98 protein-coding genes, 1 tRNA gene and 2 pseudogenes (1 of these 101 running past the window's edge) are annotated in these 115,343 nt (G+C 70.3%); 63 read left to right on the top strand and 38 right to left on the bottom strand.

Features of this window, described 5'->3' with window-relative positions; all coding sequences use genetic code 11:
* Positions 1-676: the 5' portion of a serine/threonine protein kinase gene (locus ABT137_RS32200; protein WP_351714632.1), read on the bottom strand. Its footprint begins 227 nt before the window's first position; 676 of the gene's 903 nt are visible here — the first part of the coding sequence; its start codon is at positions 674-676; its stop codon lies beyond the left edge, outside the window.
* Positions 677-1,011: 335 nt separating this feature from the next.
* Here ABT137_RS32200 and ABT137_RS32195 point away from each other — a divergent pair, with 335 nt between their 5' ends.
* From ABT137_RS32195 to ABT137_RS32180, 4 genes are read left to right on the top strand one after another with little or no spacing between them, the layout of a single operon-like run.
* Positions 1,012-2,286, top strand: coding sequence for a PD-(D/E)XK nuclease family protein (locus tag ABT137_RS32195; protein ID WP_351714631.1), 1,275 nt, complete (start codon positions 1,012-1,014; stop codon positions 2,284-2,286).
* Positions 2,283-3,428: a pPIWI_RE_Y domain-containing protein gene (locus ABT137_RS32190; protein ID WP_351714630.1), complete on the top strand. Its 1,146-nt coding sequence runs from the start codon at positions 2,283-2,285 to the stop codon at positions 3,426-3,428. Before ABT137_RS32195 ends, ABT137_RS32190 begins: the two co-directional genes overlap by 4 nt.
* Positions 3,421-6,936, top strand: coding sequence for a pPIWI_RE_Z domain-containing protein (locus ABT137_RS32185; RefSeq protein ID WP_351714629.1), 3,516 nt, complete (start codon positions 3,421-3,423; stop codon positions 6,934-6,936). The genes ABT137_RS32190 and ABT137_RS32185 overlap by 8 nt, the downstream gene beginning before the upstream one ends.
* A 32-nt stretch (positions 6,937-6,968) precedes the next feature.
* Positions 6,969-9,740: a pPIWI_RE module domain-containing protein gene (locus ABT137_RS32180; RefSeq protein ID WP_351714628.1), complete on the top strand. Its 2,772-nt coding sequence runs from the start codon at positions 6,969-6,971 to the stop codon at positions 9,738-9,740.
* Positions 9,741-10,179: 439 nt separating this feature from the next.
* On the opposite strand, the gene ABT137_RS32175 is transcribed toward ABT137_RS32180, so the two are convergent.
* A tRNA-Arg gene (locus tag ABT137_RS32175) sits at positions 10,180-10,251 on the bottom strand.
* Between the two features lie 60 nt (positions 10,252-10,311).
* Here ABT137_RS32175 and ABT137_RS32170 point away from each other — a divergent pair.
* From ABT137_RS32170 to ABT137_RS32045, 26 genes are all read left to right on the top strand, one after another.
* Positions 10,312-10,869 carry a response regulator gene (locus ABT137_RS32170; RefSeq protein WP_502984606.1) on the top strand — a complete coding sequence of 186 codons (558 nt, stop codon included), beginning with the start codon at positions 10,312-10,314 and terminating at the stop codon, positions 10,867-10,869.
* An 82-nt stretch (positions 10,870-10,951) separates the two neighbouring features.
* Complete coding sequence (nrtL, locus tag ABT137_RS32165) at positions 10,952-11,929, top strand: ArgS-related anticodon-binding protein NrtL (RefSeq protein WP_351714626.1); 978 nt, start codon at positions 10,952-10,954, stop codon at positions 11,927-11,929.
* Positions 11,930-11,945: 16 nt separating this feature from the next.
* Positions 11,946-13,337, top strand: a complete 1,392-nt coding sequence (gene lysA, locus ABT137_RS32160) for a diaminopimelate decarboxylase (RefSeq protein ID WP_351714625.1) — start codon at positions 11,946-11,948, stop codon at positions 13,335-13,337.
* Between the two features lie 157 nt (positions 13,338-13,494).
* Positions 13,495-14,787: a homoserine dehydrogenase gene (locus ABT137_RS32155; protein ID WP_351714624.1), complete on the top strand. Its 1,293-nt coding sequence runs from the start codon at positions 13,495-13,497 to the stop codon at positions 14,785-14,787.
* 6 nt (positions 14,788-14,793) lie between these two features.
* Entirely contained in the window at positions 14,794-15,852 is a 1,059-nt protein-coding gene (gene thrC, locus ABT137_RS32150) for a threonine synthase (protein ID WP_351714623.1), read from the top strand.
* A 331-nt stretch (positions 15,853-16,183) separates the two neighbouring features.
* A complete protein-coding gene (thrB, locus tag ABT137_RS32145; protein WP_351714622.1) occupies positions 16,184-17,113 on the top strand; it encodes a homoserine kinase in 930 nt (309 codons plus the stop codon).
* A 407-nt stretch (positions 17,114-17,520) separates the two neighbouring features.
* A complete protein-coding gene (gene rho, locus ABT137_RS32140; RefSeq protein ID WP_351714621.1) occupies positions 17,521-19,569 on the top strand; it encodes a transcription termination factor Rho in 2,049 nt (682 codons plus the stop codon).
* 129 nt (positions 19,570-19,698) lie between these two features.
* Complete coding sequence (locus ABT137_RS32135; protein WP_351714620.1) at positions 19,699-21,549, top strand: trypsin-like serine protease; 1,851 nt, start codon at positions 19,699-19,701, stop codon at positions 21,547-21,549.
* Between the two features lie 229 nt (positions 21,550-21,778).
* The gene (locus ABT137_RS32130) at positions 21,779-22,894 is read left to right on the top strand and encodes an LCP family protein (protein ID WP_351714619.1); all 1,116 of its coding nucleotides are present in this window, start codon (positions 21,779-21,781) and stop codon (positions 22,892-22,894) included.
* 305 nt (positions 22,895-23,199) lie between these two features.
* Positions 23,200-23,424, top strand: coding sequence for a 50S ribosomal protein L31 (gene rpmE, locus ABT137_RS32125; RefSeq protein WP_030049623.1), 225 nt, complete (start codon positions 23,200-23,202; stop codon positions 23,422-23,424).
* A 113-nt stretch (positions 23,425-23,537) separates the two neighbouring features.
* Complete coding sequence (prfA, locus tag ABT137_RS32120; RefSeq protein WP_351714618.1) at positions 23,538-24,614, top strand: peptide chain release factor 1; 1,077 nt, start codon at positions 23,538-23,540, stop codon at positions 24,612-24,614.
* 39 nt (positions 24,615-24,653) lie between these two features.
* A complete protein-coding gene (gene prmC, locus ABT137_RS32115; protein WP_351714617.1) occupies positions 24,654-25,499 on the top strand; it encodes a peptide chain release factor N(5)-glutamine methyltransferase in 846 nt (281 codons plus the stop codon).
* 52 nt (positions 25,500-25,551) lie between these two features.
* The gene (locus ABT137_RS32110) at positions 25,552-26,199 is read left to right on the top strand and encodes an L-threonylcarbamoyladenylate synthase (protein ID WP_189268510.1); all 648 of its coding nucleotides are present in this window, start codon (positions 25,552-25,554) and stop codon (positions 26,197-26,199) included.
* Positions 26,196-26,879, top strand: coding sequence for an arsenate reductase/protein-tyrosine-phosphatase family protein (locus tag ABT137_RS32105; protein WP_351714616.1), 684 nt, complete (start codon positions 26,196-26,198; stop codon positions 26,877-26,879). Before ABT137_RS32110 ends, ABT137_RS32105 begins: the two co-directional genes overlap by 4 nt.
* A 242-nt stretch (positions 26,880-27,121) precedes the next feature.
* Complete coding sequence (gene glyA / locus ABT137_RS32100) at positions 27,122-28,366, top strand: serine hydroxymethyltransferase (protein WP_351714615.1); 1,245 nt, start codon at positions 27,122-27,124, stop codon at positions 28,364-28,366.
* 150 nt (positions 28,367-28,516) lie between these two features.
* Positions 28,517-29,938 (top strand): MraY family glycosyltransferase, encoded by a 1,422-nt coding sequence (locus tag ABT137_RS32095; RefSeq protein WP_351714614.1) that lies wholly within the window; start codon positions 28,517-28,519, stop codon positions 29,936-29,938.
* Positions 29,939-30,240: 302 nt separating this feature from the next.
* Complete coding sequence (locus ABT137_RS32090; protein WP_351714613.1) at positions 30,241-30,672, top strand: Cg1360 family ATP-synthase-associated protein; 432 nt, start codon at positions 30,241-30,243, stop codon at positions 30,670-30,672.
* A 210-nt stretch (positions 30,673-30,882) separates the two neighbouring features.
* Positions 30,883-31,719 (top strand): F0F1 ATP synthase subunit A, encoded by an 837-nt coding sequence (gene atpB / locus ABT137_RS32085; RefSeq protein WP_351714612.1) that lies wholly within the window; start codon positions 30,883-30,885, stop codon positions 31,717-31,719.
* A gap of 73 nt (positions 31,720-31,792) precedes the next feature.
* Positions 31,793-32,041 carry an ATP synthase subunit C-like protein gene (locus ABT137_RS32080; RefSeq protein ID WP_123974115.1) on the top strand — a complete coding sequence of 83 codons (249 nt, stop codon included), beginning with the start codon at positions 31,793-31,795 and terminating at the stop codon, positions 32,039-32,041.
* Positions 32,042-32,078: 37 nt separating this feature from the next.
* Positions 32,079-32,624 carry a F0F1 ATP synthase subunit B gene (locus ABT137_RS32075; protein WP_351714611.1) on the top strand — a complete coding sequence of 182 codons (546 nt, stop codon included), beginning with the start codon at positions 32,079-32,081 and terminating at the stop codon, positions 32,622-32,624.
* Complete coding sequence (locus ABT137_RS32070) at positions 32,621-33,442, top strand: F0F1 ATP synthase subunit delta (RefSeq protein ID WP_351714610.1); 822 nt, start codon at positions 32,621-32,623, stop codon at positions 33,440-33,442. Before ABT137_RS32075 ends, ABT137_RS32070 begins: the two co-directional genes overlap by 4 nt.
* A 134-nt stretch (positions 33,443-33,576) precedes the next feature.
* The gene (gene atpA / locus ABT137_RS32065) at positions 33,577-35,166 is read left to right on the top strand and encodes a F0F1 ATP synthase subunit alpha (RefSeq protein ID WP_351714609.1); all 1,590 of its coding nucleotides are present in this window, start codon (positions 33,577-33,579) and stop codon (positions 35,164-35,166) included.
* A gap of 21 nt (positions 35,167-35,187) precedes the next feature.
* A complete protein-coding gene (locus ABT137_RS32060; protein ID WP_351714608.1) occupies positions 35,188-36,108 on the top strand; it encodes a F0F1 ATP synthase subunit gamma in 921 nt (306 codons plus the stop codon).
* Positions 36,108-37,544, top strand: a complete 1,437-nt coding sequence (gene atpD / locus ABT137_RS32055; protein WP_350777745.1) for a F0F1 ATP synthase subunit beta — start codon at positions 36,108-36,110, stop codon at positions 37,542-37,544. The genes ABT137_RS32060 and atpD overlap by 1 nt, the downstream gene beginning before the upstream one ends.
* Before the next feature lie 134 nt (positions 37,545-37,678).
* Positions 37,679-38,053 carry a F0F1 ATP synthase subunit epsilon gene (locus ABT137_RS32050; protein WP_181805896.1) on the top strand — a complete coding sequence of 125 codons (375 nt, stop codon included), beginning with the start codon at positions 37,679-37,681 and terminating at the stop codon, positions 38,051-38,053.
* A 130-nt stretch (positions 38,054-38,183) separates the two neighbouring features.
* Positions 38,184-38,630: a DUF2550 domain-containing protein gene (locus ABT137_RS32045; protein WP_351714607.1), complete on the top strand. Its 447-nt coding sequence runs from the start codon at positions 38,184-38,186 to the stop codon at positions 38,628-38,630.
* A 62-nt stretch (positions 38,631-38,692) separates the two neighbouring features.
* Here the strand turns inward: ABT137_RS32045 and ABT137_RS32040 are convergent, their stop codons facing one another.
* A complete protein-coding gene (locus ABT137_RS32040) occupies positions 38,693-40,516 on the bottom strand; it encodes a glycosyl hydrolase family 18 protein (protein WP_351714606.1) in 1,824 nt (607 codons plus the stop codon).
* Positions 40,517-40,640: 124 nt separating this feature from the next.
* Positions 40,641-41,084 (bottom strand): annotated as a pseudogene (locus tag ABT137_RS32035) (LuxR C-terminal-related transcriptional regulator); the annotation flags it as partial.
* A 214-nt stretch (positions 41,085-41,298) separates the two neighbouring features.
* Here ABT137_RS32035 and ABT137_RS32030 point away from each other — a divergent pair.
* Both ABT137_RS32030 and ABT137_RS32025 read left to right on the top strand, forming a co-directional pair.
* Positions 41,299-41,592: a type II toxin-antitoxin system Phd/YefM family antitoxin gene (locus tag ABT137_RS32030; RefSeq protein ID WP_351714605.1), complete on the top strand. Its 294-nt coding sequence runs from the start codon at positions 41,299-41,301 to the stop codon at positions 41,590-41,592.
* On the top strand, positions 41,589-41,858 hold the full coding sequence (locus tag ABT137_RS32025; protein WP_351714604.1) for a type II toxin-antitoxin system RelE family toxin: 270 nt from the start codon (positions 41,589-41,591) through the stop codon (positions 41,856-41,858). The genes ABT137_RS32030 and ABT137_RS32025 overlap by 4 nt, the downstream gene beginning before the upstream one ends.
* A gap of 7 nt (positions 41,859-41,865) precedes the next feature.
* On the opposite strand, the gene ABT137_RS32020 is transcribed toward ABT137_RS32025, so the two are convergent.
* The gene (locus tag ABT137_RS32020) at positions 41,866-42,438 is read right to left on the bottom strand and encodes a cob(I)yrinic acid a,c-diamide adenosyltransferase (RefSeq protein ID WP_351714603.1); all 573 of its coding nucleotides are present in this window, start codon (positions 42,436-42,438) and stop codon (positions 41,866-41,868) included.
* Between the two features lie 209 nt (positions 42,439-42,647).
* Between ABT137_RS32020 and ABT137_RS32015 the strand changes: the two genes are divergently transcribed.
* From ABT137_RS32015 to ABT137_RS32005, 3 genes are all read left to right on the top strand, one after another.
* On the top strand, positions 42,648-43,496 hold the full coding sequence (locus ABT137_RS32015) for a 3-hydroxyacyl-CoA dehydrogenase family protein (RefSeq protein ID WP_351714602.1): 849 nt from the start codon (positions 42,648-42,650) through the stop codon (positions 43,494-43,496).
* A gap of 185 nt (positions 43,497-43,681) precedes the next feature.
* On the top strand, positions 43,682-44,005 hold the full coding sequence (locus tag ABT137_RS32010; protein ID WP_030672301.1) for an STAS domain-containing protein: 324 nt from the start codon (positions 43,682-43,684) through the stop codon (positions 44,003-44,005).
* Between the two features lie 377 nt (positions 44,006-44,382).
* Positions 44,383-46,917, top strand: coding sequence for an ATP-binding protein (locus tag ABT137_RS32005; RefSeq protein WP_351714601.1), 2,535 nt, complete (start codon positions 44,383-44,385; stop codon positions 46,915-46,917).
* Positions 46,918-47,387: 470 nt separating this feature from the next.
* On the opposite strand, the gene nucS is transcribed toward ABT137_RS32005, so the two are convergent.
* Positions 47,388-48,059: an endonuclease NucS gene (gene nucS / locus ABT137_RS32000; protein WP_351714600.1), complete on the bottom strand. Its 672-nt coding sequence runs from the start codon at positions 48,057-48,059 to the stop codon at positions 47,388-47,390.
* A 144-nt stretch (positions 48,060-48,203) separates the two neighbouring features.
* Positions 48,204-49,826 (bottom strand): recombinase family protein, encoded by a 1,623-nt coding sequence (locus ABT137_RS31995; protein ID WP_351714599.1) that lies wholly within the window; start codon positions 49,824-49,826, stop codon positions 48,204-48,206.
* 320 nt (positions 49,827-50,146) lie between these two features.
* Between ABT137_RS31995 and ABT137_RS31990 the strand changes: the two genes are divergently transcribed.
* The gene (locus ABT137_RS31990) at positions 50,147-50,539 is read left to right on the top strand and encodes an SCO5389 family protein (RefSeq protein ID WP_093499046.1); all 393 of its coding nucleotides are present in this window, start codon (positions 50,147-50,149) and stop codon (positions 50,537-50,539) included.
* Between the two features lie 103 nt (positions 50,540-50,642).
* Here ABT137_RS31990 and ABT137_RS31985 read toward each other — a convergent pair whose 3' ends face one another.
* Positions 50,643-51,671: an LLM class flavin-dependent oxidoreductase gene (locus tag ABT137_RS31985; RefSeq protein WP_351714598.1), complete on the bottom strand. Its 1,029-nt coding sequence runs from the start codon at positions 51,669-51,671 to the stop codon at positions 50,643-50,645.
* A 223-nt stretch (positions 51,672-51,894) separates the two neighbouring features.
* On the opposite strand from ABT137_RS31985, the gene ABT137_RS31980 reads away from it, so the two are divergent.
* Positions 51,895-52,236: an Rv1322 family protein gene (locus ABT137_RS31980; RefSeq protein ID WP_351714597.1), complete on the top strand. Its 342-nt coding sequence runs from the start codon at positions 51,895-51,897 to the stop codon at positions 52,234-52,236.
* A gap of 24 nt (positions 52,237-52,260) precedes the next feature.
* Here ABT137_RS31980 and ABT137_RS31975 read toward each other — a convergent pair whose 3' ends face one another.
* The 7 genes from ABT137_RS31975 to mce form a co-directional block, all read right to left on the bottom strand.
* Positions 52,261-53,145 (bottom strand): ABC transporter permease, encoded by an 885-nt coding sequence (locus ABT137_RS31975; RefSeq protein WP_351714596.1) that lies wholly within the window; start codon positions 53,143-53,145, stop codon positions 52,261-52,263.
* Positions 53,142-54,401 carry an ABC transporter ATP-binding protein gene (locus ABT137_RS31970; protein WP_351714595.1) on the bottom strand — a complete coding sequence of 420 codons (1,260 nt, stop codon included), beginning with the start codon at positions 54,399-54,401 and terminating at the stop codon, positions 53,142-53,144. The genes ABT137_RS31975 and ABT137_RS31970 overlap by 4 nt, the downstream gene beginning before the upstream one ends.
* Positions 54,402-54,546: 145 nt before the next feature.
* On the bottom strand, positions 54,547-55,323 hold the full coding sequence (locus tag ABT137_RS31965; RefSeq protein WP_351714594.1) for an ABC transporter permease: 777 nt from the start codon (positions 55,321-55,323) through the stop codon (positions 54,547-54,549).
* A 1-nt stretch (position 55,324) separates the two neighbouring features.
* A complete protein-coding gene (locus tag ABT137_RS31960) occupies positions 55,325-56,281 on the bottom strand; it encodes an ATP-binding cassette domain-containing protein (protein ID WP_351714593.1) in 957 nt (318 codons plus the stop codon).
* A 135-nt stretch (positions 56,282-56,416) separates the two neighbouring features.
* Positions 56,417-57,352: a coiled-coil domain-containing protein gene (locus ABT137_RS31955; protein ID WP_351714591.1), complete on the bottom strand. Its 936-nt coding sequence runs from the start codon at positions 57,350-57,352 to the stop codon at positions 56,417-56,419.
* Between the two features lie 195 nt (positions 57,353-57,547).
* Positions 57,548-61,396, bottom strand: coding sequence for a polarized growth protein Scy (scy, locus tag ABT137_RS31950; RefSeq protein WP_351714589.1), 3,849 nt, complete (start codon positions 61,394-61,396; stop codon positions 57,548-57,550).
* A gap of 222 nt (positions 61,397-61,618) precedes the next feature.
* Entirely contained in the window at positions 61,619-62,059 is a 441-nt protein-coding gene (gene mce, locus ABT137_RS31945) for a methylmalonyl-CoA epimerase (RefSeq protein WP_351714588.1), read from the bottom strand.
* Positions 62,060-62,208: 149 nt separating this feature from the next.
* Here mce and ABT137_RS31940 point away from each other — a divergent pair, with 149 nt between their 5' ends.
* The 3 genes from ABT137_RS31940 to ABT137_RS31930 all read left to right on the top strand — a co-directional run bounded on the left by ABT137_RS31940 (position 62,209) and on the right by ABT137_RS31930 (position 65,890).
* Positions 62,209-63,414: an acetyl-CoA C-acetyltransferase gene (locus ABT137_RS31940; RefSeq protein WP_351714587.1), complete on the top strand. Its 1,206-nt coding sequence runs from the start codon at positions 62,209-62,211 to the stop codon at positions 63,412-63,414.
* Between the two features lie 58 nt (positions 63,415-63,472).
* Entirely contained in the window at positions 63,473-64,429 is a 957-nt protein-coding gene (gene meaB, locus ABT137_RS31935) for a methylmalonyl Co-A mutase-associated GTPase MeaB (protein WP_351714586.1), read from the top strand.
* A 225-nt stretch (positions 64,430-64,654) separates the two neighbouring features.
* A complete protein-coding gene (locus ABT137_RS31930; protein ID WP_351714585.1) occupies positions 64,655-65,890 on the top strand; it encodes an MFS transporter in 1,236 nt (411 codons plus the stop codon).
* Between the two features lie 100 nt (positions 65,891-65,990).
* Here the strand turns inward: ABT137_RS31930 and ABT137_RS31925 are convergent, their stop codons facing one another.
* From ABT137_RS31925 to ABT137_RS31905, 5 genes are all read right to left on the bottom strand, one after another.
* Positions 65,991-66,467, bottom strand: a complete 477-nt coding sequence (locus ABT137_RS31925) for a MarR family winged helix-turn-helix transcriptional regulator (RefSeq protein ID WP_089098733.1) — start codon at positions 66,465-66,467, stop codon at positions 65,991-65,993.
* 92 nt (positions 66,468-66,559) lie between these two features.
* Positions 66,560-67,315 (bottom strand): AIM24 family protein, encoded by a 756-nt coding sequence (locus ABT137_RS31920; protein WP_502984604.1) that lies wholly within the window; start codon positions 67,313-67,315, stop codon positions 66,560-66,562.
* A gap of 38 nt (positions 67,316-67,353) precedes the next feature.
* On the bottom strand, positions 67,354-68,004 hold the full coding sequence (locus tag ABT137_RS31915) for an AIM24 family protein (protein ID WP_351494366.1): 651 nt from the start codon (positions 68,002-68,004) through the stop codon (positions 67,354-67,356).
* 1 nt (position 68,005) lies between these two features.
* Positions 68,006-68,638 carry an AIM24 family protein gene (locus ABT137_RS31910; RefSeq protein WP_351714670.1) on the bottom strand — a complete coding sequence of 211 codons (633 nt, stop codon included), beginning with the start codon at positions 68,636-68,638 and terminating at the stop codon, positions 68,006-68,008.
* Positions 68,639-68,729: 91 nt separating this feature from the next.
* Positions 68,730-69,044 (bottom strand): DUF6191 domain-containing protein, encoded by a 315-nt coding sequence (locus tag ABT137_RS31905; protein WP_351714583.1) that lies wholly within the window; start codon positions 69,042-69,044, stop codon positions 68,730-68,732.
* A 133-nt stretch (positions 69,045-69,177) separates the two neighbouring features.
* Here ABT137_RS31905 and ABT137_RS31900 point away from each other — a divergent pair, with 133 nt between their 5' ends.
* From ABT137_RS31900 to ABT137_RS31880, 5 genes are all read left to right on the top strand, one after another.
* Positions 69,178-69,522 (top strand): DUF3817 domain-containing protein, encoded by a 345-nt coding sequence (locus ABT137_RS31900; protein WP_351714582.1) that lies wholly within the window; start codon positions 69,178-69,180, stop codon positions 69,520-69,522.
* Positions 69,519-69,812, top strand: coding sequence for an MTH1187 family thiamine-binding protein (locus ABT137_RS31895; protein WP_351714581.1), 294 nt, complete (start codon positions 69,519-69,521; stop codon positions 69,810-69,812). The genes ABT137_RS31900 and ABT137_RS31895 overlap by 4 nt, the downstream gene beginning before the upstream one ends.
* A gap of 157 nt (positions 69,813-69,969) precedes the next feature.
* A complete protein-coding gene (locus ABT137_RS31890; protein ID WP_351714580.1) occupies positions 69,970-70,713 on the top strand; it encodes a hypothetical protein in 744 nt (247 codons plus the stop codon).
* Positions 70,710-71,390, top strand: a complete 681-nt coding sequence (locus tag ABT137_RS31885; protein WP_351714579.1) for a DUF4166 domain-containing protein — start codon at positions 70,710-70,712, stop codon at positions 71,388-71,390. The genes ABT137_RS31890 and ABT137_RS31885 overlap by 4 nt, the downstream gene beginning before the upstream one ends.
* Positions 71,387-72,037 carry a TetR/AcrR family transcriptional regulator gene (locus tag ABT137_RS31880; RefSeq protein ID WP_351714578.1) on the top strand — a complete coding sequence of 217 codons (651 nt, stop codon included), beginning with the start codon at positions 71,387-71,389 and terminating at the stop codon, positions 72,035-72,037. The genes ABT137_RS31885 and ABT137_RS31880 overlap by 4 nt, the downstream gene beginning before the upstream one ends.
* Before the next feature lie 38 nt (positions 72,038-72,075).
* Here ABT137_RS31880 and ABT137_RS31875 read toward each other — a convergent pair whose 3' ends face one another.
* Positions 72,076-73,065 (bottom strand): ArsR/SmtB family transcription factor, encoded by a 990-nt coding sequence (locus ABT137_RS31875; protein WP_351714577.1) that lies wholly within the window; start codon positions 73,063-73,065, stop codon positions 72,076-72,078.
* Between the two features lie 80 nt (positions 73,066-73,145).
* Here ABT137_RS31875 and ABT137_RS31870 point away from each other — a divergent pair, with 80 nt between their 5' ends.
* The 4 genes from ABT137_RS31870 to icmA all read left to right on the top strand — a co-directional run bounded on the left by ABT137_RS31870 (position 73,146) and on the right by icmA (position 77,216).
* Positions 73,146-74,348: an MFS transporter gene (locus tag ABT137_RS31870; protein WP_351714576.1), complete on the top strand. Its 1,203-nt coding sequence runs from the start codon at positions 73,146-73,148 to the stop codon at positions 74,346-74,348.
* A 155-nt stretch (positions 74,349-74,503) separates the two neighbouring features.
* Positions 74,504-75,013, top strand: a complete 510-nt coding sequence (locus tag ABT137_RS31865; protein WP_351714575.1) for a MarR family winged helix-turn-helix transcriptional regulator — start codon at positions 74,504-74,506, stop codon at positions 75,011-75,013.
* A gap of 66 nt (positions 75,014-75,079) precedes the next feature.
* Positions 75,080-75,424 carry a DUF3817 domain-containing protein gene (locus ABT137_RS31860; protein WP_093499022.1) on the top strand — a complete coding sequence of 115 codons (345 nt, stop codon included), beginning with the start codon at positions 75,080-75,082 and terminating at the stop codon, positions 75,422-75,424.
* Between the two features lie 91 nt (positions 75,425-75,515).
* Entirely contained in the window at positions 75,516-77,216 is a 1,701-nt protein-coding gene (gene icmA, locus ABT137_RS31855) for a coenzyme B12-dependent isobutyryl-CoA mutase large subunit (protein ID WP_351714574.1), read from the top strand.
* Positions 77,217-77,257: 41 nt separating this feature from the next.
* On the opposite strand, the gene ABT137_RS31850 is transcribed toward icmA, so the two are convergent.
* The gene (locus tag ABT137_RS31850; protein ID WP_351714573.1) at positions 77,258-77,896 is read right to left on the bottom strand and encodes a TetR/AcrR family transcriptional regulator; all 639 of its coding nucleotides are present in this window, start codon (positions 77,894-77,896) and stop codon (positions 77,258-77,260) included.
* A gap of 232 nt (positions 77,897-78,128) precedes the next feature.
* Here ABT137_RS31850 and ABT137_RS31845 point away from each other — a divergent pair, with 232 nt between their 5' ends.
* The 6 genes from ABT137_RS31845 to ABT137_RS31820 all read left to right on the top strand — a co-directional run bounded on the left by ABT137_RS31845 (position 78,129) and on the right by ABT137_RS31820 (position 87,411).
* Positions 78,129-79,103 carry a tetratricopeptide repeat protein gene (locus tag ABT137_RS31845; RefSeq protein WP_351714572.1) on the top strand — a complete coding sequence of 325 codons (975 nt, stop codon included), beginning with the start codon at positions 78,129-78,131 and terminating at the stop codon, positions 79,101-79,103.
* A gap of 644 nt (positions 79,104-79,747) precedes the next feature.
* Complete coding sequence (locus ABT137_RS31840) at positions 79,748-80,392, top strand: DUF6230 family protein (protein ID WP_351714571.1); 645 nt, start codon at positions 79,748-79,750, stop codon at positions 80,390-80,392.
* Positions 80,393-80,534: 142 nt separating this feature from the next.
* Entirely contained in the window at positions 80,535-81,122 is a 588-nt protein-coding gene (locus ABT137_RS31835) for a DUF6114 domain-containing protein (RefSeq protein WP_351714570.1), read from the top strand.
* Positions 81,112-82,455, top strand: coding sequence for a hypothetical protein (locus ABT137_RS31830; RefSeq protein WP_351714569.1), 1,344 nt, complete (start codon positions 81,112-81,114; stop codon positions 82,453-82,455). The genes ABT137_RS31835 and ABT137_RS31830 overlap by 11 nt, the downstream gene beginning before the upstream one ends.
* 294 nt (positions 82,456-82,749) lie before the next feature.
* Entirely contained in the window at positions 82,750-86,931 is a 4,182-nt protein-coding gene (locus tag ABT137_RS31825) for a Hint domain-containing protein (protein WP_351714568.1), read from the top strand.
* Between the two features lie 15 nt (positions 86,932-86,946).
* Complete coding sequence (locus tag ABT137_RS31820) at positions 86,947-87,411, top strand: hypothetical protein (RefSeq protein ID WP_351714567.1); 465 nt, start codon at positions 86,947-86,949, stop codon at positions 87,409-87,411.
* A 109-nt stretch (positions 87,412-87,520) separates the two neighbouring features.
* Here the strand turns inward: ABT137_RS31820 and pyk are convergent, their stop codons facing one another.
* From pyk to pta, 3 genes are all read right to left on the bottom strand, one after another.
* Positions 87,521-88,948, bottom strand: a complete 1,428-nt coding sequence (gene pyk / locus ABT137_RS31815; protein ID WP_351714566.1) for a pyruvate kinase — start codon at positions 88,946-88,948, stop codon at positions 87,521-87,523.
* Between the two features lie 74 nt (positions 88,949-89,022).
* A complete protein-coding gene (locus ABT137_RS31810) occupies positions 89,023-90,258 on the bottom strand; it encodes an acetate kinase (protein ID WP_351714565.1) in 1,236 nt (411 codons plus the stop codon).
* Positions 90,255-92,381 (bottom strand): phosphate acetyltransferase, encoded by a 2,127-nt coding sequence (pta, locus tag ABT137_RS31805; protein WP_351714564.1) that lies wholly within the window; start codon positions 92,379-92,381, stop codon positions 90,255-90,257. Before pta ends, ABT137_RS31810 begins: the two co-directional genes overlap by 4 nt.
* Before the next feature lie 199 nt (positions 92,382-92,580).
* Here pta and ABT137_RS31800 point away from each other — a divergent pair, with 199 nt between their 5' ends.
* On the top strand, positions 92,581-93,606 hold the full coding sequence (locus ABT137_RS31800; protein ID WP_351714563.1) for an ATP-dependent 6-phosphofructokinase: 1,026 nt from the start codon (positions 92,581-92,583) through the stop codon (positions 93,604-93,606).
* Between the two features lie 89 nt (positions 93,607-93,695).
* Here ABT137_RS31800 and ABT137_RS31795 read toward each other — a convergent pair whose 3' ends face one another.
* The 4 genes from ABT137_RS31795 to ABT137_RS31780 form a co-directional block, all read right to left on the bottom strand.
* Entirely contained in the window at positions 93,696-94,409 is a 714-nt protein-coding gene (locus ABT137_RS31795) for an XRE family transcriptional regulator (protein WP_351714562.1), read from the bottom strand.
* Between the two features lie 100 nt (positions 94,410-94,509).
* Complete coding sequence (locus tag ABT137_RS31790; RefSeq protein ID WP_351714561.1) at positions 94,510-95,340, bottom strand: carbohydrate ABC transporter permease; 831 nt, start codon at positions 95,338-95,340, stop codon at positions 94,510-94,512.
* 8 nt (positions 95,341-95,348) lie between these two features.
* The gene (locus ABT137_RS31785; RefSeq protein WP_351714560.1) at positions 95,349-96,209 is read right to left on the bottom strand and encodes a carbohydrate ABC transporter permease; all 861 of its coding nucleotides are present in this window, start codon (positions 96,207-96,209) and stop codon (positions 95,349-95,351) included.
* Positions 96,206-97,573 carry an extracellular solute-binding protein gene (locus ABT137_RS31780; RefSeq protein ID WP_351714559.1) on the bottom strand — a complete coding sequence of 456 codons (1,368 nt, stop codon included), beginning with the start codon at positions 97,571-97,573 and terminating at the stop codon, positions 96,206-96,208. The genes ABT137_RS31785 and ABT137_RS31780 overlap by 4 nt, the downstream gene beginning before the upstream one ends.
* 148 nt (positions 97,574-97,721) lie before the next feature.
* Between ABT137_RS31780 and ABT137_RS31775 the strand changes: the two genes are divergently transcribed.
* On the top strand, positions 97,722-98,174 hold the full coding sequence (locus ABT137_RS31775; RefSeq protein ID WP_351714558.1) for a PPOX class F420-dependent oxidoreductase: 453 nt from the start codon (positions 97,722-97,724) through the stop codon (positions 98,172-98,174).
* Positions 98,175-98,468: 294 nt separating this feature from the next.
* Here ABT137_RS31775 and ABT137_RS31770 read toward each other — a convergent pair whose 3' ends face one another.
* The 4 genes and pseudogenes from ABT137_RS31770 to ABT137_RS31755 form a co-directional block, all read right to left on the bottom strand.
* Positions 98,469-100,394, bottom strand: a complete 1,926-nt coding sequence (locus tag ABT137_RS31770) for an ATP-binding protein (protein ID WP_351714669.1) — start codon at positions 100,392-100,394, stop codon at positions 98,469-98,471.
* Between the two features lie 178 nt (positions 100,395-100,572).
* Positions 100,573-101,430, bottom strand: a pseudogene (locus ABT137_RS31765) (5'-methylthioadenosine/S-adenosylhomocysteine nucleosidase); the annotation flags it as partial.
* A 56-nt stretch (positions 101,431-101,486) separates the two neighbouring features.
* A complete protein-coding gene (locus ABT137_RS31760) occupies positions 101,487-101,936 on the bottom strand; it encodes a DNA-binding protein (RefSeq protein ID WP_351714557.1) in 450 nt (149 codons plus the stop codon).
* On the bottom strand, positions 101,930-102,172 hold the full coding sequence (locus ABT137_RS31755; protein ID WP_351714556.1) for a hypothetical protein: 243 nt from the start codon (positions 102,170-102,172) through the stop codon (positions 101,930-101,932). The genes ABT137_RS31760 and ABT137_RS31755 overlap by 7 nt, the downstream gene beginning before the upstream one ends.
* Before the next feature lie 113 nt (positions 102,173-102,285).
* On the opposite strand from ABT137_RS31755, the gene ABT137_RS31750 reads away from it, so the two are divergent.
* Positions 102,286-102,846 (top strand): hypothetical protein, encoded by a 561-nt coding sequence (locus ABT137_RS31750; RefSeq protein WP_351714555.1) that lies wholly within the window; start codon positions 102,286-102,288, stop codon positions 102,844-102,846.
* Between the two features lie 347 nt (positions 102,847-103,193).
* Here ABT137_RS31750 and ABT137_RS31745 read toward each other — a convergent pair whose 3' ends face one another.
* Positions 103,194-103,874: a response regulator gene (locus ABT137_RS31745; RefSeq protein ID WP_351714554.1), complete on the bottom strand. Its 681-nt coding sequence runs from the start codon at positions 103,872-103,874 to the stop codon at positions 103,194-103,196.
* Positions 103,871-105,496 carry a sensor histidine kinase gene (locus ABT137_RS31740; RefSeq protein WP_351714553.1) on the bottom strand — a complete coding sequence of 542 codons (1,626 nt, stop codon included), beginning with the start codon at positions 105,494-105,496 and terminating at the stop codon, positions 103,871-103,873. Before ABT137_RS31740 ends, ABT137_RS31745 begins: the two co-directional genes overlap by 4 nt.
* A 151-nt stretch (positions 105,497-105,647) precedes the next feature.
* On the opposite strand from ABT137_RS31740, the gene ABT137_RS31735 reads away from it, so the two are divergent.
* The 5 genes from ABT137_RS31735 (at position 105,648) to ABT137_RS31715 (ending at position 111,357) form a co-directional block, all read left to right on the top strand.
* Positions 105,648-107,030 (top strand): cation:dicarboxylate symporter family transporter, encoded by a 1,383-nt coding sequence (locus ABT137_RS31735; RefSeq protein ID WP_351714552.1) that lies wholly within the window; start codon positions 105,648-105,650, stop codon positions 107,028-107,030.
* Between the two features lie 331 nt (positions 107,031-107,361).
* Positions 107,362-108,135, top strand: a complete 774-nt coding sequence (locus tag ABT137_RS31730; RefSeq protein ID WP_351714551.1) for a DUF2127 domain-containing protein — start codon at positions 107,362-107,364, stop codon at positions 108,133-108,135.
* 29 nt (positions 108,136-108,164) lie between these two features.
* The gene (locus ABT137_RS31725) at positions 108,165-108,593 is read left to right on the top strand and encodes a MerR family transcriptional regulator (RefSeq protein WP_351714550.1); all 429 of its coding nucleotides are present in this window, start codon (positions 108,165-108,167) and stop codon (positions 108,591-108,593) included.
* Between the two features lie 14 nt (positions 108,594-108,607).
* Positions 108,608-108,937, top strand: coding sequence for a thioredoxin family protein (locus tag ABT137_RS31720; protein ID WP_351714668.1), 330 nt, complete (start codon positions 108,608-108,610; stop codon positions 108,935-108,937).
* A 149-nt stretch (positions 108,938-109,086) separates the two neighbouring features.
* A complete protein-coding gene (locus ABT137_RS31715; protein WP_351714549.1) occupies positions 109,087-111,357 on the top strand; it encodes a HelD family protein in 2,271 nt (756 codons plus the stop codon).
* Here the strand turns inward: ABT137_RS31715 and glgB are convergent.
* The 3 genes from glgB to ABT137_RS31700 all read right to left on the bottom strand — a co-directional run.
* On the bottom strand, positions 111,332-113,512 hold the full coding sequence (glgB, locus tag ABT137_RS31710; RefSeq protein ID WP_351714548.1) for a 1,4-alpha-glucan branching enzyme: 2,181 nt from the start codon (positions 113,510-113,512) through the stop codon (positions 111,332-111,334). The genes ABT137_RS31715 and glgB overlap by 26 nt on opposite strands.
* Before the next feature lie 18 nt (positions 113,513-113,530).
* Positions 113,531-114,910, bottom strand: coding sequence for a maltokinase N-terminal cap-like domain-containing protein (locus tag ABT137_RS31705; protein ID WP_351714547.1), 1,380 nt, complete (start codon positions 114,908-114,910; stop codon positions 113,531-113,533).
* Between the two features lie 109 nt (positions 114,911-115,019).
* On the bottom strand, positions 115,020-115,343 hold a 324-nt coding region (locus tag ABT137_RS31700), incomplete at its 5' end, for an alpha-glucosidase C-terminal domain-containing protein (RefSeq protein ID WP_351714546.1).

Raw genomic sequence — 115,343 nt, 5'->3', positions numbered from 1 at the left:
GTTCCGCCCGCTCCTCCAGTCCGCCGTAGGGGAGCCGCATGACGGTCATCTCCAACAGGATGCAGCCGAGCCCGAAGATGTCCGCCCGCCGCGTCAGCCCCGAGGGGCACGCGTCGGACTGCTCGGGGGAGGCCCAGCCGCGCGTGCCGCGCTCGAAAAGTGTCTCCTCGCCCGCCGCGATCGCGAGGCCCATGTCGATGAGCCGGAGACGGCCGTCCGGTTGCACGATGACGTTCTCGGGTTTGAGGTCGCAGTGCACCAGATTCCGGTCGTGCACTTCCCGCAGAATTTCGCACAGTTGGCCGATGACGGACGCGACTACCTCAGGATGCCTGACGGGTCGGGCCGCCAACAGCACGTCCTGCAATTGGAGTCCTTCAACGAATTCCATGACCAGGCATCGGCGCCCTCGGTGCGTCCCGGTGGCGATGATTTCTGGAATCGCCTGAATTCCCGTCAGCATCATCATGCGGGAGCCCTCTTCGAGGAGGTGGTTTCCGGCCGAGTAGAAAACGCTCTCGGGGCCGAGGTCCCGGGCCTTCTGGAGCTTCAGCGCCACTCTCTCCCCGCTCCTGCGGTCACGGCTGAGGAAGAGGTCGCCTTGGCCACCGTCACCGACCTTGTCCAGCACTTCGTAGCGCTTCTCCACATTGCCGATCTCCTCGATCTCCCGCATGGCCACCCTTCTTTTCTTTCGTCCGTACAGAAATGGAGCAGAAAATGTCACAGCCGTGGCTGCCCCCCGACGGGGTGACACGTACCTCCGAAGTCATCACGGTATCCGCCGGCATGTTCAAAGGAGGCGCATTCCGGTGCCCTGCCGCTGACGCTCTCAAGACCCGCGGCTACCACACTGCCGACCCCGTACCGCGCCGCCGCGAGCGGTTGGAGAACTTCACTCTCGGCCCCTTCATGGCCGCCTGCGACGCCCGCTTCCGGCCCCCCGGGGGCCTGCCCCGGACGCGTACCGCGCCCTTGCATGACGGCCTGAGGACATGGTCGGACCATGGTGTGAAGGCGTACGAGGCGGCCTTCCCCGCCGACCCGGAACGCCCCCTGAACGAGGTTCCCGAGCCGTGGACGTACCGCTACCGGCCGTCCGGCCCCGACTCGCGGAACGCCCAGGAGTACCGCTTCACCGTGTGGGGCCGCTGCCTGGCCTCCGCCGACGGTGCCTACCGTGAACTCCGTCTGCCCGTGCACCGCCTGAACCGGGAGCTGCCGCCCGACGGGTTCGTCGCCGCCGTCGCCCTGGTGCTGGCCGAGGGCACCCCCGGGCCGCAGTCGGAGCATGTACGGATCGTGGAGTTTGCGCTGTTCGACGGCCGTACCCGGGAGCTTTTCGCCGGCAGTCGGGAGCAGGCGCTCGCCCGGTACCGCGAGCACGGCCCCGACGCCCTGGCCGGCGTACTGGACGGACGGGAATACCGCCCTGGCTCCGCGTGCGGCGGATGTCCCTACCTGTCGGTCTGCCCGGCGCTGCGCGCGGCGCCCGGACTGCTGGGCATCGAGTCGCCGAACCGGCCCCGACGTACCTGGTCGGTGACCAACGGGCGCAACTACCGGGCCTGCCCGGCCCGCGACCACATGCGTCGGCTGCACCTGCCCACGGCGGACTCCGTCGAGCGCGAGGTGACGGCCGAGCGCGGTCGGGCGCTGCACGCCTACCTCGCCGACCGGCATGGCCACGGATCGCCTCGACCGTGCACGGTCGAGGTTCCCGAGGAGTGGGTGCCGGACGGATTCGACCTGCCCGACCGCGAACGCACCCTCGGCGCAATCCTGTTGCGGCGGCACGCCGCGGTCTGCCCGCTGCGGTGCGTCGGGGACGGGACGGACGTGCGGACCGAACCCAGGGTGGTGCGGCACGACACCGTCGCCGACGTGGTGGTGATCGCCGCACCCGATCTGCTCTACCGGGACGCCGGCTCATGGGTGTGGCGCGAGACCAAGACCTCCGCCACCGATCGGCGGTCCAACCGTCCCCTGCTGGAGCTCTACCCTCAACTGGCCCTGGCGGTCGTGCTGATCGGCCGCGGTGACCTGGGCGGCGCTCCGTCCCGTGCCCGGGTCGAGCTTGAGGTGCTCCGCCCCGGCGGTGCCGACCTGGAGATCATCGACCCCTTCGCCTCCGCCAACCGGACCGAGGCTGAGGGAGTCCTGCGGACGATGGTGGCCGACTGGCACGGGGACGACCGCTACACGGCGGTGCCCGGACGCTCCTGCCAGCGGTGCGAAGTGGCCCGCTGGTGCTCGGTGTCGGCCGCCACCGAGGCCACGGCATGAGGGCGGGGGCGGCCCGCCGGGCCGACCGGCCGGACACCGGGGAGGAATCTGAGGGCGCGGGCAGCGAACTCTTCCGCGAGCTTGCCCGCATGGTGGCTGCCCTCGCCGAGGTTCAGGGCCTGCGCTCGTTCGCCCTGCCCTATCCCGGCCTCGCCCAGCATGCGCTGGACCGCACGGTGATGCACTGCCTCGACGTCGGGGAGACACCGCCGAGGAGCCTTCCGGAGCTGTGGGAGTGGTGCCGGACCAAGCCGGCGGGCGATCCGCTCTTCGCGGTTCCCGCCTCCCTGGTCACCCCGGGCGCGACGCTGGTACACCCGGTCGGCCGGATGCCGACGCGGTCGTGCCTCGAAGTCGCCTCGCACGGGCCGGACGGGGGCGTGGCGGCGCATGCTCGCGCGCTTCTGGGCGACCTGGAAGCGCGGTGCGGAACGGGCGAGCGCTACCGGCAGTGCCGGAACTTCCTGGCCCGCCACCCGGTGGTCCACCGGCAGGACCGCTTCAAGCCCGGCTGGAGCAAGGCCGTCTGGAGCCGCGTCAAGAACCTCTACGGGCCGCTGCCCGAATCCCTGCTTGTCGACGGCGACTTCCTGCGCTGTCCCTCGTGCGGGCTCCCCGCGCTGCCCAGGGACCGGGCCGTACCCGTACCCGTGTCGTCCGCCACCGACACGGACATCTGGTGCGAGGGGGAGGAATGCCCGCGCGACGACCCTCCGGAACTGATCCGCGAGCCGGACCAGACGTGGATCCTGCGGCGTTCACTGCGGACGTTCCTCGCGCTGCCGCACCGGGCCGAAGAGGCCGCCCTGGACGCGCTGAATCGCGCCGGGATGGACCATGAGCCCCTGTCGGGGCCGCTGTCCGCCTACCGGTTGAGGGACTCCGGTCCCGGAATCGTCGACATCCACGTGTACGACCGACTGCAGCCGGCCCTCCTCGCCGCACATCTCACCGACAGCGCGCCCCTCGCGGACCGCACCCTCGTCGTGATCCCGGACGCCCTCGCCGGACGGGACGGCTACCGGGGGGCCTTCACCGACGCCCTTCCCGCGCTTCTGCGGGACCGGCTGGTGCTCACCACACCCGTGGACCTCGTGCCCGACCTGGGTCGGGCTCGGAGAGAGGAGAAGAACGATGCGTAGCATCACCCCGCCGCTGACCGACGTACTCCGCGCCCTCCAAGTGTTCCTTGGGCCGGCCGTCCGCAAGCCCGCCCTGGAAGACCTCTGCCAGGTGGAACTCGGCCTGTACCTCCAGCAGAAGCTGATGCCGGGCAGCCCCGCGGGCAGTGCCTGGGTACTCTTCAGCGGATACGGGTTCGCCGAGGCGCACGGAGCGCAGTTGCCGCCGGACACCGCGCGGACGCTGCGTGTCGCCCGGTACTCGCTGTGGACCCTGCGCAGGGGCCGTACCTGGCGCGAGGCGCTGGAGACCTACCAGCTGTTCGAGCCCAGAGTGCGCGGCTACGACGTACCGGACACCGAGTCGCCCTCCACCCGCCGCGAACTCTCCGTCGCCGGAGACCGCTTCCCCGTCTACGAGCAACTGCTGCGTGCCGCACCGCCGCTGGCGGGCAAACGCATGCCGGTCGCGGGCCAGGGCCCACACGCCTTCCCCGTCAGCCGCACCCTGGCCGTCGTCGACCTGCCGTCCGTCCCCCACACCCCCCTCGTAGCCCACGACATGGACCTGGAACCGGCTGGCGCCGGAGAGCCCCTGGTCTTCACCAGGAAGAGCCTGGAGCGCACCGCGGCGGAGATGGACGCCACGCACGCCCGTGTCGGCGAGGGAAGGCCGCCGCGCTGGCTGAAGCGGCTGCGGGACTTTGACCTGTCCACCAAGGAGAACGGCACATTCCACAAAGCCGGCAAGGACGAGGACTTCACGTTCACGGTCGACGGGATCCAGCACCTGCTCGGCATCGTTGGCGCGGGCAAGAGCACGCTGCGCGACATCATCGCCGTCCATCTCGCCAAGCTCGGCAGGCGCACCACCATCGTGGTCACCGACGTCGCGGAGGTGCTGAAGCTCGTCCGGCTCTACGGTCTCTACACCGACGGCGCCGCCGCACCCGTGCTCGGGTCCTCCGGCCGGGAGCGGCACGCCCAGCGGCTGCACCGTCGGCTGGCGGGCCGGGGCGAGCACCGTCTGCTCGCCCACGACGACCCTGCCTTCGCCTACCTCGGGACCTCCTGCGTGCTCAACGTCAGACGGCAGGGCGCCACTTCGTCCACCGAGCCGCTCGCCTTCGGTGAGGCACCCTGCTCCCGGCTCCGGCCACCGTCGGACCCCAGGCGCGACAAAGGTGGCGGCTGGGCCTCCGAATGGCAGAAGAACGCGACGAGTTGCCCGTACTGGTCCGTCTGCCCCCGGCACCACGGAGCCCGCACCTTGGTCGGCGCCCTGATCTGGGTGGCCACGCCGGCCGGACTGATCGACGCCGAGCCGCCCAGCCCCCAGAACGGCGAGCGCATCCGCTACCTCGAACTCGCCTGCCGCCGCAGCGACCTCGTCATCATCGACGAGGCCGACCGTGTGCAGATGCAGCTCGACCAGACCTTCGCACCCGCCGTCGTCCTCGCCAGCGACGAGGACAAGGGGCTCATCGACCAACTGAGCCGACACAAGATCCGGGAGCTCGCGGCCAGCGGGCGCACCCAGCTCTCCGAACGGGACGTGGAGACCTTCGCCGCCGCCCTCAACACCGCCGGATCGGCCACCGACCGGCTGTACGCGATGCTCGTCGCCAGGTACGACCTGCGCAGGTGGGTGCGGACGGGCTACTTCAGCGCTTGGACGCTGCAGCTCGGACTGCTCGACGAACGCTACGAACTCCCCGACGACAGCGGGCCGGAACACCGGAACCAGGTCCCCAGACAGGCTCTCGGCAAGCTTCTCGACGCCTTTCGCGACAACCCCTTCGGCGACCGCCGCCGCAGGACGGAGGAGGACTTCAGCGAGCTGACCGCCCTCCTCAACGAACTGCTCCACACCGGCAACCCGGAGAACACCCGGCGCCACCTGGCCGAGGTCATGGACGAGGTCTTCCACATCGACCCGCGGTACATGGCCGCCCGGCAGCAGAAGTACAAGGAGAAGTACGACGAGTGGCAGCGCGAGGAGGAGGAACGGCAGAAGGGGCGAGGCCGCCGCCGGAAGCCCAAGCCACCGCCCCAGACCCCCGAGCAGTGGCACCAGGAGCTCGCCGAACGCTTCGAGTTCACGCTGCTGCTCAGCGCCCTGGAGCCCCGGCTCGCCATGATCAACGCCATGTGGCCCCGCGTCGAGGCCGCCCTCAGCCTGGGCTACAACACGATGTACCGTCGGCCGCTCGACTACGGCCCGATGGTGCCCGAGGCCCCGATGGGCAACGTACTCGGCTTCCAGTTCCGGGTCCCGGGCGAGGACAAGGGAGGAGTGCGCAGCGGCGAGCTGACCTTCTTCCGCTGCAGCGGCGTCGGACGTGAGCTGCTGCGTGCCATGCCTCACCTGGCCTCCGTCGACGGCAGGCCCGGCGCCCATCTGCTGCTCATGTCCGGCAGCAGCTGGGCGGGCGCGTCCAGCCGCTACCACGTCTGCGTCCCGGTCGGTGTGATCATCGAGCCGCCGGCCGAGGTGACCGAACGCATCGCGAACGAGAGCCTGATGCGCTTCGAGTTCATCGACGACGGTGACGAGAAGCTGCGCCTCTCCGGAACGCACCCGGACGACCGCCCCGAGAAGCTGCGCCGCATCGCCACCCACCTCGGCGCGGCGGGGGAGTACGACGCCCCCGAAGGAGGTCCGCTGGAGCGCGAGTTGCTCTCCCTTCGTCCAGGCAAGCGCGACCAGATCCTCCTGCTGGTGGGCAGCTATGCCGAGGCTCGCATCGTGGCCGATACCCTGCACAACCTCAACTCCCGCTGGCACGACAGCGTGCTGTGCCTGGTCTCAGACGACGAGGAGATCGCCCTGGAGGACGAGGCGCCGTCCGCCTACCGCGCCCGGTCACTGCGCCGGGGCGACGTCGAGCACCTGAAGGACCTCGACGCGAACATCCTCGTGGCGCCCCTGCTGGCCGTGGAGCGGGGCCACAACATCCTCAACGACGACGACGAGGCGGCCATCGGCACGGTCTACTTCCTGGCCCGGCCCAATCCGCACCCCGAGGACCTGTCCCTGGCCGTCCACGCCGTCAACGACTGGATCGTCCGCGCCGTCACCGGCGGTGACTTCGACACCTGGGTACAGGGACAGGCCACCGTCGAGGAAGGTGCCGACGAGGTCCGCCGCCTCGCTCGTTCGCGCTGGTACAAGGTGCTCGCCCGCTCGATGGCTTGGAGCCACCTCGGCGAAGAGACGCGGGAGCAGGTCACTTGGGACATGTTGGTCCTGATGTGGCAGGTGATCGGGCGGCTGGTGCGCGGCGGCGTACCGGCCAGGGTGGTCTTCGTCGACGCCGCCTTCGCCCCGAACCGCGGGGCCGTACCACCGCAGGCCGACACCCCCAAGTCCAGCCTGCTGCACAGCGTCCTCGACGTGCTGGACCCGTACTTCGAGGGCGACACGAAGAGCGCGGAGGAGCAGTTCATCGCCCATGCCCTGTACGAACCTCTCCGGCGCATGCTCACCCGTCTGCTCGCCCCTGCTCCCGACCCGGCCCATCCGTAAGCGCCGAACTCCAGCTTCCAGGAGGCAATTTCGTGTATCACACCATTCGCAACGCGGCCTACGAACCCGACCCGATCCATGGACCATGGCGGGAGGAGATGAGTGTGTTGCGGCTCGGCGAGGAGTTGCACACCGAGCTCACCAGGATGCACGCCGAGGCCGACCAGGGCTCCGCCCGCCCCGATCGGCTCCCCGTACGCAGGCTCAACTCGCTGCTCCAGGCGATGGCCCCCGGCGTCATCGCGACCGGCCGCAATGCCGGAACGGACTGTCGCCTGCCGTGGCTCTACGCACGGGAAGCCGTCCCGCCGGAGGTGCTGGCCCCGGTGATCGGCACCTGGGCGGCGGGCATGTACCGGGAGGAGGACGACACCGAGGGCGCCGATCTGGAGGAGAGGCTCCGCTCCGACGACCCGGCCGAGGCCGTCCAACTGCCACATTGGGAGACCGAATCGGTCGACCTCACCGAGTCCGTGACCTCGGCGGGCGGAACAGCCGAACCCACCGCACGGCTCTACGGCCTGCTGCCCGAGTGGGCCGCCTTCCGGCTGGCCGCGCGGACGTTCCGCACCGGGGGCACCACACTCCACTTTCGCGTCGAGAGCTCGGGCAACGGCGCGCGACTCGTCTCCTGGCCGCCACAGCGGTACGAGCGCCGCGGGCAGACCTGGTACTACTCGGCCTGCCTCAACATCACCGTCCACACCGTGCCGTTCGCCCCACGGTTCCGCGTCCATGTGTCCGCCCAGGTCCGCCGGTGGGCCACCCAGCTGGACGTGCGCCCCCACCAGCTCGGCGGCACGACCGTTCTGCTCGACGCTCCCCTGCCATGGCCGGGAGGGCCGGACCGGGGCCACCGGTTGATGGTGAACACCCTCGGCTACGACCGGCGGCTGAAGGAACTGGCCTGGCGCCACCACAGCCCCGCACCGCTCTTGCCTGAGCTGGACATCGTACGCAACTACCCGCAGCCCGAGGCGCTCTTCTCCCATCCGGAACGCTGGATCAACGGGTCCGGGGACGTGGCCGCCGGCATTGTCTACCACCCGTCGATCGGCCCGCATGAGGTTGGACCGGGGCTGATGGCACGGGAGCGGGCGGATCTGGACGCCTGGGTCGAGGAGGGGCTGCGCCCCATGCTGACCCGGGTCCCCGACCTCACACGGGTTACCCGGAGCAACACCCCCTCATTGCTGCCTCGTTCGGGAGCCGGACATGGTCCGGGCGTCCGGGACACGCAGCTGTCCCTGCAGCGGCGGGCGGCGTTGGCACGCGCACTCAACGGCCGTCCCCTGGAGATCGACGTCTTCTGGCAGTCCCCGGAAACCCGTGCCGCCCTGCTCGCGGAACTGCCGAAGCTCATCGGCTTCCCTCCCGGGGAGAGCGTGGGGTCGGCCGACGACGACACCTGGCGGTGGCGGGGCGAGGGGATCGAGATCCGCGTACGAGCCTGGCCCGCGGGGCCCCTGGCTGACGCCCTGCCGGTCTCCCGGGAGCGCAGGCGCTCCAGGGCCGTCCGGCTGGCCGAAGCCGTCGAAGGGCGCTGCCGGCTTGTGGCGGACCGCGTGGTTCCGCGACCCGACGCGGCCGGAGTTGTGATCACGGAGATCGCCAGCAAGGAGCGCTTCGCCGCCGTCCCCGACTCCGACCCCAAGCATGCGCTGCGCATCGCCTGGGCGCGGCAGGGCCGGCTGAGCCAGTTCGTCAACCTGCCCGACGACACCGACAGTGGCCTGGAGCACCGGGCCAAGTGGACCTGGCTGGACGCCTTTCGGCAGCTCGGCGCGATCAGTCCGCCCGCCCATCGAGTGGGGGCCGGAGTTCCCGGCGAGCTCCAGTACGTGGCGCTCTGGCTCGTACGCCACACCAGGAAGGGGCCCACGCGGCGCCCCGTCCATCGGCTTGTCGCGGTGCGGGTCCGCCCCGGGGACGAAGGACCGGGCGCCATCGAGGGGTGGGACGCCGAGCGCGCCGAATGGGTGCCGTACGCGAAGCTGTTGCTGCTGCTCTCTCAGGCAGTGGAACCAGTGGCGGAGACGGGGAAGGAGACTGATACGGGTGGCCCTGGCGACGGCGTGACCGCCAGGGGAGGGCTCCGGCCCGGTGCCCGCCCGGGTGTGGAGCAGCACAGGCAGCGGGAGGCCGAGCGGCAGATCCGCGCGCTGCTCTTCCAGCTCCGCGGTCGCCCGACCCTCGTGCTGGCGGACGCAGGCAATCTGCGCCAGTGCTGGCCTCGCCTGCGCAACGGCGAGCTGGACCGCGACATGCTCGGCTTCGGCACCGAACCAGCCCAGCGCCACACGCTCTACGGTGACGACCTGCGGGTGGTGCTCGTACGGGACGCCAACGCGCGGGAGGAAGTGGCGGAGTGGTACGCCCACGACGCCAAGGGCAGCGTCGGCTTCGCCGAGGGCGTGTGGGGGACGGCGGAGACGGAGAGCCGTGTCTTCGCGAGTACGGCCTCGAAGCCGCACACAGTGGCGAAACTACCGAAGGGCCTCATGAAGCTGGCGCCCACGGCACAGAGCCGGACAGCACCCGGGAAGACTGCCTGGAACCCCGGGCAGCTGGAGATCACCGTGCTCGGCTGCCTGTCGGAGAAGGCGCTGGCGGACTCGGGGCGTGAAGGGGACCTGCCTGACCGGCCGGCGGAGTGGGCGACGCTCACGCACCAGCTGCGCTACCAAGACGACTACCCGCCGCTCGCCCGGCCCCTCCCGCTGCACTTGGCGCGCCTCGCCGGCGAGTACGTGCTTCCGGTGGCCGGAACGAAGGAGGAGGGGAGCATGTCATCCGCTCCATGAGCGAGGCGCCGCCTGCATGGGGCGTCCCAACGATCGACGCTGATAGGAATCATTGTTCCCTCGTGTGAGTCAGACATGGGGGCATACCGCTGTCGGGCGGGCGCGAACGGCTTCGCGAGACTGTGCCGAATCTGGTCCGGGAAAGTGCAACGGCCTGTTGCTCCGTGTCCCTTCTGGCTGTCCCGCTTGGTAAACATGCAGGTCAAAGCACTCTTTTGAGGGGGCGGATCCACCTTGCGGCTTTCTGGCCCACGTATGTCCCACAGAAATCGATTTCGCGGGATCGGACGATTCGGATTTCGTCCGACCGGTCATGGAAAACCCCTGATCAGGGCTATGCGGGAGCCGAGTGGTAATGGCCAGGTTGGCCGTTGCTGTTTTGGCATGCACAAAAAAGACCCTGACCGACGTTTCCGCTGGTCAGGGTCTTAATCCGGAGTGCCCCCGGCAGGATTCGAACCTGCGCACACGGCTCCGGAGGCCGTTGCTCTATCCCCTGAGCTACGGGGGCGTCTGGCGTTGAGCTGTTGCTCGCGGCGACGGGTAGAACACTACCAGCTCGGTCGGGGTGATCAGGAACGGGTTTCGCTGGGGTGCTCGCCCGCACGGGGTGGAAGTCGGGAAAACGCGGACGCGGTGGCCGGTCCGGACCTACTCTCGAGTTGTGCCAGGGGCGTCGGGCCGGGTGCTTGTTGTGGACGACAACAAGGTCATCCGGCAGCTGATCAGGGTCAATCTCGAACTGGAGGGTATCGAGGTCGTGACCGCGGCCGACGGTGCCGAGTGTCTGGATGTCGTTCATCGGGTGCGTCCCGACGTGATCACTCTGGACGTCGTGATGCCTCGGCTCGACGGGCTGCGGACCGCCGCTCAGCTGCGTGCCGATCCCCGGACTCGCGATCTTCCGCTCGCCATCGTCAGTGCCTGTACGCAGTACGAGGTCGAGACCGGGCTAGGCGTCGGCGTCGACGCGTTTCTCGCCAAGCCCTTCGAACCCGCCGAACTCGTCCAGTTGGTGCGGGAGTTGATCGAGCGGCGGCGAGGCGGGAGCGAGGGGGAGGACGGGGGCGTGGGCGAGGAGGTCCAGTTCTCGGGGGAGCGGGCCGGGGGCAACCCCGCCTATCCGTGACCCCTGCACGCGGCGTCCACATACCGGAACGCTGTCCAAACCTGCTCGCATACCCACCCCCTTCCTCCCCTACGCTTGTCCCGTGACCCCCGTCGAGCTCTCTCGCACCGTGCTGCGCGCGGTGCGCCGTGCCGTGGACGCGGGGGAGCTCAGTGTGACCGTGCCGGAGCGGGTCGTGGTGACGCCGCCCGGGCCCGGTGGATGCGGGGACTACGCCACCAACGTCGCGCTGCAGCTTGCCGGGCCCGCCGGGCAGCCGCCGGCGCGGGTCGCCGAGATCCTGGTGCCGCTGCTCGCGGAGTGCGCCGGCGTCGAGGACGTCGTCGTCACCGGGCCCGGGTTCCTCAACATCTCCCTCAGCACCTCCTCGTCCCCGACCGCCACGCTGGTCGGGGAGATCCGCAGCCTCGGGGCCGCCTACGGCCACGGCGACGCCCTCGCCGGGCAGGTCGTCGCGTTGCGGGTGCCGTACGACGTGCGGGCCGAGGTCGTCGCCGACGCGGTCGTACGGATCGTCGCGACCCAGGGCGGGCGCGGTGAGGTCGAGCACGGGGAGCCCGTCAGTCTCCGGCCCGTTCCGGCGCCCGAGGACCCCGCGCCGCTCGGGCCCGACGCCGCCCAGTGGGCCCTGCTGCATCCGGCCGCCCACGACCGGCCCCGGATCACCGCCGATCATCTGGTGCAGCGGGAGAGCAACCCGCTGTTCCGGGTCCGGTACGCGCACGCCCGGGTGCGGGCCGTCGGGCGGGGAGCGGGGCGGCTCGGGATCGGTGCCGTGCCCGGCGACGTTCCCGACGCCCCGGGCGGTCTCGTCACCGCCCTCGCCGACTACCCCCGCATCCTCACCGGCGCGGCCACCCACCGCGCCCCCGACCGGCTCGCCCGGCACCTCGTCACCGTCGCCGATGCCGCGCTGCCGTACCTGCCGACCGTGCTGCCCCGTGGCGACGAGAAACCCTCGGCCGCCCACCGTGCCCGGCTCGCCCTCGCCGAAGCCGCCGGGACGGTGCTGGCCGGCGGCCTGTCCCTGCTCGGCATCGACGCACCCGATCACCTCTGAGAGAGCCCAAAGAGCAATGAGCCGTTCCGCGCACCCCGCCGGGCCCCGGCACGCCGATGTCCTGCCCGAGGGGCACTACGCCGCCCCGCCCACCGATCTCAACGCCCTCGACTCCAAGGTGTGGTCCCAGACCGTCACCCGGAACGCCGACGGCGTCGTCACCGTCGGCGGTGCCGACGTGAAGACCCTCGCCGAGGAGTTCGGCACCCCCGCCTACGTCCTCGACGAGGACGACTTCCGGGCCCGGGCCCGTGCCTGGCGCACCGCGTTCGGACCGGACGCCGACGTGTTCTACGCCGGGAAGGCGTTCCTGTCGCGGGCCGTCGTGCGCTGGCTGCACGAGGAGGGGCTCAACCTGGACGTGTGCTCCGGCGGGGAACTGGCCACCGCCCTCTCCGCCGGCATGCCCGCCGACCGCATCGCCTTCCACGGCAACAACAAGTCCGCGGCGGAGATCCGGCGGGCGGTCGAGGCCGGTGTCGGGCGGATCGTCCTTGACTCCTTCCAGGAGATCGTGCGGGTCGCCCACATCGCGCAGGAGCTCGGCACCCGGCAGCGCGTGCAGATCCGTATCACCGTGGGTGTCGAGGCGCACACCCACGAGTTCATCGCCACCGCCCACGAGGACCAGAAGTTCGGGATCCCGCTGGCCGGCGGGCAGGCCGCGGAGGCCGTGCGGCGGGCGCTGCAGCTCGACGGGCTCGAGCTCATCGGGATCCACTCGCACATCGGGTCGCAGATCTTCGACATGTCGGGGTTCGAGGTCGCCGCGCACCGGGTCGTGGGGCTGCTCAAGGACATCCGGGACGAGCACGGGGTCGAGCTGCCCGAGATCGACCTGGGCGGCGGGCTCGGGATCGCGTACACGAGCGACGACGACCCGCGCGAGCCGCACGAGATCGCCAAGGCGCTCACCGAGATCGTGACGAGGGAGTGCGAGGCCGCCAGGCTGCGGACGCCCCGGATCTCCGTGGAGCCGGGGCGGGCCATCGTCGGGCCCACCGCCTTCACGCTCTACGAGGTCGGCACCATCAAGCCGCTCGACAACCTCCGCACCTACGTCTCCGTCGACGGCGGCATGTCCGACAACATCCGGACCGCGCTCTACGACGCCGAGTACAGCGTCGCCCTGGTGTCCCGGACCAGCGACGCCGAGCCGATGCTCGCCCGCGTCGTCGGCAAGCACTGCGAGAGCGGGGACATCGTGGTGAAGGACGCGTTCCTGCCGGGCGACCTGGCACCCGGTGACCTCATCGCCGTACCGGCCACCGGCGCCTACTGCCGTTCCATGGCCAGCAACTACAACCACGTGCTCCGGCCGCCCGTCGTCGCGGTGCGGGACGGTGCGGCCCGGGTGATCGTCCGGCGGGAGACGGAGGAGGACCTGCTCCGGCTCGACGTCGGATGACAGGCGGAGACACAGGCGGATGACGCAGGCGGAAGATCTCCTGTCTGCCATCCCCGCACAATGAAATAGATGTCTCACGATCCGGACGAAGGGTAGAAACTCCCGTCCGGTGAGTGAGACTGGTCCAACCGTAGACGGTATGAGGAAACGAGGTCGGATGATGCGTACGCGTCCGCTGAAGGTGGCGCTGCTGGGCTGTGGGGTCGTCGGCTCAGAGGTGGCACGCATCATGACGACGCACGCCGACGACCTCGCCCAGCGGATCGGCGCCCCGGTCGAGCTGGCCGGTGTGGCCGTACGACGGCCCTCCAGGGTCCGTGAGGGCATCGACCCGGACCTGGTCACCACCGACGCCACCGCGCTCGTCAAACGCGGCGACATCGACGTCGTGGTGGAGGTCATCGGCGGGATCGAACCCGCCCGCACCCTCATCACCACCGCCTTCGAGCACGGCGCGTCGGTCGTGTCGGCCAACAAGGCGCTGCTCGCCCAGGACGGCGCCGCCCTGCACGCGGTCGCCGAGCAGCACGGCAAGGACCTCTACTACGAGGCCGCCGTCGCCGGCGCCATCCCGCTGATCCGGCCGCTGCGCGAGTCCCTGGCCGGTGACAAGGTCAACCGGGTGCTCGGCATCGTCAACGGCACCACCAACTTCATCCTCGACAAGATGGACTCCACCGGGGCGGGCTACCAGGAGGCCCTCGACGAGGCCACCGCGCTGGGCTACGCGGAGGCCGACCCGACCGCCGACGTCGAGGGCTTCGACGCGGCCGCCAAGGCCGCCATCCTCGCCGGCATCGCCTTCCACTCCCGGGTGCGGCTCGACGACGTCTACCGCGAGGGCATGACCGAGGTCACCGCCGCCGACTTCGCCTCCGCCAAGAACATGGGCTGCACCATCAAGCTGCTCGCCATCTGCGAGCGAGCCGAGGACGGCGGCTCGGTGACGGCCCGCGTGCACCCCGCCATGATTCCGCTGACCCACCCGCTCGCCTCCGTGCGCGGCGCGTACAACGCCGTCTTCGTGGAGTCGGACGCGAGCGGGCAGCTGATGTTCTACGGTCCCGGCGCCGGCGGCGCCCCGACCGCCTCCGCGGTCCTCGGCGACCTCGTCGCCGTCTGCCGCAATCGGCTCAGCGGGGCAACGGGGCCCGGCGAGTCGGCGTACGCCGGTCTGACCGTGTCGCCCATGGGTGATGTCGTCACGCGCTACCACATCAGCCTCGACGTCGCCGACAAACCGGGTGTTCTCGCCCAGGTCGCCACCGTCTTCGCCGAGCACGGGGTTTCCATCGATACGGTTCGGCAGACCGGAAAGGACGGCGAGGCCTCCCTCGTCGTCGTCACCCACCGGGCCTCCGACGCCTCCCTCTCCGGGACCGTCGAGGCGCTGCGCAAGCTCGACACCGTGCGGGGTGTCGCCAGCATCATGCGGGTTGAAGGAGAGTAACCAGCAATGACCCACCAGTGGCGCGGAATCATCGAGGAGTACCGGGACCGGCTGCCCGTCTCCGACACCACGCCGGTCGTGACGCTCCGCGAGGGCGGCACGCCCCTCGTGCCCGCGCAGGTGCTCTCCGAGCGCACGGGCTGCGAGGTCCACCTGAAGGTGGAGGGCGCGAACCCGACCGGGTCCTTCAAGGACCGCGGCATGACCATGGCCATCAGCAAGGCCAAGGAGGCGGGCGCGCAGGCTGTGATCTGCGCCTCCACCGGGAACACCTCCGCCTCCGCCGCCGCGTACGCCGTGCGCGCGGGCATGGTCTCCGCCGTGCTCGTCCCGCAGGGCAAGATCGCGCTCGGCAAGATGGGCCAGGCCCTCGTGCACGGCGCGAAGATCCTCCAGGTCGACGGCAACTTCGACGACTGCCTCACCCTCGCCCGCAAGCTGAGCGAGAACTACCCGGTGGCGCTGGTCAATTCGGTCAACCCGGTGCGCATCGAGGGCCAGAAGACGGCCTCCTTCGAGATCGTGGACATGCTCGGCGACGCGCCCGACATCCACGTCCTGCCGGTGGGCAACGCGGGCAACATCACCGCGTACTGGAAGGGGTACAAGGAGTACGCCGCCGACGGCATCTCCACCGGGACGCCCCGGATGTGGGGTTTCCAGGCCTCCGGCAGCGCCCCGATCGTGCGCGGCGAGATCGTCAAGGACCCCTCGACGATCGCCACCGCGATCCGCATCGGCAACCCCGCCTCCTGGCAGTTCGCGCTCGCGGCCCGGGACGAGTCCGGCGGCTTCATCGACGAGGTGACGGACCGTGAGATCCTGCGCGCCTACCGGCTGTTGGCCGCGCAGGAGGGTGTCTTCGTGGAGCCCGCCTCCGCCGCGTCCGTGGCCGGTCTGCTGAAGGCCGCCGAGCAGGGCAAGGTCGACCCCGGCCAGCGCATCGTCTGCACGGTCACCGGCAACGGCCTGAAGGACCCCGACTGGGCCGTCGCCGGCGCTCCGCAGCCGGTCACCGTGCCGGTCGACGCGGCCGCCGCGGCCGAGCGGCTCGGGCTCGCCTAGAGCACGGCCTCAAGGGGTACTCGAGAGGCATTCGAGCAACCCCGGCCGGGCAACCGGCCGACCTGGCCGGGCGACCGGCCGACACTCTGCGGCGTCTTCGACAGGGAACTCCCTACGGAGGGGGCACGGGGGGCTTACGACACGCATCGTGCGCCTCCTGTGCGCCCTATGTCGCCACAGAACCTTCCTTCGATAGGCTGTACCGAACCCGCCCGCTGCATATGCCTCCGCATATGGCGCGGTGCCGCGCCGTCTCCACGGCCCGAGGGTCCCCCACGTACCTATCGAATGTCATTCGACCATCACGCAGCTCAAGGAGAGTCATCGAGCGATGGCCGGTCCAGCGTTCCGCGCCGCCGCCGTCCGGGTGCGCACCCCTGCCACCAGCGCCAACCTCGGTCCGGGCTTCGACGCCCTGGGCCTCGCGCTGGGGCTCTACGACGACGTCGTCGTCCGGGTGGCCGACTCCGGGCTGCACATCGACATCGCGGGGGAGGGCAGCGAGACGCTGCCGCGTGACGAGAGCCACCTCCTCGTACGCTCCCTGCGCACCGCCTTCGACCTGCTGGGCGGACAGCCCCGCGGCCTGGAGATCGTGTGCGCGAACCGCATCCCGCACGGCCGCGGCCTCGGCTCCTCCTCCGCCGCCATCTGCGCCGGCATCGTCGCCGCGCGTGCCGTGACCATAGGCGGCGAGGCCCGGCTCGACGACGCCGCCCTGCTGGAGCTCGCGACCGAGATCGAGGGCCACCCCGACAACGTCGCGGCCTGCCTGCTCGGCGGCTTCACGCTCTCCTGGATGGAGTCCGGCGCCGCCCGGGCGATCAGGATGGAGCCCAACGATTCCATCGTTCCGGTGGTTTTCGTGCCCGGGAAACCGGTCCTGACGGAGACCGCGCGCGGACTGCTCCCGCGCACCGTGCCGCACGTCGACGCCGCCACCAACGCGGGCCGCGCGGCCCTGCTCGTCGAGGCCCTCACCCGGCGCCCCGAGCTGCTGCTGCCCGCCACCGAGGACCGTCTGCACCAGGAGTACCGCGCCCCCGCGATGCCGGAGAGCGCGGCACTGGTGGAGCGGCTGCGCGCCGACGGCATCCCGGCCGTGATCTCCGGCGCCGGACCCACCGTGATGGCGCTCGCCGACGCCGGCAGCGCCGAGAAGGTGCAGGCCCTGGCCGGTAGGGACTGGGCCGCCAACCGGCTCGACCTGGACCTTCAGGGAGCGAGCGTGCTGCCGCTCGCGCCCTCCAGTGACATGTGACGCGCACGATTGCCGGATTTGGAGAGGGGGAATGTTTGTTGGATCCGGTAGTGTTAACCTCAAGTCTGCACCCGACCCCACCATGGCGAGGTGCTTCGTGTCCCCGTCCGGGACAGACATTCTTCCGGGAGTCTCCCAAGCCATTCAGCGTTCTGTATGACGTACCTGGGCAGTACGCCGTACCCGGGCACTGAGAGGGCCGCTGGGCACGCTCCGGAACAGGTGCTACCACGCCACGTGACACCGGGTGCCACGGCTCGTCGGAAGCGCCGTCACCAGATATCTCTTCCGCCGCATTGGCGGACCACCGCCCCGGCACGGTCCACACAAGCAAGGACCGAAAGCCGGACAGCACAACCGGTCGCCGAGCCAGACAGGCCGACGTCCGCTCCAGGGAAGGACCCTTCGTGAGCGACACCACCGATCTGATGGGCGCACGTGTCGAGGAGACCGCTGCCGCGCCCGCCACGGACGCCTCCGCGCCTGCCTCCGGTGCCGGCTCCCGGCGGCGCCGCGGTACCGGCCTCGAGGGCATGGTGCTGGCCGAGCTTCAGCAGGTCGCATCCGGCCTCGGCATCAGGGGCACCGCGCGGATGCGCAAGAGCCAGCTGATCGAGGTCATCAAGGAGGCGCAGGCCGGTGGGGGAGCCCCCGCCAAGGCCGAGGCCGCCACCGAGACCAAGCCGAAGCGCCGGGCCACCTCCAAGGCCCGCACGGGTGACGAGGCCGCCGAGAAGAAGGCGGAGCAGGCCGCCGAGGCCCCCGCCGAGAAGGCCGTGGCCCAGCAGCAGATCGAGATCCCCGGCCAGCCGGCCGGCCGCGCGGGCGAGGCCGAGCGCGACGGGGACGACGCCCCGGCCGAGCGCCGCCGGCGCCGGGCCACCGCCGAGGCCGGCAGCCCCACCGCCACCGGCGCCGAGACCGTCGCCGCCGAGGCGCGGACGGAGCCGAAGGCCGAGACGCCCGCGCAGCAGCAGGGCGAGGCCAGGGCCGACGCCGGTGACGACGGCCGCGGCCGTCGCGACCGCCGTGAGCGCGGCCGTGACCGCGACCGCCGCAACAAGGGCGACGAGCAGCAGGGCGGCGGCCAGGGCGGCCGTCAGGACCGCCAGGACCGCCAGCAGGACCGGCAGGACCGTCAGCAGCAGCAGCAGCCGCAGCAGCAGGGCGGCGGCCGTCAGGACCGCAACGCCGGCCCGCAGGACGACGACGAGTTCGGCGACGGCCGCCGTGGCCGCCGCGGTCGCTACCGGGACCGCCGGGGCCGTCGTGGCCGCGACGAGATCGGCGGCGCCGAGCCGCAACTGGCCGACGACGACGTCCTGATCCCCGTCGCGGGCATCCTGGACATCCTCGACAACTACGCGTTCATCCGGACCTCCGGCTACCTGCCGGGCCCGAACGACGTGTACGTCTCCCTCGCCCAGGTCCGCAAGAACGGCCTGCGCAAGGGTGACCACGTCACCGGCGCGGTACGGCAGCCCAAGGACGGCGAGCGCCGCGAGAAGTTCAACGCGCTGGTCCGCCTCGACTCCGTCAACGGCATGGCGCCCGAACACGGCCGCGGCCGCCCGGAGTTCAACAAGCTGACCCCGCTCTACCCGCAGGACCGGCTCCGCCTGGAGACCGACCCGGGCGTGCTGACCACCCGCATCATCGACCTCGTGTCGCCGATCGGTAAGGGCCAGCGCGGTCTGATCGTGGCCCCGCCGAAGACCGGCAAGACCATGATCATGCAGGCGATCGCCAACGCGATCACGCACAACAACCCCGAGTGCCACCTGATGGTCGTCCTCGTCGACGAGCGTCCGGAAGAGGTCACCGACATGCAGCGGTCGGTGAAGGGCGAGGTCATCTCCTCGACCTTCGACCGTCCGGCCGAGGACCACACCACGGTCGCCGAGCTCGCCATCGAGCGTGCCAAGCGTCTGGTGGAGCTGGGCCACGACGTGGTCGTGCTGCTCGACTCGATCACGCGTCTGGGCCGTGCGTACAACCTGGCCGCGCCGGCCTCCGGCCGCATCCTGTCCGGTGGTGTCGACTCGACCGCCCTGTACCCGCCGAAGCGCTTCTTCGGTGCGGCCCGCAACATCGAGGACGGCGGCTCGCTGACCATCCTCGCCACCGCCCTGGTGGACACCGGGTCCCGCATGGACGAGGTGATCTTCGAGGAGTTCAAGGGCACGGGTAACGCCGAGCTGAAGCTCGACCGGAAGCTCGCGGACAAGAGGATCTTCCCGGCGGTGGACGTGGACGCGTCCGGCACCCGTAAGGAAGAGATCCTGCTCGCCCCCGACGAGCTCGCCATCGTCTGGAAGCTGCGCCGGGTGCTGCACGCCCTCGACCAGCAGCAGGCGGTCGAGCTGCTGCTCGACAAGATGAAGCAGACGAAGTCGAACGCCGAGTTCCTGATGCAGATCCAGAAGACGACGCCGACGCCCGGTAACGGCGACTGACAGCTGTCGTAAGCGGAAGCCGTCCCCCCACCAGGGGGGACGGCTTCTGGCGTTTTTCCGGCCGGTGTACGATCGCGCCTTCGGTCAGTTGACCGAATCACGAACTCCTGATCCCGAGGGGGGACTTAGGTGGGTACACCCACGTCCGGGAGCGGTCGTCACAGACGCCGGATACGTTTCGCTCTGCCCGTCGCCGCGGCCGGTGTCGCCGCCGCCGTCGCGGCCGCGCTGATCGCGACCTCCGCCAACGCGGCCACCCAGCCGACGCCCACGGCCAAGCCGTCCGTCAGCACACCGTCGCAGGCCGTTCTGAACAAGCGGATCGCCCGTGCGATCACCGCCGACAGCGGGACGACGACCACGAACAAGTCGACCGCCACCGCGAGCGGTTCGGCCGTCTCGCCGAAGATCATCGGTGGCGGTACGACCACCATCTCCTCGGCGCCGTGGATGGCCCAGCTCTGGTACTACGACGACAAGGGCACCACCAGCACCAGCGACGACGAGGGCTTCTTCTGCGGCGGCTCGGTCATCTCGCCCACGAAGATCCTCACCGCCGCGCACTGCGTCAAGGGCTTCAAGTGGAGCACCACCGACTCCGCGGTCGTCACCGGCACCGCCTCGCTGCCCACCACCAACACCGACGGCACCGCCAACCTGCACGGCGGCACCGCCACCGCCGTACTGCGGCAGTGGAACAACCCGTCGTACAGCGTGTCGACCGACGGCGCCCCCAACAACGACATCGCGGTGCTCACCCTGGCGGCCCCCGTCAAGGCGACCCCGATCCGCATGACGACGAACACCGACACCGCGTCGTACACGGGCACGGCCGCCAAGACCGCCAAGGTCTACGGCTGGGGCCGGACCAGCTCCACCACGCAGGACATCTCCGAGACGCTGAAGACGGCCACGCTGCCGATCAACACGGACGCCACCTGCACCGCCGCCTACGGCAGCACCGACTTCGTCAAGGGCCACATGGTCTGCGCGGGCGCGCCGGCCACCGGCAGTGACACCGGCACGACGACCACCTGCAACGGCGACTCCGGTGGCCCGCTGGTCGTCGGCGGCCGCATCGTCGGTGTCGTCTCCTGGGGTGTCGAGGACTGTGTCGCCAAGGGTGCCTACCCCGTCTTCACGAAGGTCAGCACCTACGTCGGTGCCGCCTACGCGCAGATCGCCGACACCAACCTGAGCCTGTTCAACAACCTCAACGACGGCAGGGCCGACCTGTTCGCCCGTAAGTCGTCGACCCACGTCGGCTACGAGCTGGACTCGAAGGGCACCTCGCTCGCCTCCCGTGCCTCCTGGGGCGACTGGAGCGGCGTCAACGTCATCCTGCAGGCCGACCTCGACCGGGACGGCTTCCAGGATCTCGTCTACCGGGTGGCCTCCAGCGGCGACGTCTACTGGGACCACTTCGTGCTGAACAGCGCCCAGACCAGCGGCTCCTGGGCCACGAAGAAGATCTTCTCCGGCTGGAAGACCCGCAAGGCCGTCGTGATCCCCGGTGACCTCACCGGCGACTACCTGCCCGACGTGCTCTCCGAGGACTCCGGCGGCGTGCTGTGGCTGTACCCCGGCAAGGGCAACGGCACCTTCGCCGCCCGCGTCAAGATCGGCGGCGGCTGGAGCCAGTACAACCAGCTGCGCGGCGTCGGCGACTTCAACGGCGACGGCAAGGCCGACCTGCTGGCCCGCAAGAGCAGCGGCGGCGACCTGTACCTGTACAAGGGCACCGGCAAGTCCGGCACCGGCCTCTTCTCGGCCCGGGTGAAGGTCCGCTCCGGCTGGACCGGCTTCAACACCCTCGCCGCGGTCGGCGACCTGACCGGCGACGGCAAGGCCGACTTCCTGGCCCGGACGACCGGCGGCACGCTGTACCTGTACCCGGGTACCGGCAAGGCGACCAGTGAGATCTTCGGCACAAGGAAGTCGCTCGGTACCGGTTTCCAGCAGTACGACATCTTCGGCTGACATGGCTGGTGAGCGGGGGTTCGCCCCACTTGCCCGGTGACTTCCGATCACTCAGTGTGCCCATCGCTCCACGCGGTGGGCACACTGCGTTGTGCAACCCTTTCCCGAGTTTCGCTGTCTGACCAGGCGGAGCGACGATGGTCCGGATACGTGCCGATGATCCTGGTACGCCGGGCCTGACCCTGAAAGCAGGGGATAACCGAGCAGTCGTACGAGAACAGAGGAGCCCATGTCCGCCGAGAGCACGCCCGGTCCGGGCATACCCGGGCCCGATACGAAGGCCACGAGCCACCGCAGGCCCCGAAGGGCGGGCCGCAGGGCACTGCTCGTCACGGCCTGGACGGCGGCCGGCATCCTCGTCCTCGGCGGCGCCGGCGTCGGCTACCTGTACTTCAAGCTCAACGGCAACCTCAAGACCGTCGACATCAACCAGATGCTCGGCACCGACCGGCCCGCCAAGGTCGACAACGGCTCCGAGAACATCCTGGTCCTCGGCTCGGACACGCGTTCCGGCGCCAACAAGGAGCTCGGCGGCGGCGCGGACGACGGCAGCGCCCGCTCCGACACGGCGATGATCATCCACGTCTACAAGGGCCACAAGAAGGCCGCGGTCGTCTCCGTCCCCCGGGACACCCTGATCGACCGCCCCTCCTGCACCGATGCGCGGGGCACCACCCACTCCGCCGAGACCGGCGTGATGTTCAACTCCGCGTACTCCACGGGCGGCGCGGCCTGTGCGGTCAAGACCGTCGAGTCGATCACCGGCATCCGGATGGACCACTACCTGGAGGTCGACTTCTCCGGGTTCCAGAAGCTCATCGACGAGCTCGGCGGCGTCAAGGTCACCACGACGAAGGCCATCGACGACCGGGAGAGCCACCTCGACCTCAAGGCCGGCACCCACACGCTCAACGGCAAGCAGGCCCTCGGCCTCGTCCGCACCCGGCACGGCGTCGGCGACGGCTCCGACCTGGGCCGCATCCAGCTCCAGCAGGCGTTCATCAAGGCCCTCGTCAACCAGGTCAAGCAGGTGGGCGTCTTCACCAGCCCCAAGAAGCTGTATGACCTGGCCGACACCGCGACGAAGACGATCACCACCGACTCCGACATCGGCTCGGTGAACTCCCTGATCGACTTCGCGAACGGCCTGAAGTCCATCGACTCCAAGAACATGCACATGGTCACCATGCCGGTGGAGTACGACCCGGCGAACCCGAACCGGGTGATCGTGGCCGAGGCGAAGGCCAAGCTGGTCTGGAAGGCCCTGAAGAACGACCGGCCGATCCCGGCGTCCGCGACGAAGGGGACGGCGACGGGGCAGGCCAAGGGGGTCGTGACGTCGTAGTCCGGGTGCGGGTGATCCGTGGTTGGCCGCGCAGTTCCCCGCGCCCCCAAGAAGGTGGGTCCACTGACCCGCCCCGAAAGGGGCGCGGGGAACTGCGCGACAAGCCGCGACGGACCCGCAGGCGCACACGACGAATCCGTCCCCACCCCCGTAGGCGCACCCTCCCGCCCTCCCCGGAATAAAGATCAAAGCCCCCCGGTTTTGGGAGATACGGCCAGCCCTGGCAGACTGGTACGTCGGCCCCGGTTCACGCCCCGCAAGCCCGCGGCGGCGACCCGGTGCCCTCCCGAAATCTAGGAGACACCTTGAAGCGCGAGATCCACCCCGAGTACGTCGAGACGCAGGTCAGCTGCACCTGTGGCGCGTCGTTCACCACCCGTAGCACGATCACCAGCGGCACCATCCGTGCCGAGGTCTGCTCCGAGTGCCACCCGTTCTACACGGGCAAGCAGAAGATCCTCGACACCGGTGGCCGTGTGGCCCGCTTCGAGGCCCGCTTCGGCAAGGCTGCCGCCGGCTCCAAGAAGTAGCGAGCCCCATTTCGCCGGTCCACGGCCACGCCCCTGCGAGGGCGTGCCCGGGACCGGCGTTTTTGGTCGCCCGCCTTCCCCTCCCCACGCCGTAGCAGTATCAGGAGCCAAAAATGTTCGAGGCCGTCGAGGAACTCGTCGTCGAGCACGCAGACCTGGAGAAGAAGCTCGCCGACCCGTCGGTCCACGCCGACCAGGCCAACGCGCGCAAGCTGAACAAGCGCTACGCCGAGCTCACCCCGATCGTCGCCACGTTCCGCTCCTGGAAGCAGACCGGCGACGACATCGAGACCGCGCGTGAACTGGCCGCCGACGACCCCGATTTCGCCGCCGAGGTCAAGGAACTGGACAAGCAGCGCGACGAGCTCACCGAGAAGCTGCGCCTGCTGCTCGTCCCCCGGGACCCGTCCGACGACAAGGACGTCATCCTGGAGATCAAGGCCGGCGCCGGCGGCGACGAGTCCGCCCTCTTCGCCGGCGACCTGCTGCGCATGTACCTGCGGTACGCCGAGCGCGTCGGCTGGAAGACCGAGGTCATCGACTCCACCGAGTCCGAACTGGGCGGCTACAAGGACGTCCAGGTCGCCGTGAAGACCAAGGGCGGCAACGGCGCGACCGAACCCGGGCAGGGCGTCTGGGCGCGGCTCAAGTACGAGGGCGGTGTGCACCGCGTGCAGCGCGTGCCGGCCACCGAGTCGCAGGGCCGGATCCACACGTCCGCCGCCGGTGTGCTGGTCACGCCGGAGGCGGAGGAGGTCGACGTCGAGATCAACCCGAACGACCTCCGGATCGACGTCTACCGGTCCTCCGGGCCCGGCGGACAGTCCGTCAACACCACCGACTCCGCCGTGCGCATCACGCACATCCCCACCGGAGTCGTCGCCTCCTGCCAGAACGAGAAGAGCCAGCTGCAGAACAAGGAGCAGGCCTTGCGTATCCTGCGCTCCAGGCTGCTCGCCGCGGCGCAGGAGGAGGCGGAGAAGGAGGCCGCCGACGCCCGCCGCAGCCAGGTCCGCACCGTCGACCGCTCCGAGAAGATCCGCACGTACAACTTCCCGGAGAATCGCCTCTCGGACCACCGCGTGGGCTTCAAGGCGTACAACCTGGACCAGGTCCTGGACGGCGACCTCGACGCGGTGATCCAGGCCTGCGTCGACGCGGACTCGGCCGCCAAGCTCGCGGCCGCGTAAGGCCGTACGCACGTACGAGTTACGACACGGAGGACCAGCGTGAACCTGCTGCTCGCGGAGGTGGCCCAGGCCACCCAGCGGCTGGCCGACGCAGGCGTGCCCTCGCCGCGCAACGACGCGGAGGAGCTCGCCGCGTTCGTGCACGGCGTGAAGCGGGGCGCGCTGCACTCCGTCAAGGACTCCGACTTCGACGCCCGCTACTGGGAGGTCATCGGCCGCCGGGAGCAGCGCGAGCCGCTCCAGCACATCACCGGGCGGGCGTATTTCCGGTACCTCGAACTCCAGGTGGGTCCCGGCGTGTTCGTGCCGCGCCCCGAGACCGAGTCCGTCGTCGGCTGGGCCATAGACGCCGTGCGCGCCATGGACGTGGTCGAGCCCCGCATCGTCGACCTGTGCACCGGTTCCGGCGCCATCGCGCTCGCCCTCGCCCAGGAGGTGCCGCGCTCGCGCGTGCACGCCGTGGAGCTGTCCGAGGAGGCGCTCCAGTGGACCCGCAAGAACATGGCGGGCTCCAGGGTCGACCTGCGCCAGGGCGACGCCCTGGACGCCTTCCACGACCTCGACGGCCATGTCGACCTGGTGATCTCCAACCCGCCGTACATCCCGCTCACCGAGTGGGAGTACGTCGCCCCCGAGGCCCGTGACTACGACCCGGAGCTGGCCCTGTTCTCCGGCGAGGACGGCCTGGACCTGATCCGGGGCATCGAACGCACCGCGCACCGGCTGCTGCGCCCGGGCGGTGTCGTCGTCATCGAGCACGCCGACACCCAGGGCGGCCAGGTGCCGTGGATCTTCACCGAGGAGCGGGGCTGGGCCGACGCGGCCGACCACCCGGACCTCAACAAGCGCCCCCGCTTCGCGACCGCCCGCAAGGCGCTGCCGTGAGCACCCCGCAGACTCCCTTCACGAAGTACTTGTACGAGGAGGCCCGCTAGACATGGCACGGCGATACGACACCAACGACGCGACCGACCGCGTGACGGGTCTGCGCGAGGCCGCGTCCGCCGTCCGCCGGGGCGAGCTGGTGGTGCTGCCGACGGACACGGTGTACGGCATCGGCGCCGACGCGTTCACCTCGGAGGCGGTCGCCGACCTCCTCGACGCCAAGGGCCGGGGCCGCAACATGCCCACCCCCGTGCTGATCGGGTCCCCGAACACGCTCCACGGTCTCGTCACCGACTTCTCCGAGCTGGCCTGGGAGCTGGTCGACGCGTTCTGGCCGGGCGCCCTCACCCTGGTCGCCAGGCACCAGCCGTCCCTCCAGTGGGACCTGGGGGACACCAGGGGCACGGTGGCCGTCCGGATGCCCCTGCACCCGGTCGCCATCGAGCTGCTCACCGAGGTCGGCCCGATGGCCGTCTCCTCCGCCAACCTCACCGGCCACCCGTCCCCGGAGACCTGTGACGCCGCGCAGGAGATGCTCGGCGACTCCGTCTCCGTGTACCTCGACGGCGGCCCGACCCCCGGCAACGTCCCCTCGTCGATCGTCGACGTCACCCGCGAAGTTCCGTTGCTGCTGCGCGCGGGCGCGATCTCGGCGGAGGAGCTGCGGAAGGTCGTACCCGACCTTGAGGTGGCGAATTGACAGCCCCTGACGCGGGGCGTGGCATAGGCAACGGGGAAAGCGCGGCGGAGATCACGACGACGTTCGTGGGGCTGCCGCGCGACAGCTTCCGCATCCTCCACGTCAGCACCGGCAACGTGTGCCGCTCGCCGATCACCGAGCGGCTGACCCGCCATCTCGTGACGGACCGGCTCGGCGTCTTCCTCGGCGGCGGGCTGGTCGTGGAGAGCGCGGGTACCTGGGGCCATGAGGGCGCGCCCATGGAAGCCAACGCGGAGGCCGTCCTCGCGGACTTCGGCGCGGACGCCTCCGGTTTCGTGGGCCGCGAACTGCTCGACGAGCACGTGATCCGGGCCGACCTGGTCCTGACCGCCACCCGTGACCACCGCGCCCAGGTCATCTCCATGGGCCACTCGGCGGGCCTGCGCACCTTCACGCTGAAGGAGTTCACCCGGCTGGTCCGCGCGATAGACCCGGCGACGCTGCCGCCGACGTCGGAGGGCGTGGTCGTACGAGCCCGTGCGCTGGTGCGGGCGGCCGCGGCCCTCCGCGGCTGGCTCCTGGCGCCGACGGCCGAGGCGGACGAGGTCTACGACCCCTACGGCGCCCCGCTGCCGTTCTTCCAGTCCATCGGCGACGAGATACACGAGGCGCTGGACCCGGTGGTCACGGCGCTGACCGGGGTGCCGGCGCGGATGTAGCCCGCGTTTCTCACATCGGCACCCGGCGCTGCAGGCCGATGGCGGATGCCCGGGGCGAAGCGCCCCGTAAGGGGCGCGGGGAACTGCGCGAGCACCCCCCACGCACCCGCAGTCGCGCGACCGGCCGCAAGCACCCCTCCGGCAGCGAGACGGCCCGCCACGGCCGTACGTACAAACCGCGCGTCCGCCCCATACCGGGCCTACATTGGACATACGTCACCGTCGACCGCCCGGAGCCCGTCATGTCGGTCACCCCTGCCCTCGTCGAGGGCGATCTGCTGTTGCGGCAGGACCCGGAGCTGGCCGAGATCCTGCTGGGGGAGCTGGCGCGGCAGTCGACGTCGTTGCAGCTGATCGCCGCCGAGAACTTCACCTCGCCGGCCGTGCTGGCCGCGCTGGGGTCGCCGCTCGCCAACAAGTACGCCGAGGGGTATCCGGGCACCCGCTACCACGGCGGCTGCGAGATCGTGGACGTGGCCGAGCGGCTCGCCGTCGACCGGGCCAAGGCGCTGTTCGGCGCCGCGCACGCCAACGTGCAGTCCCACTCGGGGTCGTCCGCGGTGCTGGCCGCGTATGCCGCCCTGCTGCGCCCCGGCGACACCGTGCTGGCTCTCGGGCTGCCCTACGGCGGTCATCTCACGCACGGCTCGCCGGCCAACTTCTCCGGCCGCTGGTTCGACTTCGTCGGGTACGGGGTGGACGCCGAGAGCGGGCTCATCGACTACGACCAGGTGCGGGCGCTGGCCCGCAGCCATCGGCCCAAGGCGATCGTGTGCGGGTCCATCGCCTACCCCCGGCACATCGACTACGCCTTCTTCCGCGAGGTCGCCGACGAGGTGGGCGCGTATCTGATCGCCGACGCCGCCCATCCCATCGGGCTCGTCGCCGGGGGAGCGGCACCCAACCCGGTGCCGTACGCCGACGTCGTGTGCGCGACCACGCACAAGGTGCTGCGCGGGCCGCGCGGCGGGATGCTGCTGTGCGGTGCGCCGGAGCTGGCCGAGCGCCTCGACCGGGCCGTGTTCCCGTTCACGCAGGGCGGCGCGCAGATGAACGCCATCGCCGCGAAGGCGGTCGCGTTCGGGGAGGCGGCAACACCGGCGTTCACCGTGTACGCCCATCAGGTGGTCGCCAACGCGAGGGTTCTCGCGGCCGGGCTGGCGCAGGCGGGGCTGGGCGTCACCACCGGGGGCACGGACACGCACCTGATCACCGTCGACACCGCGCCGCTCGGCGTCGAGGGGAAGACCGCCCGGGGGCGGCTCGCGGCCGCCGGGATCGTGCTGGACTGCTGCGCCCTGCCGCACGGCGACGCGCGGGGGCTGCGGCTGGGCACCGCCGCCGTCACCACGCAGGGCATGGGGGAGGCGGAGATGCCCCGGATCGCGGCGTTGCTGGCGGGCGTGGTGACCGGTGTCACGGACGTGGGGAGGGCGCGTGACGAGGTGCGCGAGCTCACCGGTAGATTTCCGCCGTATCCCGGGTGAGACGGGGGTAGGCGCAGCGTCGTACAACCGTCGTACGCCCGGCTCACAGCCTTGCGTGCAACCATCGTCGCTACCCGGAAGTCCCCATACATATGCGTCCCTCGCTAGGGTGTGGGGCTGTGATGGCCAGCGAGACATGTGGGGAAGCCTGTGCGTGAATACCTGCTGACGCTCTGCATCACGGCCGCGGTGACGTACCTGCTGACAGGGCCGGTACGGAAGTTCGCGATCGTGGCGGGGGCCATGCCGGAGATCCGGGCACGTGACGTGCACCGGGAGCCCACTCCGCGGCTCGGCGGGATCGCGATGTTCTTCGGCCTGTGCGCGGGGCTGCTGGTCGCCGACCACATGTCCAACCTCAACGAGGTCTTCGCGAAGTCGAACGAGCCGCGGGCGCTGCTCTCCGGCGCTGCCCTGATCTGGCTGATCGGTGTGCTCGACGACAAGTTCGAGATCGACGCGCTGATCAAGCTGGGCGGTCAGATGATCGCCGCGGGCGTCATGGTCATGCAGGGTCTGACGATCCTGTGGCTGCCCATCCCGGGCGTCGGCACGGTGGCGCTGACCCCGTGGCAGGGCACCCTGCTGACGGTGGCGCTGGTGGTCATCACGATCAACGCGGTGAACTTCGTCGACGGCCTGGACGGCCTGGCCTCCGGCATGGTGTGCATCGCCGCCGCGGCGTTCTTCATGTACGCCTACCGGATCTGGTACTCGTACGGCATCGAGGCCGCCGCCCCGGCCACCCTGTTCTCGGCGATCCTGATGGGCATGTGCCTGGGCTTCCTGCCGCACAACATGCACCCGGCGCGGATCTTCATGGGTGACTCCGGGTCGATGCTGATCGGCCTGGTGCTGGCCGCCGGCGCGATCTCGGTCACGGGCCAGGTCGACCCGGACGTGATGAACCTGTTCGCCGGGTCCGAGCGCAACACCGTCCACCAGATGGTGCCGGTCTACATCCCGCTGCTGCTGCCGCTGACCATCATCGCGGTGCCGGCCGCCGACCTGGTGCTGGCGATCGTGCGGCGCACCTGGCGCGGCCAGTCGCCGTTCGCGGCGGACCGGGGGCACCTGCACCACCGGCTCCTGGAGATCGGCCACTCGCACAGCCGGGCCGTGCTGATCATGTACTTCTGGTCGGCGCTGATCGGCTTCGGCGCGCTCGCCTACTCGGTGAACTCGGCGTCCATGTGGATCGTGCTCGGCGTGGTGTTCCTCAGCTCGGTCGGCCTGGCGCTGCTCCTGCTGCCGCGGTTCACCCCGCGCGCCCCGCTGTGGGCGCAGGCCTTCGTGCCGCCCCGCTACCGGCGCCGTGCGGTGGTCCAGCCGGCCGAGGAGCCGGCGGCGGCAACTGCCCAGGTCGCGGCGTCCGTTGAGCGGGAGGAGCCGGAGGAGCCGGAGAAGCCGAGCGACGAGCACCGCTCCCCGGTGACCGCCGGTGCGGCCTCGGTGAACGGCTCGGCGGCGCCCTCGGTGAACGGCTCGGCCACGGCCTCGGTGAACGGCGCGACCGCCATCGGCCCCCGTTCGCGTCTCCTGGATCGGCACACTTCCGAGACCTCCCGCTGACCCCGCCAAGGTAAGAATCTGACTAGAGCATTGCCAAGTCGTGGGGGACCAAAGGCCCCCAATACCAGACACAACGGCTCGGTTTTCGCTCAGACGCGCAGGTTCACTCTCATGTGTGACAGCGAGCACACCTACCAGGTAAAGACCTCATCAAATAGTTTGTGATACGGTTCACGAGAACCCCGGACAGAGTCGAAGGACCCGACTGCGACGGTCCGTCAGCGTGAGGTCTTCGACCCTCCGACCGGGACTACGCTCGTCCATGACGACACCTGCCCCCCTGTGAAAGCGGAGTTGCCGCCATGCCGTCCAATGACGCCCGGAACCTGGCCCAGGCCGCCGTACCCACGGCTGCCGTCGGCGTGCTCGCCGCCGTCGTCAGTGGGGTGGTCGCGGGCGGCAAGGGGGCGATCGGGGCGCTCGTCGCGACGGTGATCGTGATCCTCTTCATGGGGGTCGGTCTCTACGCCCTGCAGCGCACCGCGAAGTCGTTTCCCCAGCTGTTCCAGATGATGGGCCTGATGCTCTACGCGGCCCAGCTTCTGCTGCTGTTCATCTTCATGGCCGCGTTCAAGAACACGACGCTGTTCAACCCCCGGGCCTTCGCCATCACGCTCGTGGCCGTCACGCTCACGTGGATCGCGGCACAGACCCGCGCCCACATGAAGGCCAAGATCCTCTACGTCGAACCCGACAAGACCGACAAGGCCGAGAAGACCGGGCATTCCTCGTGAGAGGTAGGGCCGGGATAAAGGCGCGCGAGAGATCCTGCTATCGTCCGGTGCCAACTGCGGCATCGCGGACGCGGGCATCTGAGCTGACGCCTGCTCAATCGCGAGGCGAGATGCCCCCCAGCCGCCCCCACATCCGTAACACCAGTCCCGTGCCGAACCGCGGCCCTGTGCCGCGCCGACACAACGAGGTTGCCGTATCCATGCGCCACGATGAAGGAGCCCGCGGTGAGTGCTGACCCGACGCAGACGCTCGCTTTCGACACGAGCTGTCACCTGTTCAGCGGGTGTGGCTTCCCGGCTCCGGGCCTGCACTCGTTCCTGTTCAAGCCGCTCTTCGGCGACGCGGACAGCAACGTGTACTTCAACAAGACGATGCTGCTGGCGCTGCTCGGGTCGATCATCATCGTGGCCGTCTTCTGGGCCGCCTTCGCCCGCCCGAAGGTCGTCCCGGGCAAGCTGCAGATGATCGCCGAGTCCGGCTACGACTTCGTCAGGCGCGGTGTCGTCTACGAGACCATCGGCAAGAAGGAAGGCGAGAAGTACGTCCCGCTCGTCGTCTCGCTCTTCTTCTTCGTCTGGATGATGAACCTCTGGTCGATCATCCCGATCGCCCAGTTCCCGGTCACCGCGATCATCTCGTACCCCGTCGCTCTGGCCGCCATCGTCTACATCCTGTGGGTCTCGCTGACCTTCAAGCGCCACGGCTTCGTCGGTGCCTTCAAGAACTTCACCGGCTACGACAAGTCGCTCGGCGCGGTCCTCCCGCTGTCGATGACGATCGAGCTCTTCTCGAACCTGCTCGTACGGCCCTTCACCCACGCCGTCCGACTCTTCGCAAACATGTTCGCCGGGCACACCCTGCTGCTGCTCTTCACGATCGCCAGCTGGTACATGCTGAACGGCATCGGCATCGCCTACTCCGCCGTGTCGTTCGTGATGGTCCTGGTGATGACCGCCTTCGAGCTCTTCATCCAGGCTGTCCAGGCGTACGTCTTCGTACTGCTGACCTGCAGCTTCATCCAGGGCGCGCTCGCCGAGTCCCACTGAGCGCCCCGACCACCCACCCATGACATCCGGTGGCCAACCCCCACCGGTCATTGAAAGAGAAGGAAGAACCGGCATGTCCGCTCTCCAGACCCTTGCCGCCGGCGCCACGGTCATCGGCAACCTCGGTTCCATCGGTTACGGCCTCGCGGCGATCGGCCCGGGCGTCGGCGTCGGCATCATCTTCGGTAACGGCACCCAGGCCCTCGCCCGCCAGCCCGAGGCTGCCGGCCTGATCCGCGCCAACCAGATCCTCGGCTTCGCCTTCTGTGAGGCGCTCGCCCTGATCGGTCTGGTCATGCCGTTCGTCTACCCGACCTCCTGACCCGACCGTCGCGCACCATTAGACGAAAGGCACTGATATGAGCCTCTTGGTTCAGCTGGCGGCGGAGAAGCCCGAAAACCCTCTCATCCCGCCGGTCCCAGAGCTCGTCATCGGCCTGATCGCCTTCGTCATCGTCTTCGGCTTCCTCGCCAAGAAGCTCCTTCCGAACATCAACAAGGTTCTGGAGCAGCGCCGCGAGGCGATCGAGGGCGGTATCGAGAAGGCCGAGGCCGCCCAGACCGAGGCCCAGAGCGTCCTTGAGCAGTACAAGGCGCAGCTGGCCGAGGCCCGGCACGAGGCCGCGCGCCTGCGCCAGGAGGCTCAGGAGCAGGGCGCCGCGCTCATCACCGAGATGCGCGCCGAGGGCCAGCGGCAGCGTGAGGAGATCGTCGCCGCCGGTCACGCCCAGCTCGAGGCCGACCGCAAGTCCGCGGCTCAGGCGCTGCGTCAGGACGTCGGCCACCTGGCCACCGACCTGGCCGGCAAGCTGGTCGGCGAGTCCCTGGAGGACCACGCCCGGCAGAGCCGTGTGATCGACCGCTTCCTCGACGAGCTTGAGGAGAAGGCCGAGGCCGCGCGATGACAGCGCACGGAGCGAGCCGCGAGGCCCTGGCAGCCGCACGTGAGCGTCTCGACGCGCTGACGGACTCCACGTCCGTGGACGCGACGCGGCTCGCCGACGAGCTGGCGGCCGTCACCGCACTGCTCGACCGCGAGGGCGGCCTGCGCCGGGTCCTCACCGACCCGGCGCAGTCCGGCGAGGCGAAGGCCGAGCTGGTCCGACGCCTGATCGGCGGCCAGGTCTCCGAGACCACCGCCGACCTGGTGTCCGGCCTGGTCCGGTCCCGCTGGTCGCAGCCCCGCGACCTGGTGGACGCGCTGGAGGAGCTGGCGAGCACCGCCGACCTCACGGCCGCGGAGAAGTCCGGCACGCTGGACGACGCCGAGGACGAGCTGTTCCGGTTCGGCCGGATCGTCTCCTCGAACACGGAGCTGCGCGCCGCGCTCACCGACCGCAAGGCCGGCACCGCCGCGAAGACCGAGCTGCTGCACCGGCTGCTCGGCGGCCGCGCCAAGCCGGTCACCGAGCGTCTGGTCACGCGCCTCGTGACCGTGCCGCGGGGACGTAGCCTGGAAGCGGGCCTGGAGGCCCTGTCCAAGCTGGCCGCGGAGCGTCGCAGCCGGGTCGTCGCCGTCGTCACCTCGGCGGTTCCGCTGAGCGAGCCGCAGAAGCGGCGCCTGGGCGCCGCCCTCGCGAAGCTCTACGGCCGCACGATGCACCTCAACCTCGACGTCGACCCCGCGGTCGTCGGCGGGATCCGGGTGCAGGTCGGTGACGAGGTCATCAACGGTTCCATCGCGGACCGGCTGGAGGACGCGGCCCGCCGCATGGCGAGCTAGCACCTCGGTAGTCGAGAACAAGCAGTACGTACTCACGACGGCCCTGGTTGGGCCGTACAAGAAGAATCCCTGGGGGTCGCCCCCAGACCCCCCAAGTGAAACTTCGGGCCCAACAAGGAGAGCAGGGAACCCAGATGGCGGAGCTCACGATCCGGCCGGAGGAGATCCGGGACGCGCTGGAGAACTTCGTCCAGTCGTACAAGCCGGACGCGGCCTCGCGCGAGGAGGTCGGTACGGTCACCCTTGCCGGCGACGGCATCGCGAAGGTCGAGGGCCTCCCCTCGGCCATGGCCAACGAACTGCTGAAGTTCGAGGACGGCACCCTCGGCCTCGCGCTCAACCTGGAAGAGCGCGAGATCGGCGCCATCGTCCTCGGCGAGTTCAGCGGCATCGAGGAGGGTCAGCCGGTGCAGCGCACCGGTGAGGTCCTCTCCGTCGCGGTGGGCGAGGGCTACCTCGGCCGCGTCGTCGACCCGCTCGGCAACCCGATCGACGGCCTCGGCGAGATCGAGACGTCCGGCCGCCGCGCCCTGGAGCTGCAGGCTCCGGGCGTCATGGCCCGTAAGTCGGTGCACGAGCCGATGGAGACCGGCTACAAGGCCGTCGACGCGATGACCCCGGTCGGCCGCGGCCAGCGCCAGCTGATCATCGGTGACCGTCAGACCGGCAAGACCGCCCTGGCCGTCGACACGATCATCAACCAGCGCGACAACTGGCGCTCGGGCGACCCGAAGAAGCAGGTCCGCTGCGTCTACGTCGCCATCGGCCAGAAGGGCTCGACCATCGCCTCCGTGCGTGGCGCCCTCGAAGAGGCCGGCGCGCTGGAGTACACGACCATCGTCGCCGCCCCGGCGTCCGACCCGGCCGGCTTCAAGTACCTGGCGCCGTACACCGGCTCGGCCATCGGCCAGCACTGGATGTACGACGGCAAGCACGTCCTCATCATCTTCGACGACCTCTCGAAGCAGGCCGACGCCTACCGCGCCGTGTCGCTGCTGCTGCGCCGCCCGCCGGGCCGTGAGGCCTACCCGGGTGACGTCTTCTACCTGCACTCCCGTCTCCTTGAGCGCTGCGCCAAGCTCTCCGACGAGATGGGTGCCGGTTCGATGACCGGTCTGCCGATCGTCGAGACCAAGGCCAACGACGTCTCGGCGTTCATCCCGACCAACGTCATCTCCATCACCGACGGCCAGTGCTTCCTGGAGTCGGACCTCTTCAACGCCGGTCAGCGCCCCGCGCTGAACGTCGGTATCTCCGTCTCCCGAGTCGGTGGTTCCGCGCAGCACAAGGCGATGAAGCAGGTCTCCGGCCGCCTCCGTCTGGACCTCGCCCAGTACCGCGAGCTGGAGGCGTTCGCCGCCTTCGGTTCCGACCTGGACGCCGCGTCGAAGTCCCAGCTGGAGCGTGGTCAGCGACTGGTCGAGCTGCTCAAGCAGGCTCAGTACCAGCCGATGTCCACCGAGGACCAGGTCGTCTCCGTGTGGGCCGGTACCACCGGCAGGATGGACGACGTCCCGGTCACCGACATCCGCCGCTTCGAGAAGGAGCTCCTGGAGTACCTGCACCGCAAGGAGCAGGGCCTCATGACCTCCATCAAGGAGGGCGGCAAGATGTCGGACGACACCCTCACCGCTGTTGCCGACGCCATCGCCGACTTCAAGAAGCAGTTCGAGACCTCGGACGGCAAGCTTCTCGGCGAGGACGCCCCGGCCGCGGCCAAGTGACGTAAGGAAGGGACCTGACTCATGGGAGCCCAGCTCCGGGTCTACAAGCGTCGCATCCGATCCGTCACCGCGACCAAGAAGATCACCAAGGCGATGGAGATGATCGCCGCCTCGCGTGTCGTCAAGGCGCAGCGCAAGGTGCGGGCCTCCGCGCCGTACGCGACCGAGCTCACCCGCGCGGTCACGGCGGTCGGTACCGGGTCGAACACCAAGCACCCCCTGACCACCGAGGCGGAGACGCCGACCCGTTCCGCGGTGCTGCTCCTCACGAGCGACCGCGGTCTGGCCGGTGCCTTCAACTCCAACGCCATCAAGGCCGCCGAGCAGCTGACGGCGCGCCTTGAGGCGGAGGGCAAGGAGGTCGACACGTACATCGTCGGCCGCCGCGGTCTGGCCCACTACAACTTCCGCGAGCGCAAGGTCGTGGAGTCGTGGTCGGGCTTCACCGACGAGCCCTCGTACGCGGACGCCAAGAAGGTCGCGGCGCCGCTGATCGAGGCCATCGAGACCGAGACGGCGGACGGCGGGGTGGACGAACTCCACATCGTCTACACCGAGTTCGTGTCGATGATGACGCAGACGGCGCTCGACGACCGGCTGCTGCCGCTCAGCCTCGACGAGGTCGCGGAGGAGGGCGCCGCCAAGGGCGACGAGATCCTCCCGCTGTACGACTTCGAGCCCTCGGCGGAGGACGTCCTCGACGCCCTGCTGCCGCGCTACGTGGAGAGCCGTATCTACAACGCGCTGCTCCAGTCGGCGGCTTCGAAGCACGCTGCCACGCGGCGCGCGATGAAGTCGGCCACCGACAACGCGGGCGAGCTGATCAACACGCTCTCCCGGCTTGCCAACGCGGCCCGCCAGGCCGAAATCACCCAGGAAATCAGCGAGATCGTCGGTGGCGCCAGCGCCCTGGCCGACGCGACCGCGGGGAGTGACCGCTAATGACCACCACTGTTGAGACCGCGACGGCCACGGGCCGCGTCGCCCGGGTCATCGGCCCGGTCGTCGACGTGGAGTTCCCCGTCGACGCGATGCCGGAGATCTACAACGCCCTGCACGTCGAGGTGGCCGACCCGGCCAACGCCGGCGAGAAGAAGACGCTGACCCTGGAGGTCGCCCAGCACCTGGGTGACGGCCTGGTCCGCACCATCTCCATGCAGCCCACCGACGGTCTGGTCCGCCAGGCCCCGGTCACCGACACCGGCGACGGCATCACCGTCCCGGTCGGCGACTTCACCAAGGGCAAGGTGTTCAACACCCTCGGTGAGGTGCTGAACGTCGACGAGCAGTACGAGGGCGAGCGCTGGTCCATCCACCGCAAGGCCCCGAACTTCGACGAGCTCGAGTCGAAGACCGAGATGTTCGAGACCGGCGTCAAGGTCATCGACCTGCTGACCCCGTACGTCAAGGGCGGCAAGATCGGTCTGTTCGGCGGTGCCGGCGTCGGCAAGACGGTGCTCATCCAGGAGATGATCTACCGCGTCGCCAACAACCACGACGGTGTCTCCGTGTTCGCCGGTGTCGGCGAGCGCACCCGTGAGGGCAACGACCTCATCGAGGAGATGGCCGACTCGGGCGTCATCGACAAGACCGCCCTTGTCTTCGGCCAGATGGACGAGCCCCCGGGCACCCGTCTGCGCGTGGCCCTCGCGGGTCTGACCATGGCGGAGTACTTCCGCGATGTGCAGAAGCAGGACGTGCTGTTCTTCATCGACAACATCTTCCGCTTCACGCAGGCCGGTTCCGAGGTGTCGACCCTGCTCGGCCGGATGCCCTCCGCGGTGGGCTACCAGCCGAACCTGGCCGACGAGATGGGTCTCCTCCAGGAGCGCATCACCTCGACCCGTGGTCACTCGATCACCTCGATGCAGGCGATCTACGTCCCCGCGGACGACCTGACCGACCCGGCCCCGGCCACCACCTTCGCCCACCTCGACGCGACGACGGTGCTCTCCCGTCCGATCTCGGAGAAGGGCATCTACCCGGCCGTGGACCCGCTGGACTCGACGTCCCGGATCCTGGACCCGCGCTACATCGCGGCGGACCACTACAACACCGCCATGCGTGTGAAGACGGTCCTCCAGAAGTACAAGGACCTCCAGGACATCATCGCGATCCTCGGTATCGACGAGCTGGGCGAGGAGGACAAGCTCACCGTCCACCGTGCCCGTCGCGTGGAGCGCTTCCTGTCCCAGAACACCCACGTCGCCAAGCAGTTCACCGGCGTCGACGGGTCGGACGTCCCGCTGGAGGAGTCGATCGCCGCGTTCAACGCGATCATCGACGGCGAGTACGACCACTTCCCGGAGCAGGCGTTCTTCCTGTGCGGTGGCATCGAGGACCTCAAGGCCAACGCCAAGGAGCTGGGCGTCTCCTGAACACCCTGAGTTCCTCGGAACTCCTTGTGTTCTTCGTGTGAGGGGGCGGGCGCGTCCCGCCCCCTCACGCACGCCTACTAGAATTGACCCCAACACCCGGCACCCCTGCCGGGTGGTGACCCGAGGAGCCACCCTTGGCTGCTGAGCTGCACGTCGAGCTCGTCGCCGCGGACCGCCAGGTCTGGTCCGGCGAGGCCACCCTGGTCGTCGCGCGCACCACGTCCGGCGACATCGGCGTCATGCCCGGTCACCAGCCGCTGCTCGGTGTGCTGGAGTCGGGCCCGGTGACCATCCGTACGAGTGATGGTGGAACGGTCGTCGCCGCGGTGCACGGCGGTTTCATCTCGTTCGCGGACAACAAGCTCTCGCTGCTCGCCGAGACCGCCGAGCTGTCGGACGAGATCGACGTCCAGCGCGAGGAGCGCGAGCTGGAGCGCGCGAAGGCGGAAGGTGACGCCACCGCCGAGCGGCGCGCCGACGTCCGTCTGCGGGCGGCGACCGCGCGCTGACACACTGCACGTATGCGTTGACGTAACTCAGCCGCGGCTGGGACCGGAGCCACTCCGGTCCCAGCCGCGGCTGAGGTAGATCTGGGTCTTTTTACGTTCCGTTACCTAGGAGACGAGGAGGTCGGTGCCGATGGTCCTCGCTCTGACTGTGGCCGGAATCGTGGTCGCGCTGGTGGTGGTGGGACTCTTCCTGTTCGGCCTGCGCCGCAGACTGATCCAGCGCTCCGGCGGCACCTTCGACTGTTCCCTGCGCTGGGACGTCCCCGAGAAGACGGACACCAGCGGCAAGGGCTGGAGCTACGGCGTCGCCCGCTACAACGGCGACAGCGTCGAGTGGTACCGCGTCTTCTCCTACGCCTACCGCCCCCGCCGGGTCCTGGAGCGCGACCGGATCGAGGTGGCCGGCCGCCGCCTCCCCGAGGGCGAGGAGGAGCTGGCCCTGCTCTCCGACGCCGTCATCCTCGCCTGCACCCACCGCGGCACCCGCCTCGAACTCGCGATGAGCGACGACGCGCTGACCGGATTCCTCGCGTGGCTGGAAGCAGCCCCGCCCGGACAGCGAGTGAATGTGGCGTAGCCACGTTCACTCTCCCCCAGACGAAGTGATGTCCGGAGGAGAGTGAACGTTGCTTGACGGTCTTACAGGTTGTTGCTGATGGCGCTCACCAGTTCACCGTCGCTGGTGTCGCCGCTGAACTCCCAGAAGAACGCGCCGCCGAGGCCCTGGGTCTTGGCCCAGCTCATCTTCCCGGCGATCGTCGACGGGGTGTCGTAGGACCACCAGTTGGTGCCGCAGTGGGCGTACGCCGTACCCGCGACGGTGCCGGTGACCGGGCAGGACGTCTTGAGGACCTTGTAGTCCTCGATGCCCGCTTCGTACGTCCCGGTCGCCGCGCCCGTGGCCGTGCCGCCCGGTGCGTCCTGGGTGACGCCGGTCCAGCCTCTGCCGTAGAACCCGATGCCGATCAGCAGCTTGCTGGCCGGCACGCCCTGCGCCTTGAACTTGGCCATCGCGTCGGCCGTGTCGAAGCCGGCGGTCGGGATGCCCGTGTACGAGGTGAGCGGGGAGTGCGGGGCGGTCGGGCCGGTGGTGGCCCAGGCGCCGAAGAAGTCGTACGACATCACGTTGTACCAGTCGACGTACTGGGAGGCGCCCGCGTAGTCGGTGGCGTCGATCTTGCCGCCGGCGGAGCCGTCGGCCGTGGTGGCCGCCGTGACCAGGTTGCTGGAGCCGAACTTGGCGCGCAGCGCGGACATCAGGTTCTTGAAGGCCGCGGAGCCGCTGGTGTCGCAGCTCAGCCCGCAGGCGTTCGGGTACTCCCAGTCGATGTCGATGCCGTCGAAGACATCGGCCCAGCGCGGGTCCTCGACCAGGTTGTAGCAGGAGTCCGCGAACGCGGTCGGGTTGGCCGCCGCCTGGGCGAAGCCGCCGGACCAGGTCCAGCCGCCGAAGGACCACAGGATCTTGATGTTCGGGTACTTGGCCTTCAGCTCGCGCAGCTGGTTGAAGTTGCCGGCCAGGGGCTGGTCCCAGGTGTCGGCGACACCGCTGACCGACGTGTCGGCGGTGAACGTCTTCTGGTAGTCCGCGTAGGCGTCACCGATCGCGCACTGGCCGTTCGTCACGTTGCCGAAGGCGTAGTTGATGTGCGTGATCTTCGCCGCGGACCCGGACGTCACCAGGTTCTTCACCTGGTAGTTACGGCCGTAGATGCCCCACTCGGTGAAGTAGCCGAGCTTGACCTTGGAACCGGTGGTCGGGGGAGTGGTCGTACCGCCGGTGGTGTGGACGGCGACCGCGCCGCTGACCGGTCCGGTCTGGTTCGCGGTGTCGCGGGCCTGGACCGTGTACGAGTAGTCGGTGCCGGCCGTGAGACCCGAGTCGGTGTACGACGTGGAGGTCACCGTGGAGACCACCTTGCCGTCGCGCAGGACGTCGTAGTTCTTGACGCCGTTGTCGTCGGTGGCGGCGGACCAGTTCAGCGTCACCCCGGTGTTGGTGATGCCGGACGCGGTCGGGGTGCCGGGCGCGGAAGGTGCCGCGTCCCCGGGGACGGTGGTGCCGCCGTCACAACTGGCGCCGTTGAGCAGACAGTTGCTCGGCGATCCGGAACCGGCGCCGTTGAAGCCGAAGGAGACGGAGGCGCCGGGGGCGATGGAGCCGTTGTAGGACTTGTTCTTGGCGGTCCAGTGGGTGCCGGAGGAGGTGACGTCCGCGTCCCACGCGGAGGTGACCGAGGTTCCGGAGGGGTAGTCCCACTCGACGGTCCACGAACTGATGCTGGTGGTACCGGTGTTCTTGACGGTCCACTGGCCGCCGAAGCCGGTGCCCCAGTCCTGGGTCTTGGTGTAGGTCGCGGTGGCGGACGTCGCGGCCTGGGCCGGGCTCGCGAGGCCGACCAGACCGGCCAGGGGGAGCACCAGTGTCGCGAGCCCTGCCGCGACTCTGTGTCTGAAGCGCATGCTGCGCCTCCCTCTTGATCGGGGGTGACGTGGGCATGACTGAGCCTTCATGCCCATGGTGCCGCGAGAATAGAAAGGTCTGGACCACCGGTCAATAGGTCTGGACCACTCTTGTATACGGCCGTCAGATCCCCAACTCCTGCGCCAGCACGGCCGCTTGCACCCGGCTGCGCAGCTCCAGCTTCGCCAGCAACCGGCTGACGTGCGTCTTCGCCGTGGCCTCGGCCATGTCGAGGCGGCCCGCGATCTCGGCGTTGGACATCCCCTCGCCGAGACACGACAGCACCTCGCGCTCGCGCCGGGTGAGACTCTCCAGCGCCGCCGGATCGGCCCTCGGCCCCCGCACCGGCTTCGCCGCGAACTCGGCGATCAGCCGCCGGGTGACGGCGGGCGCGATCAGCCCCTCGCCGCCCGCGACCGTGCGCACCGCGGCGACCAGGTCCCGCGCCTCCGTGTTCTTCAGAAGGAACCCGGCCGCACCCGCCCGCAACGCCCCGAACACGTACTCGTCGAGGTCGAAGGTGGTCAGTACCAGGACGTCCGCGAGGCCCTCCCCGACGACCTGCCGGCCCCAGACGAGCAGTCCGCCGAGCAGCCCCGCGAGGGCGATGCGCACGTCGTCGCGGGGCGGGCGGGGGAGCCAGGGGGCGGGCATGACTCCATCCAACACGGCGCGTGCGCCCGGTGCCTGGTCCCTCGGCACGGTCCGCGACTGCGCCTTTCGATGTACGGCGGGCCCGCCACCGGACAGCCGTGTACACGGAGGCGAGTACACTGGAGGTATGGACGAGTTCACAACCGTGTCGGTGCGTGAAGCCAGGGCCAATCTCGCGCGGCTCCTCGACCAGGCCGAGGACGGAGAACCCACCGTCATCACGCGCGGGGGCGCACCGGTCGCCGCCATCGTGCCCATAGAGGAGTACGAGGCGCTGGAGGAGGCCGCCGACGAACTGCTCGCGCGCAAGGCCGTGCAGACGCTCGCGGACGAGGGCGACGCCCCTCGGGCGACGCTGGCGGACGTGCTGGCGGACATCTTCGGCCCGCCGACGGAAGCGTCCTCGACGGGTGCCGCGTGAAGTACGCCTTCGAGCTCACCGCTGCGGCACGCCGACAGCTCCGGACGATCGACCAGACGTCCGCGCTGCGCATCCTGCACGCGCTCAGCCGCCTGGGAGACGACCCCTACCGCGACGACGCGGATGTCAAGAAGCTGTCCGGACACGACGACCTGTACCGGCTGCGTGTCGGCGTGTACCGGATCGCCTACCTGATCGACGACGGCAAGCTCGTCATCCTCGTGGTCGAGGTGGGACATCGCCGTGAGATCTACCGGCGCCTGTGACGAGCTGCTAACGCTCCCCGCCGGGGACCCACAGCACGTCCCCGACGTCCTTGTTGGCCGTACGGGCAAGGATGAACAGTAGGTCCGACAGCCGGTTCAGGTAGGTCGCCGTCAGCGGGTTCATCACCTCGCCGTGCACCTCCAGTGCCGCCCACGTCGACCGCTCGGCCCGCCGTACGACCGTGCAGGCCTGGTGGAGCAGGGCCGCGCCCGGGGTGCCGCCCGGGAGGATGAAGGAACGGAGCTTCTCCAGCCGCTCGTTGAAGCGGTCGCAGTCCGCCTCCAGCTTGTCGACGTAGAACTGCTCGACCCGCAGGGGCGGGAACTCGGGGTTCTCCACCACGGGGGTCGACAGGTCCGCGCCGACGTCGAAGAGGTCGTTCTGCACCCGGGTGAGCACCTTGACGACCTCCTCCGCCAGGCCGCCCAGCGCGATCGCCGTCCCGATCACCGCGTTCGCCTCGTTGGCGTCGGCGTACGCCGAGATCCGCAGATCGGTCTTGGCGACCCGGCTCATGTCCCCGAGGGCGGTGGTGCCCCGGTCGCCGGTCCTGGTGTAGATGCGCGTCAGATTGACCATGCGGCCAGCGTAAAGGTGTCCCCGGTGGCGGCGGACCGCGCCGTACGTGGCGGGAAAGCGACGGCGCCACCGGGGCCGCCTGACGGGACGTGACGGTTGTCTCACGTCCTGAGACCGTGACACGCATTACTTACCGGGTTTCCCGGCCCGCGACGAGCGCTAGGGTCCCGCCCAAGAGGCATACCTCAACAGCGTGTAAGGGGAGCGGAGTGGCACGGAAGCTTGCCGTCATCGGGGCCGGCCTGATGGGGTCCGGTATCGCCCAGGTCGCCGCGCAGGCCGGCTGGGACGTGGTCCTGCGTGACGTCACCGATGAGGCACTGGACCGTGCCGTGGGCGGGATCCAGGCCTCGTACGGCAAGTTCGTGAGCAAGGGGAAGCTGGAGGCGCACGACGCCGACGCCGCCCTGGCCCGCATCGCCACGACCACCGACCTGGACGCGGTCGCCGACGCGGACATCGTGGTCGAGGCCGTCTTCGAGAAGCTGGAAGTCAAGCACGAGATCTTCCGCGCCCTCGACAAGATCGTGCGCCCGGACGCCGTACTCGCCTCCAACACCTCCGCGATCCCGATCACCAAGATCGCGGCCGCCACCGAGCACCCGGAACGGGTCGTCGGCGTCCACTTCTTCTCGCCGGTGCCGATGATGCAGCTCGTCGAGCTGGTCCGCGGCTACAAGACCAGCGACGAAACCCTCGCCACCGCGCGGGAGTTCGCCGAGTCCACCGGCAAGACCTGCATCGTCGTCAACCGGGACGTGGCCGGCTTCGTGACGACCCGGCTGATCTCGGCGCTCGTCGTCGAGGCCACCAAGCTGTACGAGTCGGGCGTCGCCACCGCCGAGGACATCGACCTCGCCTGCAAGCTGGGCTTCGGTCACGCCATGGGCCCGCTGGCCACGGCCGACCTCACCGGCGTCGACATCCTGCTGCACGCCACCAGCAACATCTACACCGAGTCGCAGGACGAGAAGTTCGCCCCGCCGGAGCTGATGCGCCGGATGGTTGACGCCGGTGACATCGGGCGCAAGAGCGGGCAGGGCTTCTACACGTACTGAAACACCAGTACGTAGGCCCTCTGACCGCATGTCAAAACGCACAAACCCCGGATGTTTCACCCTCTGGGGTGAATTCGGTATCGGTTCGCTTACAGATGGCAACCTCTGACCGGCGAACGCAGTCAGACGTTGCAATACCGGACAACACTTTCACGGAGTAGGACACGCACTCTCGGGGAGCGCATATGTACATCAGGGGCGACCACGCCGAGCTGGTCGTCGGGGGCCGCCTCGACGTCCGCAGCGCGGCGGACGCCCGTACGGTCCTGCACTCGGCCGTCGACGACGGAGTCGGCGATCTGGTGCTGGACCTGTCCGAGCTGGACTCCTGGGACGCCACCGGACTCGGGGTGATCATGGGGGCCCACCGGCGGGCCGGCCGCTGCGGCCGCCGCCTGGTGCTGCGCGGCGTACCGCCGCAGATGCAGCGCCTGCTGGTGGCCACCAGGCTGCACCGGATCCTGGCGATCGAGGGGGGTATCGGGGTGGAGTCGCTGCCCCGGGTGTGACACCGGGACCGGCGGCCGGCCGTGCCGCGGTGGCCGGGTGTGCCGTGGTGACCGGTGGCCGGGTGTGCCGTGGTGACCGGCTGTGCGGCGGCGAACCTTTGGGACATGGAGATCCGGTGTGAACCGGGCGACGGGGGTGACCCGGTCGGACGGCGCGCATGCGCACGTCAGACGCAATCCTCACGAGACCGTGATGTCTCGGACGGCGCGGTACCCCGGACTGTCGTAGATACTGTGCGAAGGTTTAAGGTTCGGTCGCCCGCCGCCCTTGCCACCCTTCGAGCGCGGGCCCGGACCAGAAGCGACAGCGCGGTGTGCAACAGGCCGGGAGGGGCCGGTATTCACGGCACACGACGCTTTTGGGGGGCTAGGAACCTATGGACCCGATCAACCCGGGACCCGACGGGTACGGCCAGGACGGCGACGGCAGCACGCCGCGCCAGCGCCCGCCCAGGGAATCCCTCACCAACGACTTCGGTCAGAGCGCCCCGGCGACGGCCCGCACCACGCGGCTGGTCGCCGGCGACTTCCTGCTGACCGTCAATCCCGTCGACGGCAGCGAGATAGAACCCTGCCCGCCGACCGAGCGCCCGAGCGGGCCGGAGAAGCGCACCGCCGCCGAGCGCGCCGAGTACGAGCGCGCCGTCCGGCCACCGGTTCCGCCCGGCCCCGCGCGGCCCGAGCTGCCGCTCCTGGAACGCCAGGACGACCGCGAGCGGCTCGTCCGGCTCCTCGCCCGTGGCCGCTCGGTGCGCCTCACCGGCCCCTCGGGCTCCGGCCGCACCGCGCTCCTCGACCTGGTCGCCGACGACTGCTCCGACCTCGCCCCCGACGGCGTGGTCCGCCTCAACGGCTTCCACCGCACGCCCGAGGACCTGCTCCACGACCTCTTCCACGCCGTCTACAAGGCGCCCGCGTACCGCCCGGACCAGGACGAGCTCCTCGAACTGATCCGGGACATCGGCGCGGTCGTCGTCCTCGACGACGTCGAGTTCGGCGGCACCGGGCTCGACGAGCTGGTCGACGCCACCCCCGAGTGCGCCTTCCTGATCGGCGCCACCCCGGAGGTGCCGGCGCCCTCCGCCGACTCCGCCGTCGAGGAGGTCTTCCTCAGCGGCCTGGACCGGGCCGGCGGCGTCGACATCCTGGAGCGCACGGTCGGCCGCGTCCTCACCGAGGAGGAGGCCAACTGGGCCGGCGACCTCTGGTTCGAGTCCGAGGGCCTGCCGCTGCGGTTCGTGCAGGCGGGCGCACTGCTGCGCCAGCGCGACCAGGCGCGGGCCAGCGCGGGCGCCGTGGACGAGTTCGGCGTCTTCGCATCCGACCTGCCCGAACTATCCGATATCGCCGCTCTCTCCGACCTTCCGGTCGATGTGCCCTTCGACACCGAGGCGGCCGACGAGGTCCCGCTCCCGTCCCTCGGCGACGCCGCTGCGCCCGCCCCGCTGCTCGCCTCCCGGCTCAGCGCCTCCGCCCGGGCCACCCTGCGCTTCGCGGTCGCCCTCGGCGGCGAGGTGCCGCACCAGGCGCATCTGCCGGCCCTCGTCGGCGACACCCACGCGGACGCGGCCCTCGGCGAACTGGCGGGCTGCGGACTGGTCTCCCCGGTGGGCTCCCGCTACCGGCTCGCCGCGGGCGTCCTGCAGCAGCTGGAGGCCGCCGGATACGCCGACGACGCGGCGGCCCAGGCCCTCACCGCCGCCCAGCACTACGGCTGGTGGGCCGGGCACCCCTCGGTCACCCCGGAGCGGGTCTGCGCCGAGTCCGACGCGATCCTCGCCGCCCTGGCGGTGGCCGTCCCCGAGACGGTGCCGCCGGCGGAGGACGAGGAGAGCACGCCGGTACGACTGGCCCGCACCGCCGCGCCCGCGTTCGCGGCGGGGCTGCACTGGAGCGCCTGGGAACGCGCCCTGCGGGCCGGCGCCGAGGCCTCCCGCCTCGCCGGTGAGGTCGGCGAACAGGCCTACTTCCACCACGAACTCGGCATATTCGCGCTCTGCGGCGGCTGGCTGGACCGGGCGCGGGCCGAGCTTGAGGCCTCGATCGGGCTGCGCGGGGCGCTCTCCGACAAGCGGGGTACGACGGCCGGCCGACGGGCCCTCGCCCTGGTGGCCGACCGCTCGGGCGAGGTCATCCCGGTCGTCGCCGCGATGGCGGGCGACGAGATTCCCGACGCCCGCCACGAGGAGTCCATATCCCCGGCCGGCGGCGTCACCACGCCCTTCCCCGCGGTCCACTCGCCGGTCTCGGACACGCTGGTGACCCACAGGGTCCCGGGGCAGCCGACGCCGTCCCAGGGCGGCGGGGGCGGCCTGGTCCGCATGGCCCGCCGCAACCTGGTGGCGGTGGGCGCGGGCGTGCTCCTGACGGCCGTCCTGGGCACCGTGGTGACCCTCGGCATGACCTCCAACAACAACGCCGACAACCCGTCCAACAACGTGAGCGTCAACCCGTCGGCGAGCGAGGACACGGGCGACGGCAGCCTGGGCGCCGACCCCGGCCAGACCTCGGGCACGGGCGACACCGGCAAGGCGACCACCAAGCCGACCGACCCGGGCCCCGACGGCTCCCTGGGCACCTCGGACGACCCGACCCCACCGTCCGACACGGAGACGCCTTCGGCTTCGGCTTCGGGGACGAAGGGGTCCTCGGGGGGCGGCACGACACACTCGCCGTCGGCGTCGCCTTCGAAGTCGCCGTCACCGTCGAAGTCGACATCACCGAGCCCGTCGAAGTCCGAGTCCCAGTCGGCGAGCCCGTCGCCGTCGGACTCGTCATCGGCCCCGTCCGACACTCCGTCCACAGCCGACAGCGCAAGCGGACCGGCGTCCAGTGCCCCGGCGGCGTCGAGCAGCTCGGCGTCGGCATGGGAGACCGGCAGCACGGGAACATCGACCGGCACGCTGATCTGAGCCCGCGCGTCCCACGCTCCACGCGCGGGACGCCCACACCCACCGCGACGACACGAACCGGCGGTGCCGAGCCCGCCCCAGGCAGGTCCGGCACCGCCGTTCACCGCCGTAGGGCTGAGCGCCGTCGCGGCGGTTTTGTGGTGGGCGGCGCAAGTTGTCGGCTCGGTTCGAACTCGCTGAGGCCGGTCTCGCACCGGCGGTCGCCGCACCGCCTTGGTCGCTGCGCTGCCCACCCGAGACCCGCCGCGACGGTGCGCAACCACGACGGCGCGAACCGGCGGTGCCGAGCCCGGCTCAGCCTGGTCCGGCACCGCCGGTCACCGACGTACGGGCTGACCGCCGTTGCGGCGGTTTGGGGGTGGGCGGAGCGACTTGTCGTGGCCCGGTAGGAACTGGCGTGGTTGGTCGGCTCCGGGCCGTCGGCCTGGCTCGTCGGCCTTGTTCAGGGCCGTCGGACCGTCCCGCCTCGGTCAGAACAGTCGCAGCTTGTCGTCCTCGATGCCGCGCAGGGCGTTGTAGTCGAGGATCGTGCAGCCGATGCCGCGGTCCGTGGCGAGGACCTTGGCCTGGGGCTTGATCTCCTGGGCCGCGAAGATGCCCCGGACGGGGGCCAGGTGGGGGTCGCGGTTCAGGAGTTCCAGGTAGCGGGTGAGCTGTTCGACGCCGTCGATCTCGCCGCGGCGCTTGATCTCGATGGCCACGGTCTGGCCCTCGGCGTCGCGGCAGAGGATGTCCACCGGGCCGATCGCCGTCATGTACTCGCGGCGGATGAGCGTGTAGCCGTCGCCGAGCGTCTCGATCCGGTCGGCCAGCAGCTCCTGCAGGTGCGCTTCCACGCCGTCCTTGATCAGGCCCGGGTCGACGCCCAGTTCGTGCGAGGAGTCGTGCAGGACCTCCTCCATCGTGATGATGAGCTTCTCGCCCGCCTTGTTGATGACGGTCCAGACGCCGTCCTCGTCACCCGTCCCCTCCTTGAGGGTGCACGGCGGCGACATCCAGTTCAGGGGCTTGTAGGCCCTGTCGTCCGCGTGGACGGAGACGCTGCCGTCATTCTTCAGGATGAGCAGTCGCTTGGCCGAGGGCAGGTGGGCAGAAAGACGGCCGACGTAGTCCACGGTGCAACGGGCGATGACGAGACGCATGGGGGCCAGCCTACGGGGCTTACGGACCCGGCAGGACCGCTCCGGCCGGTTGCGCCATGCGGCTTCTCTCCCCGGTGGCCACCACTGGCCCTGTGCCCGACACGAGGTCGAGCCGGGAACCGGCGGTGCGGTCCGTGGCCGGGATCAGACGTTCCTGGGGTGGGTTTCGGCATCGCGACCGCTCAATTGCTCTGCCGCCTTCCTCAATCCCTCCTGCCATTCCTCGGAACCGGTGGGGATGTGCCCCGTATGGAGGTTGATTGCGCGCTGAGTCAAGCCGTCCGGCATGTGCAGCCAGACGGCCGGTTCCTTGGATGTCCCTCCCATGAGAATGAAGATGCCAGCCTTACGCAGGAGTTCACCGCGAGCTGCCCAGTCGTCACGCTCCCATTGTTGTCGGTACGTGACCCCCGTGTCCTCCTCGATCCAGCGGCCGGGAATCGCCGGTATGGCATTCAGCGTCTCCAGAGCCCTTTCGTGTTCCTCCAGGCTCCGGATAACCGCCAGTGCCGCAGCACTGCCTGGCTTAAGACTCGTGAAGTTTCCGGTGAGGTTTTCCAGAGCCTCAGTGATCTGCTTGATCTCGCGAGACTTGTCGACCCCCGGTACGTAGGTGCGAGTCGTGATCTCCAGCTCTCCTGCTTCTGCCAGGAAGCGCTCTGTCAGCAGTCCTTCGATGAGGCTCTTCTGCCATGACGTGACCCACTTACAGCGTGTGCCGTCCTTGCGTCCCCATGAGCGGCACAGGTAGTAGCTGTACTCCTTGACCGTCCCGTCTCTCAACTTCCGGCTGGATGTGTTCGAGTACAGCGGTTCACCGCACTTGCAGAACGCCACACCGGCCAGGTGCGTGGCTGTGCGCTTCGGGCCGCCTTTGCCGCGAGCCCTCTTGCGCATCACCTCTTGCAGCGTTTCCCACTCGTCCTCGGTGAGCAGAGGGTCCGCCCAGACAACCGGCAAGCCGTGACGGATGATCGGCTCACCCCTGTGCATGGCGTAGCCCATGATGGACTTCTTGGTGAATACGGCCGTCATCGTACTGGTCGCCCACTTGGTGCCCTTGACATCGGTCTTGACGCCGATTCTGCCCTCCTGTGCGTTCACGCTGCGCATATGGTCAAGGGCGGTGAGGATGCCGCGGGCGTTCCAATCTTTCGCAACGGACCCAAGAGATTCATCTTTGTTGACGATGCGATCGTAAGCTTCCTGTACCAGGAGTCCCGTCACCGGGTCGATTTCCAGGCGCCAGCGAGATGTGCCGTTGTGTTGAAAGACAGCGGCCCGGTAACCGAACGGCCAGGTACCGCCGCCCCAAAGGTTTTCGTCACGGTGGTGCTTCGTCTGGTTCAGCTTCTTTTCTTTGACTGAGTTTCGATAGTTCGCCGCTTGGGCTGCCTTGATGCCCGCGATCATGCGCCCGTTCGGCGTCGAAACGTCGAAGGACGGGTCGTCCAGAATGAGGATGTTCTTTTCGTTGCTCAGTACCCAATGAATGAAGGACCACCAGTGCATGTCGTCCCGGGTGATCCGGTCCTGAGTGGTCACCATGAGGGCGTCCCACTCGTGGACCAGTGGAACGCGCAACCACTTCCCGAGTGACGGCCGTTGATCGAGGTCCACGGCTCCGGAAACGGTCACGTCCTCCACCCACCCGGCAACTGTGTGGCTGCCCTTGACGATGGCTTCCGACAGGTCGAGCCCCTGGCGCTCCAGTGCCGACGACGACTCCGCGTCCCGGCTGATCCGCTTGACGGCCAACACGCGCATGCCCGTCCCCCTCTGTGTCCGTGAAGGTGCAGAGCCAAGCTAGTGATCGTTTGGTGAGTTCGAAGACTTATCTTCTGTTTTGACCAGGAATATCCGTTGACGGTCAACCCTGATGGGTCTCCTGCACACGCCTGTTCAAACCTGGCCGATTGTGTGCCTAAAGGGACCGTCGCATATACGCAATCTCCTGGTGGGGGCACCGCCCGTTGCCTACCGTAGTAAACGGGAGGTCGCGAAGTGTGTACTCAGCGTGTTCGGTATCGCGAACTCCCTTACCTGTCCGCCAACCCCTGCTGTTCGGGGGTGCGAGAGGAGTACCCATGTCGCTCGACGTCTCACCGGCCCTACTCGAACAGGCCGAGCGAGGCGAGGTCGACGAAGCAGATTTCGTCGACTGCGTCCGGACCTCCCTGCCTTACGCATGGGAGATGATCAGCTCCCTGGTGGCCCAGCTGAAGGTGGACGGCGGAGAGTTCGCCGACAACCAGACGCCCCCGCCGGACGAGCAGGCACGCGGTCAGCTGCTGCGTGCGCTCGCGAGTGACGCCATACGCGGCGCCCTGCAGCGGCACTTCGGTGTGCGGCTGGCCTTCCAGAACTGCCACCGTGTGGCGGTGTTCCCGCTGGACGCCTCGGTCGACGAGACGCTGGCCCGCTTCACCTCTGTGCGCAATCAGCTGCTGAACCAGTCCCCGGAACTGCGGGACTGCTGACGCCGTGCTCCGCCACTGCTGACGCAGTGAGCCGCTTGCTTGCCGCTCCACACGCGGGAGGTGCATCAGTCACTGGGGCGGCAAGCTCCCCGCGGCGGTGAGGTCACCGGAGGTGCGGCAGTACCTCGGCACCCAGCCGTCGTACGTTCTCCTCCGTGGCCGCCAGATCCCCCGAGCCCTCGGTCAGCAGGGCGAAACGGGAGATGCCGGTCCGCTCGGAGGTCGCGGCCAGCCGGTCGGCGCACAGCCGCGGGGTACCCACCGGGTGGAGTCCGCAGAGCAGTTCGGTGTACGCGAGCGGATCCCGCATCGATCGGAACCGGCCGTCCACCGTCACATGCGCCTCCAGGCCCTGTTTCAGCCAGCCCGGCATCGCCTTCGTCAGGGTCTCCGCGGCGTCGGTGCGGCTGTCCGCGATCTGGCAGACGCCGGCCGAGACATGGGCCGCCCCGGCGATCTCGTCGCCGGACCGCCCGGCCGCCCGCGCGTGCTCCCGCCACAGCGCGACCATCTCGGCCTTCTCCTCGTCGCCGACGTGCATCCCGAGCAGCATCGGCAGCCCCCGCTCGGCGGCCAGCCGGATGCTCGCCGCGGAGGTGCAGGCGACCACCACCTCCGGTCCCGGTGCGTCCGTCAGCGCCTCCGACGGGCGCGGTACGACGGGGACTTCACGGAACGAGAAGCGCGGTCCGGAGGCTGACACGGTCGGTTCGCGCAGCCAGCGCATCAGTAGATCGAGTGATTCGGGGAAGCCCTGTTCGTACGCCTCCAGGCCGGATCCGAAGACCTCCAGATCCACCCACGGACCGCCCCGCCCCACGCCCAGCGTGAAGCGGCCGCCGCTCGTCATGTGCAGCAGCGCGGCCTGCTCGCCGAGGGCGACCGGGTGGACGGTGGGCAGCACGCTCACCGCCGTGCCGACCCGCAGCCGCCGGGTACGGCCCAGCAGCAAAGCCGCCAGCGTGACCGCCGACGGGCAGGTGCCGTACGGCACGAAGTGGTGCTCGGCCAGCCAGACCGCGTCCAGACCGGACTCCTCGGCCACCTCCGCCGTGCGCACCGCCCGGTGCAGGGCCTCCCCCTGGCCCTGGCCCGGGAACTGGGCGGCCAGCACAAAACTACCTACGCGCATCGTTTCTTCCTGCTTTCCTGGCTCCGACCCGGAGCTCCCCCACCGGGCATAACCGTCCGACACGTGCCGAGGACACGGCCTGGCGGAGGGATTTGCGGATTGTCTGGAGAATGGGTCGCCTGGGAGGGGGACTTGTGTGGGTTGGTGCCCTACGCGTACCCCCGTGCGCGCGTCGTAGGCTGGACACAGCCCATGCTTCCTGTATAGCCCCGAGAGGTGTCCCGTGTCCCCGCGTCGCAACCGACCCAAGGGCCCGAACGGAGCGGCCTCGTCCGGCCGGAGCGCCGAGGACGACCGCGCGGACCGCTACGGCGGCTGGCAGTCCACCGAGAGCTGGCAGGGCGAGGAGTGGAGCGTCCGGCACGTGGCCGGCGCCAGCGCGATCGGCAAGACGTACCGCTGCCCGGGCTGCGACCAGGTGATCGCCTCCGGCGTCCCGCACGTGGTGGCCTGGCCGGAGCACTCGGGCGTGGACGAGCGCCGGCACTGGCACAAGGCGTGCTGGAACGCGAAGGACCGCCGCACCACGCGGGTGCAGCGGTCCAGGAACGCGCCGAAGTTCTGAGCGCCGTACAGGCCTCTTTAAGTCCTACACGTCCCGCTTCTCGAGCAGCGCGTACGCGCCCGCGAACGCGACGGCCGTCACGCCGAGGATGATCCACAGCGGGTCCCAGCCCGAAGGGCCGGAATCGCTGAGGGAGTTGGAGTAGAAGACGCTCAGCTGGTTCGGGATCGAGTACTCGAACAGGGCCGTGCGCACCTTCTCCAGGGACTGGGAGAACATGAACAGTGCGATCACCAGCGGGGCGAGCACCGCGCCGATCATGATGGTGATGGCGCCCGCCGAGTGCCGGATGATCGAACCGATGATCAGCGAGAGCAGTCCGAGCAGCGCGATGTAGAGGCTGACGCCGACGGTGCCCTTCAGCCATTCCCCGCCGGTCGGCGTCCGGGCCATGTCGCTCAGCATCGACACCTGCGTCATGGCCACGAACGCGCTGGCCGCGAGGGTGATCACGAATGCGACCGCGAAGAAGACGATCGCCTTCGCCGCGAGCACGCGCGCGCGGGAGGGGCAGGCCACCATCGTCGTACGGATCATGCCCGTGCCGTACTCCGAGGCGGTCGTCAGCACGCCGAGCGTGATGATGCACATGCTGCCGAGCAGCAGTCCGAAGAAGCCGAGCGAGAGCGCGTTGCTGCCGGACAGGTCGTCGGACGAGGACGAGGAGTTGCTGACCACCGCGCCGGCAAGGAGGCCGATGCCGATCACCAGGAGAACGAAGACGCCGAGCGTCCAGATCGTCGAACGCACCGACCTGATCTTCGTCCACTCGGAGGCGATCGCGTGCCTGAGGTGGGTGCGCACCACCGGGATCGGCGACACGTAGCCGGGGTACGAACCGCCGGGCGCCGCCTGCCAGTCGGGCGCGGACGGGGCGGCCTGCGGCAGCGGAGGCTGGTGGGTGCTCATCGGGCGTCCTCGGGCTTGGTCAGGTCGGCGGGAGCGGGGGCAGGCGCGGCGGCGGGGGCCGGCTGCGCCGGTCCGGCCGCGGGCGCCGGGGCGGGAGCCGGCGTCGGCGCGGCGTAGGGGTTCGGAGCGGCCTGAGGAGGCCCGTAGGGGCTCTGCGGGGCGCCGTACCCGCTCTCGGGCGCGGCGGGCGCCCCCGGCGCGCCGTACGGCCCCGCGAACGGCCGGCCGCCCTGCTGGGGCGGCGGCGGGGCGTACCAGCCCGGCTGGCCCTGTCCGGGCACCGGCATCGGCGGCTGGGCACCCGGCGGCAGGGGCTGCTGGAGGCCGGCCTTCTGGTCGATCGAGGACCGGTAGTCGACGGCGCCCTGCGTCATCCGCATGTACGCCTCCTCCAGCGACGCCTGGTGCGGGGACAGCTCCCACAGCCGTACGTCCGCCTCGTGCGCGAGGTCGCTGATCCGGGGCAGCGGCAGCCCGGTCACCCGGAGCGCCCCGTCCTGCTCCGGCAGGACATGGCCGCCGGCCTCGGTCAGCGCCGAGCTGAGCTTCTCGCGCAGCTGCGGCTCGGTGTCCGGGGTGCGGACCCGCGCGAAGTCGGCGGAGTTGGCCGAAATGAAGTCGGTCACGCTCATGTCGGCGAGCAGCTGGCCCCGGCCGATGACGATGAGGTGGTCGGCGGTCAGCGCCATCTCGCTCATCAGGTGGGAGGAGACGAACACCGTCCGGCCCTCGGCGGCGAGGGACTTCATCAGGTTGCGCACCCAGAGGATGCCCTCGGGGTCGAGGCCGTTGACCGGCTCGTCGAAGAGCAGCACCTGGGGGTCGCCGAGCAGCGCGGCGGCGATGCCGAGGCGCTGGCCCATGCCGAGCGAGAAGCCCTTGGAGCGCTTTCCGGCCACATCCTGGAGGCCCACCACCCCGAGCACCTCGTCGACCCGGCGGGCCGGGATGGCGGACAGCTGGGCCAGCGAGAGCAGGTGGTTGCGGGCGGACCGGCCGCCGTGCACCGCCTTGGCGTCGAGCAGGGCGCCGACCTGGCGGGCGGCGTTCGGCAGCTTGCGGTACGGGAAGCCGCCGATCGTCACCGAACCGGCGGTCGGGTTGTCCAGACCCAGGATCATCCGCATGGTCGTCGACTTGCCCGAACCGTTCGGCCCGAGGAAGCCGGTGACGGCCCCGGGTCGTACCTGGAAGGAAAGGTTGTACACGGCGGTCTTGTCGCCGTAGCGCTTGGTCAGGCCTACAGCCTCGATCATGCTCCGCACCCATCGAAAGGATCAGGACATGGGGCAGACGCCCCCCGTAAGGGTTAGGAGGATATCGGGGAGCTGACGGTTCCGCCCAAGAGCATGCAAAGACTTCCGGCGACGGACCCGGCGACGGACCCGGTCACGGACCCGGTTACTGGGCGTCGCGCCGCTTCAGCAGGACGTACCCGCCGGCCAGCGCCGCGATCACCCACAGCCCCATGATCCCGAGCCCGCCCCAGGGCCCGTAGGGGACGTCGTCGCCGGCTCTCGGCACCACCTGCATGATGTGGCTGCCCGCCTGGTCCGGCAGGAACCGGCCGATCTTCTTGGTCGCGTCGACGTTGCCGAGGATGTTGGAGATCAGGAAGAAGAACGGCATCAGGATGCCCAGCGACAGCATCGGCGAGCGCAGCATCGCGGCCACGCCCATGGAGAACATCGCGATGAGCGTCATGTAGAGCCCGCCGCCGACGACCGCGCGCAGCACCCCGGGGTCGCCGAGGTGGGCCCGGTGGGAGCCGAGCATGGCCTGCCCGAGGAAGAAGGCGGCGAAGCTGGTCACCATGCCGACCACCAGCACGAGGCCGGCGGCCACCGCGATCTTGCTGAACAGGAAGGTGGCCCGCTGCGGCACTGCGGCCAGCGAGACCCTGATCATCCCGGTGCTGTACTCGTTGGAGACGACCAGCACCCCGAACACGATCATCGCCAGCTGCCCGAGGGTCATCCCGGCGAAGCTGATGTTCGTCGGGTCGAAGGAGAGCCGTTCACGGGCGGGCATGTTGGAGAACTGGCTGTTCGCGAGCGCGGAGAGCAGCATCCCGAGCGCCACGGTGACCACCACGGCCAGGGACAGCGTCCACACCGTCGAGGCGACGGACCGGATCTTGGTCCACTCGGACCGCACGACGTGGGTGACGACGGCCATGTCACGCTCCCTTGTCCCAGTCGGTGCCCCAGGCCTGTGGCACCGGGGGCGAGTCGGCGTGCGCGTGGTACTCCACGGACTCCGCCGTCAGTTGCATGAACGCCTCCTCAAGGGAGGCCTGCTGGATGCTCAGCTCGTGCAGCACGATCCCGTTCTGCGCGGCCAGCTCCCCGATCGGTTCGGCCTTCCCGCCCTCCACCTCCAGGGCTCCGGTCCCGGTCTCGACGACGGTGATCCCGGCCCCGTGCAGCACGTCGAGCAGCCGCTCGCGCTGCGGGGAGCGGACCCGGACGTACGACCGTGAGTTCATCCGGATGAAGTCCGCCATGGAGGTGTCGGCGAGCAGCCGGCCCTGCCCGATGACGACCAGGTGCTGGGCGGTCAGCGCCATCTCGCTCATCAGGTGCGAGGAGACGAACACGGTCCGGCCCTGGGCGGCCAGGGTCTTCATCAGGTTCCGGATCCAGTGGATGCCCTCGGGGTCGAGACCGTTGACCGGTTCGTCGAACATCAGGATCCGCGGATCGCCGAGCAGCGCCCCCGCGATCCCGAGCCGCTGCCCCATGCCGAGCGAGAACCCCTTGGCCTTCTTCCGCGCCACCGCCGTCAGCCCGACGGTGTCGAGCACCTCGGCCACCCGCGCCCGCGGGATCCCGTTGCTCTGCGCGAGGCAGAGCAGGTGGTTGAAGGCGCTGCGCCCGCCGTGCACGGCCTTCGCGTCGAGCAGCGCCCCGATGTACGTCAGCGGGTCCTTGAGCTGCTCGTACCGCTTGCCGTCGATCCGCACCCGGCCGGCCGTCGGGTGGTCGAGCCCGAGGATCATCCGCATCGTGGTGGACTTCCCGGCACCGTTGGGCCCGAGGAACCCGGTCACGATGCCGGGTCTGACGGTGAACGTGAGGTCGTCGACCGCCGTCTTGTCGCCGTAGCGCTTGGTCAGGCCCGCCAGCTCGATCATGCGGCCACGCTAAGACCGGGGTTCGGGGGCTGCCACTTGACCGCGGCGGCCGGGTGCGCCCCCACCGGGCCCGCACCCGTACGACGAAGGCCCGCACCCCCCGAAGGGAATGCGGGCCTTTGATGTCGCTAACGCTTACCGGGCCTGCTGAGCCGGGACCCCGCGGGAGATCGGCTCGTCCTCCGCCGGGGAGCTGGCGGCGGCCACCGCGGCACCCGTCAGCGTCGCCAGCATCTCGCGGACGTTGGTCAGCTGGGCGTTGATGCTGTCGCGGCGGTTCGTCAGCGCGGCGAGCTCACGCTCGGATTCCGAGCGGATCCGGTCGGCCTTGGCGTTCGCGTCCGCAACGATGTCCTCGGCCTGGCGCTGAGCCGTCTCGACGGTCTGGCGGGCACGGCGCTCGGCGTCGGTGCGTAGCTTCTCGGCCTCCAGCCGCAGCTGCTCCGCGCGGTGCTCGATCTCCGCGAGGCGCTTCTCGGCCTTCTGCTGGCGGGACGCCAGGTCACGCTCGGACTGCTCGCGGCGCTTGGCGAGGTTCGTCTCGAAGTCGGCGGCGGCCTGCGCGGCCTTCGCCCGGGTCTCCTCGAAGAGGGCGTCCGCCTCCTCGCGCTTGGACTGCGCGTCCTTCTGGGCCTCGGAGCGCAGCTGCGAGGCGTCACTCTTGGCCTTCTCGACGATCCGGACGCCCTCGTCCTCGGCCTTGGACTTGCGCTCCGCAGCGAACGATTCTGCGTCGTTGCGCACCTGCTGGGCCGCCGACTCGGCGAGCTCGCGGTGCTGCTCGGCGGCCCGGCGGGCCTCCTCGCGCAGGTCCTTCGCCTCCTCCTCCGCGAGGCGGAGGATCTTCTCGACACGCGCGCCGAGGCCGGCGTACGACGGCTCCGCGTCGGTCACCTGAGCCTGGGCGTTCTGCGTCTCGAGGTGGAGCTCCTCGATGCGCTTTTCCAGAGCGGTGATGCGGGCGAGAGCGCTGTCACGGTCGGAGACGAGCTTGGAGATCCGTTCGTCCACCTGAGCGCGGTCGTACCCACGCCGCACTAGCTCGAAGCCGTAGGGGGAAGTGTCGCTCATGGGGTTCCTGTCGAAAGAGACCGGTGAGGTGATAGGGGGAATCCTAGGGGCCGAAGCGGTGTGTCATCGAGCGGATACGTGTTTGATCTGGAGAATGACACCCCTTTTGAGTGGCTAGCTGTGAGATCGCTTGCCAAAGCCTCTGCCGCAGATTTAATCAAAAGCCCCAGAACACTACAGAACCGACCCCGGTCTCTAGCCTTCTGAGGACTTGCCACCCGATCGAGGTGCACCCACCGTACTGCCCGCCTTGACCCCGCCGTCCTTGCCGGCCGACGGAGTCTCGAAGGATTCCAACGCTTCCAGGACGTCCTGGACACGGGAGATCTCGCCGTTGATGTTCTCCCGCCGACGCTCCAGGATCTCCAGTTCGCGCTTTCCCTCCTCGACCGTGCGGCGCGCCTCGCGGATCGCCTCGGCCTTGAGCTCCTCGGCCTCCCGGACCAGCGTGGCCTTCTTCTGCTCGGCCTCCTTGAGCAGCCCCTCGGCCTTCTTGACGGCGGCGATCCGGACCTTGCCCGCCTCGGAGTTCGCCTCCGAGACCAGGTCCTTGGCCTTGGCCTGGGCCTTGGCGAGCTGCTCCTCGGCGGCATTGATCAGCGCGTCGCAGCGGTCGCCGGTGGACTTCATGGTCTCGGCGGCCTCGCGGCGGGCCCGCTCGTGCAGCCCCTCGATCTCGGCGGTGATGCGCTCGCGCAGCTCCTCCGCCCGCTCCCTTATGGCGGTGGCGTCCCGGCGGGCGCCGACGAGCAGCTCGTCCGCGTCCGTACGGGACTTCTCCACCCGGGTGTTGCCCTCGACCGTGGCCTCGGACACCAGCCGGTCGGCCTCCTTGCGGGCCGCGCCCACCATGGTGTCGGCCTGCGACTCGGCGTCCGCGGTGGTCTTCATCGCCTGCTGCTGCGCCTCGGTGAGCAGCTTGTCGGCCTCGGCGGTCGTCTCGTTGATGAGCGTGTCGACCTGCTCGGCCACGTCCTGACGGCGCCTGTTGGCGTCCTTGCGGGCCTCGTCGAGGGTGCGGTCCGCCTCCTCGCGGGCGGCGTTCAGCATGCGCTCGGCCTCGGCCTCCGCGTCCGCCTTGAGCCGCTCGGCGTCGGCCCGGGTCCGGTCGGCGTGCAGCTGGGCGGAGCCGACCGTCTCGGCGGCCTCGGCCCGCAGCCGCTCCGCGTCGCCGGTGGCGTCCGAGATCAGCTTCTCCGCCTTGGCGATGGCGTCGGCGCGGACCCGGTCGGCCTCGGTGATGGTCTCGTTCTGGAGGAGCTCGGCCTCGTTGCGCGCCTCGGTGATGAGGGTGTCGGCCTGGGTCGCCGCGTCCGAACGCATCCGGTTGGCGTCCTCACGCGCCTCGGCACGCGTGCGCGTGGCGTCCTGGTCCGCCTGGGCGATCGTGTCGGAAGCCTCGGTGCGCACCTGCTGGGCGTGCGCCGCCGCCTCGGACCGCAGCCGCTCCGACTCGGTCATCGCGTCGGCGACGGTCCGCTCGGCGAGCGCCTTCGCCGCCTCGGACGACTCGGCCGCCTCGCGCCGGATCCGGGTCGCGTCCTCGCTGGCCCGCTCCCGCTCGGCGTAGGCGTCGGCGCGGACCCGGTCGGACTCCTCCTCGGCCTCCCGCCGGGTGCGGTCCGCGGCGTGCTCGGCGGCCGAGCGCAGCCCGGTGATCTCCTCCTGCGCCTGCTCGTGCAGCCCGGAGACCGAGTCCCGCACCTGCTGGGCGTGGAGTTCGGCGGCCGACACCATCTCGGTGGCCCGCCGGTCCGCCTCCTCGACCAGCCGTACGGCCTCGGCCTGCGCCTCCTCGACGCGGTTGCGCGCCTGGGCCAGCAGGTCCTCGCTCTGCTCGCGGGCCCGCTCACGCTCCTGGTCGGCCTCCTGGCGGGCGGAACCGAGCAGCTCCTCGGCCTCCCGGCGCCGCCGGGCGGCCTCCTCCTGGGCGGCGGCCAGCGTCTCGGACGCCTCGGTGGACAGCCGCTCCGCGGCCGCCTGCGCCTCGGCACGGACCCGGTCGGCGGTGTCCTGGGCCTCCTGCTTGAGGCGCTCCGCCTCGGCCGCGGCCTCGGACCGCAGCCGTACGGCGATGGTCTCGCCCTCCGCGCGAGATGCCGACGCGTCGGCGGCGGCCTCGTCGCGCAGCCGCTCGGCCTCGGTCTCGGCCTGCTGCTGGAGCGTACGGATCCGCTCGGCGGCCTCGCCGCGCAGCCGCTCGGTCTCCTCGGCGGCCTCCCGGCGGATCCGGCCGGACTCCTCGCGCGCCTCGGTCAGCGCCTGGTCGGCGCCCGTGAGCCGGTCCTCGGCCTCGGTGTGCAGGCGGGTCAGCTCCCCGGCGGCCTCCGCGCGCCGGGCCTCGACGCCCCGCTCGGTCTCCGCGCGCAGCTCGGCCGCGGCCCGCTCGGCGCCGGCCTGCATCGTCTCGGACTGCTCCTGGGCCTCCGCGCGGAGCCGTTCGGCCTCCTGGCGGGTGCGCTCCAGGGTCTCCTCGGCCTGCCGGCGCAGCGTGGTCGCGCGCTCGATGGCCTCGGTGCGGACCTTCTCGCTGTCCGTGGTCGCGGTCTGCCGCAGCTCGTCGGCGTCGGCCTTGGCCTTGGCGAGCAGCTCCTCGGCGGACTTGGCCGCCTCCTCGATCTGCTGCACGGCCTCGCGCCGGGCCTCGGCGCGGATCGACTCGCCCTCGGCGACCGCGTCGGACCGCAGCTGCTCGGCCTCGCCGCGCAGCCGGCGGGCCTCCTCCTGCAGCTCGACCGTCTTGGCGCGGTACTCCTTGGTGTCGTCCTTCGCCGTGCCCTTCAGCTGCTCGGCGATGTCGTGCGCCTCGGCGCGCAGCCGGTCCGCCTCGGTCTCCGCCTCGGTGCGGATCCGCTCGGCCTCCTCGACCGCGCCCTTGGTGGTCTGCCTGGCCTCCTCGGAGGCCCTGTTCAGGACGTCCTCGGCGGTCTTGGCGGCCTTCGCCAGCTGGGAGGCGCTCTCCTCGGCGGTGAGGCTGCGGGCCTTCTCGGAGGCCTCCGCGGTGATCTTCTCGGCCTCGGCCTTGGCGTCCGCGACGACCTGCTCGGCGCTCGCCTTGGTGGCCTCCGCCTCCTTGGTGGCCTCGCTGACCAGCCGGGCGACCTGCTCCTTGGCCGTCTGGGTGCGCTGCTGGTTGGTGGCCTCGGCGCTGGAGAGCGCCTTCGTGGCGCTCGCCTCGGCCTCGGTGACCAGCTTCTCGGCCTCGGACTGCGCCTTGCGCAGCGCCTCCTCGGCCTCCGCCATCCGCTCCTCGGCGGCCCGGCTCAGCTCGCCGGCCTGCCGACGGGCCGTGTCCGACTCCGTCGCGGTGGAGCTGCGCAGCTGCTCCGCGTGGTCGGTGGCCTCCTGGGCCTGCGTGGACGCGGCGTTCAGCAGCCGCTCGGCGTCCCGGCGGGCGCGCAGCAGGATCTGCTCGGCCTCGCCGCGGGCCGCCTCGGTGTCATTGGTCAGCCGCTGCCGGGCCTCGTCGGTCAGCCGCTGGGCCTCGGCACGGGCGGCGGTCATGGCCTGCTCGGCCTCGGCCCGCGACTCGTCGAGCAGCCGCCGGGCCTGCGACTCGGTGCGCGCCCGCAGCTGCTCGGCCCACGACACGTTCTCGTTGACGTGCGACTCGACGGTCTGCCGGCGCTCGGCCAGCTCCTGGTCCAGCTGCTGGCGGCGGGTCACCGCCTCCTGGTGCAGCTCGGCCTGGAGCCGTGAGGCCTGCTCGGCGTGCTCCTGGAGGATCCGCTGGGTCTGCGCCCGGGCCTCCGCGGCCACCCGCTCCGCCTCCTGGCGGATCTGGTCGGCCTGCATCTGGGCGTTACGCAGCAGCTGCTCGGTGTGATAGCCGATGTCACCGCCGTCGAACGCGGGCCGGGACATGATGGTGCGGCGCGCCTCGTGCAACTTGGCGCGCAGCACCTCGACCTGGTAGCCGAGGTCCTCGGCATGCTGGATCGCCTTTTCCCGCTCGGTCTTCAGCCGTTTCATCTCGGCTTCGAAACGAGTGAGGTGGTCGACGTCAGCCGCCGGCTCTCGCTCCTGGCTCTCGTAGCCCCGCACTGCGCGGTCCCATCCGTCCCCTGGTCGCAACCTTTTCCGAACGAGCTCCGTCCATCCGCCGAACGGGGCCCCCGGGGAATGGTGTCAGATCAACGGCGGAGCACGGGCTGCTGCCCCGACGCTCGTCCCCCGAAACCCGGACCCCGGCATGCGGCCGCCCCGGCCCTGCGAACGTGCGAAGGGACGACCGCCCCCAACCCTACCGGCCCATATGTACGAGGGTCAGTGCTCAGGTGACTCAACAGCCGCCGAAGTGACCAGTTCTGTCAGTACGCCGTGGCAATCCTTCGGGTGCAGGAAGGTGATCCGCGACCCCATGGAGCCGATCCGTGGCTCGTCGTACAGAACGCGTACGCCCTTGGACCGGATGTCCGCCGCGTCCCCGTCCACATCCGCCGTACCGAAGGCGATGTGGTGGACCCCCTCGCCGTTCTTCGCGAGCCACTTGCCGACCGCCGAGTCCTCCCGGGTCGGCTCGAGAAGCTGCAGGTAGGAGGCGCCGCCGTCGGACGTCTCGTTGATCTTGAGCATGGCCTCGCGCACGCCCTGTTCCTCGTTGACCTCGGTGTGGAACACCTCGAAGCCGTACGTCGCCTTGTAGAACTCGACGGTCGCGTCGAGGTCGTGGCAGGCGATCCCGATGTGGTCGATTCGCGTCAGCATGGATTCAGTGCAGCGCCACATCGATGGTTACGCAACGTGCCAGCGATCACACTGACGGCCCGATGACGGCACGGAGTGCCACGCAATACATTCGAAGTAAACCCTCGTTCACTCCTCGGCAGTGCAGCCGGTAAGGGGATTCGCAGCTCATGACTTCTGGAACCTCTGGAACCACCTCGGTGATCGTCGCGGGCGCGCGTACGCCCATGGGACGACTGCTGGGCTCGCTGAAGTCCTTCTCCGGGGCCGACCTCGGCGGCTTCGCGATCAAAGCCGCCCTCGACCGTGCGGGGATCGGTGGCGACCAGGTGCAGTACGTGATCATGGGGCAGGTGCTCCAGGCCGGCGCCGGCCAGATCCCCGCCCGCCAGGCCGCCGTGAAGGCCGGCATCCCGATGAGCGTCCCGGCGCTCACGATCAACAAGGTGTGCCTCTCCGGCCTCGACGCCATCGCGCTGGCCGACCAGCTGATCCGCGCGGGCGAGTTCGACATCGTGGTCGCGGGCGGCCAGGAGTCCATGACCAACGCCCCGCACCTGCTCCCGAAGTCCCGCGAGGGCTTCAAGTACGGCTCGATCGAGATGCTCGACGCGATGGCCTACGACGGCCTGACCGACGCCTGGGAGAACATCCCGATGGGCGAGTCGACCGAGAAGCACAACACCCGCCTCGGCATCCTGCGCCCTGAGCAGGACGAGATCGCCGCCCTGTCCCACCAGCGGGCCGCGGCCGCGCAGAAGAACGGGATCTTCGAGGCCGAGATCACCCCGGTCGAGATCCCGCAGCGCAAGGGCGAGCCCGTCGTCTTCAGCAAGGACGAGGGCATCCGCGGCGACACCACGGCGGAGTCGCTGGGCAAGCTGCGGCCCGCGTTCACCCGCGACGGCACGATCACGGCCGGCACCTCCTCGCAGATCTCGGACGGCGCGGCCGCCGTGGTCGTGATGAGCAAGGCCAAGGCCGAGGAACTGGGCCTGACGTGGCTCGCCGAGATCGGCGCCCACGGCAACGTGGCAGGACCGGACAACTCCCTGCAGTCCCAGCCGTCCAACGCCATCAACCACGCCCTGAAGAAGGAGGGCCTGGAGGCCGGCGACCTCGACCTCATCGAGATCAACGAGGCCTTCGCCGCGGTCGCCGTGCAGTCAATGAAGGACCTCGGCGTGTCCACCGAAAAGGTGAACGTGAACGGCGGAGCCATCGCCCTGGGGCACCCCATCGGCATGTCCGGCGCCCGGCTCGTCCTGCACCTGGCCCTGGAGCTCAAGCGCCGGGGCGGCGGGGTCGGCGCGGCCGCGCTGTGCGGTGGCGGCGGCCAGGGTGACGCGCTGATCGTGCGGGTACCGAAGGCCTGAGTACGTTTCGCTGAGCGAACGCAAGCGAACGACAGCGAACGGAGCGAACGGAGCTGTGATGCAGGACGTCTCCTCACTGGTGGCCCAGGCCAGGGAGGGCCGACCGCGTGCGGTGGCCCGTCTGATCTCCCTGGTGGAGGGGGCGTCCCCGCAGCTCAGGGAGGTCATGGCGGCACTCGCGCCGCTGACGGGCAACGCCTACGTCGTGGGCCTGACCGGCTCTCCGGGAGTCGGCAAGTCGACATCGACGTCGGCGCTCGTGACCGCCTATCGCAAACAGGGCAAACGGGTCGGCGTGCTGGCCGTCGACCCGTCGTCCCCCTTCTCCGGGGGCGCCCTGCTCGGCGACCGCGTCCGCATGTCCGACCACGCGTCCGACTCCGGCGTCTACATCCGCTCGATGGCGACGCGGGGCCACCTGGGCGGCCTCGCCTGGGCCGCGCCCCAGGCCATCCGTGTCCTGGACGCGGCGGGCTGCGAGGTGATCCTGGTGGAGACGGTCGGCGTCGGCCAGTCGGAGGTCGAGATCGCCTCCCAGGCGGACACGAGTGTGGTGCTCCTCGCCCCCGGCATGGGCGACGGCATCCAGGCGGCGAAGGCCGGCATCCTCGAAATCGGCGACGTGTACGTCGTCAACAAGGCCGACCGGGACGGTGCGGACGCCACGGCCCGCGAACTGAACCACATGCTGGGCCTCGGCGAGTCCCGCGGCCCGGGCGACTGGCGGCCCCCGATCGTCAAGACGGTCGCCGCGCGGGCGGAGGGCATCGACGAGCTGGTGGAAGCCCTGGAGAAACACCGTGCGTGGATGGAGGAGCGGGGCGTCCTGGTGGAACGCCGCCTGGCCCGCGCCGCCCGCGAGGTCGAGACCATCGCGGTGACGGCCCTGCGCGCACGCATCGGCGACCTCCACGGCGACCGCCACATCGACGCCCTCGCGGACCGCATCGTGGCCGGCGAACTGGACCCGTACCGGGCGGCGGACGAACTGGTGGCGGGCCTGACGGAGGGCTAGCCGCCCTGGGCGCGTGGGCCGTCGCCGGGCTGCGGGCCGGTGGGGGCTGATCGCGCCCACGCGGCGTAGCCGCATATCGGCTGGGGCCCCGCGCTGCTATCTTGACCGGCATGTTCCTCTCCTTGGCGTAAGAGCGCACCCGGCGCCGTCACCGGCACGTGAACACCCCGTGCCGTGGCGCGCTCAGGTGTCCCCCTCTTCCGCCTCTGCCCGAGGAACTCACTCATGTCCGCGTTGACTTCATCGCGCCCTTCGCATGCCCGGCGGCCGTCGTACGCCGCCGTCCTGGGCCTCCCGCAGGCCCGCCGCACCTTCTTCGCCGCCCTGGCGGCCCGTCTCTCCTACGGCACGGTCTCGCTGTCCGTCCTGCTGTCGGTCACCCGGGCGACCGGCTCGTACGCCGTGTCCGGGGTGGTGATGGCCCTGTTCGGTGGCGCGACGGTCGTCCTGCTGCCGGTCCGGGCGACCCTGGTGGACCGCTTCGGTCCGCGGCGCGCCCTGCCACCGATGGCGGCGGTCTACAGCGTCCTGCTCTGCGCCCTGGCCGTCTTGGCCTGGCGCCCCGGCGCTCCTGCGGCGGCGCTGGCCGCGGCGGCCGCGCTCACGGGCTGCTGCGCCCCGCCGCTGGGCCCCACCATGCGGGCGGTGTGGGGCCGCCTGGCCGACGACCCGGCGCTGCTGCGGCGGGCGTACAGCCTGGACGGGGTCGCCGAGGAACTGCTGTTCGTGTCGGGTCCTGTGCTGGTGGGCCTGCTGCTTCGCTTCGGCCCGCCGCCGGTGGGGGTGCTGCTGAGCGCGGTGCTGATGCTGGGCGGCACATGGGCGTTCGTGGCGTCGCCCGCGGTGCGGGGTGTGGTGCCGCCGAAGCGGGAGCCGGGCCGGCGGCCCGGCCGTTTCCCGGCGGCCCCGGTGATCGCGGCCGTCGGCCTCGGCCTCGCGCTGAGCGCGGCAGACCTGCTGGTGATGGCGTTCGCCGAGCGACGGTCGTACGGCGAGGCGGCGGTCCCCTGGGTGCTGGCCGCGCTCTCCGCGGGCAGTGCGGTGGGCGGTCTGCTGAACGGGGCGGTGGAGTGGCGCCGTCCGGCCGGGGAGCGGCTGGCGTGGCTGACGGTGGGGCTGGGCGCGGTGCTGGCCGCGGCGGGCCTGGTGCCCGGTGTCTGGACGCTGGCGGTGGCCATGGCGGCGACGGGGCTGTTCGTGGCACCGACTCTGACGACGGCGTATCTGCTGGCCGACGAGACGGCGGCGGAGGGGGAGCGGACGCGGGCCGGGGCGTGGGTGAACGCGGCGGTCAACGCCGGCAGCTCGGGAGGCTCCGTGGTGGCCGGTCTGCTGGTCGGACGGTTGCCGGTGGGGATGTGCTTCGCACTGGCGGGAAGTGTCGCTCTGGTCTCCGCCGTGGCGGTGCGGGTTGTCGGTCGGCCGCGGGCGGGTGGGGCTGGTCGCGCCCGCGCGGCGTAGCCGCATATCGGCTGGGGCCCCGCGCCCCTGACGGGGACGCTACGGCGAACGGCGGACGAGACCTGAACCCTCGTCCGCCGTCTTCAGATGCCGTTCCTCGTCACGGGCGCCCGCGCTGCCCCCGCAGGTGCTCCGCGATCGGCTTCAGGCCCTTGTCCAGCTCTATGAGTGCCTCCGGCGACAGCAGGTCGATGAAGTGCCGTCGCACGGAGGCGACATGATGTGGCGCCACCTTCTTCATCGTCTCCATGCCGTGCTCGGTGAGGACGGCGAACAGCCCGCGGCGGTCGGACTCGCAGTTCTCGCGGCGGACCAGGTTCGCGTTCTCCATGCGGGTGATCTGGTGGGACAGCCGGCTCTTGGACTGGAGGGTGGCGGAGGCGAGGTCGCTCATCCGCATCCGGTAGTCCTCCGACTCGGACAGGTTCACCAGGATCTCGTAGTCGTTCATTGTCAGGCCGAACGGCTGCAGGTCCTTTTCGAGCTGGTACGTCAACAGCCTGTTGACCTCCAGGTGGGTGCGCCAGGCGCACTGCTCCGCATCGGTCAGCCAGCGCGTGGCCGTCTCGGTCTCCATGAATGAAGTCTACCTAAAATGTTGAAAGGCGAACTAGTGAGGGTGGTGTGACTGTGCGCACGCGTTCGATGTCACACTCCGCAGACTACCGCTCACAGCCCGAAGCGACGCTGGAGGTCCCCCAGCTGTCCGGGAAGGCGCGGTGCCCCCGGTTGCTGTGGATGACCTGTGGAGGGGGCGCCTCCGCCGGGCACCCCGGGCTCGTGCGGAACCGCTCCCGCGGCCTGCTCGGCCATCAGGGTCTCGGTGGACTGGAGCAGGACCGTACCGGCCCCTACGAACTCGAACTGATGCTCCTCTCCGGAGGCCCCGCCGAGGCCTGTCAGCGCACGTAGACCGCCCATCACGCCGGTCATGTACCCATGGTCGTAGTGATGGCACGGGGAGGGGCAGTCGGCCCAGCCCACCAGTGCCTGCGGGTCCACCCGGATGGGGGGCTCCATGAACACCACCGGACCGTTGGACGCGGCCACAAACTTTCCGGTTCCGATAAGGGTCAGAAAACCGGGAACGATTGATTGCTTCAGCGCGAGACTTGGCTGAAAAGCGAGCAGGTTGCCGGAGCGAATGGTCAGGTTGCCGTCGTCCAGGTCGTACGAGTTCACATCGAACGCCCGGTCGGCGAGGAGCATCTTGCCCGAGCCCTCCGCCACCACCCAGTCGCTCGCGTGCAGAGGCGAATGAAAAGACGTGCGGACAAGTCGGTCCAAACGGCCGTGCCCGATGCCGTTGAAGTCGATCGAGCCGTAGTAGGCGATCATCTTCCCCTTCTGCAGGAACCACTGGCCGCTCTTGAGCTCCACGCAGAAGGTGTACTTGTTGACGTTGTCGTCGACGGGGAGGGTCATGGGGTCGTACACGACCGGTCCGGCCGCTCCGTATGCGCTCACAGCTTCTCCTCCGACGCCTGCACGTACACCATGCCGTTGCCGCTGAGCTCCAGCTGGAAGGCCTCGCCGGAGCCGCGGCCCACCATCTCCCGCCAGCCGAGCGCGGACGACAGCTTGTTGCGCACGTCGCCGTGGTGGGCGACGTAGGCCTGCGGGTCGACATGGACCGGGCGCTGCGGAGTGACCGGGATCTCGAAGACCCCGCCGTGGGCCATCACGGCGACCGCGCCGTGGCCCTTGAGGGTGGTGGTGAACAGGCCCTGGCCGGTGACCTGGCCGCGCACCATGCCCATCACGCCGCCCTGGGAGCCCATGAACATCGTCCCCTGCTGCAGCGTGCCCTCGAAGGCGAGCAGCCGGTCCGCCTCGACGTAGAGGGTGTCGCCGGTGAGGGTGATGACGTGGACGTGGTGGCCGCCGTGCCCGAAGAAGACCGTGCCGCTGCCCTCGACGGTCATGAGGGGGGTCGCCTCGCCGGCCACCCGGCGGCCGAGCATCGACATCAGCCCGCCCTGGCCGCCCTGGATGTTGGGCGTGAAGGACACCTCGCCCTTGTAGGCGAGCATCGCGCCGCGCTGGCTGAACAGCCGCTGCCCGGGCACGACGGTCGCCTCGACCATCTTCGAGTTCACCTCGCGCAGGGCCATCTCAGACGTCCCCCGCGATCGTGTTGCGCTCGCTCGGCTGTACGTACACCAGGCCGTCCCCCTCGAACCGGATCTGGAAGGCCTCCCCGCCGCCCTCCCCGAAGAACGTGCGGAAGGTCACACCCGACTGGAAGGACTGGCGGAGGTTGCCCTGGTGGGCGATGTAGGCACCCGGGTCGACGGTCAGCGGGTACTGCGGGCTGACCCTGAGCACCACCGCCGGGCCGTCCGACATGATCGCCGCCTGGCCGTGGCCCTCGACCGTGGTGGTGAACAGGCCGTTGCCCTGGGAGGCGCCGCGCAGGCCGGTGAACGTCGTGCCGGTGCGCAGGCCCGCGTCGGTCGCGAGCAGGTTGCTGGACTCGACGTACAGCTTGTCGCCCTGCAGGCCGACCAGGTTGATCTCGGACGCCCGGTCCGCGAACCAGCACGTCCCGTGCCCCTTCACCTCCATCACCGTCATCTGCTCGCCGGTGAGCCGCCGGGTCACCATCCCGCGCAGCCCCTCACCGCCGCCGCTCAGCTTCTTGAACGCCATCTGCCCGTCGTACGCGACCATCGAGCCGTTCTTCGCCTTCACGGCGTCCCCGGTCATCTCGACGGCGAGCACCTTGCTGCCCTGGAGTCGAAACATCGCCACGCTGCGAAGGTAGCCGCAGGCAGACGGCGGCGACAGGTCCCGAAGGTGGACATCACCCCGGATCCGTCCCCTAGGGGTGCGGCCGTCAGAGGTGCCGCCGCTCACCGGGGAGGCGTATCACGGCCGTCCCGGCCGTCAGGTCGACCGTGGACCTCGGCGGCGCGCCGTCCTCCTCGTCGTCGCGCAGCACCAGCGCGCTCTGCCGCTCCTTGAGCTCGTGCTGCTTGCCGGGGGAGAGCGCCGCGTGCAGCTGCTCGAAGCCGGTCGCGGAGATCTGGCCCTGCCGGGCGGCGTTCCGCCACGGCAGCACCCCGGCCCGCAGCAGCAGCTGGTCCACGAAGGCCACCACGGTGAGCAGCACCACCAGCCCCGGCAGGGTCATGAAGAACACGAACCCCATACCCGCGCCCCCTTCGCCGCCCGGCCCAGCCTGCCACCCCCGCGCGGGGTCCGCACCGCCCCTTTGCCACAATGGCTGAACGTTTGTGCTCGCGTTCACAAAGAGTGGACGTCTCTCCCACCGAAGGTGACTCGTGGACATCAAGACCGCCACCGCCATCCGCCGCCTCCGCCTGGTCTCCGCCCCGGAGGCCGTTTCCTTCCTGATCCTCCTCGTCTGCTCGGTGCTCAAGCGGACCACGGACTTCAACGCGGTGCCCGTGATGGGGGCGATCCACGGTGTCCTGTTCATCCTGTACGTGATCTTCTGGGCGGACGCCTGGAACCGCACCAAGTGGTCGCTGGGGACCGGTCTCCTCTACTTCGTCCTCTCGGTCCTGCCGACCGGCGGCTTCTTCGCTGAGCGCAAGCTGCGCCGCGCCGCCGAGGACGAGGTCATCGCCGCCCGCGCCCGCCAGGAAGGGGTCGTGAAGGCATGATCGTCGCTTTCTCCGTGACGCCGCTGGGCGTCGGCGAGGACGTCGGGGAGTACGTCGCCGACGCCGTCCGGGTGGTCCGCGAGTCCGGGCTGCCCAACCGCACCGACGCCATGTTCACCTCGATCGAGGGTGAGTGGGACGAGGTCATGGACGTCGTCAAACGCGCTGTCGCCGCCGTCGAGGAGCGTGCCCCGCGCGTCTCCCTGGTCCTCAAGGCGGACATCCGGCCCGGCGTCACCGACGGGCTCACCAGCAAGGTGGAGACGGTCGAGCAGTACCTCGCCCCGTAGCCGACAGCGGCAAAGGAAACCCCGGCCCCTCGCGGTCGGGGTTTTCTTCTGCCCGGTGATTGAGCGGTCGCTCAAAACCGGGTACCGTCATCGCCGGAGAGTTTGAGCGATCGCTCAAAAGAGACTCGAAGGTCCAGGTGACGGGGGTACAACACCGATGGGGCTCTACATAGAGGCGCACATCCGCGCCGACCTCGACGAACTGTGGGCACGCACCCAGAACCCCGGGCAGCACCAGCGCTGGGACCTGAGGTTCACCGAGATCGCCTACCTCCCGCGCACGGCAGGCGAGCCGCAGCGCTTCCGTTACGCCACGCGCGTGCTGCCGTTCCTGACGATCGCCGGCACCGGCGTCTCGGCGGGGGAGAAGGAGCGCCCCGACGGCACCCGCACCTCGGCCCTGCGCTTCGCCTCCCCGCACCCGCTCTCGCTGCTCGCCGAGGGCAGCGGCTACTGGCGTTACGTCCCGGTGGCCGACGGCGTCCGCTTCCTCACCGGCTACGACTACCGGCCCCGGTGGGGTGCCGTCGGCGCGCTCGCCGACCGCCTGTTCTTCCGTCCCCTCATGGGCTGGGCGACCGCCTGGTCCTTCGACCGGCTCCGGCTGTGGCTGGAGCGCGGGATCACCCCGGAACGGGCGCGGTGGAACTGGCTGGCCGAGATGGCGGCCCGGGCGCTGACGATCGCCGGCTGCGGCACCGCCCTGAGTCAGGGTCCGGTCCTCGGCGCCCTCTCGCCCACCGTCGCCTTCCTGGTCCCGCTCCTCCTCGTCGTCACCCTCTTCCTGGCCTTCTTCAAGTCGCCCCTTGCCACCACCCCGGCCGCCCGCCGCTGCCTGCGCACCCCACCCAGCCGAGTGACCGCCCCGCGCATCCTGCGCACTCTGGAGGAGCAGTCGTGACCTCGATGTTCCGCACCGTGATGGGCCCCGACTTCGACCGGCTGCACCCGCAGCTCCAACGGCGCTTCTCGGTCGGCCTGGCCGGCGGCGAGGCCTGCACCGGCCGGGGCGTGATGGAGCGCATCTGGCACGGGCCGGCGTTCGTGAAGCCGTTCCTGGCGCTGGGCGCCACCCGCAACATCCTGGTCCCGCAGGCCGCCCGGAACGTGCCCTTCAAGATCGAGAATGTGCCCTACACGGACACCTACGGCCGTGAGACGGTGAGCTTCGTGCGCACCTTCGACCTGCCCGGCCGCTCCCGCCGCTTCGACGCCCAGATGGTGCTCAGCCCCAAGGGCGACCGCATCCTCGACTACCTCGGCACCCACCAGCACCTCGCCAGCGAGCTGCACTTCCACGCCGAGGCCGACGGCTCCCTGCTGATCCGCTCCGGCGAACACCGCTTCAGGGAGGGCCCGGTGGACGTCCGCGTCCCCGAACTCGCCGGTGCCACCGCCGAGGTGCGCGAGTCCTTCGACGACCGCGCCGGCCGCTTCCGGGTCCGGGTGCGGGTCGTGAACCGGTACTTCGGGCCGCTCTTCGGCTACCAGGGCTCCTTCGAGGCGTCGTACACCGACCTCGGCGGCCGCGGGGTACGGCCGGGGCTGCGGCCGGTCCGTGAGGAGTCGCGCGCGTGAGCCCGGAGACCGCCAAGTCCCTGGAGACCAAGAACAAGCTGCTGGAGGGCGCGCTGCGGACGCTCACCGAGCAGGGGATCGCCAAGACCTCGGCCCGAACCGTGGCGGCGGCGGCCGGGGTCAACCAGGCGCTGGTCTTCTACCACTTCGGATCCGTGGACGAACTCCTCTCCGCCGCCTGCCGGTACGGCGCCGAGCAGGCCGTCGCCCGATTCCGCCCCCGCCTCGCCGCGGTCGGCTCGCTCTCCGAACTCCTCACCGTGGGGCGGCAGATCCACGAGGAGGCGCGCGCGGGCGGCCATGTCGCCCTGCTCGGCCAGCTGCTGGCCGGCGCCCAGACCCACGAGGCGCTCGGGCCCGCCACGGCGGCCGGGCTCGACCTGTGGATCGCCGAGATCGAGGAGGTGCTCGTCCGCGTCCTCGCGGCCACCCCGTTCGGCGAGTTCGCCGACCCGGCCGGGCTCGCCCGCGCGGTCGCCGCGTCCTTCGTCGGCATCGAGCTGTACGAAGGCGTCGACGCGGCCGGCGCCCACGCGGCCCTGGACGCCCTGGAGCAACTCGGCGCGCTGGTGGCCGCCTTGGAGGACCTCGGCCCGGTGGCCCAGCGCGCGGTCCGGCACCATCTGCGCCGGGTCGGCCGTAGGTAGAGGCCGTCACGACCACGTGGGCCGGATCGTGGCACGGGTCAGCCGCCCGGTGCCCCCGACGCCAGTGCGATGCCCAGCGGGGTCCGCTCGTACAGCACCTGGTGGCCGTAGCGGCGTGCGGTCAGCAGGCCGGCGTCGCGCAGTGCCGTCAGGTGTGCGGAGACCGAGGAGGGGGCGAGGCGCAGCCGGTGGGCGAGGGCGGTGGTGGTGGCCGGGTCGGCGAGGGCGGCCAGGACCGTGGCGCGGCCCCGGCCCAGGAGCCGTACCAGGGCGTCGGGCGTGGCCGCGGCCGGGTCGGTCCACAGGCCGCCGATGCCCCGGGCCGGGTAGACCAGCGTGGGCCGGGCCGGCGGGTCGAAGGTGCTGATCACGTCCGGCCAGGTGAAGACACTCGGCATCAGTACCAGGCCCTGCCCGCCGAGGCGCCGCTCGTACGCGCCGGGCGAGGCCACGGTCAGCGTCCCGGACCGCCAGCCGCACTTGTGGTGGATCTCCGGCAGCAGTCCGCCCAGGCCGACCTCCGCGAGCCGCCGGGAGTGGAAGGCGATGTCCGCCTCCAGCAGGGCGCGCAGCCGGGGCCAGTCCGGGGCCACCAGCACGCGCCAGGCCTCCTCCAGCGCGTCCGTCAGCTCCCGGACCATGCGCGGCGGATCGGCCAGCCAGGCCCGGCCGGTCGCCGACTCCAGCGCGCCCGGCGTGTCCGCGAGCGAGCGCGCGGTGTCGGCCCGGGCCGTCTCCGGGTCCACCGCCCGCAGGGCCGCCAGCTCCTCCTCGACGGAGGCGGCCGGGCCGGTCGGCGGCGCCACCAGCCAGTCGGGCGAGTGGCCGCGCCGGGGCATCAGAAGCCACAGCGGCCGCAGGTCGAGACCGGCCGCCACCGCCCTGATCCGCCGCAGCCAGGGCGCGTGATAGCCGTGCCGGTCCGGCCGCCGCAGGGTGCGCACCGCCTCCTGCGTCTCCCACAGCGGCGACACGGCGAACCGGCACCGGAGGTAGTCGTCCTCGTCGAAGTGGAGGTGGGAGGGCATGGCGGGACCGTTCCGGGGTGAAGATTCGGCTGGTGCCGAAACTCTAAGCGGTGGGCGGGCGCACGGGCACGCTGCCGTCCATGTCCGCGCCTGCCCTCCAGCGACCCGCCGGCTACGGCCGGGTCCTCGCCGTGCCCGAGTTCCGTGCCGTCTTCGCCGCCCACGTCCTGTCCATGCTCGGCGTGATCGTCAGCGAGATCGCACTGTCCGTGCTGGTGTACGACCTCACGGGATCGCCCCTGCTCAGCGCCCTGACCTTCGCGCTGGGCTTTCTGCCCTACCTGGTCGGCGGCACGCTCCTGGCCCCCGTCGCCGACCGGTTCCCGGCCCGCCGGGTGCTGGTGGTGTGCGACCTGGTGTGCGCGGGGTGCGTCGCCGTGATGGCGGTGCCCGGAACCGGCATCGGGGTGCTGCTCGGGCTGCGCTGTGCCCTCGCCGTCGTCTCGCCGGTGTTCGCCGGCACCCGGATGGCGACCCTCTCCGACATCCTCGGCGGCGGCGACCTGTTCGTGCTCGGCCGCTCCCTGCTGCGGATCGTCGCGCAGAGCGCCCTGCTGGTCGGCTACGGTCTCGGCGGACTGCTCCTCGCCGTCCTCACCCCACGGCACGCCCTGCTGATCACCGTCGGCACCTTCCTCGCCTCGGCCGCCCTGCTCCGCCTCGGCACCAGGCGCCGCCCCGCCCGCGCGCAGGCCCGGGAGCGCGGCGGCACCCGGCAACTGCTCGCCGACCGCCGCATCCGGCTCCTGCTCCTCCTCTTCTGGATCCCGGCGATGTTCGCCGTCGTCCCCGAAGCGCTCGCCGCCCCCTACGCCGACGCGCTCGGCACCGGATCCCCGGGGCTCGGCCTGCTGATGTGCGCGCTGCCGGTCGGCACGGTCGCCGGGGAGCTGTTCGCCGGCGCCCGGCTCGGCCCGGCCGCCCGGGAGCGGATCGCCCTCCCGCTGGTCTGCCTCACCCTGCTGCCGTACCTGGGCTACGCCCTGCGCCCCTCCCTCACCCTCTCGTTGCTGCTCCTGCTGACGGCGGGGGCCGGGTCGGCGTACACGCTGGGCCTGGACCAGTGGTTCGTGCGGGCCGTGCCCGAGGAGCTGCGCGGCCGGGCCATGACCGTGCTCAGTGCCGGGCTGATGACCCTGCAGGGCGTCGGCATGACTCTGGCGGGGCTGGCGGCGGAGGCCGTGGGCGTGCGGGCGGCCGTGGCGGGCGCGGGGGTGGTGGGGGCGGTCTGCTGCTGCGGCCTGGCGGCGGCGGTCCGGCGGTCGTCGCGGCCGGTGTCGTAGCGGCTGCCCAGGATGGGGCGGTGCCGATGTCGTTGCGGCTGTCGGGGAGGGCGTGACGCCGGAGTCGTGGAGGCCGCGCCGGCACGCCCCGGCAGAGGTGACCGAAAGCCGAGACAGGGCTGACCGCTATATGACCGGCCGGTAGGGTCGGTGACGTGCCCAAGCCACTCAGTCTCCCCTTCGACCCCATCGCCCGAGCCGACGACCTCTGGAAGCAGCGCTGGGGGAGCGTCCCGTCGATGGCCGCGATCACGTCGATCATGCGGGCCCAGCAGATCCTGCTGGCCGAGGTCGACGCGGTGGTCAAGCCGTACGAGCTGACGTTCGCGCGCTACGAGGCGCTGGTGCTGCTCACCTTCTCCAAGGCCGGCGAGCTGCCGATGTCGAAGATCGGCGAGCGGCTGATGGTGCACCCGACCTCGGTGACGAACACCGTCGACCGGCTGGTGAAGTCCGGTCTGGTCGACAAGCGGCCCAACCCCAACGACGGGCGCGGCACGCTCGCCACGATCACCGAGAAGGGCCGCGAGGTCGTGGAGGCGGCCACCCGCGACCTGATGGCGATGGACTTCGGGCTCGGGGTGTACGACGCCGAGGAGTGCGGGGAGATCTTCGCGATGCTGCGGCCGCTGCGGGTCGCCGCGGACGACTTCGACGAGGACTGAACCCGCCCTCCGCGCAGGAGTGACCCGGGACAAGATCTCCCGGAACGGGTGGTTACGCTCGTCCCCATGAAAAAGAGCGTGCTGACCCGCTACCGCGTCCTGGCCTACGTCACCGGTGTGCTGCTGGTGCTGCTGTGCCTGAGCATGATCGCCAAGTACGGGCTGGACATCGACGGTGCGGCCGACGTCACGCGCGTCGTCGCCATCGCGCACGGCTGGCTCTACGTCGTCTACCTGGTCTTCGCCTTCGACCTGGGCTCCAAGGCGAAGTGGCCGGTCGGCAAGCAGCTGTGGGTGCTGCTGGCGGGCACCATCCCGACCGCCGCCTTCTTCGTGGAGCGCAAGGTCACCCGCGAGCTCGACGCCAAGGTCACCGAGGGTTCTCCGGTGGCCGCGAAGGTCCAGGCCTAGGCCGTAGGCCCCCGGGCCGTACCGCCGTACGGACACCCGTGCGGCGGTTTCCCATCGACATTTACTAGGACGTCCTAGTAAATTCGAAGGTATGGACGCTGACGCCATCGAGGAGGGCCGCCGACGCTGGCAGGCCCGTTACGACGCGGCCCGCAAGCGGGACGCAGACTTCACCACGCTCTCCGGGGATCCCGTGGAGCCGGTGTACGGGCCCCGACCGGGGGACACTTACGAGGGATTCGAGCGGATCGGCTGGCCGGGGGAGTACCCCTTCACCCGCGGGCTGTATCCGACCGGCTACCGCGGGCGGACCTGGACGATCCGCCAGTTCGCCGGGTTCGGGAACGCCGAGCAGACCAACGAGCGCTACAAGATGATCCTCGCCAACGGCGGCGGCGGCCTCTCCGTGGCCTTCGACATGCCGACCCTCATGGGCCGGGACTCGGACGACGGGCGCTCGCTCGGCGAGGTCGGGCACTGCGGGGTCGCCATCGACTCGGCCGCCGACATGGAGGTCCTGTTCAAGGACATCCCCCTCGGCGACGTCACGACGTCCATGACCATCAGCGGGCCCGCCGTGCCCGTCTTCTGCATGTACCTCGTCGCCGCCGAACGGCAGGGCGTCGACCCGTCGGTCCTCAACGGCACGCTCCAGACCGACATCTTCAAGGAGTACATCGCCCAGAAGGAGTGGCTGTTCCAGCCCGAACCCCATCTGCGGCTGATCGGCGACCTGATGGAGTACTGCGCCGCCGGCATCCCCGCGTACAAGCCCCTCTCCGTCTCCGGCTACCACATCCGCGAAGCGGGCGCGACGGCCGCGCAGGAGCTGGCCTACACGCTTGCCGACGGCTTCGGCTACGTCGAGCTGGGGCTCTCCCGCGGCCTCGACGTGGACGTCTTCGCGCCCGGCCTCTCCTTCTTCTTCGACGCCCACGTCGACTTCTTCGAGGAGATCGCCAAGTTCCGTGCCGCGCGCCGGATCTGGGCGCGGTGGATGCGGGACGTCTACGGCTCCCGGTCGGACAAGGCGCAGTGGCTGCGCTTCCACACCCAGACCGCCGGTGTCTCGCTGACCGCCCAGCAGCCGTACAACAACGTGGTGCGGACGGCCGTGGAGGCGCTGGCGGCCGTGCTCGGCGGGACCAACTCGCTGCACACCAACGCCCTCGACGAGACCCTCGCCCTGCCGAGCGAGCAGGCCGCCGAGATCGCGCTGCGCACCCAGCAGGTGCTCATGGAGGAGACCGGCGTCGCCAACGTGGCGGACCCGCTGGGCGGTTCCTGGTACATCGAGCAGCTCACCGACCGGATCGAGGCCGACGCCGAGAGGATCTTCGACCAGATCAAGGAGCGGGGGCTGCGCGCCCATCCGGACGGGCGGCACCCGATCGGGCCGGTCACCTCGGGCATCCTGCGCGGGATCGAGGACGGCTGGTTCACCGGCGAGATCGCCGAGTCCGCCTTCCAGTACCAGCAGGCGCTGGAGAAGGGCGACAAGCGGGTCGTGGGCGTCAACGTCCACACCGGCTCCGTCACCGGCGACCTGGAGATCCTCCGCGTCTCGCACGAGGTCGAGCGCGAGCAGGTACGGGTCCTCGGCGCCCGCCGGGCCGCCCGGGACGAGGGCGCCGTGCGCGCCGCCCTGGACGCGATGCTGGCCGCTGCGCGGAGCGGGGCCAGCATGATCGAGCCGATGCTGGACGCCGTACGGGCCGAGGCGACCCTGGGCGAGATCTGCGGGGTGCTGCGGGACGAGTGGGGGGTGTACACGGAGCCGGCGGGGTTCTAGCCGCGTACCAGGGGGCTCCGCGCCCCCTGGACCCCTGGGTCCTATGACCACCCGCCCTCGGCGGCCGGCGGGGCGGCGAGGCCCAGCAGCAGGACGCGGGTGAAGTCGCGCACCCACTCCTCGTCCGCCGGCTTGCCGCTCATCAGGGTGCGGTGGACCACCGCACCCGCCACCATGTCGAAGATCAGGTCCACCGTGCGGGCGGCCTCCTCCGGGTCCGGCTCGGAGGGGAGTTCGCCCCGGCACTGCGCCCGGGCCCGGCCCTCCAGAACGAGTCGCTTCTGGCGGTCCACGATGGACGCGCGGATACGTTCCCGCAGCGCGTCGTCGCGGGTCGACTCGGCGACCGCCGCCATCAGGCCGCTCCGGGCCTCCGGGCGGTCCAGGATCGCCGCGAACTGCAGCACGACGCCCTCGATGTCGCTCGCCAGGCTGCCGCGGTCGGGGAGTTCGAGTTCGTCGAACAGCTCCGCCACCGCGTCGACGACGAGCTCGTTCTTGCCCGCCCAGCGTCGATAGAGGGTCGTCTTTGCAACCCCGGCCCGCGTGGCGACGTCTCCCAGGGTGAGCTTGGACCAGCCCAGTTCGACCAGCGCCTGCCGCGTCGCCTCCAGGATCGCTGCGTCCGCGGCGGCGCTGCGCGGGCGGCCGGTACGTCCGGCGGGGGTGCGGCTCTGCATCCCACGACCATAACCGGCGGTTCATGTGATGCCGTGAGGGAGATCACCGGAAAGTGGTGTCGCGCGGGTCCCGGATGGCATTACGCTACGGGTCGTAGCGAAAGCTCGTGGGTGACCGCACGGGCGACGACCATGGCGTGGGGTGGGGACCCGGCGCCGTTGATGAACACGGGTTCGGCCCGGCTTTCACACCGCTTTTCACACACGCGCGGGAACGGGGGAGGATAGACGCATGCAGCCACGGAACATGTCCATGAGCGGCGTCGTCGACCTCGCCGCGGTCAAGGCGGCCCAGGAGGCCAAGACCAAAGCCGAGCAGGCGCGCGCCGAAGCGGCCCGGCAGGGTGGTGCCGGTGCCGTCTCCCCAGCCGATCTGGTCATCGACGTCGACGAAGCCGGCTTCGAGCGCGATGTCCTCCAGCGGTCCGCCGAAGTCCCTGTCGTCATCGACTTCTGGGCCGAGTGGTGTCAGCCCTGCAAGCAGCTGAGCCCGGTCCTGGAGCGCCTCGCCGTCGAGTACAACGGCCGCTTCCTGCTGGCGAAGATCGATGTCGACGCCAACCAGATGCTGATGCAGCAGTTCGGAGTCCAGGGGATCCCGGCGGTGTTCGCCGTCGTCGCCGGGCAGGCGCTGCCGCTCTTCCAGGGCGCGGCCGGCGAGGAGCAGATCCGCGGGACGCTGGATCAGCTGGTGCAGGTCGCCGAGGAGCGGTTCGGGCTGACCGGCCTCGTCGTCGACCCGGACGCGGAGCCGGGTGCCCAGGCCGGGCCCACGGTGGTGCCCGCGGGCCCGTACGACGCGCTCCTGGAGGCCGCCGTCCAGGCGCTGGACGCGGGTGACTTCGGCGGTGCGGTCCAGGCGTACAAGAACGTGCTGAGCGACGACCCGGCCAACAGCGAGGCCAAGCTGGGGCTCGCGCAGGCCGAGTTGCTCCAGCGGGTGCAGGGGATGGACCCCCAGCAGGTGCGCCGGGAGGCGGCCGAGAAGCCGGCCGACGCCGGGGCGCAGATCGCGGCCGCCGACCTGGACCTGGTGGGCGGGCACGTCGAGGACGCCTTCGGGCGGCTGATCGAGACCGTGCAGCGGACGGCCGGGGACGACCGGGATGCCGTACGGCGGCGGCTTCTTGAGCTCTTCGAGGTCGTGGGCACCGACGACCCGCGGGTTGTGGGAGCGCGCAGGGCGCTGGCGCGCACGCTGTTCTAGGCAACGATCTGAACACAGGTCTGACCAGTCGCTAAACGTCACGTCCTGTGATGCCCGAGTGAAAGATTTGCCGAGGCGGGGCCACGGCGGCCGCTCTTTACCAAATCTTGGTAATCGCGGCCGCTGTTACTCGGAGTAAATCCGGGCTGTTGATCTGTCTGGTTTCGTCCATTGATCAACTGTTTTGCTCGGCCCCTGGACGCCACCCAGAGTCGCTCTCCGAGACCGGTGGGTCGTCCTTCGGTTATCCGCCCGTTACTCCCGAGTAACGAAGCCCCTTGTGCGGGCGCCGAGAATGCACCACGATCGGCGACGCTCGGTCCATTCCCGTACCCCGACAGCCGGTCGGGCCGCGGGTTCATGTGGGTCCCCACCGAGCAGAGTCGGCGGCAGTGACGCCGGCTCTTGGGCAGGGGGGTCTTCGCCTCACCGCGAAGCCTGTCCAGCAAGGTTGTGCGTGATGCGTGTCAGGCGCGACCAGTGGTTGTCGCTCGGGGGTGATCGCCGGTGATCGAGGTGCGTTCGTGCCTCCGAGTGCGGGCGCTCCCCTTCCGAGGACGTAGCACTTCTCCCATCCCTGCCCGGCCGAGCCGCCGTTGGGGGCGATTCCGGGCCAGGAGATGTACGTCCGAGAAGGAGGAAATATGGAGTCCCAGGTGCGTGGCGGGACCAGATGGAAGCGGTTCGCTGTGGTCATGGTGCCCAGCGTTGCCGCCACGGCGTGTATAGGTGTCGCCCTCGCGCAGGGCGCTCTCGCCGCGTCGTTCAGCGTGTCGGGCCAGCAGTTCAAGGTCTCGGCCGACTCACTCGAGGGTGATGGCTTCGAGCAGTACGGTGCTGTCGACATGGGCAGCAGCGCCACCAAGGCGAACACTCACCCGGTGGCGGTGTCGGCGTTCAACAGCGCGACCATCACCAACCTGTGCCAGTCCGTGGTCACGCCGAACGTGCCGTTCTTCGGGAACGTCAGCCTGATCCTGCACGCGGGCACCGACACGAAGAAGCCGGTCGAGGCCACCAAGCTGTACATCGACCTCGACGACCTCACCGCGGACGCGACGTTCACCAACATCAACATCGGTGTCGCCGCCGGAAGCATGAGCAAGGGTCCTGGCGTCAAGCAGGACGAGGTCAACAAGGGGCTGACCAACCCGAACGGGTTCGGGCAGGAGGCGGACCACGCCTCGCTGACCGGCGTGAAGCAGACGGCGTGGGCCACCACTGCCGGAACCTTCAAGCTGAGCGGTCTGCACATGTCGATCTCGACTTCGGGCGCGGAGTGCTACTAAGCACTCCGTGACGGGCGGGGGAGCCGACGGCACCCCCGCCCGTCCACCTTCCGCCCACGGTCTTCACGCGCGGTACAAGGAACCACCACCGCACCACACAGCATCACCACCACAGTAACGCCGCACCAGGGAGCTGTTTTCCATGAGCGCCGAGACCCCTGCCGCCGTACCCGGCCAGTTCGCCCGCCGGAGGCTGCAGTTCCGCGCCTGGCGGGGCACGCGGCCGTTCTGGGCCGGTCTGTACATCCTGCTCGCCGGCTTTCCGATCATGTACTTCCCGTACGCGCATCTCCAGCTCGGCAGCCTGACGGTGGCGATGTCGACCACCGCGGGCGCCGGATCCCTGATCATCGGCGTGCTGCTCGTCGTCCTGGGCGTCAGCCTCTGGTTCCAGAAGCACATCCGCACGTTCGCGGGAGTCGCCGCGATCCTGCTGGCGCTGGTGTCCCTCCCCGTCTCCAACTTCGGTGGCTTCGTCATGGGCTTCGTGCTCGCCCTGATCGGCGGAGCGATGGCCGTGGCCTGGGGGCCGGGTGTGCCCAAGCAGCCGCAGCCGGAGGGCGATGTGCCGCCGGCCGGGGACGACGCCCCGGAGAAGGCCGCCTACCACCCGGGCCCGGACGGCGTGGGCGACGGGGGCACCTTCCAGGCCCCTGCGGCACTGGGAGAGAACGACCTGTCAGGAACGAGCCCGGTGAACGGGGCGAACGGGAGGCACAGTGCCGGCTGACGAGGTGACCCACGGGACTGATGTGGACGAGTCCCGTGTGAGAACCGGGCCGCGGCATGCGGCGCCCAAGAAGCCGCTGTTCACCAGGTTCCACATGCCGGCGGGCAAGGCGATAGCTTCCGTGGCGATGCCGACGGCCGTGCTCATGGGCTTCGGGTTCACGTCCTCGCTCGCGATCGCCGACACCAACAGCACGTCGTCGGCGTCGTCGAAGAGCCTTGCCGAGGACTACAAGGACTGCGTCTCCGCCCTGGACTCCGCGTCGCCCTCCGCCTCGGCGAGTGCGAGCGACAAGGCCACGGACTCGGCCACGCCGTCGGCCACGGCGTCGGACGACGCCAAGGACTCGACGTCGTCGTCGGACAAGTCGTCCTCGTCGGATTCAGGTTCCGACGACACGGCCACGCCGACGCCGTCCGCCTCCAAGTCGTCCTCGTCGTCGGGCGATTCGGGTTCCTCGGACTCGTCGGGGTCCTCCGGTTCGTCGGGCTCCGGCAGCACGGCGACCCCGTCGCCGTCCGCCTCCGCGAGCAGCAGCGGCCTGCTGGACTCGATCGGCGACGCGATCGGCAGCATCCTCAGCGGCGGCAGCACGGCGAGCTCGTCCTCGTCGGACTCCACCGCGAGCGCCACGCCCTCGCCGTCGGCCTCGGCGTCCTCGTCCTCGTCCTCGTCGAGCGACGACAGCGGCTCCGACACCGTGTCCAAGACCGTCAAGAAGGTCACGGACACCGTCAAGGACACCACCGACACGGCGACCAAGGCGGTCGGCGACGCCACCAAGGCGGCCGAGGACGCCACCTCGACCGCCTCGCCGAGCCCGTCCGCGAGCTCCAGCACGTCGGCCGACGACTGCGACGCCGCCACGGACGACGTGAGCGGTGTCGACAACAAGGTCCTGGTCGCGGACGACCCCTGGTACCTGAGCGCCAGCTCGCTGACGCTGAAGAGTGCCGACTACCAGGGCATCGTCGAGGTGAAGACGGCGAGCGGTAAGACGAAGAAGGTGCTGAAGTACGTCATCTCGGGCGGCACCGACATCGGTGACCTGCACCAGACGGTCAAGGACACCAAGATCGACAAGACGTACCATGTGCAGGCCGCCTCCGGTTCGACGTCCACGATCCGCAACGGCGACACCACGATGTACACGGAGTCGATCTCCGGCAACCTCTTCGGCCTGATCCCGATCACGTTCGACCCGGACAACCCGCCGCCCCTGAACATTCCGCTGATCTACTTCACCAATGTGAAGGTCGTCCAGGCGGGCCAGTTCGGCGGCACCCTGCACGTGCCCGGGATGCACGTCTACACGACCGACGGCACCAGCTGAGCACCACCACATACCCTTCCGGGAGCCGCAGAGAAACTGTGCCCCGCCGAGTATCGACTCGGCGGGGCACAGCTCTGCCCGGAGCCGGTCATCCGGACCGGAATCCAATGAGGAACTAAAGCGCTGATATGACTTTCGTAAAGTTCCGTTGCCTGACAGGATGATCAAGTCCCGGGGGGAGGGGCGTGTCGACCGCACGCCCGTAGGGGGATTTCGGCTCACTCCACGAGCCGCGCTGTGCGCTGCCCGCTTCCCGCGCGGACCGACTGACGGACTGACCATCCAGAGGAAGGCATGCACGTGCGAACAGCGCGGAAACACAGACACATCGGGGGAAGGACGCTCCGGCGGGGCGTCGCCGGCACGGCGCTCGCCACCGCCGCGGCGGTGCTCGGCGGACTCGTGTACGCGGTTCCGGCCGCCGCGGACGAACCGGGCGACAACCCGGCCAACCCCTACCAGCGCACCCTGCGCATCAGCCTGGGTGCCCAGGCCCGCGCGGACCGCTGCCAGGCGGGCCAGGCCGTGCACTTCGGCGGCCCCGACCTCAAGGCGGCCGCGGCGACGAAGCTCACCGGTACGGACGCCGGCCTGCGGGCGTTCGTGACACCGGACGCGTTGGGCGGCGAGTGGGGCCAGGCCGCCGTCAGTGACCGGGACGCGGGCGTCGCCGCGCTGAACGCGTTCCGGGACCGCCAGACGAAACTGGACGAGACCAACAAGCCGTACCGCGCGGTGAACTCCTCGAACGGGCGGGACTTCTGGGCCCCCGAGTTCGGCGCGGACATCGTCACCTTCACCCTCGGCACGCAGCAGAAGCTGTACAACAAGGCGGCCGAAAATCCCACCCCGCACCCCGGCCAGGCCTCCCTGGACCAGGCCAAGAAGGTGCTCGACGCGTTCGACACCGGCGGCGACGCCTGGGCGGCCGCCTACAAGGACTTCGCCGGCAGGGAACTGCTCGACACGAGCAACCTGGGCTATTCCTCGGCCAACGACATCGCCACCTTCCTGCGCTTCGGCGGCTTCGCCACCAAGGCCCCCGAGCCCGACTCGCTCGAGTTCCGCACCGAGATCGAGGCGCTGAAGCAGGCCTGGGCGGCGTGTGACACCGACAACCCCATCGACCACTACCGGGTACTGACCGGGGTCGTCACCGCGGCCTACACGGAGTGGGAGACGGAGTACGCCGGCCAGGCCGACCAGCGCAAGCAGATCGTCGCCGCCGAGGCCGCCGCGGCCAAGGAGACACGGGCCGCCACGGAGGCGATGACCGAGGCGGTCCGGCAGGCGTGGCTGGCGGACCAGATCCTCTACTGGCAGAAGTACTGGGCCGCGCACAAGGGCTCCATCGACTACCCGAAGGCCGCCGACTTCACGAAGGCGACGGCCGACCTGAACGCGGCGAAGGCCGCGGCAGCCAAGCAGGTGACCGCGGCGGACGCGGCCGTCGGACGGGCCAAGACGGCCGCCGACACCGTGACCGCCCAGCAGCAGAAGGCCTGGCAGATCGCCGACGCCGCGAAGCAGCCCCGTGGCCGGGGCCTGCTGTACGCCCAGCAGTCGGTGCAGGTCACCAAGGCCTCGTACGCCGCCGCCCAGGCCGCCGCGAAAGCCACGCTGACCGCGTCGAACGCGGCGAAGGCCACCGTGGCCGACTCCCAGACGCTGCTGGCACTGGCCAAGACCCAGACGCACGCGCTGAACACCGAGTTCCGCAAGATGGCGGCACTGGAGGCCAAGGCCCAGGCGAAGGCCGCCGCCGACTCCGCCGCCAAGCTGGCGGCCGAGGCCGCGGCCGACGCGACCACGGCGAAGAACGCCCGGGCGACGGCTGAGAAGGCGGAGCAGACCGCCCGGGACCAGGCCGCCGAGGCGAAGCGGCAGCGCGGTGTCGCGGAGGCCGAGAAGGCCACCGCCGAGCGGGAGCGCGACACCGCGGCGAGCGAGCGGGCGAAGGCCGGCGCGGCCGAGGAACGGGCACGAGGCGAGCAGGACAATGCCCGTCAGGCCCGTACGGACGCGGAGTCGGCGGGTGCCACGGCGGCGGAGAAGCTGGCGGCGGCCGAGGACGCCGAACTGCGCGCTTACCAGGCCCGTAACACCGCGGCCAAGGCCGAGCACGAGAAGGATGCCACCGCCTCGCGGGCGGCCGCGCTGGAGTCGGCGGCCGCCGCGGCCGACGGCACCTCGGCTGCGGCTGAGACGCGGCAGGCGGCCACGGAGGCACGTACCGCGGCCAACGCGGCAGCGGGTGCGGCGACCCGGGCCCGGGCGGCGGCCGACGACGCGACCACCGCCGCGGTGAACGCACGAGCGGCGGCAACGCGTGCGGAAGGCGCGGCCAAGCGTTCCCGGTCCGCCGCCGACGCCGCCCAGTCGGCATACGCGAAGACCCAGGCCGCGGCGGCCACCGCGCATGCTGCGGCGGCTGAGGCGATCGACGCGGCGGCAGCGGCGAAGGAGAAGGCCGAGCAGGCCGACGCCGAGGCGAAGAAGGCCCAGACCGCAGCGGCCACCGCGCGCAAGGAGGCCACTGCGGCGGTGGCCGAGGCCGCGAAGACGGCCGCGTGGGCGGCGAAGACCGCCGGATACGCCACCGCCACGGCACAGTACGCGCAGGCCGCCCGGGACGCCGCGTCCGCGACGACCAAGGCGGCCGACGAAGCGATCAGCCTGGGCACTCCCTACCAGGAGAGTGACGCCTCGGCGGCGTACGCGGTGCTGATCGGGCAGACTGCGAAGACCCTCGCCGAGCAGCAGGCGACCGCGGCGAAGGCCAAGTCGGACGAGGCGAAGAAGGCGGCGGCCCAGGCCAAGGCGCTCGCCGACAAGGCCGCCGGCGACGCGAAGATCGCCCTCCAGGCCGCGGCCGACGCAGCGGACTACGCCGTGCAGGCGGTCAACTCGGCCGCGGCGGCGAACGCTTCGGCGGCCGCAGCGGCGGTCGACGCCGCAGCCGCGAAGAAGGCGGACGCAAACGCCCAGAAGTACGACGAGCAGGCGGGCACCGACGCCTTCTACGCCAACTTCGCCGCGAACGAGGCCGAATCGGCGGCCGCCCAGGCCGACCGTGATGCCACAGAGGCCGAGAAGGACGCCACCAGCGCCCGTTCCGCTGCCGACAGCGCCGAACAGGACGCGTCGGCGGCCGACCGGACCGCCACCAAGGCGGAGAACGACGCCACCGCTGCGGAGGGCGCGGCGGACAAGGCCGCCGGCTACGCCGACCAGGCGGACAAGGCGGCCACGCGGGCGGAGGCCGAGGAACGGGAGCGGGCCAGGCAGGAGCGGGCGGAAGTCGTCAACTCCGGCGGTTCGACCGCGGAGTACGTCCTGACCAAGGACGAGGAGGCCGCTCTGCTCGCGGAGTGCGGCCAGACCTGCGTCGATCAGTACCGCGAAGCCATGGCCGCTGCGAACCAGGACGTCCTCGACTGGGTGAAGGCGAACGGCGGCGCGATCCTGCTCGACCTGCTCGGGGTCACGGACGCCAAGAAGTGCTTCTCCGACCCGGACGTGGAGAGCTGCCTCTGGACGCTCGTCAACGCCATCAGCGTGGTCACCCTGATCGGCAAGGCACCGGCCGTGGCCACGGCCATCGTGCGGGTCAGCACCGGGATCGCGAAGTTCTTCGAGGGCGCGACCAAGGCACGCAAGACGATGAAGGCGCTGAAGGTCATCATCGACGCGCGGCTCGCCAAGGGCGTGTCGTTCTGCGTGAAGCACAGCTTCGTGGCCGGGACCATGGTCAAGATGGCCGACGGCGGAGTCCGTGCCATCGAGAAGGTCGCCGCGGGGGACCAGGTCCTCAACGCGCGGCCGGGTGACACCGCCGCCGAACGGCACGGCGTCGTGCTGGCGCACCGCACCACCACCGACACCCGGTTCACCGACCTGACCGTCGCCACGCCGAGCGGTCGGCGCACCATCACCGGCACGTCCGACCACCCGTTCTACGACCTCACCTCCGGCTCGTGGACGGACGCCGGACGCCTCGCGGCCGGCCACCGGCTGCAGACACTGGACCACGGCACGGTCACGGTCGTAGGGGTCACCTCGTACACCAGGCCGCAGCTCACCTATGACCTCACGGTGGAGGGCGTCCACTCCTACTTCGTGATGGCCGGGGACAGCCCGGTGCTGGTCCACAACATCAGCTGCCGCACGATCACCAGCGGGGCGCTGAAGCACATCGGTGACGAGCATCTGTGGGGCGGCAGTTACCACCTCGCGGGCGATATGGGGAACGTCTTCGCCCAGGGGCTCGACGCAGGCAAGCTCAAGAAGCTGATCGAGGAAGCGGCGCAGTTCGGGCGCGAGGTGCCCCGGGCGAAGGCCGATACCCGCGGAGGCAACTACATCGACTACGCCTTCGACAATGTGACGACGGGGGCGAACGGCCAGAACGGCATCCGGCTCGTCGTCGACGAGTTCGGCAACCTGGTCACCGCGATGCCCAAGAACGTCTGGTGAGGGAAAGGAGGACGGATGATCGACTTTGCCTTCGAGCCGCGTGCGGACGACGACTCCTGGTCACCGGACTGGCGGCCACCGGTCACCGATCTGAGTGCCTCGGACTTCAGTCTGCGGTACTTCAAGGCCGACCTGCGGCTCGTCGTCCACGGCGTGGACCTCGGCGTGCGGCTGCTGGGAGAGCCGGTGGTCGACATCGCCCTGCTGCTGGACCACGCGGTAGGGGAGTTGGAGACCCGCGCTGACGTCGCGGTCGAGGCCTCCCTCACCCAGCACGTCTACGCCTTCCACCGGGAGGGGACGACCGTCACCCTTACGACGGACTGGCCGCCGGCCAGGGCGGAGCTGAGCTGGGAGGAACTGCGCGGGCTCGCCGAGCGGGCGAAGGCCGAGGCCGTACGGCTGATCACCGCCGCCCATCCGGAACTGGGCGGCAACGCCTGGCTGCGGGAGACGGTCGGAGCACCGCCGGCCGTGTGAGGCCGCTGCGTCGGGGTCGGCCGACGACCTCGACGCGCCGAGGGCGCCCCCTTTCACAGGGGGCGCCCTCGGTGTCGTACCAGGTCGTGCGAGGCCCTTCAGGAGGCCGTCACTTGTTGATGCCGCCGATGTGGTGGACCCGGAGCATGTTGGTGGTGCCGGAGACGCCGGGGGGCGAGCCGGCCGTGATGATGACCGTGTCGCCCGTGTTGAAGCGGTTGATCTTGGCGAGCTCCTGGTCGACCATGTCGACCATCTCGTCCGTGGTGTTCACGAACGGCACCACGTGCGACTCCACGCCCCAGCTGAGGGTGAGCTGGTTGCGGGTGTTCTCGTCGGTGGTGAAGGCGATGATCGGCTGCTGGGCGCGGTAGCGGGAGAGGCGGCGCGCCGTGTCGCCGGACTGGGTGAAGGCGACCAGGCCGCGGCCGCCGAGGAAGTCGGCGATCTCGCAGGCCGCACGGGCCACCGAACCACCCTGCGTACGCGGCTTCTTGCCGGGGACGAGGGGCTGCAGGCCCTTGCTCAGCAGTTCCTGCTCCGCCGCCACGACGATCTTCGACATCGTCTTCACGGTCTCGACCGGGTACGCGCCGACGGAGGACTCCGCCGAGAGCATCACCGCGTCCGCGCCGTCCAGGATCGCGTTGGCGACGTCGGAGGCCTCGGCGCGGGTCGGGCGGGAGTTGGTGATCATCGACTCCATCATCTGGGTCGCCACGATCACCGGCTTGGCGTTGCGCCGGCACAGCTCGATCAGGCGCTTCTGCACCATGGGGACCTTCTCGAGCGGGTACTCGACGGCCAGGTCGCCACGGGCCACCATGACGGCGTCGAACGCCATCACGACGCCCTCCATGTTCTCCACCGCCTGCGGCTTCTCCACCTTGGCGATGACGGGGACCCGGCGGCCCTCCTCGTCCATCACCTTGTGGACGTCGTCGACGTCCTTGGCGTCCCGCACGAAGGACAGCGCGACCATGTCGCAGCCCATGCGCAGCGCGAACCGGAGGTCCTCGACGTCCTTCTCGGACAGCGCGGGCACGTTGACGGCCGCGCCGGGCAGGTTGATGCCCTTGTGGTCGGAGACGACACCGCCCTCGATGACGATCGTCCGCACCCGCGGGCCCTCGACGTCCAGGACCTTCAGCTCGACGTTGCCGTCGTTGATGAGGATCTGGTCGCCGCGCGAGACGTCGCCCGGCAGGCCCTTGTAGGTCGTACCGCAGATGGTCTTGTCGCCCGGGACGTCCTCGGTCGTGATGACGAACTCGTCACCGCGCTCCAGCTCCACCGGTCCCTCGGCGAAGGTCTCCAGACGGATCTTCGGGCCCTGCAGGTCGGCGAGGACGCCGATGGCACGGCCGGTCTCCTTGGCGGCGGCCCGGACGCGGTCGTACCGCCCCTGGTGCTCGGCGTGGGAGCCGTGGCTGAAATTGAACCGGGCCACGTTCATGCCCGCCTCGATCATGGCGACGAGCTTCTCGTGGGTGTCGACCGCGGGGCCGAGAGTACAGACGATTTTCGAACGGCGCATGGGGGCGATCCTATCGGTTTGTTTCGCTACGGAATATTCCGTCTGGTGGAAGATACAAATGGGCGCTAATGTGCTCAGCTGTTATTTCCGACCGGCGTCGATCCGGCGCCCACCAGCGCGTACGTCTGGGTGGCGATCTCCAGTTCCTCGTCGGTCGGCACCACGGCGACCGCGACCCGCGCGGCCGCCGGCGATATCAGCCGCGGCTCGTCCGCCCGGGCGCCGTTCAGCTCCGGGTCGACCGCGAGCCCCAGCCCCTCCAGACCCGCCACGGCCGCCTCCCGCACCGGGGCCGCGTTCTCGCCGACGCCCGCGGTGAAGGCCACCGCGTCGACCCGGCCGAGGACGGCGCAGTACGCGCCGATGTACTTCTTCAGGCGGTGAATGTAGATGTCGAAGGCGAGTTGTGCCTCTTCGTCGCCCTCGTCGATCCGGCGCCGGATCTCCCGCATGTCGTTGTCACCGCACAGACCGAACAAACCACTCCTCTTGTTGAGAAGAGTGTCGATCTCGTCCATGGACATTCCGCCAACCCGGACCAAATGGAAAATGACGGCCGGGTCCAGATCACCGGAACGGGTTCCCATCACCAGCCCCTCCAAAGGCGTCAGACCCATCGAGGTGTCCACGCACCGGCCGCCCCGGACGGCCGACGCGGACGCCCCGTTGCCGAGGTGCAGCACGATGACGTTCACCTCTTCCGGTGTCTTTCCCAGCAGCCGCGCGGTCGCCCGGGACACGTACGCGTGCGAGGTGCCGTGGAAGCCGTAACGGCGGATCCGGTACCGGTCGGCGAGCTTCGGGTCGATCGCGTACCGTGCCGCGGACTCCGGCATCGTCGTGTGGAACGCCGTGTCGAAGACGGCCACCTGCGGCAGGTCCGGGCGCAGCGCCTGCGCCGTGCGGATGCCGGTCAGGTTGGCCGGGTTGTGCAGCGGGGCGACCGGGATCAGCCGCTCGATCTCGGCGAGCACCGCGTCGTCGATCACCGTCGGCTCGGTGAAGAACATCCCGCCGTGCACCACCCGGTGCCCGATCGCGGCCAGTTCCGGCGAGTCGAGCCCGAGCCCGTCCCTCGTCAGCTCCTCCGCCACGGCCTTCAGGGCGGCCTCGTGGTCGGCGATCGGCCCGACCGCCTCGCGGGTGTCACCGCTGTCCAGGCAGGTGTGCCTGAGCCGGGAGGTGTGCTCGCCGATCCGCTCGACGAGACCCACCGCCAGCCGGCTGCTGTCCCGCATGTCCAGCAGCTGGTACTTCACCGACGAGGAGCCGGAGTTGAGGACGAGGACACGGGTCGGACTGGGACTCACTGGGCGGTTGCCTTCTCGCTCGGGGACACGGCCGCGGGCTCGGCCGGGTTCTGGGCCGGATTCTGGGCCTGGATCGCCGTGATGGCGACGGTGTTGACGATGTCCTGGACGAGGGCGCCCCGGGACAGGTCGTTGACGGGCTTGCGCAGCCCCTGGAGCACCGGCCCGACGGCGATCGCGCCGGCCGACCGCTGCACGGCCTTGTAGGTGTTGTTGCCGGTGTTGAGGTCCGGGAAGATCAGCACGCTGGCCTGCCCGGCGACCTCGGAGCCCGGCAGCTTGGTGGCGGCGACCGACGGCTCCACGGCCGCGTCGTACTGGATCGGCCCCTCGATCAACAGATCGGGCCGCCGCGAGCGCGCCAGCTCGGTCGCCTCCCGCACCTTGTCCACGTCCGCCCCCGAACCCGACGTGCCCGTGGAGTACGACAGCATCGCGATCCGCGGCGCCACGCCGAACTGGGCGGCCGTACCCGCCGACTGGACGGCGATGTCGGCGAGCTGCTCGGCGTTCGGGTCCGGGTTCACCGCGCAGTCGCCGTAGACCAGCACCTTGTCGGCGAGGCACATGAAGAAGACGGACGAGACGATCGACGACCCCGGCTTCGTCTTGATGATCTCGAAGGCCGGGCGGATGGTCGCCGCCGTCGAGTGCACCGAACCCGACACCATGCCGTCCGCGAGGCCCTCCTGCACCATCAGGGTGCCGAAGTAGTTGACGTCGGCGACCACGTCGTACGCCAGCTCCACCGTCACGCCCTTGTGGGCGCGGAGCAGGGCGTACTGCTCGGCGAAGGCGTCGCGCAGTTCGGAGGTGGCCGGGTCGATCAGCTGGGCGTCGGCGAGGTCGATGCCGAGGTCGGCGGCCTTCTTGCGGATCTGGTCGACGGGGCCGAGCAGTGTGATGTCACATACCCCCCGGCGCAGCAGCACCTCCGCCGCGTGCAGCACCCGCGCCTCGGTCCCCTCCGGCAGCACCACCCGCCGCTTGTCGGACCGCGCCTGCTCCAGGAGCTTGTGCTCGAACATCATCGGGGTGAGCCGGCCGGTGCTCGGCGCCGAGACCCGCTTGTTGAGGCCGGCGGTGTCGACGTACCGCTCGAACAGGCCGAGCGCGGTCTCCGCCTTGCGCGGGGTGGCCGCGTTCAGCTTGCCCTCCAGGGAGAACAGCTGGGCGGCGGTCGGGAAGCTGTTGCCGGGCACCGATATCACCGGGGTGCCGGGGGCGAGCCGGGCGGCGAGGGTGAGGATCCCGTCGGTGGGCCGCTCGCCGAGGGTGAGCAGCACGCCGGCTATCGGCGGGGTGCCGGCGCTGTGCGCGGCCAGCGAGCCGACGACCAGGTCGGCGCGGTCGCCCGGGGTCACCACCAGGCAGCCCGGGGTCAGGGCGGGCAGGAAGCTCGGCAGCATCGCCCCGCCGAAGACGAAGTCCAGCGCGTCCCGGGCCAGCCCCGAGTCGTCGCCGAGCAGCACCTTCGCGTCGAGCGCGTGGGCGATCTGGGCGACCGTCGGCGCGGACAGCGCGGGCTCGTCCGACAGTACGTACACCGGCACCGGCAGCCGCCCGTCGATCCGCCGGGCTATCTCGTCCCGGTCCTCGCGGACGACCCGGTTGGCGATCATCGCCAGCACGTCGCAGCCGAGTCCGTCGTACGCCCGGAACGCGTTGCGGGTCTCCGCCAGCACCGACTCCGCGCTCTGGTCGCGGCCGCCGACCACCGGGATCACCGAGGCGCCGAACTCGTTGGCGAGCCGGGCGTTGAGGGACAGCTCGTCCGGGAACTGGGTGTCGGCGTAGTCGGTGCCGAGGACGAGGACGACGTCGTAGTCGCGGGCGACCAGGTGGAAGCGGTCGACGAGGGTGGAGACCAGTTCGTCGGCGCCGCGCTCGGCCTGGAGGGCGGAGGCCGCGTGGTAGTCCATGCCGTAGACGGTCGCCGGGTCCTGGGAGAGGCGGTACCGCGCACGCAGCAGCTCGAACAGACGGTCGGGACCGTCGTGGACGAGGGGGCGGAAGACGCCGACCCGGTCGACCTGCCGGGTCAGCAGCTCCATCACGCCCAGCTCGACGACCTGGCGGCCGTCGCCGCGATCGATCCCGGTCACGTACACGCTGCGCGTCACGTGTGCACTCCGTCTCTGTGTAGTACCCGTGCGTAACACCTGTGCGGTCGCACAAAAACCGCCCACCGGGGTGAGCGGAACCCTCTTGACAGTACCCCCGACGCCGGATAAGGCGCCCGTCAGGACTTCACCCGCCTGCGCGGCATGAAACAATCGGATCGGCTCACCGGTAACGACAGCGAGCAGGAGACACACCACCATGCGCATCGGAGTTCTCACCGCAGGCGGCGACTGCCCCGGCCTGAACGCCGTCATCCGATCGGTGGTGCATCGGGCTGTCGCCCAGTACGACGACGAGGTCATCGGCTTCGAGGACGGCTTCCGGGGTCTGCTCGACGGCCACTACCGCACCCTTGACCTGGACGCGGTCGGCGGCATCCTGTCCCTCGGCGGCACGATCCTGGGTTCGTCGCGGCTGGAGCGGGACCGGCTGCGCGAGGCGTGCGACCGGGCCACCGACATGGTCGAGGAGTTCGGCATCGACGCGCTGATCCCGATCGGCGGCGAGGGCACGCTGACCGCGGCGCGCATGCTGTCCGACGCGGGCCTGCCGGTCGTCGGCGTCCCGAAGACCATCGACAACGACATCTCCTCCACCGACCGCACCTTCGGCTTCGACACCGCGGTGGGGGTCGCCACGGAGGCGATGGACCGGCTGAAGACGACCGCCGAGTCCCACCAGCGGGTGATGGTCGTCGAGGTGATGGGCCGGCACGCCGGCTGGATCGCCCTGGAGTCCGGGATGGCGGCCGGCGCCCACGGCATCTGCCTCCCCGAGCGGCCCTTCGACCCCGCCGACCTGGTCAAGATGGTCGAGGAGCGCTTCGCCCGCGGCAAGAAGTTCGCCGTGGTGTGCGTGGCGGAGGGCGCCCATCCCGCCGACGGCACGATGGACTACGGCAAGGGCGCGATCGACCAGTACGGTCACGAGCGCTTCCAGGGCATCGGTACGGCCCTGGCGTACGAGCTGGAGCGGCGGCTCGGCAAGGAGGCCAAGCCGGTCATCCTCGGACACGTCCAGCGGGGCGGCACGCCGACGGCCTACGACCGCGTCCTCGCGACGCGGTTCGGGTGGCATGCGGTGGAGGCGGCGCACCGGGGCGACTTCGGGAGGATGACGGCGCTGCGGGGGACGAACATCGAGATGGTGCCGTTGGCGGAGGCGGTGACCGAGTTGAAGAGGGTGCCGAAGGATCGGATGGACGAGGCGGAGTCGGTCTTCTAGGGCTGGGGCTTCGAGTCCGGCCGCGGGTGCGTGGGGGCTGGTCGCGCCCACGCGGCGGAGCCGCATATCGAACACGGCCCCGCGCCCCTTTAGGAGCGCTTGTCGTCCACCCTGTTCCAGAAGTGGCCGACTATCCCCGCCAGGAAGTCTCTCCCCTTGTCCTCGGCTGATTCGGTCGTTGCGATGTTGCCCCAGGCCAGGGTTGCCGTCATCTGTCCCTGGTAGTCCTCGTGCAGGTCGCGCAGCGTGTCCTCGATCAGGTGTTTGTCCAGGGGGAGCAGCTTGCTCACCTGGCGGACGTAGGCCTGCCAGCGAGTGGTGACCGCATTGCGCAGCAACTCCGCCAGTTTCTCCTCCTTGCCGGTCACGGTGATGAAGTCCGGCAGGGACAGGCGGAGGGTGTCGGCCAGGGCGGCGGACTGCCGCTCCGTGCCCTGCCAGTCCTCGTCCTCCTCCATCGCGAGATAGGCGAGGAGGTCGAGGCCGACGGCCAGGGCCACGTCCTCCGGGGCGAGGCCACGCGCGATCCGGTGTTCGCGCAGGGTGCGCGGGCGGCCGATCAGTTCGCCCGGGGCGCACCACAACACGCCCGCCAGTGCGATGAGTTCGGGACTGCTGGGGATCACCGCCCCGCGTTCCCAGGCGAGTACGAGATCGGGCGTGGCGTACGGCAGCCCGTACGAGGCCCGCAGATCGTGGGCCACGTGTTCGGGCCCCATACCGAGAGCGGCACGGAGTCTGCGGGCGGCGGGGGCGTTGAAGGGGGGACCTGGCTGGTTCGGCAGAGCTGGGGGTCGGCGCACAGCCGACAAGGTAGGGGTGCGCGGGGGCACTGACTACGGTCCGTTCGGCCAGGAACACGGATTGTGGGAACGTACGGATTCACGGGCGGTGCTTACCTGTTCATCCCTTGACGGCCCCGCCCAGCGCGAACCCGCCTCCCAGTCGGCGCGCGACCAGCACGTACAGCAGGATCACCGGCGTCGAGTAGATGACGGAGAAGGCGGCGAGCTGACCGTACGCCACCATGCCGCGGTTGCCGAAGAAGTCGTTGATGCTGACCGAGGCGGGCATCTGGTCCGGCGAGAGCAGCAGCATGAACGGGACGAAGAAGTTGCCCCACATCATCACGAAGGCGAAGACGGTGACGACGGCGAGACCGGGGCCCATCAGCGGCAGCACGATGCGGATCAGCGACTGAAGAGGGTTGGCGCCGTCCGTCCAGGCGGCCTCCTCCAGTTCCTTCGGGACGCCGTCCATGAAGTTCTTCATCAGCCAGATGGCGAAGGGGAGTTGGGAGGCGGCGAAGAACAGGATCGTGCCCTGCATGGTGTCGATCAGGTTGATCCGTACGAACAGCGCGTACACCGGCACCATGATCGCGGTGATCGGCAGGCTCGTCGCGAACAGGATGGACAGCAGGAACGGCCGGTTGAACCGGGAGCGGTAGCGGGAGAGCGGGTAGGCGGCGAGGGCGGCGCAGACGACGGTGAGCGCGGTGGCGCCGCCGCACAGGATCAGGCTGTTGAGCAGCGGGGTGTAGGTGATGTCCGGGGTGAGGATCGCGTCGAAGTTCCCGAAGGTGAACCCGTCGGGGATCCTGACCCGCAGGCCGGCGTGCGGATCGACGGCGGAGAGGACCACCCAGGCGAGCGGAAGCACGAAGGCGGCGGCCACGATCAGCAGCCCGAGGTCGGCGGCGAGCCGGTGCGCACGGCGTTGACGGCGGGGCATGGTCCGGTTCACACCTCCGTGCGCAGCAGTCGCATGTAGACGACGGAGAAGAGCGAACCGACCAGGAGAAGGAGCAGGGCGACCGCGGTCCCGTACCCGATCATGCTGTTCTGGAAGGCCTGTTCGTACATGAAGAGGGGCAGCGTCTGGCTCTTGTCGCCGGGACCGCCTCGGGTCATCACCCAGATCAGCCCGAAGACGGAGAGCGTCTGGAGGGTGTTGAGCATCAGGTTCGTCCCGATGGACCGCCGGATCATCGGCAGCGTGATGTGCCACATCCGCCGCCAGCCGCCGGCGCCGTCCACCTCCGCCGACTCCTCGATCTCGTTCGGTATCTCGTCGAGGGCGGCGGAGTAGACCAGCATCGAGAAGGCCGTCCCCCGCCACACGTTGGCGAACGACACCGCCAGGATCGGTAGCGTGAACAGCCAGTTCTGGGACGGCAGATGAAGGAGGTCGAGGATGGCGTTGAGGGTGCCTTCCTTGCGGAAGAAGGCGTAGAGAAGAAACCCGGCGACGACCTCCGGCAGCACCCACGCCGTGACCACGATCCCCCCGGTGAGCGTCCGCACCGGCTTCGACGCCCGCCGCATCAGCGCGGCGAGCGCCAGCCCCAGCGTGTTCTGCCCGACGAGCGAGGACAGCACGGTGAAGACGAGGGTCAGCCAGACGGCGTTCAGGAAGGCGTCGTCCCGGAACGCCCTGCGGAAGTTGGCGAAACCGACGAAGGAGGAGTGCGCCTGCCCGGTGAGCTGGAGGTCGGTGAAGGCGATCCAGGCGCAGTAGACGATCGGCCCGCCCAGGAAGAGGAGGATCAGGACCAGGGCGGGGGTGAGCGGGAGAGTGCGGGCGATGCGACGGGTGATCACTGGGTGACCACTTGGCCGCCGGTGACGTCCTTGAGGTTCGAGTCGTACTGGCTTGCCGCCTTGTCGACCGACGCGTCCCCGGTGGTCACGCTCTCCATGGCCTCCTGGATGGCGGTGGAGACCTTCGGGTAGGCCGTGTAGGCGGGCCGGTAGTGCGTACTGGCGACGAGATCGGTGAAGAACTTGATGCCGGGCTGGGCGGACGTGTACGACGGGTCACTCGCGACGTCCTTGCGGACCGCGATCCCCGAGTTGGCGATGTACCACTTCTGGGCGTTCGCCTTGGTCTGCATGGTCTTGATGAAGTCGAAGGCGAGGTCGGGGTTGCCGGCCTTGGCGGGGACGGCCCAGGTCCAGCCGCCGGACATGCTCACCTTGCCGGGTGCCTGGCCGTGCTGGGTCGGCATGTAGGCGAGACCGAGTTGCTTGGACCAGTCGGGCCACTCGTGACCGCTGCCCTGGAGCCAGTTCTGGGGCAGCCAGGACCCGTCGAGATTGATGCCCAGCTTGCCCTGGGGCATGAGTTCACCCCAGACCGTGTTCCGGTAGTTGGGGTCGAGTGCGTCGGAGACGTCCGGCCCCAGCTTGTCCTTGTAGACGGTCTCGACGAAGGACAACGCGTCCTTGAACCCCTGGCTCCCGGCGATCCACTTCTTGCTCGTCTTGTCGTAGAGCGGGTCGCCGGTCCCGTCGTTGGTGCCGTACAGCAGCATCTCGAAGCCCTGCATGCTGGCCGTCTCACCGGCGGCCTTGCCGGTGTAGACGTTCAGGGGCGTGACGCCGGGGACCTTCTTCTTGATCGTCCGGGCCGCGGCGAGCACGTCGTCCCAGTTCTTGGGCTGCCAGTCGGTGGGCAGCCCGGCCTTCACGAACACCCGCTTGTCGAACCAGAGACCGCGGGTGTCGGTGCCGTCCGGCACGCCGTACGTCTTCCCGTCCTCGCCTCTGGCCGCCGACTTCGCGGTGTCGATGAACTGACCCCAGTCCTGCCACTTGGCGAGGTAGGAGTCGAGGGGCTTCAGGTACCCGCTGGTGATGTCCGAGTTGATGAGGAACGTGTCCTCGTAGACGAGGTCGGGAGCGGTGCGTGGGGATCTCAGCATCTGCTGGAGCTTGGTGTAGTAGTCCGCGTCCGAGGCCTTGATGGGAACGAGTTCGACCTTCTTCCCCGGGTACTCCTTCTCGAACTGCTTCTTGATGTCCGCGAGGTAGGTGTCCGTCACCTTGACGGAGTTGTCCATCGACTGCTTGAAGGAGACCTTCACGGTGTCGGGACTGCTTCCCGATCCGCTGCTGCACGCGGTGAGCGAGGCGGCGGCGGTGACGAGGGCGAGGGCAACGATGCTGACGGCGGTGGGGCGCACGGGCACGACCTCCTCGGCGGCCACTGCACTGTGGCCTGGGGGTTCGTCTCTCTTGCCGTGTGAAGGTAAGTGGAGTGGTCTAGTCAGGTCAATGAGTCTGCGGGGGTTTGCTGGTTTGCCGGGACAGGGACGAGGCGAGGATGCCCCTATGTATTCCGTGGACCGCACAGGCACGTTGGACGAGCACGTTCGTGAGCGGCTGCTGGCGCCGAACTTCTGGCATCTCGCGACCGTCGGGCCGGACGGTGCGCCGCAGGTGTCGCCCATGTGGGTGGACCTGGAAGGCGACCACGTCATGGTCAACACGGCGATCGGCCGCGTGAAGGAGGAGAACCTGCGGCGCAACCCCGCCGTCTCGCTCTCGCACCACGACCCGGACAACCCCTACGACCGGGTGGAGATCCGGGGGCGGGTGGTGCGGTTCGTGGAGGGGGAGGCGGCGGAGCGGTCCATGGACCGGCTGACCCGGAAGTACATCGGGGAGGACCGGTACCCGTGGCTGCTGCCCGGGGAGCGGCGGGTGATGCTGCTGATCGAGCCGGTGAAGGTACGGCGCGTGGTCGGGGTGGAGCCGTTCCGGCCGGGGGTGTTGGAGAGCTAGGGGGCTGGAGGAGGTGGTCGGCTCTGCCGGCCTTGATGTCGCGGATGAGCGTGCGGAGGGCTTCGCGGGTGTCGGTGAGGTAGGTGTCCTCCTGGCCGGCGACGGCTATGCAGGCGTTGCCTTGGGGGTCGGTGCCGAGGGCCACGGCTGTGGCCGCGTCGAGCTGGGCCCGGTACGTGCCGAGCTGTGCCTCCGTGTCGAGGAGTGGGGGTTCGGGGAGGGGCGGGAACCCGGGGGTGGGACGCGGATGTGGGTGGTGTTGGCGGGGTGGGGGGCTCGGGGGTGGTGAGGGGGCTAGGCGAGTTCGGCGGCTCGGGTGCGGGCTTGGGCGGCTTCTGTGGGGGCATTGGCGCGGGTGTAGGCGTCGGCGGCCTGAGAGTAGGCGTCGCGGGCGTCGGCGAGGTTCTGGCACGTCGTGTGCGCGAAGGCGAGATTCGTGAGGGTCAGTCCCACTCGATACCAGTCGTTGAACTCCCTGTGGATGGCCTGGGACTCGTCGAATACGGCAATCGCTTCATCTGATCGGTCCGCCTTCAGCAGGGTCAGGCCAAGATGGCGCCATGCCCTCGCCCACCCGTGTCGGTCCCCTGCCGCCGTGAACGCGGCACCGGCGCGGAAGTGTGCGTCGACGGCTTCCTGTACGCGGCCCAGCTCCTGCAGAGCCAGGCCCAGATTGCTCCACGCCATGCCCTGTAGCCGGCCGTCTCCGACGTCCTTGAACATGCTGCACGCGCGAGTGTGCGCTTCCACCGCGTCCTCGGAGCGGCCCGCTGCCAACAACGCGCAACCGAGGTTGCCCCACGCCATGGCTTCTCCGAGGCGGTCCGCCATCCCGTCGATCAGGCCGAGCACACGGGTGTGGGCCTGGACAGCCTCCTCTGCGCGGCCCAGCTCGCGCAACGCGATGCCCAATCGGTCCAGGATGTCTGCTTCGCTTCTTACGTCGCCGTCCTGGACAGCCGCCTCTTCCGCCACTTTGAAGAGTGTGACGTCGTCCTCGAAGGCCCGCCGCCACTCCAGATACTCACCGAGACTCAGCGCCAGGTCCACGGCCGCCCGTCTGAACCGCTCGTCGCGTGCCCACCCCACGGCCGCCACCAACCCCGCGCGCTCCGCGTCCAGCCATGCCAGTGCGGCTTCCCGGTCCGCGAACTCGGCCGGCACCTCCCAGCCGGGCAACCACCGCAACCAGTCGTCCGCGGCTGTTGCGCGCCGCAGGTAGTAGGCCAGTGTCCGTTCCCGCGCGGCTGCTCCCTCATCCACCAGTTCGGCGCTTCCCGCCATCAGGGCCGCCCCGAACTCGCGCACCAGGTCGTGCAACCGCCACCGCATCGCAGAGCCGGCCTCACCCGCTCTCCGTATGGGAGTGACGAGATGTGCGGCGGCAAGTTCTTCCAGCAACGTCAGTGCGTCGTCCGATGCGAGATCGGCCAACACGGCGGCCGTTTCCGTGGCCACCTCCGGCCCCGGTGCCATGGCCAGCAGGCGCAGCAGGCGAGCCTGGTCCCGCGAAAGGCGACGGTAGGACGTCTCCAGCACCGGGCGCAGGGCCAACGCGCGGCCGTACAGATCGGTACCAAGGCGTGAGCGATCGAGGACGCCACTTGTGTTGCCGGTGCGCTTGATCTCGGCGACCAGCGACGCGATGTCCCGTTGGCGTCTCCTGCGCAGCATGGCGGCGGCGATCTGGAGAGCCAGGGGCAAGTGGCCGCACAAAGTGCTCAGTTCGAGTACGGCTTCCGGCTCGCGGGCTGGGCGGTTGTCGTCCGGGGCGGTGGAGTGCAAGGCACTGGCGATGAGGGCGGCGGAATCCTCCGGAGACAGAGTGCCGAGAGGAATCACCCGGACGGGGAGGGAGTCGGGGCGGTCGCGCGAGGTGATCAGGACGCGATGGTGGTGCGCTCCCGGAATCAGCGGGAGGTACTGGGACGGGTGCGAGGCGTTGTCCAGGATCAGCAGCGTCCGTTCGCCGTTCGCCGCTCTCAGATCCAACAACGCTCGGAAGAGGTCGTGCTGACGGTCAGCCGTCTTCGGCAGTTCCACACCCCGCACACCCAGTGCGTCGAGCAGCGCCGTGACCGCCTGGTCGGCCGGGACCGGCGGGAGTGTCTCGTCGTAACCTCGCAGATCGACGAAGAGAGTGCCGCCGGGGAACCAGCCCTGCGCCCCCGCCCGGTGGGCGGCCTCGATCGCCAGCGCCGTCTTGCCGATGCCGCCCATGCCGGTCACGGCCGAGATGAGTACGGGGCCGGAGCCCTCGGCGCTCGGGGACAGGATCGGCAGCAGGCGGTCCTCCAACTCCGGTACCCGGCCCGTGAAGTCGTGGGCGCGGGGCGGCAGGGTGGTGCTGGCCCGGGGAACCGGGCCGCTGGCTCCGCTGCCAACGCCCGCTGCCGCGCTTGCCGGTGACGGGCCCGTGAAAGGTGCTGCCCCGGAAGTCGATGTGGTCGCCGCGGTACGTGGCGGAGCCTTCATCCGCGAGCCGATGGGGATCCTCCTCGGAGTCGGAGGATCCCTCGCGGGGCCGATGCTTGTGCAGCACCGCCACCGCCACCGACGCGGCCCGTGCGGCGGCGAGTGGCTGCGAGCCCGAGGCGTCGGCCGTGTGCTTGTCGGTGTTGGCGAGGTCGCTGATGCCGCGGATCACCAGGGCGTCCAACTGGCCGTTCAGGTGGGCCGCGTGCGCGGCGCCGGAGCCCTCCATCTCGATCGCACAGGCGTCGTTGTAGTGGTGGCGGATGTGGGCGGCAAAGGCAGATCTGTCGTCGGCCAGGACGACATCGCCGACGGCGATCGGCTTGCGATGCCCTCGTACGTCCGGCATGTCCCGCAGGGCCGAGCGCGCCGCCTGCACCAGTCGGTGCGAGCCGTGCCACACCTCGGGGCGTGCCTGGAAGCCGTCCGGTGTCTGCTTGCCGCCATGGACGGCGTACACCTTCGTGCCGACCACCACATCACCGATCTCGATGTCGTCCTTGAGTCCGCCGGCGACGCCGACGAAGAGCACGACCTCGGGATCGAGCCAGTCAACAATCTGTGTGGTGAGCGCGGCGGTGGTCAGGGCGCCGACGCCCAGTTCGGCGAGCGCCACGGTCCAGACGGTGTCCGCGAACCGGCCGAGTTCGGCCCGGGTGCCGTTCTTGGGGTGAACGATCTCCTCGGCGCCGACGAGATGGGCACGCACCGCGTCGTACTCCTCCGGCAGAGCGGTGAGGATGACGGCTGCGGCGGTGGGACGCGGTCGCTTCGTGAGCATTTGTTTACGGTAGCGCCAAGTCGCCTGCGGGACCGGGATGTTGCCCCTGCTGCGGATCAGACGGTGATCAGGCCGATCGCAGGTTGCTGCGGCAGCTCATGGGCGGCGGTGCACAGCTTGGGTATGTGAGAGCCGTCCGACGTCACCAGCCGCACCGGTGGTATGCAGAGCGCGGCGGTGGCGACCACGACTGCGTCGACGAGGCATTCGTGACCGTCCAGACCGGTCGCCTCCAAGAGGACCGCCGCGGTGCGCAGGACGGCCTCGTCGACCGGCTTGACGTCGAAGCGGGACAGCAGGAGAGCCAGGCGTCGGCCGGCCTGCCCTGAGCGCCGGACTTCGAGCGGGGTGAGGGCGGACAGCGCGACCCGGCGGCCGTTCAGCTCTGCCGCCTTGATCCGGGCGCGCATCTGCTCATCGCCGTCAACCTGGAGGGCGAGCCCCTGAGCATCCAGGACGAGCGTCCCTCCCTCTTTGCCCAGTGCTTTGAGGCGCTTGCTTACCACTCGTCCTCCGCACGCCGCTGGGCGTCGGCGCCGACCGGGCCGAACTCCTGCTCGTCGGCCTCGATCACCTCACGCAGTTTGGCCATGGCCAGCCACTGTTCCAGGGCCTCGGACACGACGGCCGAGAAGCCCGTTCTGCCGGTCCTGGCCTCGATTTCCTTTATCAACGACTGGGGGAGGGACACGGACCGTTTACCGGCCCGCTCCGGCGTGGGGGAAACGGCATGAGTGCTCACCCGTAAAACGTAACACCAGTGGTAGGAAAAAACGAGTGAGAGGGAGAATGGGCAGGTCGAACGGGGTATCGTCGTCCGGCGTGAGTCGGCCCGTCGGGGTGGGGGAGAGCCGTATGCCGGAGCAAGGTGTCACCGTCGGGCAGCTGCTGCTCGCCGAGTATCAGACGATCAAGGACGAGCAGAAGGCGCGGATCGGGTTCCGGGACAATCTGCTGTACGTGACGCTCGGGGTCGTGGCCGCCGTCATCGCGGCTGCGGCGCAGGCGAAGCAGGCGTCGATGCTGCTGGCGTTGCCGCCGGTGTGTGTGGTGCTCGGGTGGACGTACCTGGTCAACGACGAGAAGATCTCGGCGATCGGGCTCTACGTGCGGGACGAGTTGGGGCCGAGGCTGGCGCAACTGGCCGCCGCGGACGGGGATTTCAGTACCTTCGGCTGGGAGGCGTACCACCGGACCGACGTCCGGCGGCGGACCCGCAAGACGATCCAGGCCGTGATCGACCTGACGGCGTTCTGTGCGGTGCCGTTGGCGGCGCTGGTGGTGTTCTGGGCGGGCGGGGACCGTGGCGGGTTGCTGGTCGGCCTGTCCGTGCTGGAGGCGCTCGCGGTGGTGGGGCTCGGGGTGCAGGTGCTGCAGTACATGAGGCCGGCGAGGCCGGCGCGGAGCCAGGTCTGACGCCGTACCGTTGATGCCCACGCTGAGGGGACATCGGGGGACGGAACGGCGCATGAGAGCGGCTTTATCGGCTTTGCAGGCGGCTCTGGCCGAGGGCGCGGGTGGGGACGCCGGGCGGGCGTTGGCCGAGGCGGCGGACGGTTCGGGGCGGCCGGAGGCGTTGAGGGGCCAACAGGAGTTCGAGGACTGGTTCGGGGCCGGCCAGGCCCTCCAGAACCTGGCCATCGCCCACGAGGCCGTTCAGCGCCCGGCCGACGCCCGCACCCACTACCTCCAGGCCGCCGACGCCTGCACCCGCGCCAACGCCCCCACCGAAGCCACCCAAGCCCGCGCCCAAGCTGACAGGCTCACCGCCGCCCCCACCGATAAACCAACTCCGGCCTCCCCACCTGCCCGTACAAAGGACTCCGCCCCGCCCGCCCCGCCTCCACCAAATGCTCCAGATACCGCCGGGCCGTGATCCGCGAGATCCCCACGCTCTCCGCCAGCGCCGCCGCGGTCAGCCCCTCCTCCGAGTCCCGCAACGCCAGAGTCACCCGCTCCAGCGTCGGCGCACTCAACCCCTTCGGAAGCGCCGCAGGCGAGGGCGCCCGCAGCGCCGCCAGCGCCCGGTCCACCTCGTCCTGGCCGCTCGCCTCGCCCACCGCCGCCCGGAACTCCGCGTACCGGGTCAGCCGGTCGCGCAGCGTCGCGAAGGTGAACGGCTTCAGGACGTACTGGACGACACCCAGCGAGACGCCCTCCCTGACCACCGCCAGGTCCCGCGCCGACGTCACCGCTATGACGTCCGCCTGATGCCCCGCCGCCCGCAACGACCGCGCGAACTGCAGGCCGTGCACGTCCGGCAGGTGCAGGTCCAGCAGGAGCAGGTCCACCGGTGTGCGGTCGAGGATCCGGCGCGCCTCCGCCCCGGTGTGCGCCTTGCCCACCGCCACGAACCCCGGCACCCGGCCCACGTACAGGACATGCGCGTCCGCGGCCACCGGGTCGTCCTCGACCACCAGGACTCTGATCGGCTCCCCGCTCATCCGGCCCCGCCTCCCGTCACCGACGCCCGCAACGGCAGCCGTACCTCGAACACCGCTCCGCCCTCCGACGCCTCCGTCACCGTCAGGGTGCCGTCCAGCCGTACGACCGCCTGCCGTACCAGGGCCAGGCCCAGCCCCCGGCCGCCCGGTCCCGCCGGCTTCGTCGAGAAGCCGCGCTGGAAGACCAGCTCGGCGTGGGCGGGGTCCACCCCCGCGCCCGTGTCCGTCACCCGCATCACCAACTCGGCGTCCTCCGCGTACGCGGTCACCGTCACGCGGGCCCGTACCGTCCCCTGGGCCGCGTCCACCGCGTTGTCGATCAGGTTGCCGAGGATGGTGACCAGATCGCGCGCCGACAGGCTCTCCGGTAGCAAACCGTCATCCAGCCGGCTCTCGTCCGAGACCACCAGCTCCACGCCCCGCTCGTTCGCCTGCGCGGTCTTGCCCAGCAGCAGGGCGGCGAGGACCGGTTCACTGACCGCCGCCACCACCTGGTCGGTCAGCGCCTGCGCCAGCTCCAGCTCCGCCGTCGCGAAGTCGACGGCCTCCGACGCCCTTCCCAGCTCGATCAGCGACACCACCGTGTGCAGGCGGTTCGCCGCCTCGTGCGCCTGTGAGCGCAGCGCCTGCGTGAAGCCTCGTTCCGAGTCCAACTCGCCCATCAACGACTGGAGTTCGGTGACGTCCCGGAGGGTGACCACCGTGCCGCGCCGCTCACCCCCCGACACCGGCGACGTGTTCACCACCAGCACCCGGTCCGCCGTCAGATGCACCTCGTCCACCCGGGGCTCGGAAGCCAGCAACGCGCCGGTCAGCGGGGCCGGCAGGCCCAGCTCGGCCACCGACCGCCCGATCACGTCCTCCTCGGCGCCCACCCCCAGCAGCTCCCGCCCCCCGTCGTTGATCAACGCCACCCGGTACTGGCCGTCCAGCATCAGCAACCCCTCGCGCACCGCGTGCAGCGCCGCCTGGTGGTAGTCGTGCATGTGGCTCAGTTCCGCGGCGTTCATGCCGTGGGTGTGGCGGCGCAGGCGCGCGTTGATGACGTACGTGCCCAGCGCGCCCAGCAGCAGCGCGCTCGCCGCCACCCCGAGCAGCGCCGTCACCTGCTCCTGGACCCGCTGGCTGATCGCCTCCACCTTGATGCCGGCGCTCACCAGGCCGATCACCCGGCCCTTCTCCTCCACCGGGGTCACCGTGCGCACCGAGGCGCCGAGCGTGCCCTTGTAGGTCTCGCTGTAGGTGTGGCCCTGCTGGGCCGCCTCGATGTGGCCGAGGTAGTGCTTGCCGATCTGGGTCTGGTCGGGGTGGGTCCAGCGGATGCCGCCCGGGGTCATGATCGTGATGAAGTCGACCTCGGTGTCCCGCATCACCTGGAGGGCGTACGGCTGGAGCTCGGCCGAGGGGTTCGCGGTGTGGATCGCCGCCCGGACGGAGGGGGCGTCGGCGACCGACCGGGCCACCGCCGTCGCCTGACGGGTCGCCGCCTCCTCCGCCTGGTGGCGGTCGCTGACGTACGTGAACAGCGCGTAACCGGCGACCACGACCGCTATCAGCACGGCCTGCATGCCGAAGAGCTGGCCGGCCAGGCTGCGGGGGCGGGGGACGGACGGAAAACGCATGTCAGCAGTGTGCCTCCCGGGCCGGGCGTGAACTCAATGAACGGAAGGGTGACCGCCCTCACAGACCGGGAGATAGTCACGGCATCCCCCACATCGCCCGGACGTGAGCCGCACGCCGGTGGTACCGACGAAGACGTCAAGGAGGGCAGCCGTGGCCGCAGCCAGCACCCCCGATACGGCACCTGCCGCACCCGCTGTGAAGCGGGACCGCACCCATTACCTGTACATCGCCGTGATCGCCGCGGTGGCGCTCGGCATCGTCGTGGGGCTCGTCTGGCCCGACGCCGGCGTCGAGTTGAAGCCGCTCGGGACCGGCTTCGTCAGCCTGATCAAGATGATGATCTCGCCGATCATCTTCTGCACGATCGTGCTCGGGATCGGGTCCGTGCGGAAGGCCGCCAAGGTCGGTGCCGTGGGTGGCATCGCACTCGGCTACTTCCTGGTGATGTCGCTGGTCGCGCTCACCATCGGTCTGGTGGTCGGCAACATCCTGCACCCCGGTGACGGGCTGCACATCACCAACGCCCTCAAGGCCACCGGGCACGCCCAGGTGGACTCCGAGGCGCTCGGCGGCGTCGACTTCGTGCTGTCGATCATCCCGACCACGTTCGTCTCCGCCTTCACCGAGGGCCAGGTGCTGCAGACGCTGCTGATCGCGCTGCTCGCCGGGTTCGCGTTGCAGGCCATGGGGTCGGCCGGGCAGCCGGTGCTGCGTGGTGTCGAGCACATCCAGCGGCTCGTCTTCCGCATCCTGGGCATGATCATGTGGGCCGCGCCGATCGGTGCGTTCGGTGCCATCGCGGCCGTCGTCGGGTCCGCCGGGCTCGACGCGCTCAAGAGCCTCGCCGTGCTGATGCTCGGCTTCTATGTCACCTGTGCGCTCTTCGTCTTCGTGGTGCTGGGCACGGTGCTGCGGGTCGTCTCCGGGCTCAACATCTTCCTGCTGTTCAAGTACCTCGCCCGCGAGTTCCTGCTGATCCTCTCCACCTCCTCCTCCGAGTCCGCGCTGCCGCGGCTCATCGCGAAGATGGAGCACCTGGGCATCAGCAAGCCGGTCGTCGGCATCACCGTTCCGACCGGGTACTCCTTCAACCTCGACGGCACCATGATCTACATGACCATGGCGTCGCTGTACATCGCGGACGCCCTCGGTACGCCGATGTCGGTCGGCGAGCAGATCCCGCTGCTGCTCTTCCTGCTGCTGGCCTCGAAGGGCGCGGCGGGCGTCAGCGGCGCCGGCCTCGCCACGCTGGCCGGCGGCCTCCAGTCGCACAAGCCCGCGCTGGTGGACGGCGTCGGTCTGATCGTCGGCATCGACCGGTTCATGAGCGAGGCCCGCGCGCTGACCAACTTCGCCGGGAACGCGGTCGCCACGGTGCTGATCGGCACGTGGACGAAGGAGATCGACAAGGGGCGGGTGCAGCAGGTGCTCGCGGGTGAGCTGCCGTTCGACGAGAAGACGCTGCTGGACGAGGGGGAGCCGGTGGTTGCGCCTGACCTTCCTGAGCAGCGGGAGGAGCTGGCGAAGGCGTAGTGCGCCATCGTCGTCGGCCGCGGGTCGGTGGGGGCTGGTCGCGCAGTTCCTCCCCCAGCCTTCGGCCGGGGGGTACCCCCAGCGCCCCTGGAGGGGCGCGATGCCCCGGGCCCGCTGAAAGCCGCCGGACGTCCGGCTCGGCCTGAACCCGGGCCGGCCGTCCGGCGCCACCGCTCTCCGGGCGGCTGGGAACTCCCCCCGTTGCCCAGCCGCCCGGTTCACCGTTTCCGGACAGGTGCGCCGACCCCTCGGCCACGCCTGTCAGACGTATCCACTAACGTGCCGTTCCTGTCCAAGGGGAACGGCACGTCGGTATATGGAGGCACGGGGGATGGCGATCGACTGGGACCGTCGGCACTGCGCACGCAAGGGGCACGTGACCTATGCCCCGGACGAGCCGCGGCTGCGGGTGCGGCTGCACGCGCAGACCGCGGTCGGGGAGGCCTGGCGGTGTCTGCGGTGCGGGGACTTCGCGCTCGGCGAGCCGCACGGCGAGGGGCCGGCCGCGGACGCTCCGCTGGTGCCGCGCGGGAAGGTGCTGCGGGACCTGTTCATCCTGCGGTTCCTGGCGATCGAGCGGGCGGTGCGCGGAGTCTTCATCGTGCTGGTCGCCGTCGCGGTGTGGAAGTTCAGCAACAGTCAGGACGCGGTGCGCCGGCTCTTCAACGAGTACCTGGACACCTTCCGGCCGGTCTTCAAGCACTTCCACTACGACCTCGACCACTCACCGGTCGTCGGGTCCATCCAGAAGGCCTTCGGCTACAAGCACTCCACGCTGCGGCTGGTGGCCGCACTGCTGCTGGCGTATGCGCTGATCGAACTCGTCGAGGCGGTCGGCCTCTGGTACGCCAAGCGGTGGGCGGAGTACCTGACGGTGGTCGCCACCGCCGCGTTCCTGCCGCTGGAGATCTACGAACTCACCGAGAAGGTCAGCTATCTGAAGATCGCGACCCTCGTGCTGAACATCCTCGCGGTGCTCTACATCGCCCTCGCCAAGCGGCTGTTCGGGCTGCGCGGTGGGCGTAAGGCCTTCGACGAGGAGCGGCACAGCGCCTCGCTCCTTGAGGTCGAGGAGTCCGCGGGGGTCGCGCCGAGCTTGTCCTGACGTCGGCGTCAAGTCTTACCGTCGTAGGCATGCGAATCGGCGAACTGGCCGCACGGGCCGGGACCACCACGCGCGCGCTTCGGTACTACGAGGCGCGTGGGCTGCTGCCCGCGCGGCGGGCCGGGAACGGGCATCGGACGTACGACGAGAGCGACCTGAAGCTGCTCAGGCAGATCCGGACGCTGCAGGACTTCGGGTTCGAGCTGGAGGAGACCCGGCCGTTCGTGGAGTGTCTGCGGGCCGGGCATCCGGAGGGCGACACCTGCCCGGCGTCGCTCGCGGTCTACCGGCGCAAGCTGACGGAGCTGGACTCGCTGATCGGCGAGTTGCAGGCCGTGCGGGCGAAGGTCGGGGCCGAGCTGGAGCGGGCAGAGCGGGCTCGGGACGTGCTGGCCGTCGAGGCGCTGGTTCCGGGGGGTCCGGAGCCGACCTGCGAACTGGGAGGTACCGGGCAATGATCAAGGCGGCGGGTGTGGCCGAGGTGACGGACGCGGACTTCGCGGCGGAGGTGATCGGGGCGGAGCTGCCGGTGCTGGTGGAGTTCACCGCCGACTGGTGTCCGCCGTGCCGGCAGATGGGCCCGGTGCTCACGGCCCTCGCGGCCGAGGAGGGCGAGCGGCTGAAGGTGGTGCAGCTGGACGTGGACACCAATCCGGAGACGACGAACGCGTACAAGGTGCTGTCGATGCCGACGTTCATGGTGTTCCGGGGCGGCGAGCCGGTGCGGTCGATGGTGGGCGCCCGGCCCAAGCGGCGGCTGCTTGAGGAGCTGGCCGACGCGCTGCCCGACGTGCTGCGCTGAACCGACCGGTAATACGAAGAATCCCCCGGACAATTGCGTCCGGGGGATTTCTTTGCGTATATTCAAGAGTTCGTGATTTCAGGTCGAGATGAAGTCGACGAAGTCACGGCGAAGTTCAGTGGGCACAGTATATCCGGGCGGGAGTGGAATTGTCAAACACCGAATTTCCGGACGATGAATTGCGCCATGAGCAGGAATTCATCGACGGACTGTACGCGCGGGTGGACGCCCTGCGCGGCGACACCGAGGACTCGGTCGCGGACGCCCTCGCCCTCGGCGACAAGCCGATGCAGGCCCGCCTGGAGCGGGACATCCTGGTCGCCGAGCGGTCCGGGCTGCTCGCCGCGCTGAACGCCGTCGACGGGTCCCTGTGTTTCGGCCGCATCGACCTGACCTCCGGTACGAAGCACCACATCGGGCGGATCGGGCTGCGTCTGGACGACGCCGAGCGCACCCCGGTCCTCGTCGACTGGCGTGCCGAGGTCGCCCGCCCCTTCTACCTGGCCACCGGCCACACCCCGATGGGCCTGCGCCGCCGCCGGCACATCGCCACCGACGGCCGCCGGGTCGCCGCCCTGCACGACGAGATCCTCGACCTCGGCGACCGGGAGCGCACCGGCCACGAGGACCCGTCCGGCGACGCGGTGCTGCTCGCCGCGCTCAACTCGGCCCGCACCGGCCGGATGACCGACATCGTGCAGACCATCCAGGCCGAGCAGGACGAGATCATCCGGGCGCCCTACCGCGGGGTCCTGGTCGTCGAGGGCGGGCCGGGCACCGGAAAGACGGCGGTCGCGCTGCACCGCGCCGCCTTCCTCCTCTACGAGTACCGGGAGCTGCTCGCCAAGCGGGCGGTCCTGATCGTCGGCCCGAACCCCGCCTTCCTCGGCTACATCGGCGAGGTGCTGCCCTCGCTGGGCGAGACGGGTGTGCTGCTGGCGACGGTCGGCGAGCTGTTCCCGGGCGTGAAGGCGACGGCGTCCGACACCCCCGAGGCGGCCGCGGTGAAGGGCCGTGCCGACATGGCCGACGTGCTGGCAGCGGTCGTACGCGACCGGCAGGCGCTGCCCGACCCGGTCGTCACCGTCGAGCACGACCGCGAGGTGCTGATGCTCGACGACGGCCTGGTGAACATGGCCCGCGAGCGCACCCGTGCCGCCCGGCTGCCGCACAACGTGGCCCGCGAGCACTTCGAGGGCCACATCCTCAACACCCTCACCGACCTCTACGCCGAACGCGTGGGCACCGACCCCTTCGACGGCAGCAGCCTGCTCGACCCCGCCGACATCACCCAGATCCGCGACGAACTCGCCGAGAACCCCGAGGTCTGGTCCGCCATCGACCAGCTGTGGCCGCGGCTGACCCCGCAGCGCCTGGTCGCCGACTTCCTGGCCGGCCCCGAGGGGTACCTGAACGACGAGGACGCGGCCGCGATCCGCCGCCCGGTGACCCGGACCTGGACGGTCTCGGACGTGCCCCTCCTCGACGAGGCGGCGGAGCTGCTCGGCGTGGACGAGCGGGTCGCGCGGGCCCGCGCCGAGCGTGAGCGCGAGACCCAGATCGCGTACGCCCAGGGCGTCCTCGACGTCTCCTACGCCTCCCGGACCTACGAGTTCGACGACAAGGAGGACAGCGACCCCGAGGCCTCCGAGGTGCTGTCCGCGCACGACATCATCGACGCCGAGCGGTTCGCCGAGCGCCAGGAGGAGGAGGACTTCCGCAGCGCGGCCGAGCGGGCGGCGGCCGACCGCACCTGGGCGTTCGGCCACATCATCGTGGACGAGGCGCAGGAGCTGTCGCCGATGGCGTGGCGGCTCCTTATGCGCCGCAGCCCGACCCGCTCCATGACCCTGGTCGGCGACCCGGCCCAGACCGCGGAGGCGGCCGGCGTCGGCTCCTGGGCGGACATCCTCCAGCCCTATGTGCAGGACCGCTGGGAGCACACCCGCCTCGGCGTCAACTACCGCACCCCGTCCGAGATCATGGACCTCGCGGCGGCCGTGGTCCGCGCCGAGCACCCCGACTTCGAGCCCCCGAGCTCGGTCCGCTCGACGGGCGAACAGCCGTGGATCCGGCAGGCGTACGACGACCTCCCGGGCGCCGTCGAGAAGGCCGTCGCCGAACTCGCCCCCGCCGAGGGCCGGCTGGCCGTGATCGCCCCCCGCGACCTGCACCGCGCCCTCGCCGCCCGCCTGGACGGCGTCACGGCCGGCACCGAACCCGACCTGACCCGGAGCGTCGTCCTGCTCGACCCGCGCCAGGCCAAGGGGCTCGAATTCGACTCCGTCCTCGTGGTGGAACCGGACCGCTACGGCACCAGCGACCTGTACGTGGCCCTGACCCGGGCCACCCAGCGGCTCGGCGTGCTGTACACCGGCGGCCTGCCGGACGGGCTCAGGCAGGCCGCAGCCACACCGTAGCCAGCGGCGGCAGGGTCAGCCGGATGCTCGCGGGGCGGCCATGGCTGCCCTGCGGCTCCGGTTTGACCGGGTCGGGGTTGGTGACGTCGCTGCCGCCGTAGCGGGCCAGGTCGGTGTTGAGGGCCTCGTGCCAGGCGGGGATCTCGTCCGGGACGCCCAGGCGGTAGTCGCGGACGACGGGGGAGAGGTTGGAGACGCAGAGCAGCGGCGTGCCCTCGGCGTCCAGGCGGAGGAACGCGAAGACGTTGTCCTCCGCCGCGTCGCCCACGATCCACTGGAAACCGGCGGGTGCCGTGTCCCGCTGCCACAGGGCCGGGGTCGCGCGGTACACCGAGTTGAGGTCGCGGACCAGGTCCCGGACGCCGCGGTGGTCGGCCGCCGCGCCGTACTCCGGGTCGAGCAGCCACCAGTCCGGGCCGTGCGCCTCCGACCACTCGGCGCCCTGCGCGAACTCCTGCCCCATGAAGAGGAGCTGCTTGCCGGGGTGGGCCCACATGAAGGCCAGGTAGGCGCGGTCGTTGGCGCGTTGCTGCCACCAGTCGCCGGGCATCTTCGAGACGAGCGAGCGCTTGCCGTGGACGACCTCGTCGTGGGAGATGGGCAGGACGTAGTTCTCGCTGTACGCGTACACCATCGAGAAGGTCATCTCGTGGTGGTGGTACTTGCGGTGCACGGGCTCGTGGGACATGTACTCCAGCGAGTCGTGCATCCAGCCCATGTTCCACTTCAGGCCGAAGCCGAGACCGCCACTGTCGGTGGGGCGGGTCACGCCCTCCCACGCCGTCGACTCCTCGGCGATCGTCACCACGCCCGGGGCATGGCGGTAGACCGTCGCGTTCATCTCCTGGAGGAACGCCACCGCGTCCAGGTTCTCCCGGCCGCCGTGCTCGTTCGGCGTCCACTGGCCCGGCTCGCGCGAGTAGTCGAGGTACAGCATCGAGGCGACCGCGTCGACGCGCAGGCCGTCGATGTGGAACTCCTCGCACCAGTACAGGGCGTTCGCCACCAGGAAGTTGCGCACCTCGCGGCGGCCGAAGTCGAACTCCAGGGTGCCCCAGTCGGGATGCGCGGCCCGGAGCGGGTCCGCGTGCTCGTACAGCGGGCGGCCGTCGAACTCCGCCAGCGCCCAGTCGTCCCGCGGGAAGTGCGCCGGCACCCAGTCCATCAGCACCCCGATGCCCGCCCGGTGCAGCGCGTCGACCAGGTACTTGAAGTCGTCGGGGGTGCCGAGCCGGGCCGTAGGCGCGTAGAAGCCGGTGACCTGGTAGCCCCACGAGCCGCCGAAGGGGTGCTCGGCGACCGGCATCAGCTCCACGTGCGTGAAGCCCAGGTCGCCGACGTAGGCGGGCAGTTCCTCGGCCAGTTCGCGGTAGGTCAGGCCGGGGCGCCAGGACGGCAGGTGCACCTCGTAGACCGAGAAGGGCGCCTCGTGGACGGGGGTGTCGCCGCGATGTGCCATCCACTCCGCGTCGTCCCACTCGTGCCGGGACACCGTCACGATCGACGACGTGTGCGGCGGCACCTCGGTACGCCGGGCCATCGGGTCCGCCCGCAGCGTCCGGGAGCCGTCCGGGCGGGTGATCTCGAACTTGTACAGCTCGCCCTCGCCGGTACCCGGCAGGAACAGCTCCCAGATCCCCGAGGAGCCGAGCGAGCGCATCGGAGCCCCCGTGCCGTCCCAGAAGTTGAAGCCGCCGGCCACCCGCACGCCCCGCGCGTTCGGCGCCCACACCGCGAACCGGGTGCCCGGCACACCCTGGTGGACGGTCGGATGCGCGCCGAGCGCCTCCCACAGCCGCTCGTGCCGGCCCTCGCCGATCAGGTGCAGGTCCAGGTCGCCGAGGGTGGGCAGGAAGCGGTACGCGTCCTCGGTCTCCCGGACCGTCCCCTCGTACTCCACCAGCAGCCGGTAGACCGGCACCTCGGAGAGGGGGAGCAGGGCGGAGAAGAAGCCGTCGCCGTCGTCGTGCAGTTCGGCCCGCAGATCCCTGCCCGCGACGGCCGTCACCGCGCGGGCGTACGGGCGGAACGCGCGGACGGCGATCCCGCCCGGGACCGGATGCGCGCCCAGCACCGAGTGCGGGTCGTGGTGGGTGCCGTGCAGCAGCCGCTCGCGGTCGTCTGCTGCCAGGGGCACGGGGTTCTTGGAGGTCACGGACGCGTCTCCCGGAGATCAGGTCGGGTCGGGGGTGGCCAGACGGTGTACGGCCGACAGCGGGACGGGAAGCCAGTCGGGGCGGTGCCGGGCCTCGTAGACGACCTCGTAGACGGCCTTGTCGGTCTCGTAGGCCCGCAGCAGGACGGGATCGGTGCGCGGGTCGACGCCGGTGATCTCGGCGTAGCCGGAACAGTAGGCCGCCCGGCACCCGCGCGCCCAGTCGGGGGCCGCCGGGCTCACCGAGTGGGCCGCGTAGTCGAAGGAGCGCAGCATCCCGGCGATGTCCCGCACCGGCGGCTGCGGCATCCGGCGCTCGGCCAGCGGCCGGGCCGGCTCCCCCTCGAAGTCGATCAGCGACCACTCCCCGGACGGCGCCCGCAGGCACTGCCCCAGGTGCAGATCGCCGTGGATCCGCTGGGCGGTCCAGGTCCGGCCCTCGGCGGCCAGGTCGGCCAGCGCGGTGTAGGCGGACCGCAGCCCGTCCTCGTACGGCCGCAGCGCGGGCACCGCCTGCACGGCCGCCGCCAGCCGCTCGGTCATGCCCGCGACCTGCGACTCCAGTTGGCTGTGCCCGAGGGTGGCGGTCGGCAGCGCCCGGGCCAGCGCCGTGTGCACCTCGGCGGTGGCCCGCCCCAGCGCCCGCGCCTCGGCCGTGAAGTCCTCGCCCTTGGCCAGCTCGCGCAACGCCAGCTCCCAGCCGTCGGTGGCGCCGCGCACGAAGGACTGGAGGACGGCGAGGACGTACGGCTCGGCGGGCTCGCCGGCCAGCTCCGCCCGCAGCCAGGCCGTCGGGGCGGGCACCCGGGCGCAGCCCTCGCGGGCCAGGGCCAGCGGTATCTCCAGGTCGGGGTTGACGCCGGGCACGACCCGGCGCAACAGCTTCAGGATGAACGTATCTCCGTAGACGACCGAGGAGTTGGACTGCTCGGCGGTCAGCAGCCGGGCCACCAGCCCGTCGCGTATCTCCTGACCGGGGTCGCGCTCGAAGCGCAGCTCGCCGATGCGGGCCCGGGTGCGCAGGGCTTCCAGGAGCACCTCGGCGGGCCGGGGGTCGTACAGGGCGTCGTAGACCGTGTGCCCGGCCAGCGGGCCGTCGGTCAGGTGCCCGATCAGCGCGGGCGCCAGCCGGGGCGGCAGCGCCTCGCGCACGCCTATGAGGAGCTGGTAGCAGTCACCGGCCTCGGCGGGGGCGGGCGGCTGGTGGGCGCGGACCAGCAGATGGTGCAGGCCGAGCCGGCCGTCCGACGGCAGGAGTTCGGTCTCGGCCACCGGGGAGAAGCCGGTGACCGGGGATCCCTTGCCGGCGAACCAGCGCTGCCGGGGCAGCCACTCGCGCAGCAGGGGGTCGAGCGAGGCGAGGAGAGCGGGAGTGGAGGGGCTGACCGTTTCCGCCATGGCGGTACGTCCTTTCCCCGGTCGTCGGGGGCGTTAGTGATGCGTGCCCCGGGCGGGCCGGCGGAAACCAACCGCCGCCGCCCGGGGTGGACTGTGCCGGATCCGCCGGCTAGACCGTGTCCGCGCGCAAGCGGAACCAGTAGAAGCCGTGCCCGGCCAGGGTCAGCAGGTACGGCAGCTCGCCGACCGCCGGGAACCGCACCCCGCCGAACAGCTCCACCGGATGCCGGCCGTTGAACTGCCTGAGGTCCAGCTCCGTCGGCTGTGCGAACCGCGAGAAGTTGTGGACACAGAGCACGAGATCGTCCTCGTACTCGCGCAGGAACGCGATCACCGCCGGGTTCGACGACTGCAGTTCGGTGTAGGACCCCAGTCCGAAGGCAGGATTCTGCTTGCGGATCTCGATCATGCGCCGGGTCCAGTGCAGCAGGGA

It is taken from the genome of Streptomyces sp. NPDC001980 (assembly GCF_040296885.1).
In the GTDB taxonomy this organism is placed as follows: Bacteria; Actinomycetota; Actinomycetes; order Streptomycetales; family Streptomycetaceae; genus Streptomyces.
This window is presented reverse-complemented; position numbering and strand designations above follow the sequence as displayed.

Excerpts from the sequence above, each read along its gene's own strand:
- thrB (WP_351714622.1), top strand. The coding sequence starts at position 16,184 with ATGGCCGGTCCAGCGTTCCGCGCCGCCGCCGTCCGGGTGCGCACCCCT.
- ABT137_RS32185 (WP_351714629.1), top strand. The coding sequence starts at position 3,421 with ATGCGTAGCATCACCCCGCCGCTGACCGACGTACTCCGCGCCCTCCAA.
- ABT137_RS31870 (WP_351714576.1), top strand. The coding sequence starts at position 73,146 with ATGTCCGCGCCTGCCCTCCAGCGACCCGCCGGCTACGGCCGGGTCCTC.
- ABT137_RS31875 (WP_351714577.1), bottom strand. The coding sequence starts at position 73,065 with ATGCCCTCCCACCTCCACTTCGACGAGGACGACTACCTCCGGTGCCGG.
- ABT137_RS32090 (WP_351714613.1), top strand. The coding sequence starts at position 30,241 with ATGCCGTCCAATGACGCCCGGAACCTGGCCCAGGCCGCCGTACCCACG.
- ABT137_RS31835 (WP_351714570.1), top strand. The coding sequence starts at position 80,535 with ATGAGCGCCGAGACCCCTGCCGCCGTACCCGGCCAGTTCGCCCGCCGG.
- ABT137_RS31800 (WP_351714563.1), top strand. The coding sequence starts at position 92,581 with ATGCGCATCGGAGTTCTCACCGCAGGCGGCGACTGCCCCGGCCTGAAC.
- ABT137_RS31960 (WP_351714593.1), bottom strand. The coding sequence starts at position 56,281 with ATGATCGAGCTGGCGGGCCTGACCAAGCGCTACGGCGACAAGACGGCG.
- ABT137_RS31860 (WP_093499022.1), top strand. The coding sequence starts at position 75,080 with ATGAAAAAGAGCGTGCTGACCCGCTACCGCGTCCTGGCCTACGTCACC.
- ABT137_RS31825 (WP_351714568.1), top strand. The coding sequence starts at position 82,750 with ATGCACGTGCGAACAGCGCGGAAACACAGACACATCGGGGGAAGGACG.
- ABT137_RS31910 (WP_351714670.1), bottom strand. The coding sequence starts at position 68,638 with ATGTTTCGACTCCAGGGCAGCAAGGTGCTCGCCGTCGAGATGACCGGG.
- ABT137_RS32155 (WP_351714624.1), top strand. The coding sequence starts at position 13,495 with ATGATGCGTACGCGTCCGCTGAAGGTGGCGCTGCTGGGCTGTGGGGTC.
- atpA (WP_351714609.1), top strand. The coding sequence starts at position 33,577 with ATGGCGGAGCTCACGATCCGGCCGGAGGAGATCCGGGACGCGCTGGAG.
- ABT137_RS31770 (WP_351714669.1), bottom strand. The coding sequence starts at position 100,394 with ATGGGCGGCATCGGCAAGACGGCGCTGGCGATCGAGGCCGCCCACCGG.
- ABT137_RS32060 (WP_351714608.1), top strand. The coding sequence starts at position 35,188 with ATGGGAGCCCAGCTCCGGGTCTACAAGCGTCGCATCCGATCCGTCACC.
- ABT137_RS32030 (WP_351714605.1), top strand. The coding sequence starts at position 41,299 with ATGGACGAGTTCACAACCGTGTCGGTGCGTGAAGCCAGGGCCAATCTC.
- ABT137_RS32010 (WP_030672301.1), top strand. The coding sequence starts at position 43,682 with ATGTACATCAGGGGCGACCACGCCGAGCTGGTCGTCGGGGGCCGCCTC.
- ABT137_RS31955 (WP_351714591.1), bottom strand. The coding sequence starts at position 57,352 with ATGAGCGACACTTCCCCCTACGGCTTCGAGCTAGTGCGGCGTGGGTAC.
- ABT137_RS31775 (WP_351714558.1), top strand. The coding sequence starts at position 97,722 with ATGTATTCCGTGGACCGCACAGGCACGTTGGACGAGCACGTTCGTGAG.
- ABT137_RS31745 (WP_351714554.1), bottom strand. The coding sequence starts at position 103,874 with ATGAGCGGGGAGCCGATCAGAGTCCTGGTGGTCGAGGACGACCCGGTG.
- nucS (WP_351714600.1), bottom strand. The coding sequence starts at position 48,059 with ATGCGTCTCGTCATCGCCCGTTGCACCGTGGACTACGTCGGCCGTCTT.
- ABT137_RS31975 (WP_351714596.1), bottom strand. The coding sequence starts at position 53,145 with ATGAGCACCCACCAGCCTCCGCTGCCGCAGGCCGCCCCGTCCGCGCCC.
- ABT137_RS32020 (WP_351714603.1), bottom strand. The coding sequence starts at position 42,438 with ATGGTCAATCTGACGCGCATCTACACCAGGACCGGCGACCGGGGCACC.
- ABT137_RS31930 (WP_351714585.1), top strand. The coding sequence starts at position 64,655 with ATGTCCGCGTTGACTTCATCGCGCCCTTCGCATGCCCGGCGGCCGTCG.
- ABT137_RS32045 (WP_351714607.1), top strand. The coding sequence starts at position 38,184 with ATGGTCCTCGCTCTGACTGTGGCCGGAATCGTGGTCGCGCTGGTGGTG.
- ABT137_RS32130 (WP_351714619.1), top strand. The coding sequence starts at position 21,779 with ATGTCCGCCGAGAGCACGCCCGGTCCGGGCATACCCGGGCCCGATACG.
- ABT137_RS32005 (WP_351714601.1), top strand. The coding sequence starts at position 44,383 with ATGGACCCGATCAACCCGGGACCCGACGGGTACGGCCAGGACGGCGAC.
- ABT137_RS32070 (WP_351714610.1), top strand. The coding sequence starts at position 32,621 with ATGACAGCGCACGGAGCGAGCCGCGAGGCCCTGGCAGCCGCACGTGAG.
- thrC (WP_351714623.1), top strand. The coding sequence starts at position 14,794 with ATGACCCACCAGTGGCGCGGAATCATCGAGGAGTACCGGGACCGGCTG.
- ABT137_RS31820 (WP_351714567.1), top strand. The coding sequence starts at position 86,947 with ATGATCGACTTTGCCTTCGAGCCGCGTGCGGACGACGACTCCTGGTCA.
- ABT137_RS31845 (WP_351714572.1), top strand. The coding sequence starts at position 78,129 with ATGCAGCCACGGAACATGTCCATGAGCGGCGTCGTCGACCTCGCCGCG.
- ABT137_RS32075 (WP_351714611.1), top strand. The coding sequence starts at position 32,079 with ATGAGCCTCTTGGTTCAGCTGGCGGCGGAGAAGCCCGAAAACCCTCTC.
- pyk (WP_351714566.1), bottom strand. The coding sequence starts at position 88,948 with ATGCGCCGTTCGAAAATCGTCTGTACTCTCGGCCCCGCGGTCGACACC.
- ABT137_RS32110 (WP_189268510.1), top strand. The coding sequence starts at position 25,552 with ATGGCACGGCGATACGACACCAACGACGCGACCGACCGCGTGACGGGT.
- ABT137_RS31995 (WP_351714599.1), bottom strand. The coding sequence starts at position 49,826 with ATGCGCGTGTTGGCCGTCAAGCGGATCAGCCGGGACGCGGAGTCGTCG.
- ABT137_RS31940 (WP_351714587.1), top strand. The coding sequence starts at position 62,209 with ATGACTTCTGGAACCTCTGGAACCACCTCGGTGATCGTCGCGGGCGCG.
- glyA (WP_351714615.1), top strand. The coding sequence starts at position 27,122 with ATGTCGGTCACCCCTGCCCTCGTCGAGGGCGATCTGCTGTTGCGGCAG.
- ABT137_RS31750 (WP_351714555.1), top strand. The coding sequence starts at position 102,286 with ATGCCGGAGCAAGGTGTCACCGTCGGGCAGCTGCTGCTCGCCGAGTAT.
- ABT137_RS32190 (WP_351714630.1), top strand. The coding sequence starts at position 2,283 with ATGAGGGCGGGGGCGGCCCGCCGGGCCGACCGGCCGGACACCGGGGAG.
- atpD (WP_350777745.1), top strand. The coding sequence starts at position 36,108 with ATGACCACCACTGTTGAGACCGCGACGGCCACGGGCCGCGTCGCCCGG.
- ABT137_RS31990 (WP_093499046.1), top strand. The coding sequence starts at position 50,147 with ATGTCGCTCGACGTCTCACCGGCCCTACTCGAACAGGCCGAGCGAGGC.
- ABT137_RS31730 (WP_351714551.1), top strand. The coding sequence starts at position 107,362 with ATGGCGATCGACTGGGACCGTCGGCACTGCGCACGCAAGGGGCACGTG.
- ABT137_RS31890 (WP_351714580.1), top strand. The coding sequence starts at position 69,970 with ATGGGGCTCTACATAGAGGCGCACATCCGCGCCGACCTCGACGAACTG.
- ABT137_RS31965 (WP_351714594.1), bottom strand. The coding sequence starts at position 55,323 with ATGGCCGTCGTCACCCACGTCGTGCGGTCCGAGTGGACCAAGATCCGG.
- ABT137_RS31985 (WP_351714598.1), bottom strand. The coding sequence starts at position 51,671 with ATGCGCGTAGGTAGTTTTGTGCTGGCCGCCCAGTTCCCGGGCCAGGGC.
- ABT137_RS31970 (WP_351714595.1), bottom strand. The coding sequence starts at position 54,401 with ATGATCGAGGCTGTAGGCCTGACCAAGCGCTACGGCGACAAGACCGCC.
- ABT137_RS31790 (WP_351714561.1), bottom strand. The coding sequence starts at position 95,340 with ATGCCCCGCCGTCAACGCCGTGCGCACCGGCTCGCCGCCGACCTCGGG.
- prfA (WP_351714618.1), top strand. The coding sequence starts at position 23,538 with ATGTTCGAGGCCGTCGAGGAACTCGTCGTCGAGCACGCAGACCTGGAG.
- icmA (WP_351714574.1), top strand. The coding sequence starts at position 75,516 with ATGGACGCTGACGCCATCGAGGAGGGCCGCCGACGCTGGCAGGCCCGT.
- ABT137_RS31840 (WP_351714571.1), top strand. The coding sequence starts at position 79,748 with ATGGAGTCCCAGGTGCGTGGCGGGACCAGATGGAAGCGGTTCGCTGTG.
- lysA (WP_351714625.1), top strand. The coding sequence starts at position 11,946 with ATGAGCCGTTCCGCGCACCCCGCCGGGCCCCGGCACGCCGATGTCCTG.
- ABT137_RS31725 (WP_351714550.1), top strand. The coding sequence starts at position 108,165 with ATGCGAATCGGCGAACTGGCCGCACGGGCCGGGACCACCACGCGCGCG.
- ABT137_RS31905 (WP_351714583.1), bottom strand. The coding sequence starts at position 69,044 with ATGGGGTTCGTGTTCTTCATGACCCTGCCGGGGCTGGTGGTGCTGCTC.
- atpB (WP_351714612.1), top strand. The coding sequence starts at position 30,883 with ATGAAGGAGCCCGCGGTGAGTGCTGACCCGACGCAGACGCTCGCTTTC.
- ABT137_RS31850 (WP_351714573.1), bottom strand. The coding sequence starts at position 77,896 with ATGCAGAGCCGCACCCCCGCCGGACGTACCGGCCGCCCGCGCAGCGCC.
- ABT137_RS32080 (WP_123974115.1), top strand. The coding sequence starts at position 31,793 with ATGTCCGCTCTCCAGACCCTTGCCGCCGGCGCCACGGTCATCGGCAAC.
- meaB (WP_351714586.1), top strand. The coding sequence starts at position 63,473 with ATGCAGGACGTCTCCTCACTGGTGGCCCAGGCCAGGGAGGGCCGACCG.
- ABT137_RS31705 (WP_351714547.1), bottom strand. The coding sequence starts at position 114,910 with ATGGCGGAAACGGTCAGCCCCTCCACTCCCGCTCTCCTCGCCTCGCTC.
- ABT137_RS31920 (WP_502984604.1), bottom strand. The coding sequence starts at position 67,315 with ATGACCCTCCCCGTCGACGACAACGTCAACAAGTACACCTTCTGCGTG.
- ABT137_RS31740 (WP_351714553.1), bottom strand. The coding sequence starts at position 105,496 with ATGCGTTTTCCGTCCGTCCCCCGCCCCCGCAGCCTGGCCGGCCAGCTC.
- ABT137_RS31895 (WP_351714581.1), top strand. The coding sequence starts at position 69,519 with ATGATCGTCGCTTTCTCCGTGACGCCGCTGGGCGTCGGCGAGGACGTC.
- ABT137_RS32040 (WP_351714606.1), bottom strand. The coding sequence starts at position 40,516 with ATGCGCTTCAGACACAGAGTCGCGGCAGGGCTCGCGACACTGGTGCTC.
- ABT137_RS31915 (WP_351494366.1), bottom strand. The coding sequence starts at position 68,004 with ATGGCCCTGCGCGAGGTGAACTCGAAGATGGTCGAGGCGACCGTCGTG.
- mce (WP_351714588.1), bottom strand. The coding sequence starts at position 62,059 with ATGCTGACGCGAATCGACCACATCGGGATCGCCTGCCACGACCTCGAC.
- ABT137_RS31925 (WP_089098733.1), bottom strand. The coding sequence starts at position 66,467 with ATGGAGACCGAGACGGCCACGCGCTGGCTGACCGATGCGGAGCAGTGC.